General features: G+C 68.5%; 111 protein-coding genes and 1 pseudogene (1 of these 112 running past the window's edge). 59 read left to right on the plus strand and 53 right to left on the minus strand.

Annotated elements, in window-relative coordinates:
- Together N803_RS07775 and N803_RS18280 are read left to right on the plus strand one after the other, a co-directional pair.
- Positions 1–764, plus strand: a pseudogene (locus tag N803_RS07775) (hypothetical protein); the annotation flags it as partial.
- A 152-nt stretch (positions 765–916) separates the two neighbouring features.
- The gene (locus tag N803_RS18280; protein WP_035904039.1) at positions 917–2,662 is read left to right on the plus strand and encodes an Rv1352/Rv1906c domain-containing protein; all 1,746 of its coding nucleotides are present in this window, start codon (positions 917–919) and stop codon (positions 2,660–2,662) included.
- A gap of 182 nt (positions 2,663–2,844) precedes the next feature.
- On the opposite strand, the gene N803_RS07785 is transcribed toward N803_RS18280, so the two are convergent.
- The 3 genes from N803_RS07785 to N803_RS07795 all read right to left on the minus strand — a co-directional run bounded on the left by N803_RS07785 (position 2,845) and on the right by N803_RS07795 (position 5,543).
- Positions 2,845–3,936 carry an inositol-3-phosphate synthase gene (locus N803_RS07785; RefSeq protein ID WP_035904040.1) on the minus strand — a complete coding sequence of 364 codons (1,092 nt, stop codon included), beginning with the start codon at positions 3,934–3,936 and terminating at the stop codon, positions 2,845–2,847.
- A gap of 93 nt (positions 3,937–4,029) precedes the next feature.
- The gene (locus N803_RS07790) at positions 4,030–4,644 is read right to left on the minus strand and encodes a PadR family transcriptional regulator (RefSeq protein WP_035904041.1); all 615 of its coding nucleotides are present in this window, start codon (positions 4,642–4,644) and stop codon (positions 4,030–4,032) included.
- 212 nt (positions 4,645–4,856) lie between these two features.
- Complete coding sequence (locus N803_RS07795) at positions 4,857–5,543, minus strand: alpha/beta fold hydrolase (protein ID WP_035904043.1); 687 nt, start codon at positions 5,541–5,543, stop codon at positions 4,857–4,859.
- Between the two features lie 110 nt (positions 5,544–5,653).
- Here N803_RS07795 and N803_RS07800 point away from each other — a divergent pair, with 110 nt between their 5' ends.
- From N803_RS07800 to N803_RS07865, 14 genes are all read left to right on the plus strand, one after another.
- A complete protein-coding gene (locus N803_RS07800; protein WP_035904387.1) occupies positions 5,654–6,661 on the plus strand; it encodes a helix-turn-helix transcriptional regulator in 1,008 nt (335 codons plus the stop codon).
- 99 nt (positions 6,662–6,760) lie between these two features.
- Positions 6,761–9,058 carry a transglycosylase domain-containing protein gene (locus tag N803_RS17440; protein WP_052112035.1) on the plus strand — a complete coding sequence of 766 codons (2,298 nt, stop codon included), beginning with the start codon at positions 6,761–6,763 and terminating at the stop codon, positions 9,056–9,058.
- A 4-nt stretch (positions 9,059–9,062) separates the two neighbouring features.
- A complete protein-coding gene (locus N803_RS07810) occupies positions 9,063–10,373 on the plus strand; it encodes a hypothetical protein (RefSeq protein WP_052112037.1) in 1,311 nt (436 codons plus the stop codon).
- A 138-nt stretch (positions 10,374–10,511) separates the two neighbouring features.
- Entirely contained in the window at positions 10,512–10,799 is a 288-nt protein-coding gene (gene rpsF / locus N803_RS07815) for a 30S ribosomal protein S6 (RefSeq protein ID WP_035904045.1), read from the plus strand.
- A gap of 101 nt (positions 10,800–10,900) precedes the next feature.
- Complete coding sequence (locus N803_RS07820) at positions 10,901–11,512, plus strand: single-stranded DNA-binding protein (RefSeq protein WP_035904048.1); 612 nt, start codon at positions 10,901–10,903, stop codon at positions 11,510–11,512.
- A gap of 80 nt (positions 11,513–11,592) precedes the next feature.
- Positions 11,593–11,829 carry a 30S ribosomal protein S18 gene (gene rpsR / locus N803_RS07825; RefSeq protein ID WP_035904052.1) on the plus strand — a complete coding sequence of 79 codons (237 nt, stop codon included), beginning with the start codon at positions 11,593–11,595 and terminating at the stop codon, positions 11,827–11,829.
- A gap of 34 nt (positions 11,830–11,863) precedes the next feature.
- Positions 11,864–12,310, plus strand: coding sequence for a 50S ribosomal protein L9 (rplI, locus tag N803_RS07830; RefSeq protein WP_035904054.1), 447 nt, complete (start codon positions 11,864–11,866; stop codon positions 12,308–12,310).
- Between the two features lie 130 nt (positions 12,311–12,440).
- On the plus strand, positions 12,441–13,592 hold the full coding sequence (locus N803_RS07835; protein WP_052112039.1) for an MFS transporter: 1,152 nt from the start codon (positions 12,441–12,443) through the stop codon (positions 13,590–13,592).
- Between the two features lie 82 nt (positions 13,593–13,674).
- Positions 13,675–14,394, plus strand: a complete 720-nt coding sequence (locus tag N803_RS07840) for an HAD family hydrolase (RefSeq protein ID WP_035904057.1) — start codon at positions 13,675–13,677, stop codon at positions 14,392–14,394.
- Positions 14,395–14,399: 5 nt separating this feature from the next.
- A complete protein-coding gene (locus N803_RS07845) occupies positions 14,400–16,934 on the plus strand; it encodes a glycoside hydrolase family 65 protein (protein WP_035904393.1) in 2,535 nt (844 codons plus the stop codon).
- A gap of 123 nt (positions 16,935–17,057) precedes the next feature.
- Complete coding sequence (gene radA / locus N803_RS07850; protein WP_035904059.1) at positions 17,058–18,446, plus strand: DNA repair protein RadA; 1,389 nt, start codon at positions 17,058–17,060, stop codon at positions 18,444–18,446.
- A 299-nt stretch (positions 18,447–18,745) separates the two neighbouring features.
- Complete coding sequence (gene disA / locus N803_RS07855) at positions 18,746–19,798, plus strand: DNA integrity scanning diadenylate cyclase DisA (RefSeq protein WP_035904394.1); 1,053 nt, start codon at positions 18,746–18,748, stop codon at positions 19,796–19,798.
- 18 nt (positions 19,799–19,816) lie between these two features.
- Entirely contained in the window at positions 19,817–20,752 is a 936-nt protein-coding gene (locus N803_RS07860) for an HhH-GPD family protein (RefSeq protein WP_084764278.1), read from the plus strand.
- A 2-nt stretch (positions 20,753–20,754) separates the two neighbouring features.
- Positions 20,755–22,296, plus strand: coding sequence for an MFS transporter (locus N803_RS07865; RefSeq protein ID WP_245617097.1), 1,542 nt, complete (start codon positions 20,755–20,757; stop codon positions 22,294–22,296).
- Between the two features lie 3 nt (positions 22,297–22,299).
- On the opposite strand, the gene N803_RS07870 is transcribed toward N803_RS07865, so the two are convergent.
- Positions 22,300–22,854, minus strand: coding sequence for an amino-acid N-acetyltransferase (locus tag N803_RS07870; RefSeq protein WP_084764279.1), 555 nt, complete (start codon positions 22,852–22,854; stop codon positions 22,300–22,302).
- A gap of 106 nt (positions 22,855–22,960) precedes the next feature.
- Entirely contained in the window at positions 22,961–24,388 is a 1,428-nt protein-coding gene (locus tag N803_RS07875) for an LVIVD repeat-containing protein (RefSeq protein ID WP_035904062.1), read from the minus strand.
- 181 nt (positions 24,389–24,569) lie between these two features.
- Here N803_RS07875 and N803_RS07880 point away from each other — a divergent pair, with 181 nt between their 5' ends.
- The gene (locus N803_RS07880) at positions 24,570–25,265 is read left to right on the plus strand and encodes a DUF305 domain-containing protein (protein ID WP_084764282.1); all 696 of its coding nucleotides are present in this window, start codon (positions 24,570–24,572) and stop codon (positions 25,263–25,265) included.
- Between the two features lie 194 nt (positions 25,266–25,459).
- Here the strand turns inward: N803_RS07880 and N803_RS07885 are convergent, their stop codons facing one another.
- The 6 genes from N803_RS07885 to N803_RS07910 form a co-directional block, all read right to left on the minus strand.
- Positions 25,460–28,009 carry an ATP-dependent Clp protease ATP-binding subunit gene (locus N803_RS07885; protein WP_035904064.1) on the minus strand — a complete coding sequence of 850 codons (2,550 nt, stop codon included), beginning with the start codon at positions 28,007–28,009 and terminating at the stop codon, positions 25,460–25,462.
- Between the two features lie 203 nt (positions 28,010–28,212).
- Positions 28,213–28,596, minus strand: coding sequence for a type II toxin-antitoxin system VapC family toxin (locus N803_RS07890; RefSeq protein ID WP_035904066.1), 384 nt, complete (start codon positions 28,594–28,596; stop codon positions 28,213–28,215).
- The gene (locus tag N803_RS07895) at positions 28,593–28,868 is read right to left on the minus strand and encodes a type II toxin-antitoxin system Phd/YefM family antitoxin (RefSeq protein ID WP_052112042.1); all 276 of its coding nucleotides are present in this window, start codon (positions 28,866–28,868) and stop codon (positions 28,593–28,595) included. Before N803_RS07895 ends, N803_RS07890 begins: the two co-directional genes overlap by 4 nt.
- A gap of 68 nt (positions 28,869–28,936) precedes the next feature.
- Positions 28,937–29,764 (minus strand): hypothetical protein, encoded by an 828-nt coding sequence (locus tag N803_RS17445; protein WP_156969697.1) that lies wholly within the window; start codon positions 29,762–29,764, stop codon positions 28,937–28,939.
- 149 nt (positions 29,765–29,913) lie between these two features.
- Positions 29,914–30,585: an SPFH domain-containing protein gene (locus N803_RS07905; RefSeq protein WP_035904068.1), complete on the minus strand. Its 672-nt coding sequence runs from the start codon at positions 30,583–30,585 to the stop codon at positions 29,914–29,916.
- 448 nt (positions 30,586–31,033) lie between these two features.
- Positions 31,034–31,870, minus strand: coding sequence for an Fpg/Nei family DNA glycosylase (locus N803_RS07910; RefSeq protein ID WP_035904069.1), 837 nt, complete (start codon positions 31,868–31,870; stop codon positions 31,034–31,036).
- Between the two features lie 34 nt (positions 31,871–31,904).
- On the opposite strand from N803_RS07910, the gene N803_RS07915 reads away from it, so the two are divergent.
- The 3 genes from N803_RS07915 to N803_RS07925 all read left to right on the plus strand — a co-directional run bounded on the left by N803_RS07915 (position 31,905) and on the right by N803_RS07925 (position 34,575).
- The gene (locus N803_RS07915) at positions 31,905–32,546 is read left to right on the plus strand and encodes a PadR family transcriptional regulator (protein ID WP_035904070.1); all 642 of its coding nucleotides are present in this window, start codon (positions 31,905–31,907) and stop codon (positions 32,544–32,546) included.
- Positions 32,547–32,773: 227 nt separating this feature from the next.
- Complete coding sequence (locus tag N803_RS07920; RefSeq protein ID WP_035904071.1) at positions 32,774–33,820, plus strand: daunorubicin resistance protein DrrA family ABC transporter ATP-binding protein; 1,047 nt, start codon at positions 32,774–32,776, stop codon at positions 33,818–33,820.
- Positions 33,820–34,575 carry an ABC transporter permease gene (locus tag N803_RS07925; RefSeq protein WP_035904072.1) on the plus strand — a complete coding sequence of 252 codons (756 nt, stop codon included), beginning with the start codon at positions 33,820–33,822 and terminating at the stop codon, positions 34,573–34,575. The genes N803_RS07920 and N803_RS07925 overlap by 1 nt, the downstream gene beginning before the upstream one ends.
- Before the next feature lie 76 nt (positions 34,576–34,651).
- Here N803_RS07925 and ku read toward each other — a convergent pair whose 3' ends face one another.
- Complete coding sequence (gene ku / locus N803_RS07930) at positions 34,652–35,548, minus strand: non-homologous end joining protein Ku (RefSeq protein WP_035904074.1); 897 nt, start codon at positions 35,546–35,548, stop codon at positions 34,652–34,654.
- 69 nt (positions 35,549–35,617) lie between these two features.
- Here ku and N803_RS07935 point away from each other — a divergent pair, with 69 nt between their 5' ends.
- Positions 35,618–36,403, plus strand: coding sequence for a hypothetical protein (locus N803_RS07935; RefSeq protein WP_052112046.1), 786 nt, complete (start codon positions 35,618–35,620; stop codon positions 36,401–36,403).
- A gap of 60 nt (positions 36,404–36,463) precedes the next feature.
- Here N803_RS07935 and N803_RS07940 read toward each other — a convergent pair whose 3' ends face one another.
- Entirely contained in the window at positions 36,464–36,811 is a 348-nt protein-coding gene (locus N803_RS07940; RefSeq protein ID WP_035904075.1) for a hypothetical protein, read from the minus strand.
- A 47-nt stretch (positions 36,812–36,858) separates the two neighbouring features.
- Between N803_RS07940 and ligD (N803_RS07945) the strand changes: the two genes are divergently transcribed.
- Both ligD (N803_RS07945) and ligD (N803_RS07950) read left to right on the plus strand, forming a co-directional pair.
- On the plus strand, positions 36,859–37,800 hold the full coding sequence (gene ligD / locus N803_RS07945) for a non-homologous end-joining DNA ligase (RefSeq protein WP_035904077.1): 942 nt from the start codon (positions 36,859–36,861) through the stop codon (positions 37,798–37,800).
- Positions 37,793–38,674: a non-homologous end-joining DNA ligase gene (gene ligD / locus N803_RS07950; protein WP_035904080.1), complete on the plus strand. Its 882-nt coding sequence runs from the start codon at positions 37,793–37,795 to the stop codon at positions 38,672–38,674. Before ligD (N803_RS07945) ends, ligD (N803_RS07950) begins: the two co-directional genes overlap by 8 nt.
- A gap of 89 nt (positions 38,675–38,763) precedes the next feature.
- On the opposite strand, the gene N803_RS07955 is transcribed toward ligD (N803_RS07950), so the two are convergent.
- A complete protein-coding gene (locus tag N803_RS07955; protein ID WP_035904081.1) occupies positions 38,764–39,402 on the minus strand; it encodes a hypothetical protein in 639 nt (212 codons plus the stop codon).
- Entirely contained in the window at positions 39,399–39,938 is a 540-nt protein-coding gene (locus tag N803_RS07960; protein WP_035904083.1) for a SigE family RNA polymerase sigma factor, read from the minus strand. The genes N803_RS07955 and N803_RS07960 overlap by 4 nt, the downstream gene beginning before the upstream one ends.
- 138 nt (positions 39,939–40,076) lie before the next feature.
- Here N803_RS07960 and N803_RS07965 point away from each other — a divergent pair, with 138 nt between their 5' ends.
- Positions 40,077–40,334, plus strand: coding sequence for a hypothetical protein (locus N803_RS07965; RefSeq protein WP_035904086.1), 258 nt, complete (start codon positions 40,077–40,079; stop codon positions 40,332–40,334).
- On the opposite strand, the gene N803_RS07970 is transcribed toward N803_RS07965, so the two are convergent.
- From N803_RS07970 to N803_RS08000, 7 genes are all read right to left on the minus strand, one after another.
- Positions 40,316–40,747 carry a hypothetical protein gene (locus N803_RS07970; RefSeq protein ID WP_035904092.1) on the minus strand — a complete coding sequence of 144 codons (432 nt, stop codon included), beginning with the start codon at positions 40,745–40,747 and terminating at the stop codon, positions 40,316–40,318. The two genes, N803_RS07965 and N803_RS07970, sit on opposite strands and share 19 nt — an antisense overlap.
- Before the next feature lie 48 nt (positions 40,748–40,795).
- Positions 40,796–41,170, minus strand: coding sequence for a hypothetical protein (locus tag N803_RS07975; protein WP_035904097.1), 375 nt, complete (start codon positions 41,168–41,170; stop codon positions 40,796–40,798).
- 284 nt (positions 41,171–41,454) lie between these two features.
- Positions 41,455–41,784, minus strand: a complete 330-nt coding sequence (locus N803_RS07980; RefSeq protein WP_035904099.1) for a histone-like nucleoid-structuring protein Lsr2 — start codon at positions 41,782–41,784, stop codon at positions 41,455–41,457.
- 43 nt (positions 41,785–41,827) lie between these two features.
- Complete coding sequence (locus tag N803_RS07985) at positions 41,828–41,998, minus strand: hypothetical protein (protein ID WP_035904100.1); 171 nt, start codon at positions 41,996–41,998, stop codon at positions 41,828–41,830.
- A 2-nt stretch (positions 41,999–42,000) separates the two neighbouring features.
- Complete coding sequence (gene lysS / locus N803_RS07990; RefSeq protein ID WP_035904403.1) at positions 42,001–43,497, minus strand: lysine--tRNA ligase; 1,497 nt, start codon at positions 43,495–43,497, stop codon at positions 42,001–42,003.
- 75 nt (positions 43,498–43,572) lie between these two features.
- Positions 43,573–44,097: an OsmC family protein gene (locus tag N803_RS07995; protein WP_211253481.1), complete on the minus strand. Its 525-nt coding sequence runs from the start codon at positions 44,095–44,097 to the stop codon at positions 43,573–43,575.
- 140 nt (positions 44,098–44,237) lie between these two features.
- Positions 44,238–44,978: a GntR family transcriptional regulator gene (locus N803_RS08000; protein WP_035904409.1), complete on the minus strand. Its 741-nt coding sequence runs from the start codon at positions 44,976–44,978 to the stop codon at positions 44,238–44,240.
- An 88-nt stretch (positions 44,979–45,066) separates the two neighbouring features.
- On the opposite strand from N803_RS08000, the gene N803_RS08005 reads away from it, so the two are divergent.
- The 8 genes from N803_RS08005 to N803_RS08040 are packed head-to-tail and all read left to right on the plus strand — an operon-like array spanning position 45,067 to position 54,416.
- The gene (locus N803_RS08005) at positions 45,067–46,095 is read left to right on the plus strand and encodes a Gfo/Idh/MocA family protein (RefSeq protein ID WP_035904101.1); all 1,029 of its coding nucleotides are present in this window, start codon (positions 45,067–45,069) and stop codon (positions 46,093–46,095) included.
- Positions 46,095–47,102 (plus strand): TIM barrel protein, encoded by a 1,008-nt coding sequence (locus N803_RS08010; protein ID WP_245617100.1) that lies wholly within the window; start codon positions 46,095–46,097, stop codon positions 47,100–47,102. Before N803_RS08005 ends, N803_RS08010 begins: the two co-directional genes overlap by 1 nt.
- Positions 47,095–48,084: a 5-dehydro-2-deoxygluconokinase gene (gene iolC, locus N803_RS08015; RefSeq protein WP_052112048.1), complete on the plus strand. Its 990-nt coding sequence runs from the start codon at positions 47,095–47,097 to the stop codon at positions 48,082–48,084. The genes N803_RS08010 and iolC overlap by 8 nt, the downstream gene beginning before the upstream one ends.
- Entirely contained in the window at positions 48,084–48,983 is a 900-nt protein-coding gene (locus N803_RS08020; RefSeq protein ID WP_035904103.1) for a class I fructose-bisphosphate aldolase, read from the plus strand. The genes iolC and N803_RS08020 overlap by 1 nt, the downstream gene beginning before the upstream one ends.
- A gap of 44 nt (positions 48,984–49,027) precedes the next feature.
- On the plus strand, positions 49,028–49,870 hold the full coding sequence (iolB, locus tag N803_RS08025; protein WP_035904104.1) for a 5-deoxy-glucuronate isomerase: 843 nt from the start codon (positions 49,028–49,030) through the stop codon (positions 49,868–49,870).
- A gap of 6 nt (positions 49,871–49,876) precedes the next feature.
- The gene (gene iolD, locus N803_RS08030; RefSeq protein WP_035904105.1) at positions 49,877–51,802 is read left to right on the plus strand and encodes a 3D-(3,5/4)-trihydroxycyclohexane-1,2-dione acylhydrolase (decyclizing); all 1,926 of its coding nucleotides are present in this window, start codon (positions 49,877–49,879) and stop codon (positions 51,800–51,802) included.
- 8 nt (positions 51,803–51,810) lie between these two features.
- A complete protein-coding gene (locus N803_RS08035) occupies positions 51,811–52,923 on the plus strand; it encodes a Gfo/Idh/MocA family protein (RefSeq protein WP_245617102.1) in 1,113 nt (370 codons plus the stop codon).
- Entirely contained in the window at positions 52,920–54,416 is a 1,497-nt protein-coding gene (locus tag N803_RS08040; protein WP_035904107.1) for a CoA-acylating methylmalonate-semialdehyde dehydrogenase, read from the plus strand. The genes N803_RS08035 and N803_RS08040 overlap by 4 nt, the downstream gene beginning before the upstream one ends.
- Before the next feature lie 48 nt (positions 54,417–54,464).
- Here N803_RS08040 and mnhG read toward each other — a convergent pair whose 3' ends face one another.
- The 15 genes from mnhG to N803_RS08115 all read right to left on the minus strand — a co-directional run bounded on the left by mnhG (position 54,465) and on the right by N803_RS08115 (position 71,431).
- Positions 54,465–54,794 carry a monovalent cation/H(+) antiporter subunit G gene (mnhG, locus tag N803_RS08045; protein WP_035904108.1) on the minus strand — a complete coding sequence of 110 codons (330 nt, stop codon included), beginning with the start codon at positions 54,792–54,794 and terminating at the stop codon, positions 54,465–54,467.
- A complete protein-coding gene (locus N803_RS08050) occupies positions 54,791–55,084 on the minus strand; it encodes an MrpF/PhaF family protein (RefSeq protein ID WP_052112052.1) in 294 nt (97 codons plus the stop codon). The genes mnhG and N803_RS08050 overlap by 4 nt, the downstream gene beginning before the upstream one ends.
- Complete coding sequence (locus N803_RS08055) at positions 55,081–55,605, minus strand: Na+/H+ antiporter subunit E (RefSeq protein ID WP_035904109.1); 525 nt, start codon at positions 55,603–55,605, stop codon at positions 55,081–55,083. The genes N803_RS08050 and N803_RS08055 overlap by 4 nt, the downstream gene beginning before the upstream one ends.
- Positions 55,602–57,206, minus strand: coding sequence for a Na+/H+ antiporter subunit D (locus N803_RS08060; RefSeq protein WP_035904110.1), 1,605 nt, complete (start codon positions 57,204–57,206; stop codon positions 55,602–55,604). The genes N803_RS08055 and N803_RS08060 overlap by 4 nt, the downstream gene beginning before the upstream one ends.
- Positions 57,203–57,805 carry a Na(+)/H(+) antiporter subunit C gene (locus tag N803_RS08065; RefSeq protein ID WP_084764289.1) on the minus strand — a complete coding sequence of 201 codons (603 nt, stop codon included), beginning with the start codon at positions 57,803–57,805 and terminating at the stop codon, positions 57,203–57,205. The genes N803_RS08060 and N803_RS08065 overlap by 4 nt, the downstream gene beginning before the upstream one ends.
- A 37-nt stretch (positions 57,806–57,842) precedes the next feature.
- Positions 57,843–60,713 (minus strand): Na+/H+ antiporter subunit A, encoded by a 2,871-nt coding sequence (locus tag N803_RS08070; RefSeq protein ID WP_245617104.1) that lies wholly within the window; start codon positions 60,711–60,713, stop codon positions 57,843–57,845.
- A gap of 208 nt (positions 60,714–60,921) precedes the next feature.
- On the minus strand, positions 60,922–62,274 hold the full coding sequence (locus tag N803_RS08075) for a fatty acid desaturase family protein (protein ID WP_035904111.1): 1,353 nt from the start codon (positions 62,272–62,274) through the stop codon (positions 60,922–60,924).
- Positions 62,275–62,359: 85 nt separating this feature from the next.
- Positions 62,360–63,481 (minus strand): ferredoxin reductase, encoded by a 1,122-nt coding sequence (locus N803_RS08080; protein ID WP_211253482.1) that lies wholly within the window; start codon positions 63,479–63,481, stop codon positions 62,360–62,362.
- A gap of 186 nt (positions 63,482–63,667) precedes the next feature.
- On the minus strand, positions 63,668–65,248 hold the full coding sequence (locus N803_RS08085; RefSeq protein WP_035904112.1) for an ABC transporter ATP-binding protein: 1,581 nt from the start codon (positions 65,246–65,248) through the stop codon (positions 63,668–63,670).
- Positions 65,249–65,250: 2 nt separating this feature from the next.
- Positions 65,251–66,240 (minus strand): ABC transporter permease, encoded by a 990-nt coding sequence (locus tag N803_RS08090; protein ID WP_035904114.1) that lies wholly within the window; start codon positions 66,238–66,240, stop codon positions 65,251–65,253.
- A gap of 1 nt (position 66,241) precedes the next feature.
- Positions 66,242–67,435 (minus strand): ABC transporter permease, encoded by a 1,194-nt coding sequence (locus tag N803_RS08095; RefSeq protein WP_052112054.1) that lies wholly within the window; start codon positions 67,433–67,435, stop codon positions 66,242–66,244.
- Positions 67,436–67,569: 134 nt separating this feature from the next.
- The gene (locus tag N803_RS08100; RefSeq protein ID WP_035904115.1) at positions 67,570–68,610 is read right to left on the minus strand and encodes a BMP family lipoprotein; all 1,041 of its coding nucleotides are present in this window, start codon (positions 68,608–68,610) and stop codon (positions 67,570–67,572) included.
- A gap of 191 nt (positions 68,611–68,801) precedes the next feature.
- Complete coding sequence (locus tag N803_RS08105; RefSeq protein ID WP_035904117.1) at positions 68,802–69,251, minus strand: cupin domain-containing protein; 450 nt, start codon at positions 69,249–69,251, stop codon at positions 68,802–68,804.
- Positions 69,252–70,613, minus strand: coding sequence for an amidohydrolase family protein (locus N803_RS08110; RefSeq protein WP_052112055.1), 1,362 nt, complete (start codon positions 70,611–70,613; stop codon positions 69,252–69,254).
- Positions 70,610–71,431: an S-methyl-5'-thioinosine phosphorylase gene (locus tag N803_RS08115; RefSeq protein ID WP_035904118.1), complete on the minus strand. Its 822-nt coding sequence runs from the start codon at positions 71,429–71,431 to the stop codon at positions 70,610–70,612. Before N803_RS08115 ends, N803_RS08110 begins: the two co-directional genes overlap by 4 nt.
- An 85-nt stretch (positions 71,432–71,516) precedes the next feature.
- Here N803_RS08115 and N803_RS08120 point away from each other — a divergent pair, with 85 nt between their 5' ends.
- Positions 71,517–72,359: a hypothetical protein gene (locus tag N803_RS08120; protein WP_035904119.1), complete on the plus strand. Its 843-nt coding sequence runs from the start codon at positions 71,517–71,519 to the stop codon at positions 72,357–72,359.
- 94 nt (positions 72,360–72,453) lie between these two features.
- Positions 72,454–74,007, plus strand: coding sequence for a gamma-glutamyltransferase (locus N803_RS08125; protein WP_035904122.1), 1,554 nt, complete (start codon positions 72,454–72,456; stop codon positions 74,005–74,007).
- Positions 74,008–74,097: 90 nt separating this feature from the next.
- On the opposite strand, the gene N803_RS08130 is transcribed toward N803_RS08125, so the two are convergent.
- Entirely contained in the window at positions 74,098–75,471 is a 1,374-nt protein-coding gene (locus N803_RS08130) for an MATE family efflux transporter (RefSeq protein WP_035904125.1), read from the minus strand.
- 61 nt (positions 75,472–75,532) lie between these two features.
- Between N803_RS08130 and N803_RS08135 the strand changes: the two genes are divergently transcribed.
- Positions 75,533–77,260 (plus strand): dipeptidase, encoded by a 1,728-nt coding sequence (locus N803_RS08135; RefSeq protein ID WP_245617106.1) that lies wholly within the window; start codon positions 75,533–75,535, stop codon positions 77,258–77,260.
- A gap of 119 nt (positions 77,261–77,379) precedes the next feature.
- Here N803_RS08135 and N803_RS08140 read toward each other — a convergent pair whose 3' ends face one another.
- Complete coding sequence (locus tag N803_RS08140) at positions 77,380–77,706, minus strand: DUF202 domain-containing protein (RefSeq protein WP_052112056.1); 327 nt, start codon at positions 77,704–77,706, stop codon at positions 77,380–77,382.
- Positions 77,707–77,719: 13 nt separating this feature from the next.
- Complete coding sequence (locus tag N803_RS08145) at positions 77,720–78,085, minus strand: YidH family protein (RefSeq protein ID WP_035904126.1); 366 nt, start codon at positions 78,083–78,085, stop codon at positions 77,720–77,722.
- Positions 78,086–78,155: 70 nt separating this feature from the next.
- Here N803_RS08145 and N803_RS08150 point away from each other — a divergent pair, with 70 nt between their 5' ends.
- Positions 78,156–78,434, plus strand: a complete 279-nt coding sequence (locus N803_RS08150; RefSeq protein ID WP_035904127.1) for a DUF2277 domain-containing protein — start codon at positions 78,156–78,158, stop codon at positions 78,432–78,434.
- A 23-nt stretch (positions 78,435–78,457) separates the two neighbouring features.
- On the opposite strand, the gene N803_RS08155 is transcribed toward N803_RS08150, so the two are convergent.
- Positions 78,458–79,237: a thioesterase family protein gene (locus N803_RS08155; RefSeq protein ID WP_035904128.1), complete on the minus strand. Its 780-nt coding sequence runs from the start codon at positions 79,235–79,237 to the stop codon at positions 78,458–78,460.
- Between the two features lie 484 nt (positions 79,238–79,721).
- Here N803_RS08155 and dnaB point away from each other — a divergent pair, with 484 nt between their 5' ends.
- On the plus strand, positions 79,722–81,095 hold the full coding sequence (gene dnaB, locus N803_RS08160; RefSeq protein ID WP_035904129.1) for a replicative DNA helicase: 1,374 nt from the start codon (positions 79,722–79,724) through the stop codon (positions 81,093–81,095).
- A gap of 216 nt (positions 81,096–81,311) precedes the next feature.
- On the opposite strand, the gene N803_RS08165 is transcribed toward dnaB, so the two are convergent.
- Entirely contained in the window at positions 81,312–82,019 is a 708-nt protein-coding gene (locus tag N803_RS08165) for a DUF6602 domain-containing protein (RefSeq protein WP_052112058.1), read from the minus strand.
- Here N803_RS08165 and N803_RS18285 point away from each other — a divergent pair.
- From N803_RS18285 to N803_RS18525, 3 genes are all read left to right on the plus strand, one after another.
- Complete coding sequence (locus N803_RS18285) at positions 81,927–82,529, plus strand: hypothetical protein (RefSeq protein WP_156969701.1); 603 nt, start codon at positions 81,927–81,929, stop codon at positions 82,527–82,529. The two genes, N803_RS08165 and N803_RS18285, sit on opposite strands and share 93 nt — an antisense overlap.
- A 304-nt stretch (positions 82,530–82,833) precedes the next feature.
- Positions 82,834–84,015 carry a hypothetical protein gene (locus N803_RS08175; RefSeq protein WP_156969702.1) on the plus strand — a complete coding sequence of 394 codons (1,182 nt, stop codon included), beginning with the start codon at positions 82,834–82,836 and terminating at the stop codon, positions 84,013–84,015.
- A gap of 1,136 nt (positions 84,016–85,151) precedes the next feature.
- Entirely contained in the window at positions 85,152–86,561 is a 1,410-nt protein-coding gene (locus N803_RS18525) for an ATP-binding protein (RefSeq protein ID WP_169743067.1), read from the plus strand.
- On the opposite strand, the gene N803_RS08185 is transcribed toward N803_RS18525, so the two are convergent.
- Complete coding sequence (locus N803_RS08185; RefSeq protein ID WP_035904135.1) at positions 86,558–86,803, minus strand: hypothetical protein; 246 nt, start codon at positions 86,801–86,803, stop codon at positions 86,558–86,560. The two genes, N803_RS18525 and N803_RS08185, sit on opposite strands and share 4 nt — an antisense overlap.
- A gap of 410 nt (positions 86,804–87,213) precedes the next feature.
- Here N803_RS08185 and N803_RS17450 point away from each other — a divergent pair, with 410 nt between their 5' ends.
- From N803_RS17450 to N803_RS08205, 4 genes are all read left to right on the plus strand, one after another.
- On the plus strand, positions 87,214–87,552 hold the full coding sequence (locus N803_RS17450; protein WP_156969703.1) for a hypothetical protein: 339 nt from the start codon (positions 87,214–87,216) through the stop codon (positions 87,550–87,552).
- Between the two features lie 203 nt (positions 87,553–87,755).
- Positions 87,756–88,244 (plus strand): DUF6326 family protein, encoded by a 489-nt coding sequence (locus N803_RS08195; RefSeq protein WP_052112060.1) that lies wholly within the window; start codon positions 87,756–87,758, stop codon positions 88,242–88,244.
- Positions 88,241–89,392: a sensor histidine kinase gene (locus N803_RS08200; RefSeq protein ID WP_245617108.1), complete on the plus strand. Its 1,152-nt coding sequence runs from the start codon at positions 88,241–88,243 to the stop codon at positions 89,390–89,392. Before N803_RS08195 ends, N803_RS08200 begins: the two co-directional genes overlap by 4 nt.
- Entirely contained in the window at positions 89,389–90,045 is a 657-nt protein-coding gene (locus N803_RS08205; protein ID WP_035904136.1) for a response regulator, read from the plus strand. Before N803_RS08200 ends, N803_RS08205 begins: the two co-directional genes overlap by 4 nt.
- Here the strand turns inward: N803_RS08205 and N803_RS17455 are convergent.
- The 4 genes from N803_RS17455 to N803_RS08225 are packed head-to-tail and all read right to left on the minus strand — an operon-like array spanning position 90,042 to position 94,002.
- On the minus strand, positions 90,042–91,193 hold the full coding sequence (locus tag N803_RS17455; protein ID WP_052112061.1) for a sterol desaturase family protein: 1,152 nt from the start codon (positions 91,191–91,193) through the stop codon (positions 90,042–90,044). The two genes, N803_RS08205 and N803_RS17455, sit on opposite strands and share 4 nt — an antisense overlap.
- Before the next feature lie 19 nt (positions 91,194–91,212).
- Positions 91,213–91,803: a GNAT family N-acetyltransferase gene (locus N803_RS08215; RefSeq protein WP_035904137.1), complete on the minus strand. Its 591-nt coding sequence runs from the start codon at positions 91,801–91,803 to the stop codon at positions 91,213–91,215.
- Positions 91,804–91,812: 9 nt separating this feature from the next.
- Positions 91,813–92,349 carry a GNAT family N-acetyltransferase gene (locus tag N803_RS08220; protein ID WP_052112062.1) on the minus strand — a complete coding sequence of 179 codons (537 nt, stop codon included), beginning with the start codon at positions 92,347–92,349 and terminating at the stop codon, positions 91,813–91,815.
- Positions 92,350–92,388: 39 nt separating this feature from the next.
- The gene (locus tag N803_RS08225) at positions 92,389–94,002 is read right to left on the minus strand and encodes an MFS transporter (protein ID WP_035904140.1); all 1,614 of its coding nucleotides are present in this window, start codon (positions 94,000–94,002) and stop codon (positions 92,389–92,391) included.
- A gap of 250 nt (positions 94,003–94,252) precedes the next feature.
- Here N803_RS08225 and N803_RS08230 point away from each other — a divergent pair, with 250 nt between their 5' ends.
- Complete coding sequence (locus tag N803_RS08230; protein ID WP_052112063.1) at positions 94,253–95,434, plus strand: Fic family protein; 1,182 nt, start codon at positions 94,253–94,255, stop codon at positions 95,432–95,434.
- Positions 95,394–95,975, plus strand: coding sequence for an alpha/beta fold hydrolase (locus tag N803_RS08235; RefSeq protein WP_035904141.1), 582 nt, complete (start codon positions 95,394–95,396; stop codon positions 95,973–95,975). Before N803_RS08230 ends, N803_RS08235 begins: the two co-directional genes overlap by 41 nt.
- Positions 95,976–95,978: 3 nt before the next feature.
- Here the strand turns inward: N803_RS08235 and N803_RS08240 are convergent, their stop codons facing one another.
- The gene (locus N803_RS08240) at positions 95,979–96,452 is read right to left on the minus strand and encodes a hypothetical protein (RefSeq protein WP_035904143.1); all 474 of its coding nucleotides are present in this window, start codon (positions 96,450–96,452) and stop codon (positions 95,979–95,981) included.
- Positions 96,453–96,543: 91 nt separating this feature from the next.
- On the opposite strand from N803_RS08240, the gene N803_RS08245 reads away from it, so the two are divergent.
- From N803_RS08245 to N803_RS08260, 4 genes are all read left to right on the plus strand, one after another.
- Positions 96,544–97,353 (plus strand): sugar isomerase domain-containing protein, encoded by an 810-nt coding sequence (locus tag N803_RS08245; RefSeq protein WP_084764296.1) that lies wholly within the window; start codon positions 96,544–96,546, stop codon positions 97,351–97,353.
- A 32-nt stretch (positions 97,354–97,385) separates the two neighbouring features.
- The gene (locus N803_RS08250) at positions 97,386–98,312 is read left to right on the plus strand and encodes an N-acetylglucosamine kinase (protein ID WP_035904144.1); all 927 of its coding nucleotides are present in this window, start codon (positions 97,386–97,388) and stop codon (positions 98,310–98,312) included.
- Between the two features lie 135 nt (positions 98,313–98,447).
- Positions 98,448–99,743 carry a glycoside hydrolase family 1 protein gene (locus N803_RS08255; RefSeq protein ID WP_035904146.1) on the plus strand — a complete coding sequence of 432 codons (1,296 nt, stop codon included), beginning with the start codon at positions 98,448–98,450 and terminating at the stop codon, positions 99,741–99,743.
- Complete coding sequence (locus tag N803_RS08260) at positions 99,740–100,975, plus strand: MFS transporter (RefSeq protein ID WP_052112064.1); 1,236 nt, start codon at positions 99,740–99,742, stop codon at positions 100,973–100,975. Before N803_RS08255 ends, N803_RS08260 begins: the two co-directional genes overlap by 4 nt.
- A gap of 163 nt (positions 100,976–101,138) precedes the next feature.
- Here N803_RS08260 and N803_RS08265 read toward each other — a convergent pair whose 3' ends face one another.
- A complete protein-coding gene (locus tag N803_RS08265) occupies positions 101,139–101,771 on the minus strand; it encodes a MerR family transcriptional regulator (protein ID WP_156969704.1) in 633 nt (210 codons plus the stop codon).
- On the opposite strand from N803_RS08265, the gene N803_RS08270 reads away from it, so the two are divergent.
- Entirely contained in the window at positions 101,763–102,104 is a 342-nt protein-coding gene (locus N803_RS08270; RefSeq protein ID WP_084764335.1) for a dihydrofolate reductase family protein, read from the plus strand. The genes N803_RS08265 and N803_RS08270 overlap by 9 nt on opposite strands.
- A 22-nt stretch (positions 102,105–102,126) precedes the next feature.
- Here the strand turns inward: N803_RS08270 and N803_RS08275 are convergent, their stop codons facing one another.
- Positions 102,127–102,915 (minus strand): FadR/GntR family transcriptional regulator, encoded by a 789-nt coding sequence (locus N803_RS08275; protein WP_245617110.1) that lies wholly within the window; start codon positions 102,913–102,915, stop codon positions 102,127–102,129.
- Between the two features lie 161 nt (positions 102,916–103,076).
- On the opposite strand from N803_RS08275, the gene N803_RS08280 reads away from it, so the two are divergent.
- The 4 genes from N803_RS08280 to N803_RS08295 are packed head-to-tail and all read left to right on the plus strand — an operon-like array spanning position 103,077 to position 107,846.
- Positions 103,077–104,855 carry an L-lactate permease gene (locus N803_RS08280; protein ID WP_035904149.1) on the plus strand — a complete coding sequence of 593 codons (1,779 nt, stop codon included), beginning with the start codon at positions 103,077–103,079 and terminating at the stop codon, positions 104,853–104,855.
- The gene (locus tag N803_RS08285; RefSeq protein WP_035904150.1) at positions 104,852–105,625 is read left to right on the plus strand and encodes a (Fe-S)-binding protein; all 774 of its coding nucleotides are present in this window, start codon (positions 104,852–104,854) and stop codon (positions 105,623–105,625) included. The genes N803_RS08280 and N803_RS08285 overlap by 4 nt, the downstream gene beginning before the upstream one ends.
- Entirely contained in the window at positions 105,619–107,160 is a 1,542-nt protein-coding gene (locus N803_RS08290) for a LutB/LldF family L-lactate oxidation iron-sulfur protein (protein WP_052112066.1), read from the plus strand. Before N803_RS08285 ends, N803_RS08290 begins: the two co-directional genes overlap by 7 nt.
- Positions 107,157–107,846: a LutC/YkgG family protein gene (locus tag N803_RS08295; RefSeq protein WP_035904151.1), complete on the plus strand. Its 690-nt coding sequence runs from the start codon at positions 107,157–107,159 to the stop codon at positions 107,844–107,846. The genes N803_RS08290 and N803_RS08295 overlap by 4 nt, the downstream gene beginning before the upstream one ends.
- A gap of 2 nt (positions 107,847–107,848) precedes the next feature.
- On the opposite strand, the gene N803_RS08300 is transcribed toward N803_RS08295, so the two are convergent.
- A complete protein-coding gene (locus N803_RS08300) occupies positions 107,849–108,583 on the minus strand; it encodes a hypothetical protein (RefSeq protein WP_035904152.1) in 735 nt (244 codons plus the stop codon).
- Positions 108,584–108,749: 166 nt separating this feature from the next.
- On the opposite strand from N803_RS08300, the gene N803_RS08305 reads away from it, so the two are divergent.
- Positions 108,750–110,711 carry a sensor histidine kinase gene (locus tag N803_RS08305; RefSeq protein WP_084764300.1) on the plus strand — a complete coding sequence of 654 codons (1,962 nt, stop codon included), beginning with the start codon at positions 108,750–108,752 and terminating at the stop codon, positions 110,709–110,711.
- Positions 110,699–111,358, plus strand: coding sequence for a response regulator (locus tag N803_RS08310; RefSeq protein WP_035904154.1), 660 nt, complete (start codon positions 110,699–110,701; stop codon positions 111,356–111,358). The genes N803_RS08305 and N803_RS08310 overlap by 13 nt, the downstream gene beginning before the upstream one ends.
- Positions 111,359–111,389: 31 nt before the next feature.
- Here the strand turns inward: N803_RS08310 and N803_RS08315 are convergent, their stop codons facing one another.
- The gene (locus N803_RS08315; protein WP_035904155.1) at positions 111,390–111,779 is read right to left on the minus strand and encodes a type II toxin-antitoxin system VapC family toxin; all 390 of its coding nucleotides are present in this window, start codon (positions 111,777–111,779) and stop codon (positions 111,390–111,392) included.
- On the minus strand, positions 111,776–112,045 hold the full coding sequence (locus N803_RS08320; RefSeq protein ID WP_035904158.1) for a type II toxin-antitoxin system VapB family antitoxin: 270 nt from the start codon (positions 112,043–112,045) through the stop codon (positions 111,776–111,778). Before N803_RS08320 ends, N803_RS08315 begins: the two co-directional genes overlap by 4 nt.
- Positions 112,046–112,167: 122 nt before the next feature.
- Here N803_RS08320 and N803_RS08325 point away from each other — a divergent pair, with 122 nt between their 5' ends.
- Together N803_RS08325 and ppsA are read left to right on the plus strand one after the other, a co-directional pair.
- On the plus strand, positions 112,168–112,986 hold the full coding sequence (locus tag N803_RS08325; protein ID WP_035904159.1) for a pyruvate, water dikinase regulatory protein: 819 nt from the start codon (positions 112,168–112,170) through the stop codon (positions 112,984–112,986).
- A gap of 80 nt (positions 112,987–113,066) precedes the next feature.
- Positions 113,067–114,152 carry the beginning of a phosphoenolpyruvate synthase gene (ppsA, locus tag N803_RS08330; protein WP_035904160.1) on the plus strand. It continues 1,314 nt past the right edge of the window, so only the first 1,086 of its 2,400 coding nucleotides appear in the window; its start codon is at positions 113,067–113,069; the stop codon falls past the right edge of the window.

A 114,152-nucleotide genomic window follows, 5' to 3' on the forward strand; every position in this document is an offset into this window, starting at 1 on the left:
CGCCGCCGTCCCCGGCTGCGCCCGAGTCCCCGGCTGCGCCCGAGCGGGCGGCATCGGCACCGGCACACGCACCAGCTCCGACTCCGGCCGTGTCCCCGTCGACCGAGCCCAGCGCCGGCGCCCCCGAGGACCTCGCACACACGCAGGCCCTGCCGTTCCCCGAGCGGTCGCCCATGGCCGGCCCGACCGTGCGGACCGCGCCGCCCACACCGCCCGGGCCGACCGCGGTGGGGCGCAAGCAGTCACCGAGCACAGGGCGAGGCCGGATCGCCGCGATGTTCGCGACCTTCGTCGTCCTCACGATCCTGGGCACGTGGGCGCTGACCCAGCTGTTCGGTTCCAACCCCGCGCCGACGACCGACGCGAGCGGCAGTCAGTCCACCTCGACTTCGGCCCCACCCTCCGCAGGATCGCCCTCGCCGACGACTCCCTCGGAGACGAGCTCTCCCTCCGCCTCGAGCAGCGCCACGCTGCCGGCCGGTGCCCCCGAACCGCGACTCACGGACGCACCCAAGCTGTGCAACAAGAGCGGGAGCGACGCCGTCGCGTCGGCATGGTCCGGCAACCGCGACACGTCGTGCGCCTTCTCGGAAGCGGTGCGGGCGGCATACCGGAAGCTCGACGACACCACCGGGACGTTCCGGACCTACAGCACCGTCACGAAGCGCTGGTACGACGTGACGTGCCTCGACGCCGACGGCGCCCAACGGCCGTTGCGCTGCCACAGCGCCGACGGAAACGCCGTCGTCTTCCTCGGTCCCTGACCCGGCCCAACCCACAGAGGTCGCTGCTCCGGCAGACCAGACGATGTGCGATTTTCACGAATCCACTGCGGGGTTCGGAGGATCTCCCTAGGCTGCGCTCACTCGACCGCGGTGGTCGACGTCGGGCCGTTTTCGTGAACGTGGGGCATCACATGGTCAATCGCCTGCGCGCCGTTGGAGCATCACTCCTGTTGTCGGTTCTGACTCTCGTGGGAGTCATCGCCGCAGCACCGCCCACTCAGGCGGTCCCCACGACGCCGGGCGCGTTCCGGTCGCTGCAACCCGCCCGCCTCCTCGACACGAGGACGGGGATCGGTGCTGCCGCGGTGAAGATCCCGGCGCGCGGGACGCTGCGACTGCAGGTGACCGGGCGGGGTGGCGTGGGTGCCACCGGGACCGTCTCGGCTGCAGTGCTCAACGTGACCGTCGTTGCGCCCTCGGCGTCGGGCTACATCACGGCCTACCCCGACGGTGCCGGTCGGCCGAACGCGTCGAACGTGAACTTCGGGTCGAACCAGACGATCGCGAACCTCGGTGCGGTCCGGGTCGGGACGAACGGGCGGGTGGCGTTCTACAACGGATCCGAGGGCTCGATCCACCTCCTCGTCGATGTGTCCGGCTATTACCTCAGCGGCACGCCCTCGGCCGCCGGCGCGTTCCGGTCGCTGCAGCCGGCCCGACTCCTCGACACGAGGACGGGCATCGGTGCGGCGGCGGTGAAGATCCCGGCGCGCGGGACGTTGCGACTGCAGGTGACCGGGCGGGGCGGCGTGGGTGCGACGGGCACGGTGTCTGCGGCAGCCCTCAACGTGACCGTTGCCTCCCCGACGATGTCGGGCTACATCACGGCCTACCCGGATGGTGCCGCCCGGCCGAACGCGTCGAACGTGAATTTCGGGGCGGGGCAGACGATCGCGAACCTGGGTGCGGTCCGGGTCGGGACGAACGGGCGAGTGGCGTTCTACAACGGGTCCGAGGGGTCGATCCACCTGCTCGTCGACGTGTCCGGCTCCTACAACGCGGGGACGGCCACGGCCGAGGGGACGTTCCGGTCGCTGCAGCCGGCCCGCCTGCTCGACACCCGCGGTGGAGTGGGTGGGACCACGGTTCCCCCGCGAGGCACTCTGCAGCTCCAGGTGACCGGTCTCGGCGGCGTGGGTGCCACGGGCAGTGTTTCGGCCGCTGCGCTGAACGTGACCGTCGTGTCCCCGTCCGAATCGGGCTACATCACGGCCTATCCCGCGGGTGCGGCGCGACCCAACGCGTCACAGGTGAACTTCGGTCCCGGCCAGACAATCGCCAACCTGGGCATGGTCCGTGTCGGGAGCAACGGCAAGGTCTCCCTCTACAACGGGTCGGAAGGCACGATCGAGCTCCTCGCGGATGTCTCGGGCTACCACGTGCAACCGGTGACCTACCGGACGTTCGGTGCCGGGACCAAGAGGGTCGGCATCGACATCGCCGCCGGAACCTATCGACTCCGAACCCAACCGTCCTACTGCTACTGGGAGCGGCTCAGCGGATTCTCGGGCGAGTTCGAGGACATCATCGCCAACAACTTCACGTCGGTTCGAGACGTCGTGACCATTGAGCCGACCGACGCCGGCTTCAGTTCCGATGATTGCGGCACCTGGACCTCGGACCTCTCACGCGTGACGGCCTCTCCGACGTCCGGGTTCGGTGCCGGGATGATGATCGTCAACACCGACGTCGCACCCGGACTGTGGCGCGCCCCGGGTGGTTCCGAGTGCTACTGGGAGCGAGTCTCCGGGTTCACGCATGAGTTCGACGAGCTTCTCGCCAACGACTACGGCCCGACCGGCCCGACCGTGAGCATCGATGCCAGTGACGCCGGGTTCTTCTCCGAGGACTGCGGCACCTGGACCAAGATCGGCTGATCCCCGACCGGCCGGGAGCTTCGCCAGCGCCCCCACCACCCAGCCCCACCCCACCACGCAGCCCCATTATCGGGCGACCCGACAAAGGACCGCCCGACCCGATGTGCCACTTCGGGTCGAGCGGTCCAAAGTCGGGTCAAGCCCGACGAGTGCTTCGTCAGCGCTCTGTGTCAGCGCTCGGGTCAGCGCTCTTCGGAGCCCTCGATGAACGCCTCGAGCTTGGCGCGACCGAGGTCGTCGGGACGCTGCTCCGGCGGGGACTTCATGAGGTAGGACGACGCGGACAGCAGGGCGCCACCGACGCCACGGTCCTTGGCGATCTTCGCCGCGCGGATGGCGTCGATGATGATGCCGGCCGAGTTGGGGGAGTCCCAGACCTCGAGCTTGTACTCGAGGTTCAGCGGAACGTCACCGAACGCGCGACCCTCGAGGCGGACGTAGGCCCACTTGCGGTCGTCGAGCCACGCGACGTAGTCCGACGGGCCGATGTGGACGTTCTTGTCCTCGACCTTGCCGGCGAGCGAGCCGGTGAGGTTGGACGTGACGGCCTGGGTCTTGGAGACCTTCTTGGACTCGAGGCGCTCGCGCTCGAGCATGTTCTTGAAGTCCATGTTGCCGCCGACGTTGAGCTGGTACGTGCGGTCCAGCGTGACGCCGCGGTCCTCGAACAGCTTGGCCATGACGCGGTGCGTGATGGTCGCGCCGACCTGCGACTTGATGTCGTCACCGATGATCGGGACGCCGGCGGCCTCGAACTTCGCGGCCCACTCGGGGTCGGAGGCGATGAAGACGGGGAGGGCGTTGACGAAGGCGACGCCCGCGTCGATGGCGCACTGGGCGTAGAACTTGTCGGCCTGCTCCGAACCCACCGGGAGGTAGGACACGAGCACGTCGACCTGGGCGTCCTTGAGGGCGGCGACGACGTCGACCGGCTCCGCAGCGGACTCGTCGATCGTCAGCGCGTAGTACTTGCCGATGCCGTCGAGCGTGTGGCCGCGCTGGACCGTGACGCCAGTGGTGGGGACGTCGGCGATCTTGATGGTGTTGTTCTCGGAGGCGTTGATGGCCTCGGACAGGTCCTTGCCGACCTTCTTGTCGTCGACGTCGAACGCTGCGACGAACTGGACGTCCTTGACGTGGTAGTCGCCGAACTGGACGTGCATGAGACCGGGCACTGACGACTCAGCGCTCGCGTCCTTGTAGTACTCGACTCCCTGCACGAGCGAGCTCGCGCAGTTGCCGACGCCGACGATGGCGACGCGAATCGAACCCATGGTGGTGTTCTCCTTCAGTGGTGGTGCCAAGCCGGTATGCCGGGTGGCCGGGTGTGGTCTGTCAGGTCAGGTGGTCTGTGGTCCGGGATGCAGTCAGGGCTGCGGGCCGGGGTCGTTGGGGTGGCGGCGCTCGGCGTCGATGAGCTCGGTGAGCCAGCGGACCTCGCGCTCGGTGCTCTCCTCGCCATGGCGCTGGAGGGCCTGGGTCCAGGAGTCGAGGCGCTCGCGGCTGCGGGCGGAGTTGGTGCGGACCGTCTGGAGCTGCTCCTCGACGCGGGAGCGGCGGCCCTCGAGGATGCGGAGCCGGACGTCGGCCTCGGTGCGGCCGAAGAAGGCGAGGCGCACGCCGAACCCGTCGTCCTCGTAGGCCGCGGTGTCGATGCGGCGCGCGGCCTCCTCGAAGGCTTCCTTGCCGGCGGCGGTGATCTCGTAGGAGATGCGGTTGCGGCCGGCGCTCTTGGTGACGGTCTTGCCGGCGACAGCCCGAGCAGAACCGGTGGTCCCGGCAGGCCGGGCCGGAGCAGCCGACTGTGCGATGAGCCCGCGCTCGAGCAGTCCGGACAGCGCGGGATAGAGCGTCCCGTAGGACAGGGCCCGGAACGCGCCCAGGGCTTCGTTGAGCCGACGGCGCAGCTCGTAGCCGTGCGTCGGGCCCTCGTGGAGCAGCCCGAGGAGGGCGAAGTCGAGCAGCTCGGATCGCTTGCTCATCGCACCTCCTGCGGGACTGGCGTCAGCCTCCGCGAGCGCGGCGTCGCTGACAAACTCGGACCTTGTTAGTCCGACAGTACCTCACAGTTATATCGACGCGATACATCGAACGGTGTGGAACTCGAGACCGGAGGGAAACTGAAGGGTCCGGAGGGCACATAAGCCTCCGGACCCTTCACGTTCCCTCATGGGGAGCAAAAGTTGGGGCGCGGTCAGGGGGTGGGGGCGGCGTCGACGAGGAGTTCGGCGAGGCGCTGGGGCTGGGTGTACATCGGCCAGTGGCCCGAGTCGATGTCCACCAGTTCGAGCTTCTCCATCCGAGCCAGCTCGGGCGTGTCCCCGCCGTCGATCCATTCGCGAGCCTGCTCGGGCGAGAACTCCGGGCACACGAGAACTCCGGGGACGGCATACCGGCGCTCGTCCTTCAGGTGCACGATCCCGCGACTCACGCCGACGGGCACGGGCACCATCGCCGCCTCGACCGACGTCTTGAGCTCGTCGGACATGTCGTCGCTGTCCGGCCCCTCGAACTTCGCCCACCCCGGGAAGCCCATGAGCCCGTCGACCGGCTCGAAGAAGTCGGCGTACGTCGCGCCGTCCTGCTCGGGGAATCCGCCGATGAACACGACCGACGAGACCTTCTCCGGCCGGGCATCCGCCGCGAGCCACGCGAGGCTGCATGCACCCGAATGTCCCACGACGACAACGGAATCGGGAGCCTCGTCCACGGCCGCGACGACGGCAGCCACCTGGTCGTCGAGCGTCGCGTCGCTGGTCCCGTCGCCCTGTCCGGGCAGCGTGATCGGCACGGCGGTGTGGCCGAGTGCCGTGATCTCGGGGACGACGGCGTCCCACGCCGAGCCGGTGAGCCAGAGTCCGCCGATGAGGACGATGTGCATGGTGTGCGCTCCTGGTTTTCGAGAGTGACGGTGGCCGTGTTCTCTGACCGTAGGGTGTGTTGCGGACGAAACCCTTCCGGTATGCCGTCCGCTCTGGAATCGTGGTCGTCATGCCTTCCCAGTCGGCCCGGTCCAGCGAGGTGAGTCCGGCGGCTCGGGCCCTGCTCACGCTGGAGATCCTGCAGAACCGACCCGGGGTAACGGCGACGGAGATCGCCCGCCGATTGGGAGTGACCGAGCGCGCGACGCGACGGCACATCGCGATCCTGCGTGAGGCCGGCATACCCGTCGAGTCCACGCGAGGACCACACGGCGGCTACACGCTGGGGCGGGGTGCCGCCCTCGCGCCGGTCGTCTTCACCGAGACCGAGGCGCTCAGCCTGGTGATGGCGGTCATCGACGCCCACCCGGGCGCTGCCACGGCGGGGGAGGGTGAGGACGTCGGGTCCGCGCTCGGCAAGGTGATCCGCGCGCTGCCCAGGGCCGCCGGGCACCAGGCCGCCGCGCTGCGCGACCACGCCTCGGCGACGCCGGACCGCTACCCGAGCCGGCCGGATCCCGCGACGACGAGCGCCCTCGTCGCGGCGAGTGCGGCCCGGCGGCAGGTGCGCCTCACCTATGCGAGCGAGGCGGGGAAGTCGTGGGAGGACGTCGTCGACCCGTGGGCCGTCGTCGTGCGGCACAGCCGGTGGTACCTCCTGTGCCACGTCCATCGCGTCGACGGCGTCCGGACCTATCGCATCGACCGGGTGCGTGACGTCGTCGAACTCGAGGACCTGTTCGAGCCGCCGGCCGACCTCGACCCCGTCGCCTCGCTCGAGCAGCACCTCGGGATCGGGTGGGAGCACGCGACCCGCGTCGTGTTCGAGGCCCCTCCGGAGGACGTCGCGCGCTGGGTGCACCCGGCCATGGGAGTCCTCGGACGGCATACGGAAGGGTCTGTTCTGGAGGGAAGCACGAGCAATCCGACCATGTACGCGCGCGAGTGGTTGGCCCGCATCCCCGTGCCGTTCCGCGTCGAGGGCGGACCCGAACTTCTCGACGCGGTCCGCACGGCCGCAGCCCAACTCAGCCGGGCCGTCGACGGGTGGCCTGAGGGCCCTGCGACCGCTTCCTGAACGTCGCTCTCAGGTTTGGGGCGTCATACTGGGTGAGGCGCCCCCTGCCCGGTGGGTGGAGTGCGCCCTCGTCCGCACTGTCTGTCCCGAAAGGTGTTCATGAGCACCGCACCCCCTTCGCGCGCCGAGGCCCGCCTGCTCCAGGAAGGCCGTTCGAGCCGTGGCTCCGGCCGTGGCTCCGGTCGTGGTTCCGGCCAGGGTTCCGGTCGAGGACCCCAGCGCCGTGGCCTGTCCTGGCCGCGCCGGATCCTCTACACCCTGATCGGGCTCTTCGTGCTCGGTGTGGCCGGTCTCGGTGTCGCGTACGCCATGACCGACGTGCCCGACGCCAATGCGGACGCGGTCTCGCAGGCCAACATCATCTATTACGTCGACGGCAAGACCGAGATCGGCCGCATCTCCGAACTCAACCGCGAGAACGTCAAGCTCGAGCAGATCCCGGCGCACGTGCAGCACGCGATGCTTGCGGCCGAGGACCACAACTTCTACCAGAACAACGGCATCTCCCCCTCGGGCATCGCCCGCGCCGTGTGGGTCGCCGTCAAGGGTGGCGAGGCGACGCAGGGTGGCTCGACGATCACCCAGCAGTACGTCAAGAACTACTTCCTGAGCCAGGACCGGACGCTGTCGCGCAAGGCCCGCGAGATCCTCATCTCGATCAAGATCGACAAGCAGCAGTCCAAGGACGAGATCCTTCAGAACTACTTCAACACGATCTATTACGGCCGCGGTGCCTACGGCATCCAGACGGCGGCCAAGGCCTACTTCGACAAGGACGTCTCCCAGTTGACGCCGGCCGAGGGCGCCTTCCTCGCGTCCGCGATCCGTGGCCCGTCCTATTACGACCCGCGCCTGGGTGACCAGCAGAAGAGCAACGCCGAGACCCGGTCCGGCTACATCCTCGACGCCATGGTGCGCGAGGGCTGGCTCACGCCGGAGCAGCGAGCGGCCGCGACGTTCCCCACGACGTTCAAGAAGTACCAGCCGCCGACAGTGACCGGCACGAACGGCTACCTCGTCGAAGAGGTCAAGAAGGAACTCGCGAGGACGCTCAAGCTGAGCGAGCAGGACATCTCCAAGGGTGGCCTCAAGATCGTCACGACGATCGACAAGAAGAAGCAGGACGCAGCAGTCGACGCGATCGACGAGCGGATCCCCGAGTCCGAGAAGGACCTCAAGGTCGGTCTCGTGTCGATCAAGCCCGGCGACGGCGCGATCCAGACCCTCTACGGCGGCGCCGACTACGCCAAGCGTCAGCAGAGCACCGCGACGCAGGACACGATGCAGGCCGGATCGACGTTCAAGATCTTCGCCCTCATCGCGGCCCTGCAGAGCGAGAAGGTCAGCATCCGCAACACCTTCGACGGGTCGAGCCCGCAGTACTTCGAGGAGTTCGAGGACGAGGCGGCCAAGACCGAGTTCAACCGTCGTGGTGGAGTCCGCAACTTCAACAACCAGGACTACGGCCGGATCACGGTCCCGACCGCCACTGCCAACTCCGTCAACACCGTCTACGCCCAGCTCAACATCATCGCCGGCCCGGAGAAGACGGCCGCGGCGGCGAAGTCGGCCGGCATCACGACGAAGATCCAGACGAACCCCGGAAACGTGCTCGGCTCGGACAACGTCAGGGTCATCGACATGGCCAACGCCTACGCGACCCTCGCGGCCAAGGGCATCAAGAGCACGCCCTACATCGTGAAGTCCGCGCAGTCGAACGACGGAACCTTCGACTACAAGGCCAAGCCGCAGACGACGCGCGTCTTCGATGCGGACCTCGTCTCCGACGTCGTCTACTCGATGGAGCAGGTCATCGAGCGCGGCAGTGGTGAATACGCCGGGTCGCGCCTCAACCGCGCGGCCGCCGGCAAGACCGGAACGTCCAGTGACAACTACTCTGCGTGGTTCGACGGCTTCACGCCGCAGCTCGCCACCGCGGTGGGGATGTACAAGGGCGACGGCAGCGTGGTCAAGCCCGACGGGACTCCGAACGAGGAGAACCAGATGGACGACGTCGAGGGCTGGGGTGCCATCACCGGTGGCACCATCCCCGTCCGCATCTGGACCGACTACATGCGCATCGCGACCCAGGGCATGGAGAAGCTGAAGTTCCCGGAGCCGGCCTACATCAACAAGGACGCCGCCCCGAAGCAGACGTCCAGGCCACGCGACGCGAACACGTCCAGGCCACGCGACGCGAACACGTCCCGGCCGACCAGCCGTCCGTCACAGACCGAGGCCCCCTCCTCAACGGCTCCGCCGACGACGTCGGATCCCACTCCGACGGAGCCGACCGAGCCGCCGCCGAGCGAGAAGCCGAAGCCGACGAAGACGCCGAAGCCGACAATCTCGATCCCGCTCCCACCGTCCCCGGGCACCGACCAAACCCCCGGCTGATCCCGTGTCCGTCCCCGTCCAGGTGTCGCCGCACTCGCGGGACCGGCCACGCTGGACCGACGCCGGCCTCGCGCCGGCAGCGCTGCTCGCGGGGCTGCCGGTGCTCGCCGCTGTCTGGAAGCAGGGGCCGTGCCTCGAGAACGGCTGGGGCGGCACGGAGCCGTTCTGGCGCTATTGCTATTCCGACCTGGCCGTCGGCGTGCAGACGGCGGGAGCGGAAGCCGGCCTCACGGCATACCTTCGTGGTGACGTGCCCCTCGACCAACCACCGCTGACAGGCAGTCTTGTGTCCCTCATCGCCGGTCTCGGACCGGGCTCGGGGGCGCTCTCGACCCAGCGGTGGGTGCTTGCCGTGTGGGCCGTCCTCGCCGTCGTCGGACTCGTCCTCATGGCGTGGTGGGTGCGGACGTCGCCGGGGCGGCCCGATCCGCTGCACGTCGTCCTCGCGCCCGTCGCCGCATTGACGATCCTGCTCTCGCCGGATCTCCTCGGCGTCGTCCTCGCGACGGGCGGTTTGTGGGCGTGGGGGCGGCGTCGTCCGGCGCTCGCGGGGGCGCTGCTCGGTGCGGGATTCATGGCGCGGACCTATCCCGTGCTGCTCCTCGTCGCCGTCGCGCTGCTCGCGTGGCGCACGGGGCGCGAGCGGGAGCTGCCCCGACTGGGCGGTGGCGCGCTCGCTGCCGTCGCCGTGATCGGGGTGCCGCTGCTGGCGTTGGCCCCCGAGAACGTGACCCGGGCATGGTCGACGTGGCTCGAGACGCCGGCCGGGCTGGGGTCGGTCTGGTACATCCCCACCCTCGCCGGCCACCCCTGGTCCACGTCGGTGGTCACGACCGTCGCGGTCCTCGGCATGCTCGTGGCGGTCGTGCTCGTCGGCCTGCTCGTGCTGGGGGCGCCTCGCGTCCCTCGGCTCGGCGCCGTCGCCCTTGTGGGCGTCGCGGTGGTGCTCGTGACGGGCACGGCCTTCCCGGTGCAGTCGTCGCTGTGGCTCGTGCCGCTCGTGGCAATGGCCGGCCTGCGATGGCGCGACCACCTGCTCTGGGCGCTCGCCGAGGGGGTGCACTTCGTCGCGGTCTGGCTCTATCTCGGCGGGCTCCAGGACGCGAACCGCTCCCTGCCGCCGGGCTGGTACTCCTTCGCACTCCTCCTGCGCGTCTCCGCGGTCGTGTACCTCGCCGTCCGGGCCTGGCAGACCGCCACCTCAACTTTCCCGCCCGAAGTGGGTTCCTCTCACCTCGCCTCGCCTCCGCGACCAAGCGAAGAGAGAACTTCCGACGCGGAGTCGGCTCACCTCGAGAGCCCCTCGTCGATTTAGCCGGTATGCCGTGCAGCCGGTACCCTTGCGAGGTTGCCTGTGCCCTGTGGACAACTTCACGGCGGTGTCGGCAGCAATGCATACCCTCCTGTCACGGAGAGACCGTGACCGTTCAGACCGAAGGAGGCGGGTTAACGCATGCGCCAGTACGAACTCATGGTCATCCTCGACCCGGAACTCGACGACCGCACGGTTCAGCCGTCGCTCGACAAGTTCCTCACCGTCATCACCAAGGACGGTGGCACCGTCGACAACGTCGACATCTGGGGCCGCCGTCGCCTGGCCTACGAGATCAAGAAGAAGGCCGAGGGCATCTACGCCGTCGTCAACTTCACCTCGGAGCCGGCCACTGCCAAGGAGCTGGACCGTCAGCTCGGGCTCAACGAGACGATCATGCGGACGAAGCTCCTTCGTCCCGGCTCCTGATCGAATCCACCGGGCACGACCCAGCGATCAACGGCTGAGCAGCCCACCCGCACCACCTGATATCCGTCGCAACTGCACCCAGACCAAAGGGGATCTGATTCATGGCAGGCGAGACCGTCATCACGATCGTCGGGAACCTCACCGGGGACCCCGAGCTGCGCTTCACTCCGTCCGGAGCTGCTGTCGCGAACTTCACCGTGGCCTCCACGCCGCGCACGTTCGACCGGCAGTCCAACGAGTGGAAGGACGGCGAGACGCTCTTCATGCGTTGCTCCGTCTGGCGTGATGCGGCGGAGAACGTCGCCGAGTCCCTTCAGCGGGGCACGCGCGTCATGGTCACCGGCCGACTGAAGTCTCGTTCGTACGAGACCAAGGAAGGCGAGAAGCGCACCGTCATCGAGATGGACGTCGACGAGGTCGGCCCGTCCCTCAAGTACGCCACGGCGAAGGTCAACAAGACCTCGCGCGGTGGCGGCGGTGGTTTCGGCGGCGACCAGGGCGGCTTCGGCGGCGGCCAGCAGCAGGACCCGTGGGCGACCGGCGGCTCCGCACCTCAGGGTGGGGCTCCGCAGGGAGGCCAGGGTGGTCAGCAGGGCGGCCAGGGCGGCTGGAACCAGCCGCAGGGTGGTCAGCAGGGTCAGGCCCCACAGGGTCAGCAGGGCGGCCAGGGAGGCTGGGGCAACGCTCCGGCCTACGACGAGCCCCCTTTCTGATCTAAAAGACACAGATTCACACCATCCCTGGGAGACCAGGGCTCATCCGCTGAACGATTCAGCAGAAGGAGAGCACCACGATGGCCAAGCCAGTTGTGCGCAAGCCCAAGAAGAAGGCCAACCCGCTCAAGGCGGCGAAGGTCGAGAACATCGACTACAAGGACACTGCGCTGCTGCGCAAGTTCATCTCCGACCGCGGCAAGATCCGCGCTCGTCGGGTGACCGGCGTGTCCGTCCAGGAGCAGCGTCTGATCGCGAACGCGGTCAAGAACGCCCGCGAGATGGCGCTCCTGCCCTACTCCAGCTCGTCCCGCTGACGCGCGACCCAGCATCGACAAGGAGAGCTGAACAATGAAGGTGATTCTCACCCACGAGGTCTCGAACCTCGGCACCGCCGGTGACGTCGTCGACGTCAAGGACGGCTACGCCCGGAACTTCCTCTTCCGTCGCGGTCTCGCGACGGCGTGGACCAAGGGCGCCCAGAAGCAGGTCGACTCCATCGCCAAGGGCCGTCAGGTCCGCGAGGTGAAGTCGCTCGAGGAGGCCCAGTCGATCAAGGGCAACCTCGAGAGCAAGCCGGTCAACGTGCCCGCGCACGCCGGCAAGGAGGGTCGCCTCTTCGGCGCCGTCTCCACCGCCGACATCGCGGCCGCCGTCAAGGAGGCCATCGGCACCGAGCTCGACAAGCGCAAGATCGAGGTTCCGACCCCGATCAAGACCACGGGTGCCCACGAGGCCCTCGTCCGTCTGCACCCCGAGGTGCAGGCCAAGGTCGCGCTCAACGTCGTCGCCGGCTGACGCACCTCAACATTTCCTCCCCATGAGGGGAGGTGAAGGGTCCGGAGGGTTATGTGCCCTCCGGACCCTTCATGTTTCCTCCGGTGGTGAGCGATCTGCGGGTGTCGGCGGGACGGCATACGGTCTGCTGGTGCCGTTCGCGATGACCCTCACCCGACCGAACTCCGTCCTCCACGCCGTCGTCGGCGTCCGGGTCGTCAACCGGCTCGGTGGCTTCGGCATGAGCTTCCTCGGGCTGCGCCTCGCCCGCGACCTCGGCATGTCGCTCGGCGCGGTCGGCCTCGTGCTTGCCGTCTTCGGTGCCTGCACGATCCCGAGTCGCATCCTCGGTGGCGTCCTCGCGACCCGCCTCGGCACCCGCCCGACGATCATCGGCGGGCTCCTCGTGTGCGCCGCCGCCCTCTTCGCCATCGGTCTCGCGGACACCGTGCCGGTCGTCGTCGCCGCCGTCCTCTGCCTCGGCCTGGCCTACGAGCTCATCGAACCCGCCACCCAGGCCGTCATCGCCGAGACCATCGACCCGGCCCGGCAGGCGTCGGCGTTCGCCCTCCTCTGGTCCACGCTGTCGGTGGCCGGGGTCGTGTCGGGGCTGCTCGCGGCCCTCCTCGGTCGGTGGGGAGTGTCCGCGATCTTCGTGTGCGACGCCGTGTCGAGCGTCCTCGCTGCCGGTGCCGCCGTCGTGCTCCTGCCGTCCGCTCGAGCCGAGCGCCATCCCTCGCCGTGGCGCGCCGCTCTCACTCCGCGCCTCATCGCGTGGACGGGTGTGGGCACGGTCTATGCGACGCTCGTCATGATCATCGTCTTCATGCTCCCTCTCGCGGTCGACGCCGCCGGACACACGACCTCGACGACGGGCTGGCTGCTCGCCGTCGCTGCCGCTGCCGCGATTGCCGCTCAGCGGCTCCTACGCAGAACCGAGCTCCGTATGCCGCCCGCCACCGCTCTCGTCCTCGGTCACCTCGTGCTCGCGGCCGGGTTGGGACTGTGGGCGACGGGTCATTTTGCGGGACTGCTCGGTGGGGCGGTGCTCGAGGGGGCGAGCGGGGCGTTCCTGCTCGGGACCTACCAGGCGCGGGCCGCGGCGATGGGTGGCCCGGGCCTCGGTGCGGCCGTCATGACCGTGTTCGGCCTGTCGTGGGGAGTGGCCACGGTCGTGGCGCCCCTCGTCGGCGCACCCCTGCTGGCCCATGGCGACGCGACGCTGTGGCTCACCTGCGCGGGCCTGTCGCTGGCACTCGCCCTCGGCCACGCAGCGACCCGCCGACCCTCCGCCTCAGGGTGAGTTGCGGGGAGGCTGGCCGGGGCTCGCCACTCTCCCGAGTCACCCTCACTGCAGGCGGGTGGAAACCTTTACGCTTTCTCGCATGACTCGCCTCGACTGGGACGACTACGCCGCTGCCCTCTTCGACCTCGACGGGGTCGTCACGCCCACGGCGGAGGTGCACATGCGGGCGTGGTCTCAGATGTTCAACGACTTCCTGACGGCGCGCGGCGTGGCCGAGCCCTACACCGACGAGGACTACTTCGCCCACGTCGACGGCAAGCCGCGCTACGAAGGAGTTGCGGCCTTCCTCGCGTCCCGTGGCATTGACCTTCCGCAGGGCGACCCCAGCGACAACCCTGACCAGGACACGGTCTGCGGGCTGGGCAACCGCAAGAACGACGCCTTCAACGAGGTCCTCGCCCGGGACGGCGTCGAGGCCTACCCCGGATCGGTGCGCCTGCTCGAGGCCCTTGCCGAGCGCAACCTCCCGATGGCGATCGTGTCCTCCTCCAAGAACGCACCGGCCGTCCTCGAGGCCGCCGGAGTCGACCACTTCTTCGGCTTCGTCATGCACGGTGGCGTGGCCGCCGAGCGCGGCATCGCCGGCAAGCCCGCACCCGACACGTTCCTCGCCGCTGCCGAAGAGCTCGGCGTCGAGCCCGCGCAGGCCGTGGTCCTCGAGGATGCCCTGAGCGGCGTCGAGGCCGGCGCCGCCGGACACTTCGGGCTCGTCATCGGGGTCGACCGCGGTGCCGGGGAGCAGGCCCTCACCGGCGCCGGCGCGACCCTTGTCGTCGAGGACCTCGGGGAGCTGCTGTGAACGCGATGCCGCTCGACGTCGACCACGACCCCCTCGACCGCAGCCGCTTCCCGGTCGACGAATGGGCGCTCACCGAGACGCGCTTCGACGCCGACGACCTCGGGGTGACCGAGTCGCTCTTCAGCGTCGGCAACGGCTACCTCGGGCTGCGCGGCAACTACGAGGAGAGCCGCGACGCCCACGTCGACGGGTCCTACGTCAACGGCTTCCACGAGACCTGGCCGATCACCCACGCCGAAGAGGCCTACGGCTTCGCCCGCATCGGTCAGACGATCGTCAACGTCCCCGACGCCAAGGTCATCCGCCTCTACGTCGACGACGAGCCGCTCCAGCTCTCCACGGCCGATCTGCTCGACTACCGGCGCACACTCGACTTCCGCACCGGGGTCCTCTCCCGCACCCTGCTCTGGCGCACCCCGAGCGGCACCCGCATCGAGGTCAAGAGCACCCGCATGGTCTCCCTGACCCAACGTCACCTCGCCGTCATGACCTTCGAGGTGACCCTGCTCGACGGCCACGGTCCGGTCCAGATCTCCTCGCAGGTCCTCAACCGACAGGACCTCCCCAAGGAGGGCCCGGAGGCCAAGGCCGCCGCCGGCATCGCCGACCCGCGCAAGGCCGAGGCCTTCCGCGGCCGCGTCCTCCTGCCCCGGGAGAGCAGGGGTGACGTCGAGACCGGCCGCCTGACCCTCGGCTACCAGACCGCCGCCAGCGGGATGACTCTCGGCATGGTCACCGACCACATCCTCGACACCGCGAACCCCTACCGCGCCACCGTCCACGCCGACGACGACTCGGCCAAGATGATCTACCGGATCCAGGCCCAGCCGGGCGTGCCGATCCGGCTCACCAAGCTCGTCTCGACCCACACTGCGGACAGCGTGCCGCCGCGCGAGCTCATCGACCGCTGCGAACGCACCCTCGACCGGGTCGCCGAGGCCGGCGTCGACCAGCAGTACGTCGAGCAGCGCGAGTGGCTCGACGCCTTCTGGGCGCGGTGCGACATCGAGATCCCGGGCCAGCCGGAGATCCAGCAGGCGACGCGCTGGAACCTCCTCGCCATCGCGCAGGCCTCGGCCCGCGCCGAGACCTACGGCGTGCCCGCGAAGGGAGTGACGGGCTCCGGCTACGGCGGTCACTACTTCTGGGACACCGAGATCTACGTGATGCCGTTCCTCACCTACACGATGCCGTATGCCGCCCGCAACGCCTTGCGCTTCCGGCTGTCCCTTCTCGACTACGCCCGGACCAGAGCGGGGGAGCTCTCGCAGAAGGGTGCGCTCTTCCCGTGGCGCACGATCAACGGCCATGAGGCGTCGGCGTACTACGCCGCCGGCACCGCGCAGTACCACATCGATGCGGACATCGCCTATGCCCTGAGCCAGTACGTCGGCGCAACTGGCGACACCGAGTTCCTCGACCAGGCCATCGACATCTTCGTCGAGACGGCACGGCTCTGGGCCGACCTGGGCTTCTGGCGCACCCAACCCTCGGGGGAGCGGACCTTCCACATCCACGGCGTCACCGGGCCGGACGAATACACCGCCGTCGTCAACGACAACCTCTACACGAACGTGCTCGCCCGCTTCAATCTGCGGCGAGCCGTCGAAGCGGTGGAGGCGCTCGCGGAAGGCGACCCTGCGGCATACGCCGACATGGTCCGCAGGACCGGGCTGGAAGGTGACGAGGTCACCGAGTGGGGTGAGTGTGCGCAGGGGATGTTCATCCCGTTCGACGAGCACCTCGGCATCCACCCGCAGGACGACCACTTCCTCGAGCGGGAAATGTGGGACCTCGCGAACACGCCCGCGTCGGTGCGGCCGCTGCTGCTGCACCACCACCCGCTCGTGATCTATCGGTTCCAGGTGCTCAAGCAGGCCGACGTCGTGCTCGCGCTGTATCTCCAGGGCGAGGACTTCACGCCGGAGGAGAAGCTCAAGGACTTCGAGTACTACGACCCGATCACCACGGGGGACTCGACGCTGTCGGCGGTCGTGCAGTCGATCATCGCGGCGGAGGTGGGCTACCAGGACCTGGCGTACCGCTACTTCCTGTCGGCGCTCTACGTCGACCTCGCCAACCGACACGCCAACACCGCGGACGGCGTGCACGTCGCGTCGACCGGCGGCCTGTGGAGTGCCCTAGTGGGTGGGTTCGGCGGGTTCCGGGATCACGGGTCGGACGAGCGCGAGGCGCAGTTCACGATCGACCCGCGACTGCCGGAGCAGTGGGAGTCGCTCACGTATCGAATCACCCTGAGCGGCAACCGAATTCGCGTCACGGTGCGTCCGACGGAGCTGGAGCTGATCGTCGAGGAGGGCGAGGGGTCGGTGACGTTCGTCGTCCGCGGCGAGTCGGTGACGGTGAGTGGTGCGGCGCCGGTGACGGTGGCGCTCGATGGCCAGGGGCCGCGCATCCCCGGGTCGCCGAAGGCGCCGAGCGAGATCGTCCGCGAGGACGGCACCGTCATCTCGAGCGTCGTCCCGACCGGAGACACCCGCCGCATGCCCGTCCCCACCGGCCACACCTTTCCCGCCTGAAGTGGGTTCCTCTCACTTCGCTTGATCGCCGCAGTCAAGCGAAGTGAGAGGAACCCCTGTCGGGCTGACGGCACATCGACGGCGGCCACCCCGGTGTCGGTGGGGTCGCCTAGGTTTGCCGGCATGGCAGCGAAAGGCAACCGGCCGGCATACCGGTGTTCGGAGTGCGGGTGGACGACCGCGAAGTGGGTCGGGCGCTGCGGTGAGTGCCAGGCCTGGGGGTCGGTGACCGAGGTCGGTGCCGTGTCGACCCGCACAACGGCGGCGCGATCCGTCGCGCGGCCAGCCATCCCCATCGGTGACGTCGATGCGAGCCGGGCCGAGGCTCAGGGCACGGGTGTGCCCGAGTTCGACCGGGTGCTCGGCGGTGGGCTCGTGCCCGGTGCCGTCGTCCTCGTCGCGGGCGAGCCCGGCATCGGCAAGTCGACGCTGCTGCTCGACGTCGCCGGACGGGCCGCGCGTGAGGGTGCCGCGGGCCAGGAGCGACGGGTCCTCTACGTCAGCGGTGAGGAGTCGGCGGCGCAGGTGCGCAGCCGGGCAGAGCGCATCGAGGCGATGGCGCGCACGCTCTACCTCGCGTCGGAGACCGATCTCGCGACCGTCCTGGGCCAGATCGAGCAGATCGAGCCAGACCTCGTCGTCATCGACTCCGTCCAGACGATCAGCAGCGCCGAGGTCGAGGGTGCCGCGGGCAACGTCGCGCAGGTGCGCGAGGTCGCCGCCAGCATCATCGCCACGGCCAAGTCCCGCGGCATCGCGACTCTCCTCGTCGGCCACGTCACCAAGGACGGCTCCATCGCCGGTCCGCGGGTGCTCGAACACCTCGTCGACGTTGTGGTGCAGTTCGAGGGCGACCGGCACTCGCGGCTGCGGCTCGTGAGGGCGGTGAAGAACCGCTACGGTCCGACCGACGAGGTCGGCTGTTTCGACCTCTCCGATGTCGGCATCACCGGACTCGCCGACCCCAGTGGGTTGTTCCTGTCCAACCGCACGGTCGCCGTGCCGGGGACCTGCGTCACCGTGACCCTCGAGGGGCGACGGCCACTCGTCACAGAGGTGCAGGCACTCATCGACCAGACCGAGATGCCCAACCCCCGACGTGCCACGAGCGGTCTCGACTCCTCCCGCGTCGGCATGATCCTCGCCGTCCTCGGCACGCGCGCCCGGGCACCGATCGGCCGCAAGGACGTCTTCATGTCCACGGTCGGCGGGGTGCGCATCACCGAGCCCGCGGCCGACCTCGCGCTCACCCTCGCCCTCGCCAGCGCACTCACCGACCAGGCTCTCGCGATGGGGACCGTGGCGTTCGGTGAGGTCGGGCTCGCCGGTGAGCTGCGCCCCGTGACCGGCGCCCACCGACGCCTCGCCGAGGCCGCGCGCCTCGGCTTCACGACAGCGATCGTCCCGCCGGGCGTTCTCGGCGGCGGGCCCGTGCCTGACGGACTGCGCGTCATCGAAGTGGCGACCGTGCTCGAGGCCGTCCAGGTCGCCGCAGGGGTCCCCACGCGCTAGGCCGACCTCCGGGTCTCGTGAACTCACCGATCCGGCTCGCGAGCCGAGTGAGTCCTCCCGAGCCTCATCGATGCAGCTCGCGAGAGGCCATCAGGCTCGCGAGCCGAGTTCGGCAGTCAGGTTCGGCAGTCGGGTAGGGGCGCCGGCTTCGGCAACCGGAAGCGCGACGGGCCGAGTGTGGTCTCCGGGACCGGACGGCATACCCGCGCCGTTAGACTCGGCACGCAGGTCAGATACCCCTGACCTGCGACGAAACCGAAGGGATTCCCGTGGCCACGCCCCTCGTCGACGACGAGTTGATGCGCACGACGCTCGCCGCCGTCGCGCCCGGCACTGCGCTGCGCGACGGCCTCGAACGCATTCTGCGCGGTCGCACCGGCGCGCTCATCGTCTTCGGCATGGACCGTGTCGTCGATGAGATCGCCACGGGCGGCTTCCCGATGGACATCGAGTTCTCGGCGACGCGACTGCGTGAGCTCGCCAAGATGGACGGCGCCATCATCTGCGACCGCGACGGCACCCGCATCCTGCGCGCCGCCACCCAGCTCGTGCCCGACGCCACGATCGAGACGAGCGAGTCCGGCACCCGCCACCGCACGGCCGAGCGGGTCGCGAAGCAGACCGGCTTCCCTGTCGTCTCGGTGAGCCAGTCGATGCGGATCGTCGCGCTCTATGTCGGCGGCAACCGCTTCGTCCTCGAGGACTCGAGCCAGATCCTGTCGCGCGCCAATCAGGCGCTGCAGACGCTCGAGCGCTACAAGCAGCGTCTTGACGAGGTCACCGGAACCCTCTCCGCGCTCGAGATCGAGGACCTCGTCACCGTCCGCGACGTCGCCAACGTCCTCCAGCGCCTCGAGATGGTGCGACGGATCAAGGACGAGATCGGCGACTACGTCCTCCAGCTCGGCACCGACGGTCGCCTCCTCAGCCTCCAGCTCGAGGAGCTCACCGGCGGGCTCTCCGACGACCTCGGGCTCGTCATCCGCGACTACCTCCACGAGTCGCGCGGCGAGCACGACCTCGACCAGGCGATCGCCAACCTCACCGACATCGACGCCGGCGAGATGCTTGACCCGGCTGCGGGCGCCAAGGCGCTCGGCTTCACCGTAGTCGGTGATGCGCTCGACTCCTCCGTGAGTCCGCTCGGCTACCGCATGCTCAGCAAGGTGCCGCGCCTTCCCGGGGCCATCGTCGACCGGCTCGTCGACCACTTCGGCAGCCTCCAGAAGCTCCTCGCCGCCGGCGTCGACGACCTCATGGGCGTCGAGGGTGTCGGCGAGGGGCGCGCTCGCCTCGTGCGCGAGGGCCTGTCGCGGTTGGCCGAGAGCAGCATCCTCGAGCGCTACGTCTGACCCGGGGCGCGTGGTGTCGTGAGCCCGTCGCTGCCGTCTCGCTCTTCACTGTCGCCAGCCGTCGACGTCCCCGGACTGCACCGGGACGTCCTTGATTGGTATGCCGTGCATGCCCGTGCTCTGCCCTGGCGCGACCCGTCGTGCTCACCGTGGGGCGTGCTGCTCTCCGAGGTGATGGCGCAGCAGACGCCGCTGGCACGGGTCGAACCGGCGTGGCGCGAGTGGATGGAGCGCTGGCCCACTCCGGAGGTGCTGGCTGCTGCCTCGCCGGCGGACGTCGTGCGGGCCTGGGGGCGCCTGGGCTATCCGCGCCGGGCGCTACGCCTACGGGAGGCGGCGATCGCCATCGTCGAGCGGCATGGCGGCGAGGTGCCGCGGGCGCAGGACGACCTGCTCTCGCTGCCGGGCATCGGCGACTACACCGCAGCGGCCGTGGCGGCCTTCGCCTTTGGTGACCGGTCCGTCGTGGTGGACACCAACGTCCGTCGCGTCGAGGCCCGCCTCATCTCTGGGCAGGAGCAGGCGGCGCCGTCGCTGACCCGCGCCGAGAAGGACCTTGCCCGCAACCTGCTCCCGGTCGTTGATCACGACGCGGCCGTGTGGAACGTTGCCGTCATGGAGCTCGGGGCCCTCGTCTGCACTGCCCGGGCCCCCCGTTGCCCCGACTGTCCCGTTCGCGGACGGTGCGCGTGGCTCCTGGGTGGGCGGCCGGCATACGACGGACCAGCGCGCCGTGGGCAGAAGTGGCACGGCACAGATCGGCAGGTGCGCGGCATCATCGTGCAGACGTTGCGCGACGCGCACGTGCCCGTCGACCGCGGCGACCTCGCGCCCGGTCGGGACGAAGTCCAGGTCGACCGCTGCCTCGCCGGTCTCATCGAGGATGGGCTCGTGGAACCCGTTGGGGCACACCACTTTTCGCTCCCCGGGCATGATGAGGCACAGGCCGGATGAGCATGCCCGACCGTCCCAGGGATCCGCAGCGCGACCCGCAGCCCCAGCAGCCCGATGGGCCGAACGGCTCAGGCAAGCGGACCCCACCCGACCCCTACGGGGTGCGCGCCGGAGCCACCCGCGTGATGCGCGTCGTGCGCCGCGGGACCGTCAGCGGTGCGCGGGTCGCGGGCCGGGGGAGCAGGGCCGGCACACAAAAGGCACGCGCCTTCGTGAACTCGGCAGGCGCCGACGAGAGCGGTCTCGCGCGACTCGTCGAGCTGCATTTCGTCAACGTCTGTGCCGATGCCGCCCTCACGGTGAGTCTCGCCGGAACGATCTTCGCCATCCCGACCGACGAGGCCCGGGCCCAGGTGGCGCAGTTCCTCGCGCTGACGATGGCGCCGTTCGCGCTCCTGGCTCCCTTCATCGGGCCGCTGCTCGACCGGTTCCGGCACGGCCGACGGTGGGCGATCGGAACGACACTCGCCCTGCGCGCCTTCCTCTGCTGGATCCTCGCGGGAGCGGTCGTCACCAATTCGGCCTGGCTCTTCCCCGCCGCCCTCGGGTGTCTGGTCGCCTCGAAGGCGTATGGCGTGACGCGCTCGGCAGCCATCCCCAGGTTGCTGCCCCCTGGCTTCACGCTGGTCAACGCGAATTCACGCATGGCCCTCGTCGGCGTGGCGGGCATGGCCGTGGGCGGTGGTCTCGCCGGCGCCCTCGCACGCATCGGACCGGACTGGTCACTCCGGCTCGCGTTCGCCATCTATGTCGTCGGGACCGTGCTCGCGATCCGGCTTCCGTCGCGGGTCGACTCCGCCGCCGGCGAACTCGACCTCGAGGACACCAAGCCGATGCCCCCGGCCGCGTCCCAGTTGCGCCCCGCGCCGACCGGCGTCGAACCGTGGCAGCTCGCCGACACCGTGGCGCTGGAACGGCCCGACGCCGAACCCCTCCAGGAGCAGCATCGGGTCAAGGGACTGTTCGCGCGGCTTCGAGCGCGCATCCTCGGACTCCCGGTGTCTGTCCGGGCGGCCCTCGTCGGGGCGATGGGTGCCCGCCTGCTGACCGGCTTCCTCACGCTCTTCATGGCCTTCCTCATGCGCGAGCACCCGATCGACGGCTACAGCGGCACGCTCGTCCTGGCCCTCGTCGTCGGTGCGGCCGGCTCGGGCAACGCCCTCGGCACGGTGGTCGGCAACGCCGCCCGCCGCCTGCCACCCGAACGGCTCGTCGCCATCGCCCTCATCGTCATCGTCCTCGCGGCCCTGTCGACAGCGTTGTTCTATGGGCTGGTGACGCTGCTCGTCCTCGGTCTGTGCGCCGGACTCTGCGCACAGGTCGTCAAGCTCAGTGTCGATGCGATCATCCAGCGCGACATCGCCGAGAACGTCCGCACGCAGACCTTCGCGTGGTCCGAGACCGTCCTGCAGATCGCCTGGGTCATCGGTGGCGGACTCGGCATTGCGCTGCCGCTCATCCCGGAGCTCGGGTTCGGCGTGATCAGCGGACTCCTCGTCCTCGTACTGCTCGCCTCGGTCCAGCTCCGCCGGCGAGGCTCCTGACCGTCAGAGGACGCGGAGCATTCGGGTGTTGCCCAACGTGTTCGGCTTGACCCGCTCGAGGTCGAGGAACTCCGCGACACCTTCGTCATACGACCGCAGCAGCTCGGCATAGACCTCGGGCTCGACGGCCTGCCCCTCGATGGGCTCGAACCCGTGCCGCTCAAAGAAGTCCGTCTCGAACGTCAGGCAGAACAAGCGCTCCACACCCAGCTCGCGCGCCCGCTCCATGAGGCGCTCCATGAGGCGCGAGCCGATGCCGTGCCCCAGCGCCGACGAGGCGACCGCGAGGGTGCGGATCTCGGCGAGGTCCTCCCACAGCACGTGCACCGCTCCGCACCCGATGATCTCGCCGTCGCGTTCGGCGACGACGAAGTCACCGACGGACTCGTAGTACGCCACGGCTTCCTTCTGGAGCAGCACCCGCTGCTCGGCCAACGGCGCCACCAGAGCCCGCATCGCGCGGACGTCCGCGGTGCGGGCCGGACGGATGCGTATGCCGTCCGCCCCCGTCGTGACCGAAAGCGGCGGTGAGGTGGGCGCGGACTCAGCGGACGGCATACAGGCAAGTATTGCTCCACACGCGCGAACCGGCCGCCCGTGCACGAAGCACGGACGGCCGATCCGAGGGGGTGGTTCGAGCGCCCCGGCTGAGGCGCTCGAACCGTCAGCGGGTCGCGTAGACCGGCTGGCTCTGCGGGTTGAGCTGGTCCATCTTCACCAGCGCGGCCTTCTTGAGGCTCGGGTCGGTGATCTTCAGGACGTCGAAGCCCTTGCCGAGGTCGGAGGAGTAGACGTGGCCGTTGTAGTAGTACGACGACCAGGTGCCACCGCCGCCACCACCGACGTTGCCGTTCGGGCCGCGCTCGAAGTAGCCGATCTCGCGCGGGTTCTCACTGTCGGTGAAGTCCCAGAAGGACGTGCCACCCATGTACCAGGACTGCACCATGACGTCGCGTCCCGGCAGCGGGATGAGCGAGCCGTTGTGGGCGACGCAGTTCTCGGAGTCGTTCTGGTGACGCTGGATCTTGTAGTACGACTTGAAGGTCAGCTGGTTGTCCTTCGACAGGTCGAAGATCGCGTTGGCGCCACGGTTCGGGCCGACGGTGGTGTTGCACGTCGCGCGACCGCCGCCACCGAGCTCGTCGGTGAAGACGACCTTGGTGCCCTTGTTGTTGAAGGTCGCCGAGTGCCAGAACGCGAAGTTGGTCGTGTCCTGAACGGTCTCGATGACGCGAGGCGCCTCGGGGTTGGCGATGTCGAAGATGACGCCGTCACCCATGCACGCGCCGGCCGCGATCTTGCGGCTCGGGTAGGCCGTGATGTCGTGGCAACCGGTCGTGGCCGAGTAGCCGTCACCCGACGGCTGGGTGCCACCGGGGTTGCCGCCATCCGGGAAGAGGTTCGGCGTGGCGACCACGGCCGCGTCGGTCGGGTTGGCCGTCGGCACCTTGATGATGCTGATCGAGTCGTGCGGCGGCTGGCAGTCGGGGTAGTCCGCGCGCGGCGAGTAGCTCGACACGTAGAGGTAGTCCGTGCCGGCACCACCCGGGACCAGCGTGTGCGTGTGCGAACCACAGGCGGTCTCGACCGACTTGAGGTAGCGCGGCGCCGTCGGGTCGGACACGTCGAAGATCTTGATGCCCTCCCACGAGTCCTTGATCGTCGCGGGCTGGGCCACTGACTGGCACGAGTCGTCGCTGCGCGAGGAGTCGGTCGACAGGTAGAGCAGGTTGCCGGACACCGTGATGTCGTTCTGCGAACCCGGGCAGCTCACCGTGGAGAGCGTGCTGGGCGAGGCCGGGTTCGACACGTCGTAGATGACGAAGCCGTTGTAGTTGCCGACGAACGCCTTGTTGCCCGCGAACGCGATGTCGGAGCCCGTGGCGCCGGCGAGCGGTCCGGCGTGAGGCGTGTTGAACAGGTGCTGCACGTTGGCGCTCCGACCGATCTGGTCGGGCGCGAGGTCGAGGCCGGACTTGCCGACGAGGGGTGGTGGCACGTCACTGGTCGCGGCGAACGCCCCGACCATGCTGGTACCTGTGACGGTGAGGGCGGCGATGGCCGCCACCCCCAAGGTGCGCAGGATCCTCATGATTCCTCCTCAAGTGGGTCGCACCCTCCCGCGGCTGCGTCCCAGGTGAATGTGCGGTGCCGTCCAGCCTCGCGCAAAAGTTTCGGGGCGAGGGTAAAGGTTTGGTAAGAACTCCCTACTCGCCAGTTCTGTCCGGATCGGACAGCGCGGTGGTCAGAGGTCTCCAACTACAGTGCGGCACATGCCAATTCGTCGCGTATGCCGTCCGCTCGCCTTCCGCGCCCTGCTCACCGTGAGCTGCGTGGCGGCGCTCGCGAGCGGCTGCACCGGCGATGGCGAGGAGCCGCTTCCCGCGACGACGGCACCGACGGCGAGTGGTCCGGTGCTCCAGCCCGGCCGACCGGGTGAACCCAACGCGACCCTGTCGGGGAGCGCGGCGGCACCCATCACGACACCGACGACCCGGCCCGGCGACGCGAAGTTCTATCAGGACATGATCGTCCACCACGCGCAGGCCATCGTCATGGTCGAGACCGCCCTGCCGCGCCTGTCCGACACCCAGGTCAAGGCGCTCGCCGACCGGATGCAGGCCGAGCAGAAGCCCGAGATCCTCGCCATGAAGACGTGGCTCGAGGAGCACAAGCAGACCGTCCCGCCGCAGGCGACGAACCCGCGTCTCGGCGATCACGACCACGCGGGCATGCCCGGCATGGCGACCGAGGCGCAGCTCGCCGAACTCGGGCGCGCCTCAGGTGTCGAGGCGGATCGGCTGTTCCTCACGCTCATGACGGCTCACCACCAGGGTGCCCTGACGATGGTCGGCGAGCACGCGAAGCTCCCGGCGGACGAGTTCGTCGAGGAGATGGCCAACGACATCAACGTCACCCAGTCCAAGCAGATCCAGCAGATGCAGGCCATGCTCGCCCGCCTCTCCTGACCCCCTGGTTCCCGGCTGCCCGTCCCGAACTCACCCAATTCCCGGGTTGGGGACGTTGAAACTTGCATGTCCCCAACCCGGGAATTGGGTGACTTCGGGACAAAAGGACTCAGGCGCGGTATGCCGGGAAGTTGCCTTCCCGGCATACCGCGCCTGAGTCGTTCGGTCGGCTCACCCGAAGGTGAGCCGGGAGATCACTCGCCCGAGGCTGCCGTCTCCGGTGCCGAGGACGACGTGGCAGGGGACCCGGCGGTGACGACCGGCACCTCGATGGCGGCGGCGTGCTGCGTGCCCTCGAAGGTGAAGGTGTCCTCCTTGCCCTCGCCCGTCGCGTCGACCGCGACGATCTCGCCGGACTTGAGCTCGCCGAAGAGGATCTTCTCCGACAGCACGTCCTCGATCTCGCGCTGGATCGTGCGACGCAGCGGTCGCGCACCGAGCACGGGGTCGTAGCCGCGCTTGGCGAGCAGGTTCTTGGCCGCGGGCGTGAGCTCGATGCCCATGTCCTTGTCCTTGAGCCGCTTGTCGAGCTTGGCGATCTCGAGATCGACGATCTGGATGATCTCCTCGCGGGTCAGCTGCGGGAAGACGATCGTGTCGTCGACACGGTTGAGGAACTCGGGCCGGAAGTGCTGCTTGAGCTCGTCCTGGACCTTGGCCTTCATCCGGTCGTAGTCGGTGCGGGTGTCCGGTCCGGCCGAGAAGCCGAGCGAACCCTTGGAGATGTCACGGGTGCCGAGGTTGGTCGTCATGATGATGACGGTGTTCTTGAAGTCGACCATCCGACCCTGCGAGTCGGTGAGGCGGCCATCCTCGAGGACCTGCAACAGCGAGTTGAAGATCTCGGGGTGGGCCTTCTCGACCTCGTCGAACAGCACGACCGAGAACGGCTTGCGCCGGACCTTCTCGGTGAGCTGACCGCCCTCTTCGTAGCCGACGTAGCCGGGAGGGGAGCCGAAGAGCCGCGAGACCGTGTGCTTCTCGCTGAACTCCGACATGTCGAGCTGGATGAGGCTGTCCTCGTCGCCGAAGAGGAACTCGGCGAGCGTCTTGGCGAGCTCGGTCTTTCCGACACCGGTGGGGCCGGCGAAGATGAACGAGCCACCTGGACGACGCGGGTCCTTGAGGCCGGCGCGGGTGCGCCGGATCGCCTGGGACAGTGCCTTGATGGCGTCGTCCATGCCAACGACACGCTTGTGCAGCTCGTCCTCCATGTGGAGCAGCCGGCTCGACTCCTCCTCGGTCAACTTGAAGACCGGGATGCCGGTGCTGGCCGCCAGGACCTCGGCGATGAGCTCCTCGTCGACCTCGGCGACGACGTCGAGGTCACCGCTCTTCCACTCGGACTCGCGCTGGCTCTTCTCGTTGCGCAGATTCTTCTCGTCGTCGCGCAGACGCGCGGCCTTCTCGAAGTCCTGCCCGTCGATCGCCGACTCCTTCTCGCGGACGACGGCCGCGATCTTCTCGTCGAACTCACGGAGGTCTGGCGGTGCGGTCATGCGGCGGATGCGCAACCGGGCGCCGGCCTCGTCGATGAGGTCGATGGCCTTGTCCGGAAGGAACCGGTCGTTGACGTAGCGGTCGGCCATGTTGGCGGCCGCGACGAGCGCACCGTCGGTGATGGAGACGCGGTGGTGGGCCTCGTAGCGGTCGCGCAGACCCTTGAGGATCTCGATGGCGTGGGCCAGCGTCGGCTCGGCCACCTGGATCGGCTGGAAGCGGCGCTCGAGGGCGGCGTCCTTCTCGATGTGCTTGCGGTACTCGTCGAGCGTCGTCGCACCGATGACCTGGAGCTCACCGCGGGCGAGCATCGGCTTGAGGATGCTCGCGGCGTCGATGGCGCCCTCGGCCGCACCGGCACCGACCAGCGTGTGGATCTCGTCGATGAACAGCACGATGTCACCGCGGGTGCGGATCTCCTTGAGGACCTTCTTGAGCCGCTCCTCGAAGTCACCGCGGTAGCGGCTGCCGGCGACGAGCGCGCCGAGGTCGAGGGTGTAGAGCTGCTTGTCCTTGAGGGTCTCGGGCACCTCGCCGCGCACGATGTCCTGGGCGAGACCCTCGACGACGGCGGTCTTGCCGACGCCGGGCTCACCGATGAGGACGGGGTTGTTCTTGGTGCGGCGGGACAGCACCTGCATGACCCGCTCGATCTCCTTCTCACGCCCGATGACCGGGTCGAGCTTGCCCTCGCGGGCAGCCACGGTGAGGTTGCGACCGAACTGGTCGAGCACGAGCGAACCGGCGGGGGTGCCCTCGGCGGGACCGCCCTGACCGACACCGGCCGTGGCCCCCTCCTTGCCACCCTGGTAGCCCGAGATGAGCTGGATGACCTGCTGGCGCACGCGACCGAGGTCCGCGCCGAGCTTGACGAGGACCTGGGCGGCGACGCCCTCACCCTCGCGGATCAGGCCGAGGAGGATGTGCTCAGTGCCGATGTAGTTGTGGCCGAGCTGCAGCGCCTCGCGGAGGCTGAGCTCGAGAACCTTCTTGGCGCGCGGCGTGAAGGGGATGTGACCGGTCGGGGCCTGCTGACCCTGCCCGATGATCTCCTGGACCTGCTCGCGCACGGCATCGAGAGAGATCCCCAGGCTCTCCAGTGCCTTGCTGGCAACGCCCTCACCCTCGTGGATGAGGCCGAGCAGGATGTGCTCGGTGCCGATGTAGTTGTGGTTGAGGAGGCGCGCCTCTTCCTGGGCGAGGACGACCACCCGACGGGCGCGGTCGGTGAACCGTTCGAACATTGCTGGCTCCTGACTGTTTCTTAGTCACCTCGATGCTATCTCCGCTCCCTGTATGCCGTTCGCTCCCTTTCACAGGTGCGTGGCAGTCGAGGGGTGGTCGGGGCCCAAGCCGAGGCGTGTCACCGCGTCCAACGCGGCAGGAGTACATCGTGTTCCACGGGCTGAGTCGAGGCGACTCATGTTCGCTCTCGGCGGACTCGTGGTCACGTGCGGGCGTCGATGACCCAGTCGAATCCGAGTGCCAGGAGCTGCCGGTCAGCGGTCACTAGCCGGCACCGTTCCACGGCAGCCTGAGCGAGCAGGGCCCGATCAAATGGATCGTGTCGCGCGAGCGAGGTGAAGCGCTCGATCGCGATCGCGTGTTCCGGGGTCAGAGGAAGGGGGGTGAGCCCTTGTGCGACGAAGACCTGGTCCAGTTCTGGGGGCACGTCGAGGCGACCAATCATGCGCTTGACCGACGTCTCGAGGAGCGACACTGCCGAGAAATAGACCGTGGCGGCAGAGTCAATCGCATGCCGTGCCCCGGCGCCGACGCGCTTCGGATCGTGCAACAACCACAAGGCGACGTGTGTGTCGAGCAGGATCACGTGTCGATACCTGCGGGTGCCGTGTTCGCCGACTCGTCACTCAGAGGCTCGTCCCACATCTTGGCGATCTCCGCGTCGGCAGCGTCGAAGGCGTCGTAGTCGATGTCGATCTGACCAGCCATCGCTCCCCACGTGATGTCCACCCGTGAGACAGGAGTGAGCTCCACGATCGGTCGTCCGGCTTTGGCAATGACGATGCGCTCACCTGCCTGGGCGCGTTCAAGCAGCCGAGACAGGTGGGTCTTGGCTTCCTGGATGTTGACCGTGGTCATGCCGCAATCGTACCGGAACAGACCAGACCAGACCAGACCAGACCAGACCAGACCAGACCAAGTTGACCCTAACTCGTGGCTGCTGCTCGGCCTGTCTTGAGAATGCGGAGCGTCGTCGTGGTGCCCTTGTCGGCGACGACAGCAACCTGATCGCCTGCGGCCAGCGTCGACACTTTGTCCTTGAGGCGCTTCTGGGAGTCGGCGCCGATCGTGTAGGTCGAGGTGAAGCCATCGGTGCTCTTGACCGTCAGCTTGTCAGCAGTGACCTCAGTGACGTCGCCGCGCTGGAAGAGCACGGTTTGCGGGCTGCCGTTGTCGCCGGGGATGACCAATTCGCCGTGGAGACCAGGGCCGAGGCCCAATCCGCCGGCACCGGGGAGCTCGTCCGCACCGTTGTCGTCCTGACCATTGCCGCGTTGACCGGGGAGCTGACCCGGCGGGAGCTGGTTGGGTCCGCGGTCGCCCGGGTACATCCGGTCCGGCATCGGGGCTCGCTCGGAGCTCCCGGCCCAAGGACCGCGCCCACGGTCGCCATCCGCGTGGCGGACCACGGCGAACGCGGCCAGTCCGGTGCCGACCAACAGGATGAAACCGAGACTCGCTGCGGCAATCGCGATGGCGATCTTGCCGCCCGTCGTCGACGTCGCCTCGCCCCAGGTCGAGTTGCTACGGGGAGCCTGGCCCGGGACACCCTGAGCCTGCGACTGCGCCGGGGACGCCTGCGCTCCCGGTGGGGAAGCCTGCGGCGCCACCGGCCACTGTTGCGTCGGCGGAACCGGCGGCGGTCCCGCTGGTGCGGCGGGTGGAGTAGGCGTTGTTGGCGCCTCGATGTTCTCGGGGGTTCCGGCAGTGTCGTCGCGATCGGGGGTCGCCGGCTGTTCCGGGGTCTGGCTCATGGTGGGATCCTTCCGCTCGGCGTCAGGATCCTCCTCGAACCTGTGACGACGCCGAACGTTCCCTGCCAAGCTCAGGGGAGGGGACGGCATACCCACAAAGGAATGTCCGGGGAGGTGGTCACCCCTGCGACCACCTCCCCGGACAGGTCTCACTCCGCCGACTCGACTCCCGAGTCGAGCTTGATGGTGAGCTGTGCGCCGTACGGCATCGCCTGGACGAGCCGCATCCGGGCGAGCGCCGGGTGCTCGTCCAGGAGCTTGGCGCCGTTGGCGAGCGAACGCAGCGCCGCCGTCTCGGCACGGGCCATCTCGAGCTGCGCCGCACCACGCGAGCGGGCGGTCGCGAGCTCGAGCGTCGCCGCACGCACCTCCGAGGGCAGGATGACGTCCTTGACGACGACCTCGGTGACCTCGACCCCGACCGGCCGGGCCACCGAGGCGACCGCCGCCGTGAGGGCGGCGGCGTCGAGTCCGGCGCCACGCTGCGACACCGTCTCGAGCGTCAGCCCGGCGACGGCGTCACGCAGCGCGACCTGCATCCCGAGGTAGACCAGACCGAGCGGGTCGGTCGCGCGCTGCAGCCACGCGATCGGGTCCGCGACGGTCCACCGCACCGCCGCCGAGACGCGCACCTGCACGCCGTCGACGGTGAGGATCTCCTGCGGGGAGATGGCGAGCAGCTGCTCGCGCAGGTCCACGGAGACGTAGGTCGCCCGCCACGTCCGCTGGTGACGGCCCGCCTCGAGCACCCGCTCGGGGATGCCGTGGACGAACTCGACCGCGACGGTGTGGGCCGGGACGGTGATGTGGAACAGGAACATGATGGGCAACCTCCTTCGGGTGCGCCGTGGTGGGTGAGCGGTCAGGACGTGATGGCTGGTGATGGCACCGGTCGGCGGAGCGTCGCGCGGGGCGTCGGGCGTCGTGCTGACCGCCCGGGCCGCAGAACGCTGCGATCCGTGGGTCCGACCGGTACCACCTGTCTGATGAGCGGGAGCCGAACCCGAAGCCGTGACAGGGCATGCCAGTGGATCCATCGACGAGAGGCAATGCGCAGGACCGGTGGCGGCACGCCGCTTCGGCTGCTTCCTCTCGCCTGTCCGTGGTCCAGTGTGGAGATTCCGGTATGCCGTCCGCCACCGAATTTCGTGCGCCGCCCCACCATTCCCGCCTGAAGTGGGTTCCTCTCACATCGCTTGGTCGCGGCGATCAAGCGAAGTCAGAACAAGCCACTTCGGGCGGGAAAGGTGAGACTCGGGGCAGGCGCGGTCAGCCGCGACGTTGGCAGTTGCCGCACCAGAAGAGGTTGCGGCCGGCGACGATCTGGGTGCGGATGCGCGAGCCGCACACCAGGCAGGCCTCGCCCGCGCGGCGATAGACATAGGAGTCGCGCTCGGTGAGCGTGACGTCGTCGCCGGCCTCCATCGCCTCTGCGATGGCTTCGACCTGGTCGTGCACGGTGACGATCTTGGAGGTTGCGACACCGAGCGGGAGCAGCGTCACGAACTCGTCCCACATGGCCCGCCAGTACTTGCGCTGGAGCTTGTTGCCGGGCCGAAAAGGGTTGACCCGCAGCCGAAACAGCACTTCCGACCGATAGACGTTGCCCACTCCTGCGAGCACTTCCTGGTCCATGAGCAGCTCGGCGATGGGCTTGCTCGACCGTTGGATCCGCTTCCACGCCAGGTCGGGGTCGGAGCGAACATCGTTGGGGCGCAACGGATCCGGGCCCAACCGGTCGAGGATCGAACCGACCTTCTCCGGCGTGACGACGTCGCACACCATCGGCCCACGCAGATCGGCCACATGCTCTTCGGTCGCGAAGCGGCACCGGACCTGACCCACGACAGGCACCTCACCGGCATACGCGATGTTGTCGATCCGGAAGGTGCCGATCAGCCCAAGGTGCACCCACAACCACCGTTCCCCGGCGAACTCGACGAAGAGGTGCTTGCCCCTCGACGTCGCGCCGAGCACCTCGTGCCCGGACAGCAGCGCGGCACCGGCGGCGAACTTCCCCTGCGGGCTCGTCACGACCGGCGACGTGCCGCGGAAGGCGGCGTCGAGGTCGCGGGCGAGGGCGTAGAGGGTGTGGCCTTCGGGCATGGCCCCATCATCGGCCACGGCTAGGCTGCGGCTCATGGCAGCCACCGAGACCCGCTTGCTGCTGCTCGGCACCGTGATGCTCTTCGAGCCGGTGAACGGGTACCAGCTGCGCCGCGAGCTGCTTTCGTGGCAGGTCGAGGACTGGGCGCACGTCAATCCTGGCTCGATCTACTCGGGGCTCGCGACGCTCGCCAGGCAGGGCAACCTCGACCGGCACGACCTCGTCGACGGGACGCGTGAGGTGGCGGTCTACACGAGTACGCCTCAGGGTCGTGAGGAGTTCGAGCGGCTGTGGTTCGCGGCCGTCGAGACCGTGGATCTGTTGTCCCCGTTGCCTTTTCACACCGGCCTGTCCCTCATGCCACTCATCGAACGCGACCGCATCGTCAAGGCGTTGCGCTCGCGATTGGCCAATCTGGACGCCAAGGTGCGGGAGCAGCTGGAGGCGCCGCGCGACCTCGGCTCGATGCCGCCGCACGTCGGCGCGATGGCCGATCTGTGGATGGGTCTGGCGCAGACCGAGCGCGAGTGGGTGGCCAATGCGCTGGGCCGGATCGACCGCGGCGAGATGGGGCTCGCGGGCGACTCGACGTCGTGGGAGGCGCCCGCGGACGACCCGGGTTGGCAGATGGCGAACGACCGGGAGCGCTACCGCCGCCTCATTCGCGGTCGCTGACTTTCGGACGTTCCTTCGCGTATGCCGTCCGCTCGCCTACCCGGCTCGGGAGCCGGTGAGGCGCTCGAGAACCTCATTGATGAGGCTCGCGACGAGAGAAGGGGCTCGGGAGCCGGGTTGGGTGTCAGGGGCGGGTTCTAGCGTGGATCGGCGGCCGGGTTGACGTGGAGTGTTCAATATTGAACACTGCATGTGTTCAAGTTTGAACATCAACGAGGGAGATCGTCATGATCCACGCACGAGGACTCGTGCAGACCTTCCAGTCCAGGGAAGGCAAGAAGAAGACCGTGGTGCGCGCCGTCGACGGTGTCGACCTCGACGTCGCCGAGGGCGAGGTCGTCGGATTCCTCGGCCCCAACGGTGCCGGCAAGACCACGACGCTGCGCATGTTGACGACGCTGCTGCGGCCGACGGAGGGCACGGCGACCGTCGCCGGCTTCGACGTCGTGCGCGAGTCGGAGCAGGTGCGCCGCTCGATCGGTTACGTGTCGCAAGCGGGTGGGGCGTTCAGTGCCGCGCGGGCCGGCGACGAGGTCGTCGACCACGGGATGCTCTACGGGATGCGCGGGGCCGACGCCAAGAAGCGCGGCCAGGAGCTCTTCGAGCAGCTCGACCTCGACGGACTGTGGACCCGCATGCCCAAGAACATGTCCGGTGGCCAGCGCCGTCGCCTCGACATCGTCATGGGCCTCATCCACGACCCGACGCTCGTCTTCCTCGACGAGCCGACGACCGGCCTCGACCCGCAGGCGCGGGCCAACCTCTGGGAGCACATCGCCGACCTGCGCCGGAAGCGCGGAGCAACGGTGTTCCTCACGACCCACTACCTCGACGAGGCCGACCACCTCAGCGACCGGATCGTCATCATCGACCACGGCCGCATCGTCGCCAGCGACACGTCCGAGAACCTCAAGGCCAACGTCTCCGGCGACCTCGTCGACCTCCAGCTCGCCGACTCCGCCGACGTGCAGAGCGCGGCGACCCGTCTCGGGTCCATTGCCGAGGCCGGCCGTTCCGGCAGCGAGGCCGTCGAGATCGACGGCAACCACGTGCGCGCCCGCGTTGCCCGCGCCGGTCGTGCCGTCCCCGGCCTGCTCGCTGATCTCGGTTCCGCCGGCATCACCCTCGAGTCCATCGAGGTCCACCGCCCCACTCTCGACGACGTCTTCCTCACCCTCACCGGCCGCTCGCTGCGCGACGCCCAGGAGACGACCAAGGACGAGAACCAGACCGCCCCCGACGCAGAGCTCGTCGCGGCCGGACAGGAGAAGTGATGACCTTCCCTCGCGAGTGCTTCATCGTCTTCCGCCGACAGCTGCGGATGAACCTGCGCAACCCCGCCTGGGTCATCATCGGCATGCTCCAGCCGATCATGTACCTCTTCCTCTTCGGTCCCCTCCTCAAGCCGATCATCCAAGAGCTCGGGGTCGACAACGAGTACACGTTCTTCGTGCCCGGCATGCTCGTCCAGCTCGGCATCTTCGGGGCGTTCTTCGCCGGCTTCAGCCTCATTGGTGAGTGGCGCGAGGGTGTCATCGAGGCCGAGCGGGTCACCCCGGCCAGCCGTACGGCACTGCTCGTCGGTCGGCTCATCCGTGACCTCGTCCAGCTCTTCGTCCAGGCACTGATCCTCGTCGGCCTCGGCTACGCCCTGGGCATGACGGGATCGGTCAAGGGCATCGTCTTCGGCGTGCTGCTCACGATGCTGGTCGGCGGCGCCTGTGCCGCCGCCTCCAACGCGCTCGCTCTGACGACGAAGTCCGAGGATGTCATGGCGCCCGTCATCAACATGGTGATGATGCCGGTGCTCCTGCTCTCGGGAATCCTGCTGCCGATGACGATGGGCCCGAAGTGGCTCCAGTCGGTCTCGGACTGGATGCCCTTCCGATGGATCACCGACGGCGTGCGCACCTCGTTCTCGGGTGACTTCGCCCGCGACCCGATGGTCTACGGAACCGCTTGGGCCGCAGTGCTTTTCGTCCTCGCGCTGTGGTGGGGCACGTCGACCTTCCGCAAGGAGAACGCCTGAGTCCCCGCCCCGCTGGGAGACGAAGAACGCCTCGTATGCCGGCCACCCGGCATACGAGGCGTTCTTGCGTTTGTCGTCAGCTGGCCTTCTTGCTCGACTTCTTGGCCGGGGCCTTCTTCGCTGCGGCCTTCTTCGCCGGCTTGTCCGCGGATGCCTTGGTCTCGGCCTTGGCGGCGGGCTTGCTCGGGGCCTCGCCGCGGGACGCCTTGGCCTTCTCGACGGACTTGGCCAGGGCCGCGAGCAGGTCGACGACCTCGCCGGACTCCTCTGCCTCGACCGTGGGGGCCTGCACCTCTCCACCCTCGACCTTGGCCTTGACGAGCGCCTGGAGGGCGGTGGCGTAGTCGTCCTCGTAGTCGTCGGCGTCGTAGTCGCCCGCAAGCTGCTCGATGAGGAGCTTGGCCATCGCCATCTCCTTGTCGGTCGCCTCGGCAGCTTCGTCGACGCTGGCGAAGTCGGCCGCGCGAATCTCGTCGGGCCAGAGCATCGTCTGCATGACGATGACGCCGTCGCGCACACGCAGGACGGCCATCGTCATGCGCGTGCGGATCGAGACGGTCACGACGGCCATGCGGCCCTCGGACTCGAGCGCCTCGCGCAGCAGGATGTAGGGCTTGGTCGCCGTCTTGTCGGGCTCGAGGTAGTAGCTCTTGTCGAGCAGCATCGGGTCGATCTGGTCCGCGGGAACGAACTTCTCGACGTTGATTTCCTTGGAGGACTTGCTCGGCAGGTCCTTGAAGTCCTCGTCGGTGAGGATGACCATGTCGCCGTCCTCGGTCTCGTAGCCCTTGGCGATGTCGTCGTAGGCGACTTCCTCTCCGTCCATCGAGCAGATCCGCTTGTACTTGATCCGCCCGCCGTCCTCGCGGTGCACCTGACGGAACTGCACGTCGTGATTCTCGGTCGCGGAGTAGAGCCGCACCGGCACGTTGACGAGCCCGAACGAGACCGCGCCCTTCCAGATCGCACGCATGGAACCACTGTATGCCGGGTGCTCGCCCAGACCCCCTTTCCCGCCTGATCGTCGTTAGGGTTCGGGACCATGACGGACAAGAAGGTCGTGCGGGCGGAGAGTGCGGACAAGCCGGAGAAGGGGTCGGACTCCGGGCCCGATTGGGCGCCGAGTGAGGGGGCGAACGCGCAGGCGACGAAGTTCCGGATCATCGCTTTCGTGCTGTGGCTGCTCGCGATCGCGGCGGAGCTCTACCTGATCTTCGGTGTGCTGATGTCGGGTCGTCCGGTGACGACGGCCGTCATGGTCATCCTCATCGTGGGCTTGGTGCTGATCGCGGCGCTCGCGATTGGTGGCTCGATGTTGTGGAAGAAGGCCAACCGCCTCGACCCGGCGCGCAAGAGCGAGACGGTGAAGTTCTTTGTGCAGAACCAGCTCGGCGCGTTCATGGCGCTGCTCGCGTTCCTGCCGCTCATCGTCGTGATCCTCCTCGACAAGGACATGAGCAAGGGGCAGAAGGCCCTCGCCGGCGGGGTCGGCATCGTGCTGGCGGTGCTCGCGACCTACATGGGGGCGGACTTCAACCCGCCGTCGGTGGAGCAGTACACCGAGGAGCAGAACTCCGTCATCGATGCCGTCGGTCAGGACCACGTGTTCTGGACCAAGCAGGGCGAGGTCTTCCACATCTGCGCCGAGGCCTCGGACCTGCAGCGTGAGTCCAAGGACAACACGATCTACGAGGGCACCGTCGCCGACGCGCACGCGGCCGGCAAGGAGCGCCTGACCCTCAAGGTCGACCAGGAGCTCAAGCAGTGCGGGCTCGAGCCGGCGAACGGCGCCTCGAGCGAGCCCACCCCCGAGCCCAGCACCAGCTGAACCCTCGCCTCGTGTGCCTGAGCGGTCCCGATATGGGACCGCTCAGGCACACAAGGCAGGTCAGAAGAGACCGTCGAGGCTGACGATCAGGATGTAGAAGGCGAGGGGTGCCGCCACGACGAGCAGCGCGAGGGTGGCCAGCGCAAGCAGCCATCCCACGATCCCTCGCGCGACGCGGTCCCGTGGAGAGAGCTCGAGATGCAGTTCGCCGACGAGCCAGACGAGGGCGAAAGGCGCGAGGACCAAAGCGAGCACCGTCAGGGCGTAAGCCGGCTTGTTCGTGCCCTGATCGCCGAACACGGCCTCTGCCACCGGCACACCGAAGAAGAACAGCCCCATGACGACCCCGGCGAACAGCCCGGCCCAGAGGAGGTTGCCCTCCCGCTCCGGCTTCGCGACCGACTCCATGCGTTCATCCAACACCCCTGCCCGTGCGTGTGCGTCAGGATGGGCCAATGCAGCCGATGCTCGCGTCCGTCGCCGACGGCGTCCCTCGCGGCGACGACTGGGTGCACGAGGTGAAGTGGGACGGCATGCGCGTCCTCGCCGACGTCCACGACGGTCGGCTCCAACTCCTCAGCCGCACCGGCCGTGACGTGTCGGTGAGCTTCCCCGAGCTCGCCGGACTCGCGACCACCTATGACGACCTGCTTCTCGACGGCGAAGTCGTCGCTCTGGACCGCGGCATCCCGTCGTTCTCCGCGCTCGCCGAACGGATGCACGTGTCCTCGCCGCGCAAGGCCGCGACCCTCGCGACGCAGCGCCCGGTGACGTTCATGGCCTTCGACCTGCTCCGCCTCTTCGGCCAGGACCTCACGAGCCAGCCCTGGTCGGCCCGCCGTGAGCTCCTCGAGCGCCTCGACCTCAGCTCCAGCGCCTGGCAGGTCCCGCCCGTCTATGACGACGGCGAGGGTCTCTTCGAGGCAACCCGCGACCAGGGACTCGAGGGCATCGTGAGCAAGCGCCGCGCCTCGCCCTACGCCCCCGGCCGACGCTCACCGGACTGGCGCAAGTCCCCGCACCGCGCAACCCTCTCGGTCGTCATCGGTGGCTGGCGCCCCGAGACCGGGACGACGAACCGCCTGGGCGCCGTTCTCGTCGGCACTCCCGACGGAGCCGGGGGATGGGAGTATGCCGGCCGCGTCGGTGCCGGACTCGCCGGCACCGCGGGTGCCCGGCTGGGGAAACTGCTGGAACCGTTGTCCCGCAACGCATCTCCGTTCACGAACGAGGTGCCACGCGAGGATGCTGTCGGTGCGACCTGGACGGAGCCGCGCCTCGTCGTGGAGGTGCAATCGCTGGGACGTGGGTCGACCGGCAAACTGCGGCAGCCGGCATACCTCGGCATTCGCACCGACCTCACTCCCGCCGACCTGCACGAGGTGACCGATGCCTGAGAAGTTCGTCCCGGAGATCACGCGAGTCGACGTCGGCGGGCGGACGATGAAGCTGTCGAGCCTGTCCAAGATCATGTATCCGGCGACCGAGACGACCAAGGGTGAGGTCCTCAACTACTTCGTCCGGGTCGCGCCAATTCTGTTGCGGCACATCGCTGCTCGACCCGTGACGCGAGTGCGATGGCCGCACGGGGTCGCGGACCAGAGCTTCTTCGAGAAGAACCTGCCCAGTGGGGCGCCGAGCTGGTTGCCCCGGGTGAAGGTCGACGACGTGACCTATCCGCTCGTCGAGGAGGTCGACCAGCTCGTCTACCTCATCAACCTCAACTCGCTCGAGATCCACGTGCCCCAGTGGACCGTCACCGACGACGGAGAGCGGGAGAACCCGAACCGGCTCGTCATCGACCTCGACCCCGGCAGCCCGGCCGGCCTCAAGGAGTGCGCCCAAGTCGCGTTGGTGCTGCGCGAGCGGCTCGACGCCCTCGGGCTCGAACTCTTCCCCGTGACCAGTGGCTCCAAGGGCATGCAGCTCTACGCGAGCCTCGGTGGCGACCTCACGAGCGATCAGGTGCGTGACCTCGCGCAGCAGCTCGCGCAGGAGATGACGAAGAAGCACCCGGACCTCGTCCTGTGGAAGATGACCAAGTCACTGCGGCCGGGCAAGATCTTCCTCGACTGGAGCCAGAACGTCGCGGCCAAGACGACGATCAGCCCCTATTCGCTGCGGGGCAAGGAGCTGCCCTGCGTCGCGGCGCCCCGCACGTGGGACGAGGTCGAGCGGGGTGCCGAGGGAGAGACGTTCGAGCAGGTGCTGTTCGACGACATGCTCGAGCGGCTCGACACCCATGGGGACTTGCTCGCCGACCTTCTCTGAAGCCTGCTCCGAACCTGCGCCGGACGGGCTTCGGCGTCGTGCGGCGGAGAACCCGCAGCACGACGCCGAAGTGACAGAGGGCCGGAGCCTCAGCCGGCGGCTGCACTCACGGCACTCGTGAGCGTCACGGACTGGGCGAGCTCAGTGAGTTGTGCGTTGGTGAGGCCGACCGACTTCGGAACCTGGACGGTCAGGGACACGACGTCGCCCGGGCCATCGACCGATCGCGTCACGCTGACGACGCCGGCACCGCCCTTGGTGTTGATGCCCTCGGGCATGTCCTGAGTGGACGGGAGGGCGGTGATCTTGCCGGCGAAGTCCTGGGCGCTCTGGCTCACCCCACCCGCCGCCGGCACGAGGTTCCCTGCGAACTCCGAGCTGGCGCCGGACACCCACCCCTGGGGAACCTTGGCGAAGTGGAACGGGCCGGCGGCGACGTCCGCGTCCACGAGGACCGCGGTGGTCGCACTGTCGACCGACGAGACGCTCACGCCGGCACCAGCGGGTGCGGCCTTCTCTGCCGGTCCATTGAACAGGGCGGAACCGCCCACGATGGCACCGGCCGCGAGGGTGGCCGCCGCCACGCCACCCCCTGCAGCGGCGAGGCGACGACGCAGCAGGGCGCGGCGTCCGAGGCGGATGTCGGTGGCGATGTCGTGTGCGGGCTGCGCGTCGGCGGGCGAGCCCGCTCGGCTGGCGGTGTCGAGCAGGTCGTGGAGCTGGGTCATGACGATGTCCCTTCGGTGGTGAGGACGGGAGAGAGTTCGGGGAGGGCGTCGCGGAGCGCGGACAGTGCCTTGTGGTTCTGCGACTTCACGGCGCCGGTCGAGATGCCGAGTGCGTGGGCCGTCTGGTCGACCGACCAGTCGAGCCAGTGCCGCAGGACCACGACAGCCCGCTGCCCCGGAGGCAGTGAGGCCAGGGCCGTGAGCACCTGTTGGCGACGGATCGGATCTCCCGGTTCGTCTCCCTCGGCGATGACTTCTGACCGCGCCGGGTCATCCGTCGACCACTCCCGCTGCCGGTGGACCCGACGGCTGTCGTCGATGAAGCCGTTGACGAGTGCCCGATGGGCGTAGCGCACCGGGTCGTCAGCGCGGGCCACGTTCGGCCAACGCACGTAGAGCCGGACGAGGACCTGCTGGACGAGGTCCTCGGCCCGCGCCACGTCGCCGGTGGTGAGGAGTCGCGCCGATCGCAGCAGACCGGGTCTGGCCTGGGTGACGAACGCCGTGAACTCCTCGTCACGAGAACTGGAACGCATGCTTGCCTTTCCCCTGATGGATTTCCCCTTGCACCCACCATGACGGATCCACCCGCCGAAGGGGTTGCCTCGGCTCTCATCGCGACCCCATACGCCACTCACAGCCGACTCTGGGTCAGCCGCAGCAGGGTTCACGTCATGGAGACGAACCAGCCACGGACCACCGCCCGCCCGCTCCGCGTCCTCGGAGCCCTCACCTCTGCAGCCGCCGTGGCCGTCATCGGCACCGGCCTCCTCACCCCGGCCGCCGCCCAGGCCGCTGGCGTCGCCGCCGGTCACCGGGTTCCGGCCCCGCACGCATCACCGCTGGCCGACCCGGCCGCCATCACGACGACGACCGCAGGCGGCACGGTCGTGACCTATCGCCTGCGCGGGACTCAGCTCGAACGGATCTGACCCGGGCCGAGCGAGTTGGATGTGCCATGCGAGGCGGGGCGAGCCGCGCAGCCGATCGCCGCGCCGACGATTGCCGGCACGAACGACATCCCCGCGAGCATCGCCCAGAGCACGAACATCTCGCTCGTCCCGGACCAGTCCGGCGCTGCCCGATTCACGCCCCACAGCACCAGGGTGATGACCACCGGCACGGCCACCGCCACGGCGGCCCAGCGCACCCCGAGCCGGCCGAGTCCACGGCGTTCACGCAGGCCGTCGACGAGCGCCCAGACGAACGAGCCCACGACGAGCACGCCGAAGACGATGAGGCCAGCGCCGATGTTGGCGTCCGCGCCACCTCCGGCCAGGACGAGCGCGACGTGACCGAGCACGGCGACCACCGAGATGCCGATCGTTCTCACGATGATGTCCATGTGTCCACGCTCCTCCGTTCGTGCTGGGGCTGCCATGAGGGCGGCTACTCAGGTGTGCCGCGCCAGTCGGGGGCAGCCGCCGCACTCGTGGCATCCGGGCAGCGCGAAGAGGAAGCAGCACGAGGTCCGCTCGACGACCGGGCCCCACCCATCGCCGGTAGCCGCTCTCGCCTCCCGAGCCGCGAGTTCCCACATGTCGTCGACCATTCCGAACCGTTGCCGGCTCGACATCTTGACGGCACTCTCGTAGCGCTCGGCGATCTGGCGCCCCAATTGCCGGTATGCCGTTCGCGCGGCGTCCAGACGAATCTCCCGATCCGTCCCGGCCGGCTCCACCGACGTGAATCCGAGCCGTTCGGGATAGAGGCCATCGGCGAGGTCGCAGGAGAGTGGCGAATCGTCCAGGGGCCCGAGGTGGGCCACCCATGGACCCGTCGCGGCAGCAAATGCGGCCACCTGCGCGGGAATGCTGAGAAGGTGCTGGAGAACAAAAGTTGCGCCGACCTGGGGAGGCGCGGGAACGGCATACAGTCTCGTATTCAACAATGTGAGGTCTGCACCCCATTGACGCGAATAGGTAAATGCGCTGGTCAGCGACCTGCTGAGCGATTCACCCCCGACGAATTCGAGATATCCGTGGTGCCGTGACATGAGTGAGGCGACGACACCCGGGTCGGGTGCCGTCGCCTCACGAGGATCGTGCCAGGTCAGCTGTTGGCCTTGTCATAGGCGTCCTGGATCGCGGCCGGAATGCGGCCCCGCTCGCTGACGTCGTGGCCGTTCTTGCGGGCCCATTCGCGGACTGCGGAGACGTCCTTGCGACGTCCCGCGGCGCTGCCGCCACGGCCGGACACCTTGCGGCCGCCCGAGCGACGGGCGTGGCCGACCCACGGCGCGAACGCGTCGCGCAATTTGGCGGCGTTGGCCTCGTTGAGGTCGATCTCGTAGGTCACACCGTCGAGGGCAAACGTCACGGTCTCGTCTGCGTCGCTGTTGTCGAGGTCGTCGACGAGCAGCACCTGAACTCGCTGTGCCATCTGGAATTCCCTTCACCACATCGAATATGTCGATGCGAGATTATCAGCGGGAATTGTCCTTCGGGGTTTTGTCGCTCTCCTTTTCCCATTGGCTCTGGGCGAGGCGCTCGCGGCGATCACCCTCGAGGATGGTCTTCATGAGGAAGTAGAAGAGGATCGCGACGATGATCGTCGGAAGGATGGCGGCCAGATAGGGCCAGATGGTGTCCCACATGGTCAGGCCTCCGGCTTGAGGTGGGGGAAGAGAATTGTCTCGCGGATATTCGCGCCGGTGAAGAGCATGACGAGCCGGTCGACGCCGAGGCCGAGGCCACCCATCGGGGGCGCGCCGTATTCGAGCGCGCGCAGGAAGTCCTCATCGAGCTGCATCGCCTCGGGGTCGCCACCGGCCGCCTTGATCGACTGGTCGGTGAGGACCTGCCGCTGGATCTCGGGGTCGATGAGCTCGGAGAAGCCGGTGCCGCGCTCGACGCCGTCGATGATGAGGTCCCAGGCCTCGATGAGGCCGGGCTCGCTGCGGTGCGGACGAGCGAGCGGCTGGGCGCTCGCGGGGTAGTCGCACAGGAACGTCGGCTGGATGAGGGTCGGCTCGACGAGTTCGCCGAGGAGCTCGAGGAAGACCTTGTCGCGGTCCCACGCCGGGTCGATCGCGACGTCGTGCTTGGCGGCCAGGACGCGCAGTGTGTCGACGTCGGTGTCGATCGTGACGGTCTCGCCGACGACCTCACTCACGGCCTGGTGCACCGGCAGCCAACGCCACTCGCCGTCGAGGTCGATCGTGCCGCTCTCGGTCTGGATCTGGCGGCTGCCGAACGCGTCGGCGGCGGCGAGGTAGAGGTCGCGGATCAGCCCGGCGATCGTCGTCTGGTCGCCCCACGCCTGATAGGCCTCGAGCATCGTGAACTCGGGGGAGTGGGTCGCATCGACGCCTTCGTTGCGGAAGATGCGGCCCATCTCATAGACGCGGTCGACACCACCGACGATTGCCTTCTTGAGGTTGAGCTCGAGGGCGATGCGCAGGGTCATGTCCTGACCGAACGCGTTGAGGTGCGTCCGGAACGGGCGCGCCGCGGCACCACCGTGGATGAGCTGGAGGATCGGCGTCTCGACCTCGAGGTAGCCCTGACGCTCCAGCTCGTGACGCATCGCGCTGAGGATGTGCGCCTTGGTGCGGACCATGTCGCGTGCCTCCTGGCGCACGATGAGGTCGGCGTAGCGCTGACGCACGCGGCTCTCCTCGGACAGCTCCTTGTGCAGGACCGGCATGGGTCGCAGAGCCTTGGACGCCATGGTCCAGCCGGTCGCCATGACGGAGAGCTCGCCGCGGCGGCTGCTGATGACGCGGCCCGTGACGGAGACGTGGTCGCCGAGGTCGACGTCGGACTTCCACGCGGCGAGGCTGTCCTCGCCCACCTCGGCGAGGCTGAGCATCACCTGGAGGCGGGTGCCGATGCCCTCCTGGAGGGTCGCGAACGCGAGCTTGCCGGTGTTGCGGATGAAGACGACTCGGCCCGCGACCGAGACGACGTCGTCGGTCTCCTGCCCGGTCTCCAGGTGGGCCCAGCTGGTGCGCACCTGGGCGAGGCTGTGGGTCCGGTCGACCGACACGGGGTATGCCGCCGTGCCCGACTCGAGCAGTCGGGTGCGCTTCTCGCGGCGGATCCGCTGCTGCTCGGACAGGTCGATCTCGGGTGCGGAGGGCTGGTCACTCACACGCACAAGGGTACGAGGCGGGGCTGGGTGTTCCGAACTCGCGGGCTGTGAGTCCGCTGACCCTGCCGTTGTTGGTCAATTGGGGTTGGCGCGGCGGATGGTCACGGTCGGTGGGGTGGCGAGGCTCTGGCCCACGACGCAGTAGCGCTCGGTGCTGCGCGCGAGGCGCTCGAGGTCGGCGTCGGATGCGTCGGTCTCGAGGGTGGCCGTGATGCTGAGCCCGGTGACGCCAACGGGAACCTCGCGGTCGATGCCGAGGGTGCCTCGGGCGTCGAACTCGCCGTCCGCCCGCAGGTCGGCGCGGGTGATGGACAGGCCCATGGCCGTGGCGACGGAGCGCATGGTCACGCCGGCGCAGGCGATGAGGGCCTCGAGCAGCATGTCGCCGGAGCAGGCATCGTCGCCGTCACCACCGGTGGCCGGGTGCAGTCCGGCGCGGGTCCGTCCCGACCAGACGTCGACGTTGGTCGTGATGCCGTGGTCGCGCCAGTCGGCCCGGGCCGAGATAGGGGTGTGCGCCTCGTGCGGGTCCTCGCGGTAGAGCTCCTTGAGGGGTGCCTGGAGGGCGCGCAGGCCGGCGGCGTCGATCGGTGCATCCATGCGCACAGTCTCGCCCACGCGTGCACCGACTGATGGTGTGTTGGCATCGGCCGCACCCTTCGACTTCTTGCGCTGTTGGGACACGGGCAGCAGCGCGTAACGCCGAGCCCCGTGTCCCAACAGCGCAAGAAGTGGGCTGTTCAGCGTTCGTCGACCATGAGGTCGATCGTGTAGTCCTCCGCGCGATAGGAGTGGTCACCGAACTCCACAGGTGCGCCCGCCCCGTCGAACGCGCTGCGGGTCATCGTCAGGACCGGCTGCGTCCCGCGGATGCGCAGGTGCTTGCGCTCGACCGGCGTCGGCATGCGCGCGGCGATCGACTGGTGCGCCACGACGGCGTGCACTCCACGTGCGCGCAGCGCGGCATAGAGACCGGTCGCCTCGAGCTCGTCCCGCGAGATGTCCCCGTATGCCGGCGGCAGCCAGTTCCGCATGACCGCGAGCGGAGCGTCCGCAGCCAGTCTCAGACGGACGATCGCGAGGAGCGGGGTGTCCGGGGGGAGATCGAGTGCAGCGGCAGCATCCGACTCGGTGACGGTGTCGTGTTCGAGCAGGACGGTACGGGGCGCTCGGCCCTCGCGGGAGAGGTCGTCGAAGAGGCTGCTCAGGGCGACGCGCCGGTGGACCTTGCGGTTGGCGACGGTCGTGCCGAGACCGCGGCGCCGGACGAGGAGGCCCTTGTCGACCATCTCCTGGATGGCTCGGCGCACGGTTGGCCTCGAGAGCGAAAGCCGTTGCGAGAGAGCGACTTCGTTCTCGAACGGATCCCCTGGCTGGAGGCGTCCGTCGGTGATCGCGGCACAGAGTTGCTCGGACAGCTGGTGGTAGAGCGGGACCGGCGACGTGCGGTCGATGCTCACGTCCACGAGCTGGGCGGCCATGTCGGGCACAGTAGCGAAGCTGTGGACAAATGACCATATGTCCTGACAAAGGTTGACACGTCGTGGGGCAGACGGAACAGTTCTCGGCATGAGGATCGGACTGGCCGGTGTGGGCCGCATCGGCGCCTTCCACGCGAGCACTCTGGCGGGCATCGACGCCGTCGAGGAGGTCGTCGTGGCGGACCTCGATACAGACCTCGCCCAGCACGTGGCCGCTGACCAGGGCCTCTCGATGGCTCCGGACATCGACTCGCTCCTCGCCTCCGACCCCGACGCCTTCGTCATCACGACGGCGACCACGGCGCACGCCGAGCTGATCCGCAAGGCGGTGGCGGCCGGCATACCCACGTTCTGTGAGAAGCCGGTTGCCGCAACGCTCGACGAGACCATCGCGCTCAGCGAACTCGTCGAGGGCCTCGGCGTTCCGGTGCACGTCGGGTTCCAGCGGCGCTTCGACGCGGGCTATCGCCGTGCGCGGGCCGCCGTCGAGAGCGGCGAGCTCGGCACCATCCACGCACTGCGCGCCCTGACGCACGACCGGCAGCCGCCCCACGCGGCCTACATCCCGACGAGCGGTGGGATCTTCCGCGACTGCTCCGTGCACGACTTCGACATCGTTCGCTTCGTCACCGGCCACGACGTCGCGACGGTCCATGCCACGGGCGGCAACAAGGGCGCCGACTTCTTCGCCGAGGCGGGGGACGTCGACACCGGCGCCGCGATCCTCACCCTCGACGACGGCACGATCGTCACCGCCACGGCGACGCGATACAGCGGCGCCGGGCACGACGTGCGCCTCGAGGTCATGGGGTCGGAGGGCAGCATCGCCGTGGGCCTCGACGACACCCTCGCGCTTCGCTCGGCGGAGGAGGGCGTGACCTTCCCGGCGGGACCTCCGCACGACAGCTTCATGCAGCGGTTCCATGCGGCCTACGTCGCCGAACTCACCGCCTTCTGTGACGTCGCGGCCGGTCGGGCGCCGGTCCCGTGCACAGTCCGCGACGCCCTCCAGGCATTCCGGGTGGCGGAGGCGTGCGAGCGATCGCGGGCCGAAGGTCGCGCCGTCGCGATGGCCGAGATTGCCGACGCGCCCGCGCTCGCGGGGGTCGAGAAGTGATGGGGGAGGACGAGATCGTCGTGTCCGGGATGGCTCCGCACGCGCCGGCTCCGCTCCTCGACCGCATTGCCGCGGCTCCGATCTCGTGGGGAGTGTGCGAGGTCCCGGGCTGGGGCCACCAGCTCGACGTCGACACCGTCCTGACGCAGATGCGTGAACTCGGCGTCGTGGCAACGGAATTCGGACCGGATGGCTTCCTGCCGGACGCGCCCGAGGACAAAGCGCGGGTCCTTGCCGATGCCGGGCTGCGGGCCGTTGGCCAGTTCGTCCCCGTCGTCCTCCACGACCCGTCGCACGACCCGCTGCCCGAGGTCGAGGTGGCGATGGAGTCCCTCGTCGCGGCCCGGGCCAACGTCGTCGTCGTTGCGGCAGCCACCGGCGTCGAGGGTTACGACGAGCGGCCGGACCTCACGGACGCACAGTGGGACACACTCCTGGCCAACCTCGACCGCATCACCGACGCGGCCGTCGCTCACGGCCTCCTCGCGGCACTGCACCCCCACGTGGGCACCCTCGTCGAGTCCGGGGTGGAGACCGAACGCGTCCTCGCCGGCTCGCGCATCGGCCTCTGTCTCGACACCGGGCATCTCCTCATCGGTGGCGGTGACCCCGTGGCGCTCGCGCGCTCCCACCCGGATCGCATCGGCCACGTGCACCTCAAGGACGTGCGTGCCGACCTCGCGCGGGAGGTCCAGGAGGGTCGGCGCACCTATACGGACGCAGTGGCTGCGGGGATGTACGTCCCGCTCGGCGGGGGTGACGTCGACGTCGCCGCGATCGTCGGATCGCTCGAGGGCAGTGGGTATGCCGGGTGGTACGTCCTCGAGCAGGACACCGTTCTCGACGGGCCACCTTCGCAGACGGGTGTCGACCCAGTGGCCGACGTGAGGACGTCCCTTCAGTTCATGGGCAACCTCTCCCCGCGTCCCGAAGTCACCCAATTGGACAGGCACGCGCGACCCGGCGGAGGCGAGGAAGCGAAGCGGGGGAGCGACGGCGATGGGTGAGCGGACGGCATACGAGGGTCGTGAGTTCTTTGATCTCGTGGCGATCGGGCGGACGGGTGTCGACATCTATCCACTGCAGCACGGCGTGGGGCTCGAGGACGTCAGCACGTTCCAGAAGTTCCTCGGCGGCAGCGCCACGAACGTCGCGGTGGCGACGGCGCAACACGGGCACCGGGTGGCGCTCGTGACGCGGGTCGGGCCGGACGCGTTCGGTCGATATGTGCGGCTCGAGGCGGAGCGGCTCGGGGTCGATCCGCTGCACATCCGCGCGATCGAGGGGGAGCCGGGGCGCGTGCCGCCGACGCCGGTGACGCTGTGCGAGGTCCACCCGCCGGACGACTTCCCGCTGACGTTCTATCGCTACCCCACAGCTCCGGACCTCATGGTCGAACCCGATGACGCCATGGTCGCCGACGTCGCGGCGGCCCGCGTCCACTGGTCGACCGTCACCGGCCTGTCCCAGGAGCCCTCTCGCGCAACGCATTTCGAGTTGTGGGGCGCGCGTGGACGCGCCGAGCACACCGTCCTCGACCTCGACTGGCGACCGATGTTCTGGGACTCGCCCGCCCAGGCCACGGCCCAGGTCGAGCGGGCACTGGAGCACGTCACCGTCGCTGTCGGCAACGGTGAGGAGTGCGAGGTCGCAGTCGGGGAGAGCGACCCTCAGCGTGCCGCGGACGCGTTGTTGGAGCGTGGGGTGGAGCTCGCCGTCGTCAAGCAGGGGCCTCGCGGAGTCCTCGCAGCGACGCGAGATGAGCGCGTCGAGGTGCCCGCCTTCCCGGTCGATGTCGTCAATGGGCTCGGCGCCGGTGACGGCTTCGGTGGGGCGCTCGTCCATGGGCTGCTCGCCGGCTGGGACCTGAAGCGGCTCATCGAGTTCGCCAACGTCGCGGGGGCGATCGTCGCGGGACGGCTGGAGTGTTCGACGGCCATGCCCACGAGTTCCGAGGTTGACGCCGCACTGGCAGCAGGGAGGGCCTGATGGACGAGCCGATCACAGACCTCGACGGCCTCACCCGAGTCCGGGCGACGAACCCGGACCGCATTACCTCGGCCTGGGCGGAGCGCGGCCGGCGCCCTCTCGTGCGTGACGACGCCCGACTGCTGCTCATCGCAGCGGACCACCCGGCGCGCGGTGCTCTCGGAGTGCGCGACGACGCGCTCGCCATGGGCAGCCGGCGTGATCTGCTCGATCGTCTGGTGGCGGCACTGGCTCGACCCGGCGTGGACGGCGTCCTCGCCACGGCCGACGTCCTCGACGACCTCGCCCTCCTCGGCGCACTCGACGGCAAGGTCGTCATCGGTTCGATGAACCGCGGCGGCTTGCAGGGAGCGGCGTTCGAGCTCGACGACCGTTTCACCGGCTGGACCGCCGACGAGATCGCTGCCCGCGGACTCGACGGCGGCAAGATGCTCACCCGGATCTGCCTCGATGACCCCGGCACCGCAGCGACGCTCGAGGCGAGCGGACGGGCCGTCACCGAACTGGCTGCCCGCGGACTGGTCGCCCTCGTCGAACCCTTCCTGTCCGTCGTCGAGGGCGGACGCGTTCGCAATCTCCTCGACCCCGACTCCGTCATCCGGTCGGTCGCCGTCGCGAGCGGCCTCGGTGCCAGTTCCGCGCACACCTGGCTCAAGCTCCCCGTTGTCGACGACCTGGCTCGGGTCATGGAAGCGACGACCCTCCCGACGCTCCTGCTCGGCGGAGACCCGGTCGGCGATCCGGAGGACACGTATGCCGCGTGGTCCGACGCGCTGCTCCTCCCGTCCGTGACCGGTCTCGTCGTCGGACGGGCGCTGCTCTACCCGCCGGATGGGGACGTCGAGGCGGCGGTCGACATCGCCTCCGGTCTCGTCCACGGCACGGGTCTGTCGTCATGAGTCCCAGCGGATACGGAGCAGACAACCATCGGTGGTTCCGGCCGATGGGAACTCTGGACGACGGCGAGTTCCAGGTTGCGGTCACGCCGACGGCGACGAACCCGGTCGAGGGTTGGGAGCACACGTCGTTGCGGGTGGCCTGGCTGGCTCCGGGCGGGCTCGTGGAGCACGAGACCGGTGACGAGGAGATCGTCGTCGTGCCGTTGGTCGGCTCCTTCGACATCGAGGTGGAGGGCTTCGACGCGATCTCGCTCGACGGGAGGGTGAGCGTCTTCGACGGACCGAGCGACACGGCATACCTCCCGCGACGGCGCACGATTACGGTGCGCAACAACGGAACTGGCGACGCGCGGGTCGCTCTGTGCGGTGCGCGCGCGACGACTGAACGCGAACCGCGACGCATCGCCGCCGACGAGGCGACGCCGGAGCAGCGCGGCGCGGGCAACGCGAGCCGCGAAGTGCGCGCGTTCGGGCTGCCGCCGGTGCTCGACGCTGACTCGATCCTCGTCTGCGAGGTCATCACGCCCGCCGGCAACTGGAGCTCGTGGCCGCCGCACAAGCACGACGAGGATCGGCTCGGCGAGGAGTCGGAGCTCGAGGAGATCTACTACTTCGAGACGCGGTCGACGGACCCGCGAGGCACGGATCCCTTGGGGTACCAACGGGTCTACGGCTCGGGTGCGCGACCGATCGACGTGCTCGCCGAGGTCCGCACCGGCGACGTCGTCCTCGTCCCGCACGGCTGGCACGGACCGGCGATGGCCGCTCCGGACGCCGACCTCTACTACCTCAACGTCATGGCCGGGCCCGGTGCCGAGAGAGCATGGCTCATCACCGACGACCCGGCGCACGCGTGGGTGCGCGAGACCTGGAGTGAGCAGGAGTGAGCGGGCATGAGTGACACAGTGCGGTTGACGGTCGGGCAGGCGGTCGTCCGCTTCCTCGGGCAGCAGTGGTCCGAGCGAGACGGCGAAAGGCAGCGGCTCTTCGCCGGGTGCCTCGGCATCTTCGGCCACGGCAACGTCGCCGGTCTCGGCCAGGGTCTGCTCGAGGACGAGCTCGGCTCTGGTGCGTTGCCGTATGTCCTCGTCCGCAACGAGCAGGCGATGGTGCACACGGCGGTCGGCTTCGCGCGCCAACGCGACCGCCTCCAGACGTGGGCGTGCACCGCCTCGGTCGGCCCCGGCTCGACAAACATGCTGACGGGTGCCGCGCTCGCGACGATCAACCGCATCCCGGTGTTGCTCCTGCCTTCTGGCACCTTCGCGACGCGGGTCGCCGCCCCGGTGCTCCAGGAGCTCGAGACGTCGTATGCCGGTGACGTCACCGTCAATGACGCCTTCCGTCCGCTGTCGCGCTTCTTCGACGAAGTGCAGCGACCCGAGCAGCTACCGTCGGCGCTCCTGTCGGCGATGCGGGTGCTCACGGACCCGGCCGAGACGGGCGCCGTGACGATCTCACTGCCACAGGACGTGCAGGCAGAGGCGTACGGCTGGCCGGTCGAGCTCTTCGACGAGCGGGTGTGGCACGTGGCCCGGCCGGTGCCCGAGGCGTCGCGGATCTCGGCTGCTGCGGATCTCATCCGCAGTGCACGCAAGCCGCTCCTCGTGGCCGGCGGCGGCGTTCACTACTCTGGTGCGGAGGAGGTGCTGGCCGAATTCGCCTCTGCCACAGGCGTTCCCGTGGCAGAGACGCAGGCGGGGAAGGGCTCGCTGCTGCACGGGCACCCACAACTCGTCGGAGCCGTTGGGTCGACCGGCACCACCGCGGCCAACGCGCTCGCTGGCGAAGCTGATGTCGTTATCGGTATCGGCACCCGCTGGTCGGACTTCACGACCGCATCACGAACAGCATTCGCGCGCAGGGGAGTTCGCTTCGTCAACATCAACATCGCCGGGTTCGACGCGGGGAAGCTCGCCGGGCTCTCCGTCGTGGGCGACGCCCGCGAGGCCCTGGTCGCGCTCGCCGAGGCCCTGTCGGACTGGTCCGTGTCCGACGCCTATCGCAAGCGTCAGGGCACCCTGTGGCGCCGATGGGACAAAGCCGTGCGGACGGCATACGCACCGCCTGCGGAGGTGACCGACGCCCTGGCGAGCGGCTTGCTCACGCAGGCGAGCGTCATCGGTGCCGTCAACGAGCTGAGCGACCCACGGGACGTCGTCCTGTGCGCCGCGGGATCGATGCCCGGCGACCTCCACAAGCTGTGGCGGGTGCGGGACCGCAAGGGCTATCACGTGGAGTACGGCTACTCCTGCATGGGCTACGAAGTGCCCGCGTCAATCGGCATCCGGTGGGCGGATCCGACCCGGGATGTCTTCGCGATGGTCGGAGACGCCGGCTACCTCATGATGCCGACCGAGCTCGTCACTGCCGTGCAGGAGCGGGTCAAGGTCATCGTCGTCCTCGTGCAGAACCACGGTTTCCACTCCATCGGGTCGCTGTCGGAAAGCCTTGGCTCGCAACGGTTCGGGACGGCCTATCGCATGCGCGACGAGGGATCACATCGACTCGAGGGCGACCGTCTGCCCGTCGACCTCGCCGCCAACGCCCGCAGCCTCGGCGCCCACGTCATCGAGGTTCACTCGCGCGAGGAGCTCGCCGACGCGATCGCCGAGGCCAAAGCGTGGCCGAGTGATGGCGGCCCGGTCGTCATCCACGTCGAGACCGACCCCCGGGTCTTCGCGCCCGACAGCGAGAGCTGGTGGGACGTGCCGGTGGCGCAGGTGAGCAACCTCGAGTCGACGCGTTCCGCGCACGACGCCTATGTACAGCACAAGGCTGCGCAGCGTCCGTTCGTCACACCCAGCGAGTCGTCATGAGCGGGGGCGTGGGCAGCAACGACGTCGTGCGGGTCGGGATCGTCGGCGTCGGAATCATGGGTGCCGACCACGCCGAGCGGCTCGCCCGCCGGATCGCAGGCGCGAGGCTCGTGGCCGTCGCGGACCCGGACGAGGGGCGCGCTCGGGACCTTGCCGCGCGCTTCGAGGGCGTCCGGGCGGGCGCCGACGCGCTCGAGCTCATCGCTGCGGACGATGTCGACGCGGTGTTGCTGGCGTCACCCGGTTTCGTCCACGAGGACCAGGTGCTTGCCTGCCTCGCGGCGGACAAGCCGGTGTTGTGCGAGAAGCCGCTCACGATGGACTCGGAGTCGTCGTTGCGTCTCGTCGCCGCCGACCGGGAGGCGGAGGAGCGTGTGGGTCGACGTCTCGTCCAGGTCGGCTTCATGCGGCGGTTCGACCCGGAGTATGCCGGTCTGCGGACCCTGTTGGAGAGCGGCGAGTTGGGGCGCACCCTCCTGCTCCACAACGTCCACCGCAACGCGTCCGTCCCGAACGCCGACTTCCGCTCGGAGATGATCGTGCGCGACAGCCTCGTCCACGAGGTCGACGTCGCACGGTTCCTCTTCGGCGAAGAGGTCGTCGCGATCCAGGTCCTCTCACCCGCACCGACGTCGCACGCCGCCGACGGGGTCATCGACCCTCAGGTCGCGATCTTCACGATGGCCGGGGGCGGGATCGTCACCAACGAGGTGTTCGTCAACAGCCAGGTCGGCTACGAAGTGCGTTGCGAGGCGGTGGCCGAACGCGGCTCAGCCGTCATCGGTCGCCCGTCCTCGAGCACCTACACGACGGCGCTCGCCGTCGACGGGCTCGGTCGCTGGGGTGGAGAGGTGCCGGCGGACTACCGCACGAGGTTCGCCACGGCATACGACCTCGAAGTCCAGGCGTGGGTCGACTCGGTGAGGTCCGGCACTCCGGTGGGCCCCACGGCCTGGGACGGGTACGCCGCCACGGCGGTCTCGACCGCGGGGATGGCGTCGCTCGCCTCCGGGGAACGCGTCGACATCGCCCTCGCCGACCCACAGACCCTGTCCCACAGCGCATCCAGCCCCGACACTGACACCAGCGAGAACGCACCCAGCACGAAGGAACAGCCATGAGCACGCGCATCACCCACCTCATCGCCGGCGACCCCTGGGAGGGCGCCGCGGAGCGGACGAGCCCTGTCTTCAACCCCGCCACGGGTGAGGAGACCGGCGCACTCGACCTGGCCTCGGCCGACCTCGTCGGCGAGGTCGTGGCCCGGGCCAAGGAGGCGTGGGCGTCGGAGTGGGGCTCGTCGTCGCTCTCGAAGCGCACCCAGGTGCTGTTCCGGTTCCGCGAACTCCTCAACGAGCGCAAGGAGGAGATCGCGGCGCTCATCACGGCCGAGCACGGCAAGGTGCTCTCGGACGCGATCGGCGAAGTGAGCCGTGGTCTCGAAGTGGCCGAATTCGCCTGTGGCATACCGCATCTGCTCAAGGGCGGATACACCGAGAACGCCTCCACGAACGTCGACGTCTACTCGATCCGTCAGCCGCTCGGTGTCGTCGCAGTCATCTCACCGTTCAACTTCCCGGCCATGGTGCCGCTGTGGTTCGTACCGGTCGCGGTGGCGTGCGGCAACGCCGTCGTCATCAAGCCGTCGGAGAAGGACCCGTCCGCCGTCAACGCCGTCGCCGCCCTGTGGCGCGAAGCCGGTCTGCCGGACGGTGTCGTCAATGTCGTCCACGGCGACAAGGAGGCGGTCGACGCACTCCTCGTCCACCCGGACGTGAGCGCCGTCTCCTTCGTCGGGTCCACACCCATCGCCCGCTACGTCTACGAGACAGCAACGGCTCACGGCAAGCGCGTCCAGGCTCTCGGCGGCGCCAAGAACCACATGCTCGTCCTCCCCGATGCCGACCTCGATCTGGCTGCCGACGCGGCCGTCAACGCGGGGTTCGGCTCCGCCGGCGAACGCTGCATGGCGATCTCCGCCCTCGTCGCGGTCGAACCCATCGCCGACGACCTCATCGAGAAGATCAAGGACCGCGTCGGCAAGCTCGTCACCGGCGACGGCACGCGCGGCACCGACATGGGACCGCTCGTCACCCAGGCGCACCGCGACAAGGTCGCCGGCTATCTCGACTCGGGCGTGGAGGCCGGGGCCGAGCTCGTCGTCGACGGACGCGAGGGCGACGTCGACGCCGAGGACGGCGGATTCTTCCTGCGGCCGACGCTCTTCGACAAGGTGCAGCCCGGCATGTCGGTCTATGACGACGAGATCTTCGGGCCGGTGCTGTCCGTCGTGCGAGTCCAGTCCTACGACGAGGGCCTCGACCTCATCAACGCCAACCCCTATGGCAACGGCACGGCGATCTTCACCAACGACGGTGGGGCGGCCCGCCGCTTCCAGAACGAGGTCGAAGTGGGCATGGTGGGCATCAACGTGCCGATTCCGGTGCCCATGGCCTACTACTCGTTCGGCGGGTGGAAGAACTCGCTCTTCGGTGACAGCCACGCGCACGGCATGGAGGGCGTGAACTTCTACACCCGCGGCAAGGTCGTCACCTCCCGCTGGCTCGACCCCAGCCACGGCGGTCTCAACCTCGGGTTCCCGCAGAACACCTGAGCGCGGTCGCGGAGGCGGGCGGACGGCATACGCCTCCGTCGTCCCGACTCAGTCGTCCTCGAGGTCGCCGAGGTCGTCGCGGGTCAGCCGCGAGCGGTCGATGTGGCCCGCCCGCAGCGCCGCGCGACCCAGCATGTGCGCCGACACGGGTGCGGTGACGAGCTGGAAGATCGCGGCCAGCGCGAGGATCGTCAGGGCGCTGCGGTCCTCGATGCGCAGGGCGAGCCCGGCGAGGACGAGGAGGATCCCGAGCGACTGGGGCTTGGCGGCGGCGTGGAGCCGGGTGAGCACGTCGGGGAAGCGCACGAGGCCGATGCCGGCCACGAGAGCGAGCAACGAGCCGAGGATGAGGAAGGCACCCGAGAGGATGCCGGTCATCGGTGCTCACCGTCCTCGAGGTGCGGGCTGCCGTCGCCGTCACGGGCCGCGAACCGGGCGATGCTCACCGAGCCGAGGAAGCCGACGAGCGACAGGGCCAGCAGGACCGAAACCGTCGTCGAGTAGCGGCCCACCGCGGCGTGGACGCCGACCGCCCCGATGATCGAGGCGACGAACACGTCACTCGCAACGGTGCGGTCGAGCATCGAGGGCCCGCGGACGATGCGATACAGACAGAGGATGCCGGCCACCGCGAGGATGGCCGAGCAGATGATGCCGACGATGGTCATGCGACCCCCTGGCCACAGACGGCGTCTCGTTCCGCGCGCGGGGCGAAGGCCTTGACGACGCGCTCCTCCTGGGCGAGTACCGAGCGGCGGAACTGTTCGATGCGTTCGGGACTCTCGGCGTCGAGGACGTGGAGATAGATGGCGCCCTCCTCGGGCACGAGCTCGACGAGCAGCGAGCCCGGGACGAGACAGACGAGCTCGGACGTGATCGTCATGATGAGTTCGGAGCGGCTGCGCAGGTCGATGCGGAGCAGTGCGCTCGCCGGGGCGCCGCTCGGGCGGATGGCGAACCACGACACCTCGACGCTGGCGCGCAGGAGGTCCCAGAGGAAGCGGACGGCGAGCACGAGCGTCGGCCAGGGGCGGATGACCCAGGTCCACGGCGCCTGGGGGAAGGGGAACACGGCCACCACCAGCAAGGCTGCGAGGACACCTCCGACGACGATGGTCGGCGTGACCGCGCCCCACAGGAGGACCCAGACGATCGTCAGGCCGACGACCATGGGCAGGCGACCACTCATGGCGTCCCACCTCCGTCACCGAGCACGGCCTGGATGTAGGGCGTCCGCTGCAACAACTCGGACGCGGCCCGGTCGGTGACCCCGAACAACGGCCCCGCGAACACGGTCAGTCCCACGCTGAAGGCGACGAGCAGGACGGTGGGCAGGCCCATGGCCATCGGCAGGCGCTGCTTCGTGGCGACCTGCTCCCACATCGTCATGACCTGCGTTCCCGTCGACACCTGTCCGTGGCCGTGGAGGGGACCGTGTGACCAGTCGTCCTGGTCCTCGACCTCGGCCTCCGGGTCGGCCGGCTGCCAGAAGGCGCGGTTCCACACCTTGGCGATCGCATAGAGCGTCAGCAGGCTCGTGAGGATCGACGCGGCGACGGTCGTGAGGGCGAGCCAGTCGCCCGCGGCCACACCGGCCTGCCCCAGGGCGAGCTTGCCGAGGAAGCCCGAGAAGGGCGGGATGCCGGCGAGGTTCATCGCGGGCACGAAGAACACGACGGACAGCACGGGAGCGGTGCGGGCCAGACCCCCGAGGCGGTTGAGATTGGTTGTGCCGCTGCGGTATTCGATGAGCCCGGCGACGAGGAACAGCACCGTCTGCACCGTGATGTGGTGCGCGATGTAGAAGATCGCACCGGTCAGTCCGAGCTCGGTCGCGAAGGCGATGCCGAACAGCATGAAGCCGATGTGGCTGACCAGCGTGAAGGACAGGATTCGTTTGATGTCCGACTGCGCGACGGCGCCGAGGATGCCGATGACCATGGTGAGGATCGAGGCCCACAGCAGGAGACCACGCAACCCGTCGCCGGGGAAGAGCAGCGTCTCGGTGCGCACGATGGCATAGATGCCGACCTTGGTGAGCAAGCCGGCGAACACGGCGGTCACGGGGGCAGGCGCCGTCGGGTAGGAGTCCGGCAGCCATGCCGAGAGCGGGAACACCGCAGCCTTGATGCAGAACGTCGTCAGCAGCAGGAGGTGCAGCATCTGGGCGATCCCCGACGGCAGGTCGTCCATCCGCCCGGCGAGCTCGGCGAAGTTCACGGTGCCGGTCGCGGCGTAGATGCTCGAGATCGCGATGAGGAAGATCGTCGACGAGATGAGGCTGACGATGATGTAGATCGTGCCCGCCCGGATCCGCGCCTCCGTGCCGCCCAGGGTGATGAGCACATAGCTGGCCGCGAGCAGGATCTCGAAGCCGACGAAGAGGTTGAACAGGTCGGCGGAGAGGAAGGCGTTGGACACGCCCGCGCTCAGCACGAGGAACGTCGGGTGGAAGACGGACAGCGGTGTCTCGCGCCCGTATTCGACGATTCCCTGACCGAACGAATAGAGCAGCACGCACAGTGTCACGAACGTCGACACGAGCAGCATGAGCGCCGAGAGCCGGTCGGCGATGAGCGAGATCCCGATGTCGGGCCCCCATCCGCCGATCTGGACCGACTGCGGCCCGTAGCGGTCCGCGCGGAACAGCAGCGTGGCCGCCGTGATGACGACGGCGGTGAGCACGACGATCGAGATGAGCCGTTGCGCGCGCGCCGAGCGACCGAACACGAGGCACAGGCCGGCCCCCAGCAGCGGCAGGAGCACAGGCAGGACGACGATCTGGGTCATCGCACCTCCCCGTTGGTGTCGGTTCCTTCTCCGGTATGCCGTCCGCTCGCCGAATCGTCCGGCTCACCGGGCCCGACCCACTGTGACCGGGTGGCGGCGCGCTCCTCGGCGAGGTCCTCCGCGGCGAGTTGCTCCGACAGCTCATCGTCCGTGACGGCGATCGAGGGCGTGGGGAGGTCCTCGCCCTCCTCGTCCGGGACACCGGCCTCCAGGTCGTCGAACGTGGCGGACGTGTGATCGAGGTCGGCGCGGCGGCGCACGAGGTCGTCCTCGACGTCGTCCTGCACGTCGTCGTGGCCGGTCAGCTGCCAGGCGCGATAGGCCAGGGCGAGCCCGAATGCCGTCACGCCGAGGGTGATGACGATGGCCGTGAGGACCATGGCCTGCGGCAGGGGATCGGTCATCGTGCTGTCGTCGCCGGCGCCGATGATCGGGGCGCCCCCGGCGGGGCCCGAGGCGACGAGGTAGGTGAGGTTGACGCCGTTCCCGAGCATGACGAACCCGACGAGGATGCGGGAGAGGCTGCGCTCGAGGACGAGCACCGTGCCGCAGGCGACGAGGATGACGATCGCGATGATGAGGACGTAGTTCGTGGCCATCAGCAGCTGCCCCTCGTCCGGCGTCGTCGTGGGGTGGTCATGCGATGGCCACCTCTCCGGTGTCGGTGTCGACCTCGCCGCTCTCCTCACCCTGCTTGTCGATGCCGCCGCCGAGGCTGCGCAGGACGTCGAGGGAGAGGCCGACGACGACGAGATAGACGCCGAGGTCGAAGAAGAGCGACGTCACGAGGTGGACCTCGTAGCCGAAGAGTCCGGTGGGCACGTCGAAGATGCCGCTCTGGAAGGCGTTGTGCCCCAACAGTGCCGGCACGATCCCGGACACGGCGGCGATGACGAGGCCGCCGCCGAGCACCGCACCGGCGTCGATGGGTGCGGCCGAGTCGAGCTCGGCCCGCCCACCGGCGAGGTAGCGCACCATGAGGGCCAGGCCGGCGATGAGACCTCCCGCGAAACCGCCTCCGGGCAGGTTGTGCCCGGCGAAGGTCAGGTAGATCGAGAAGATCATGAGCACCGGGAACACGATCCGGGTCACGATCTCGAAGACGACCGAGCGACGACGGTCGGCAATGAGTCCGGCCCCGCGCAGCCACCCCGGGCTCGCCTCGACGCGCTTGCGCCGGGTCTCACGGTGGGACGTCGCGCGGTCGGTGAGCAGGAAGATCAGGCTGGCGACACCGGTGGCCGCGACGACGAGCACCGAGATCTCGCCGAAGGTGTCCCAGACCCGGATGTCGACAAGGGTCACGTTGACGATGTTGTTGCCGCCGCCGTAGTCGTGGGCAGGACCGGCGAACTCCTCACCAACGGGCCGTGCCGTGCGAGCGTTGGCCGCCACCAGGGCATAGCCACCGACCGCCAGACCGACGAGGACACCCACCGCGACCCGAATCCGACGGGCGGCAGTGAACGGCCGCGACGAGAAGAACGGGGGGAGCCGGCGCATGACAAGGACGAACGTGACGACGGAGAACGTCTCGACGAGCACCTGCGTCAGGGCGAGGTCGGGGGCGCCGTGTGCCACGAAGAGCAGTGCCGTGCCATATCCCGTGATGCCGAGGAGCAGGACGGCGCGCAACCGGCGGCGGGACCGGACCGTCATGACCGCTGCCAGTGACACGACGAGGACGATCGCGACCTGGAGGAGGTTGTCGGGTCCACGCAGGTTCACCTCGTCCCACGCCTGCACGAGGGCGATGCCGGGGATCGTCACGAGGACGACGAGGATGATGCCGACATAGACGGGCAGCGAACCGCGCTGGGTGCGACCGGTGACCTCGATCGAGAGCCGATCCACCCCTCGGATGATCGCGTGATAGACGACCTCGGCCTCCGGCAGGTGCAAACCCTCGACGACCCGCCGCTGGGCCGACGCCACTGCCCGACGCCCGATCCACAGGAGCAGGCCGCCCGCGATGGCCAGGGCCGACAGGCCGAGGGCCGGGGTGAAGCCGTGCCACAGCGTCAGCTGGGGTGCGTGGGCTCCGGAAGGCAACTCACCGGCATACGCCATCAGTCGTGGCGTGAGGAAACCACCCGCGAAGCCACCGACGAGCGACAACCCGGCCAGCAGCACCGGCGCCACGACGAAGCCCACGCGCTGCGGGGTGACCGGACGCGCCTCGACGTTGCGGACACCGAACGCGCCCCACACGAAGCGCGCTGTGTAGGCCACGGTCAGCGTCGCGCCGACGACGAGCCCGACGAGTGCGACCACACCCCACGCACCGAGGTCGGCGTCGTGACCGAGGTCGAGGTACGCCGCGAGCGCGGCCTCCTTCGCGGTGAAGCCGAGGAGCGGGGGGAGTCCGGCCATCGATGCGGCGGCAAGGACTGCAGCGACGAACAGGACGGGGAGGGAGCGGTAGAGGCCCGTGAGCTCGCGCAGGTCACGCGTGCCGGTCGCACGGTCGATGACGCCGACAACGAGGAAGAGGGTGGACTTGAAGAGGGCGTGACCGAGGACGAGCGCGAGGCCCGCGAACGTCGCCGCGCGCGTGCCGGCCCCGACGACCGCGATGAGGAATCCGAGCTGGCTGACGGTGCCGTAGGCGAGGAGCAGTTTGATGTCGTACTGACGCAGCGCACGCAGCCCGCCGATGATCATCGTGACGGTGCCGGTGGCGAGGAGGAGCGGCCGCCAGCCCGGGATGTCGGAGAACGCAGGCGCGAGCAGCGCGACGAGGAAGACGCCGGCCTTGACCATCGCCGCGGCGTGGAGATAGGCGCTCACGGGGGTTGGTGCGGCCATGGCGCCGGGCAGCCAGAAGTGGAATGGCACGAGCGCCGACTTGCTGATCGCCCCGACGAGGATGAGGAGGACGGCGATCGTCGTGGTCGTGCCCTGCGGCGGGTCGGCGAGGATCTCGGAGACGCGCGCGGTGCCGGCCTCGTGCCCGAGCAGGAAGAGGCCTATGAGCATGACGAGTCCGCCGAAGGTCGTCACGATGAGGGCGTTCATCGCGGCGCGACGGTTGGCCTTGCGCTCCGGGTTGTGACCGATGAGGAGGAACGACAGGATCGTCGTCAGTTCCCAGAAGACGAAGAGGATGTAGAGGTTGTCGGAGACGACGAGCCCGAGCATCGACCCTGCGAACCCGGTGAGCACCGCCGAGAAGCGCCACAACTCGAGGTCGCCCTCTCGGAAGTACCACCGGCAATAGGCCAGCACGAGCGCCCCGACCCCGGTGACGATGAGCGCCATCACGGCGTTGAGGGGCGTCAGCGCGAAGTCGAGGTGCAGGTCGATCGTGGGGATCCACGGGATCCGCTCGGTGCGGACGTCGCCGTCGAAGGCCCGCTGCGCCGGCGCGAGCAGCCACAGGAACGACCCGAACGGGATGAGTGCGAGGACCCAGAACGCGCGTCGTTCGATGCGCCGGACGAGGACGGGGGCGAGCGCGGCCGCGACGAAGTGCAGCGTCACGATCACGAGCATGTGTGCCTCCATCCGCGCAGTGGACCTGTGGGTATGGGGGTTGACTGAGGTCACTCGCCGTGACGAGTAGCTCCCCGGGACAACATCCCTGGTGGGTCAAGTATGACGGGTGCCCGGCCCCAACTTTTGCTCCCCATGCGAGTACGTGAAGGGTCCGGAGGCTTCGTAGCCCTCCGGACCCATCACGTTCCCACCCCTCGACGGGCGCTGGCCGCTCACCTCAGTAGCGGCGGCCCTGACCGCCCTTGCCCTTGATGGCCCTCTTGGCGGCGCGCAGGATCGTCGCGCGCCGGGTCGTGCCCTCACGCTTGGGCGGCAGCGACAGCTCGACGACCTTCCAGTAGACGCTCGCCACCTGCTTGGGCAGCGACCCGGTCACGTAGTGCAGGTCGTGGCGCTCCATGAGGTCACGGATCTTCGGAGCGATCTTGGCATAGCGGTTGCTCGGCATGTCCGGGAAGAGGTGGTGCTCGATCTGGTGGCTGAGGTTGCCGGTCATGACGTGCATCGCCTTGGACCCGTGGATGTTGCCGGAGCCGAGCATCTGCCGGAGGTACCACTCGCCGCGCGTCTCACCCTCGATCGACGTCTTCTCGAACGTCTCGATGTCGGGCGGGAAGTGGCCGCAGATGATGACCGTGTTGGTCCAGACGTTGCGGATGAGGTTGGCGACGATGTTGGCGGTGAGGGTATGCCGCGTGGACCCGGTGAACGTTGCGGCCGCCAGTGCGGGGTGGAGGACGTAGTCGCGGGTCGCCTGCCGCTTGATCTTGGCGACGACCTCCTGTGCGTTCTTGCGGAACTCGGCCTTGTCCTCGTCGGAGAGACGCTTGCGCTTGGCGAGGTAGCCGCCGAGCTCGAGGTCGTAGGCCGCGATGGAGTACTCGAAGATCGCCGCGTTGGCGACGTGCCAGATCGGCTGGAAGAGGTAGAAGAGCGTCCACTTCTGGTCCTCGTCGACGCGCAGGATCCCGTAGCCGAGGTCGTTGTCGCGCCCGAGCACGTTGGTGAACGTGTGGTGGATCTCGTTGTGGCTGTGCTTCCACTGGCTCGACGGGGAGGCGTTGTCCCACTCCCACGCGGTCGAGTGGATCTTGGGGTCGCGCATCCAGTCCCACTGGCCGTGCATGACGTTGTGCCCGATCTCCATGTTCTCGAGGATCTTGGAGACGCCGAGGCCGGCCGTGCCGATCCACCAGAACGGACGGACGCCCTTGTACTTCACGCCGGAGAAGAGGAGCGCAGCTCGGCTGCCCATCTCCAGGTAGCGCTGGGTCTTGATGACCTTGCGGATGTATGCCGCGTCGCTGGCTCCCCGGGACTCCATCACCTCCGCACGGATCGCGTCGAGCTCGTGCCCGATCTCCTCGATCTGCTCTGGGGTGAGGTGTGCGGCGGGGTTGGGGCGGCCGGACTTCTTGAACTCGGGCCGCTGCGGGCGCGGCTCGGCGCTCGTCACGGACAGGCGCGAGTTGACAGTGCCGGGCGCCGGCATGTTCGGGTTCTCGGTGCTGGGCAGCGGGCCCGTGGCAGTGCTGTCGGTGCTGGTGGTGCGCTCAGGTGCCAAAGTCATGGTGGTGGTCTCCTTCACTCTCGCCTTGTGTGTATGACGCCACGCCAGGGCGTGGGCTCATACACACAAGGCAGGTTGTCGGGGGTCAGAGGTCGAGGTGGCAGGGGCCGGCGGCGGCGTTGACGCAGGTCTGGATCCGGACGTCGCCGGAGTTCTCGTCGGTCGTCGTGATCTCGCCGGAGCGCAGGTCGCGGACCGCACCCTCCCGCATCGTCACGACGCAGCCGAAACAGATGCCCATGCGGCACCCACTCGGCATGAGGACACCAGCCGCTTCGCCGGCGTCGAGGATGGGGGTGGCTCCGTCGGCGTCGACGGTGACGGACGCCCTGTCGAACGTCACGGTGCCGCCCTCGCCCGGTTCGACGACGCTGGTGCGGAACCGCTCGACGTGCAGCTGGTCGGCGAGTCCCGCTGTCGCCCAATGGGATTCGGCGGCATCGAGCAGACCGGTCGGACCGCACACCCACGTCTCGCGCTCGCGCCAGTCGGGGACGAGCTCGTCGAGCGAGGTGAGCGAGAGGATCCCGGCCACGTTGTCGTGGTTCTCGTGCAGCGTGAGCCGGCTCGCGGCGGCATACCCGCGAAGTTCGTCCCGGAACATCACCGCGGATTCGGTCGGCGCGCAGTGCACGTGGACCACATCGCGCAGCGAGCCCAGGTGGTTGCGGAACATGCCGATGACGGGGGTGACGCCGGACCCGGCGGTGATGAACAGGGGTCGCTCCGGAAGCACCTCCGGTAGCGTGAAGTCGCCGGCCGCCTGGTCGAGCATCACGACCGTGCCGGGCTGGGCCATGTGGACGAGGTGGTTGCTCACGACGCCGTCGGGGATGGCCTTGGGGGTGATCGAGATGAGGTCGTCGGGCGTGCCGTCGCCGTGCGTCAGTGAGTAGGCGCGCCAGTGGCGGACGCCGTCGATGTCGATGCCGATCCGGACGTACTGCCCTGGCACGTGCCCAGCCCATCCCCGCCCGGGCCGGATGGTGAGGGTGGCCGAGTCGGCGGTCTCGGCGGTGATGGACACGATCCGGCCGCGCAGGTCGGCGCCGGCTCGCATCGGGTCGAGGAGGTCGAGGTAGTCGCCCGGCACGAGCGGCGTCGCCAGTGCCTCGGCAACCTTGCGCACCCCGTCAAGCAGCCCGGTGAGCCGGGAAGGACGAGGCGTATGCCGGGTCGTCGCGGTGCGTGGAAGGGTTGCGGTCACATACGCGAGCGTAACCTACGTTCCCGTAAGTTACGAGTCCGTAGGGTGTGCGCCACGGCACGCCATGGCCGCCCAGTCGGGGCGATCCGGAGAGAACCTCTCGGTTCGCTTGACCGCGGCGATCAAGCGAACCGAGAGGAACCCACTTCCGGCGGGAAAGTTGGGACTGGCGTGGCGTGGGGCCGGTCAGTGGTGGTCGGAGTCTCCGGCCATGAGGCGGCCGATCTCGGTGCGGTCGGCATCCTTGCCGGCGACCTCGGCGACCACCTTGCCGCCGTGGATCACGGCGATCCGGTCCGACAGCGACAGGATCTCGTCGAGCTCGGCCGACACGAGCAGCACGGCCGCACCCGCGTCGCGGGCCTCGACGATGCGCCGGTGGATGAACTCGATCGAGCCGACGTCGACACCACGGGTTGGCTGCGCGGCCATGAGGAGCTGAGGCTTGGCCGACATCTCGCGGGCCACGACGACCTTCTGCTTGTTGCCGCCCGAGAGCGACCCGGCGGGCGCCTCGACGTCGGGCGAGCGGATGTCGAACTCCTCGCGCAGCTCGACCGCGTGCTCACGCACCGCCCCGAAGTCCCGACGGAAGCCATGCGCGAACGGCTCCTCGTCGTAGCGGTTGAGCACGAGGTTGTCGGCGATGGAGTAGCCGCCGACGATGCCGTGCTTCTCGCGGTCCTCGGGCACATGCCCGACGCCGGCGTTGTTGGTGTCGCGCGCGTTGGACCGGGTGATGTCCTCACCGGCCAGCGAGACCGTGCCACCGATCGAAGGGCGCATCCCCGCGATCGACTCCACGAGCTCACGCTGGCCGTTGCCTTCGACACCGGCCAACCCGACGATCTCGCCGGCGCGCACGTCGAGGTCGAACCCGTCGACGGCCGGCAGGCCGCGGTCGTCGCGGACCTGGAGGCCCTTGATCGACAGCACCGTGTCGCCGGGCGTCGCCTCGGCCTTGTCGACGCGCAGGACGACGTCGCGACCGACCATCATCGAGGCGAGGTCGCTCGTCGTCGTCGACGTGAGGTCATCGACGCCGCCGACGACCTGGCCCTGGCGCAGCACGTAGCAGCGGTCGGCCGCGGCGAGCACCTCACGCAGCTTGTGCGTGATGAAGACGATCGACGTGCCACCGGCCGCGAGCTCCTTCATGACACCGAGCAGCTCGTCGGTCTCCTGCGGCGTGAGCACGGCGGTCGGCTCGTCGAGGATGAGCAGGTCGACCTTGCGCGAGAGGGCCTTGAGGATCTCGACGCGCTGCTGCGTGCCGACGGGCAGGTCCTCGATCTCGGCGTCGGGGTCGACGGAGAGCTTGTGCTTGGTCGACAGTTCGCGCACCATCTGCCGGGCGCCATCGAGGTCGAGCACACCACCCTTGACGGTCTCGTGGCCGAGCATCATGTTCTCGGCAACGGTCATGACCGGCACGAGTTGGAAGTGCTGGTGCACCATGCCGATGCCGCGCCGGATCGCGTCCTTGGGGTCCTTGATCTTCGTCGCGTCGCCCTTGATCGAGATCGTCCCGGCGTCGGGCGTGATGAGGCCGAAGATCTGCTTCACCAGCGTCGACTTGCCGGCGCCGTTCTCGCCGAGGAGCGCGACGATCTCGCCCCGGTCGACCCGCAGGGAGATGTCGCGGTTGGCGTGCACCGTGCCGAACGACTTCGACAGGCCCGTGATCTCGAGGAGCGTCTCGCGGTCACCGCCCGCGGGGGCCTTCGGCCCTTCGGTGTATGCCGTCTGCTCGCCGTTGTCGGTCATGGTCAGTCACCCTTCACGAACGGTTGGCCCACGGCACCCGGTGCCCTCACGCGACCGGCTGCCGCTGCGAGGACGACGAGCGTGAGCACGTAGGGGAGCAGGTTGATGAACTGCTGCGGGATGTTGACGACGTCGCTCGCCTGGAGCTGTGAGGCCAGCGACTGCATGAAGCCGAAGAACAGTGCCGCCGCCAGCGCCCGCATCGGACGCCACGCACCGAAGATGAGGATGGCGAGGGCGAGGAAGCCTCGGCCCGAGCTCATCCCGCGCTCGAAGGTGCTCGTCGCCTCCATCGAGAGGTACGTGCCCGCGAGTCCGGCGAGGATGCCGGCCGCGGTGACGTTGAAGAGACGCAGCGCGATGACGTTGATGCCGGCGGTGTCGGCGGCCGACGGGTACTCACCGACGGCGCGCGTGCGCAGACCCCAGCGCGTCTTGAAGAGCAGGAAGTGCAGGACGAAGACGATGATGAGCGCGAAGAGCGCGATCGGTCCATCCGAGAAGAACACCGGCCCGATGAGCGGGATCTTGCTCAGCAGCGGCACGTCGAAGTTCGGCAGACCACGCGGGATCGTCTTGCCGGACTCGAAGTAGAACGACGTGATGCCGGTGGCAACGATGTTGATGACGACACCGGCGATGATCTGGTCGAGCTGGCCGACGACCGTCGAGAACGCGAGGAACGCGCCCATCGCGATGCCGGAGAGGGCACCGACGATGACGCCGACGACGATCGACTGGGTCGCCGCCGCCGCGAAGAAGCCGGCGAACGCGCCGACGAGCATCTGGCCCTCGATGCCGATGTTGACGACACCGGACCGCTCGCCGATGACACCGACCATGGCGCCGAGCACGAGGGGTACCGCGAGGAACCAGGCGTAGGAGAACATCGACACGGCGATGTTGGAGTTCACGGCGTAGAACGCATAGGCGCCGATGAGGACGAGGGCGGCGGTGCCGACCCAGATCTTGTTGCGCGAGAGCCACTCCATGTCAGGCACCCCAGCTTCCGGCGAGCTGCGTCTGCTTGGTGGCGTGTCGTCGGAAGATCCACTTCGCGATGACGGGCAGCGACACCATGAGCAGCGTGATGGCGAGGAGGACGTCGACGATCTCGGGGCGGATGCCGAGCTCGAACTGGAGCGACGGCGCGCCGGCGCGCATCGCGCCGACGAGGATCGCGGCGGGGATCGTGCCGAGCGGATTGCCACGCGCGAGAAGGGCGATGGTGATGCCGTCGAAGCCGAGCGAACCGGCGATGCCGTTCTGGTAGCGGTAGGGGTCGATCTGGAGGAGCTCGAAGACTCCCGCGAGACCGGCGAGACCACCGGAGATGGCCATGGCGATGAGGGTCGACTTCGTCGTGGAGATTCCGGCATAACCGGCGGCGAACTTGTTGCGACCCACGGTCTGCAGTTCGAAGCCGAGGGTCGTCCGCTTGAGCATCCACGCGACGAGGACGGCGAGGATCAGAGCGACCGGCAGACCCCACGGCAGGATGCCGAGCGGCGTGAGGCGCGCGCCCTCGGGCACGGAGTGCGACGTCGGGAAGGGCTGGCCCTTGTCGGCGAGCGGGCCACCGTTGATGAGCCAGTCGATGAGGCCGACCGCGATCGAGTTGAGCATGATCGTCGAGATGACCTCGTGCACTCCGCGAGTGGTCTTGAGAAGGGCGGCGATCGAGGCCCACATCGCACCGAGCAGGACGCCCACGACGATGGCGACGATGACGAGGAGGGGGCCCGGCAGGTCGCGCAGCGCGTAGGCGACCCACGCAGCGCCGATGCCACCGGCCATGAGCTGGCCCTGGCCACCGATGTTGAAGAGTCCGACCTTGAGCGGGATGGCGACGGCGAGGCCCACGAGGATGAGCGGCGTCGTCTTCTGCATCGTGGCGAGCAGCCCGTCATGCGTCAGGAACGAGCGGGTGAAGAGTCGCTGGTAGGCGTAGGTCGGGTTGAACCCCTGCGCCCGGATGAGGATCGCGCCGATGACGAACGCGAGGACCACCGCGATGATCGGCACGACGATCGCCTGGTGCCGAACGAGGAAGCCGAGCACTCCGGTCGGAGGTGGAGCCGCGCCACGCTCGGCGACGACGGGTGCCGCCTTCGTGGTGTCAACGGGGGCGGGATCCGCGGCGGGTGCCGGTGCGTCTTTGCCCGGCGGGCGGTCGGGGTCAGCCATGACTCTCCGTTGCAGTCGTGAACCGTGCGGGGACACGGTTCGGAACGGGAGAACGGGCGCCCTCCGGGGAGGGCGCCCGTTCCGTGGAAAGCATGCTCGGAGCGTATCCGAACAGGGTGGTTCAGATCACCGGGTCAGCCGACCTTGATCGTCCCGTCCTCGATGCCCTTGACGACATCGGCAACCTTGGTCTTGACCTCGGCCGGGAGCTTGGAGTCGAAGTCGTGGAACGCGGCGAGACCGGTCTTGCCGTTGAAGTTGCCGCCCTTGATGGAGCCGTCCTTGACCTGCTTGAGCAGGTCGGTCGTGCCATCCGTGAGCTTCTTCTCGGCCGACGTCACGAGGCACGGGTGCGCCTCGGGGACGGTGTCCCACTGGTCGAGGTCGACACCGATGCAGTAGAGCGAGGTGCCCGCACCGGAGGTCTTGGCGACCTCACCGAGCGCGCCGTTGCCCGTGCCACCGCCGGCACCGAAGATGATGTCCGCGCCCTGCGCGAGCATCTTCTTGGCCTCGCCGGCACCCCACGGGGAGTCGGAGAAGGCGTTGTCGCCGGCCGGGTGGTAGACCTTCGCGACCGAGATCTTCGGGTTGGCGGCCTTGGAGCCGAGCTCGTAGCCCTTGGCGTAGTTCTGGGTCGGGGGGATCTCCTGACCGAGGACGACACCGATCTTGTTCGTCTTGGTGAGCAGGCCCGCGAGGTAGCCGGCGGCGTAGCCCGCGTTGGCCTCGGGGAAGACCAGGCCGGTCACGTTCTCGACGGTGGCCTCCTGGAACTGGTCGACACCGATGAACTTGGTGGTCGGGTTGGCCTTGGCCGCGGTCTGCGTGGCCTCGGTCATGAGGAAGCCGACCGTGACGATGGCGTCGTACTTCTGGTCGGTGAACTGCTTGAGGTTGGCCGCGTAGTCCTTCGCGTCCTTGGTCTCGATGTACTTGGTCTGGACGCCGTCGCCCTCCATGGCCTTGACGCCCTCCCAGGCGGCCTGGTTGAAGGACTTGTCGTCGACGGAACCGGTGTCGGTCACGAGACCGATGCAGAACACGTCCGCCGAGGAGCAATCCTTCGGGGCGGTCGAGCTGCCGTCAGTGCTGTTGCCGGTACTGCCGCCACAACCGGCGAGAGCGAGGGCAAGGGCGGCGGGGGCCGCGATGAGGAAAGGCTTCGCCTTCATGGAAATACTCCTTGGGGGTGTGCAGGATGCCCACGAATCGTAGGGCACTTATCACGACCTGAGATCCAGTTGACGGGACCGTTGCACGCTCGTTACTGCGAGGTACACCACAGCCGCGAGCGCGCCACGCCTGCGATGGTGACGCGCAGCCCTCAACAGCGCGCACGCAATGGCACAACCTGACAACAGCGTCAGGTGCGGGTCAGCGCCGCGATCTCCGCGGCATACCCCGGAAATTTCTCCACGAGCGGCTCTCGCTCCCCGAGCGTGAAGTGCTCGGGACGGAAGGAGGGGGAGCACCAGCACGACAGCAGCGTCCAGTCGCCCATGGTGGCGGCGCCCTGCCAGACGTTCTTGCGGACGAGCATGCTGCGCCGCTTGTCGCTCATGAGCGTCAGCGATCCGTAGTTGCGGCGCGGACTCTCGGCGAGACGCAACAGTGCGGCTGGTGCGCCCTCGAGCCACTGCCAGCCCTCGTCGATCGTCAGCCGGTGCATGGCCGAGAAGCCGTCGTCGCCGGCAGTGAGCAGGACGTAGATCGAGGACAGTGCCGCCGTGCGCGGACCCTCGACGAACCACGCGCCCTCGCCGGGGATGGGCTTCATCTTGTGCTCGGCGATGATCTGCTCGGCGGTGCGCATCTATCGGTCTTCCTGGACTGCTGTGGCGGCTGCGGCGGCGTCGCGAGCCCGCGCGCGACTCCGGGCGAGGAGTTCGGGCGTGTCCACCTGCGTGCTGCGGCGCTCGCTGACGACGATCCTCCCATCCACGAGTACGTCGCTGACATCGCCCCTCCCCGCCGCGTGCACGAGCAGCGCAGGGACGTCGTGGACGGGTGTCAGGTGCGGCTGGTCGAGGTCGAGCAGGACGATGTCGGCGCGCTTGCCGACCTCGAGGCTGCCGATGAGGTGGTCCATCCCGAGGGCTCGGGCACCCTCGATCGTGGCCGCGCGCAGGATCTCGGTCGCCGGGATGTCGGGGCGTCCGCTGGTCAACGCCGCCAGGTGGGCCGCCTGCCGCATCGCCTGCCACATGTCGAGGTCGTTGCTGCTGGCGCAGCCGTCGGTGCCGATACCGAGGCGTATGCCGTGTGCTCGCCACCGTGTCCAGTCCAGCGCCCCGGACGTCAGCTTGAGGTTGGAGGCGGGGCAGTGCGCGACGGCAACGTGACGTCCCTCGATCACTCCGATGTCCTGGGGGCCGAGGTGGATCCCGTGGCCGAACACGATCCGCTGCCCGTCGGCGGGTGAGGTCGGGAACCAGCCGGCCCGGTTGAGCAGCTGGGTCGGGGTGGCGCCGAAGCGGTTGGCGACGTCGTCGTTCTCGGCCGAGTTCTCGGAGACGTGGGTGTGGAGGATGCCGGTGGGTGCGACCTCCCGCAGGACCGACGCCACCTCGCTGAGATGCTCGACCGAGTTCGTATAGGTCGCGTGCGGCATCGCCGCCACGGGGACCTCGGGCCCGCCCGTCGCGTGCAGGACCTCCGGCCAGGCGCGCAGCCCCGCGATGCGTTCGTCCCAGCTCAACCCGTCCGGTCCCGGACCGTCGAAGAAGGTCGGACCACCGACGTGCCGTGCACCCGCCGCGACGGCGCCACGGTGGGCTGCCTCGTGGTGGAAATACATGTCGAGCTGCGTCGTGCAGCCGCCGAGCAGCGACTCGAGGGTGCCGAGCGTGGCGCCGAGCTCGACCGTCTCGGGGTCCATGACCGCGCCCTCGGCCGCCCAGACCCGGGCGAGGAAGCCCTGGAGGTCGACGCCCTCGGCGATGCCGCGCAGCAACGTCATCGGCAGGTGCGTGTGCAGGTTGACGAGCCCGGGGAGAGCGAGACGACTGCGACCGTCGATGACGACGTCGTCGTCGCACGGCTCGAACTCGGCACCGCCCGTGCCGATGGCCGTGATGACCCCGTCCTCGACGACGATCGACACGTCGTGCAGCACGGAGTCGTCGGCGTCTACCGTCACCACGATGGCCAGGTCACGCAGGACGACTCGACTCACGCGTCGACCTCGTCCGTGCCGTTGACGTCGCCGGTCTCGAGGTCCTCCGCAGAGTCGTCCGCAGAGAAGACCGACCGGGTGTGCACGAACTCGTCGATGATCGCCAGGACGCGAGGAGCCCCTGCTGCCAACGCTTCCGAGATATCGTCCATGGTGATCGGCTCACCCGGCCGAACGCCTGCCGCAGGGTTCACGACGAGGCTGAGACCGGCATACCGGAGTCCGGCCTCGGCGGCGAGCGTCACCTCCGGGACGCCGGTCATCCCGGCGACCGTGCCGCCCGCGAGCGCGGCGAGCCGGATCTCGGCCGGTGTCTCGAAGCGGGGCCCGTCGAAGCAGACATAGACGCCTCCGTCGATGACCGGTTGACCGATCGAGCTCGCGGCGTCGAGGAGTTCACGTCGCAGCAGCGGGTCGTAGGCGTTCGTCACGTCCGTGTGGACCACGCCCTCGGCCCCGGTTCCGTCGTGGAAGGTAGCCTCCCGTCGACGCGTGAAGTCGAGGAAGTCGTCGAGGCACACGATCTCGCCCGCCTCGAGGTCCGGGTCGATGCCTCCCGTGACGTTGACGGCGAGGACGTCGTGGACGCCGAGGTCGGCGAGGGAGCGGATGATGGCGCGGTAGTTGACGCGGTGGGGAGGCACCTCGTGCCCGGCTCCGTGCCGGGTGACGAACGCGACGGGCTGGCCGTGCCAGGTGCCTCGGGTCACCGGCGTCGTTCCGTATGCCGTGTCGACGAGTTCGGTGTGCGCGTCGTCGAGGGCGTCGAGGTCGTAGAAACCGGTTCCGGCGATGATTCCCAGCGGGTGAGCGGTCACACAGGTCACGCTACCGGCGACGGGAGCCCGCCCGTTCGTGGTCCAATCTCCCGACCCATCACCGCGTCCGAGATCCGGAGCCCCCATGTCCCGCATTCGTTCGAGGGTTGCCGCGGCGGCCCTCACCACCCTCGTGTCGCTGGCGTCGGCACTCACCCTCACGACGTCTCCAGCCGCCGCTGCGGGCACGAGCCTGCCCGCCTGCAACAAGATCACCGCCCACACGACGAACGACCGGCTGGTCAACGGCAACTACAGCCTGATCGTGACCTCGGACATGCTCCAGATCGAGGAGCGGGAGTGGATGAACGGGCCCAACGGCCCGGACTACTGGACGACCCACACGTGGTTCCGTGACGACCCCACGGGTCGCTACCAGTCCAACACCGACAAGACCTACCTCGCGCTCTACTGCAACGGCGACCTCGCCCTGCGCCGGGCCAATGGCTACCTCCTGTGGCACTCGAACACCGCCAACCGCGGCATCGTCAAGGCGACCATCAGCCAGTGGGGAAACCTGCTCCTCCAGAACGCGTCCGGCGGTGTTGTGTGGCAGTCCGGGACGTCGCGGATCGGGATTCCGTCCGGCGCGATCCTCACGAGCGGCAGCAAACTGATCAACCGCTTCGGCGACCAGCAGGGCCGGCCCGTGCAGACCTTGACGATGCAGGCGGACGGCAACCTGGTGCATCGCTCGGGTTCCACGGTGAAGTGGCAGACCAACACGCGGGTGCCGGGCTCCGTGGCGGGGTTGTCGCCGACGGCGCGCCTCTTCGTCCGCTCTCCCTCGGGCCAGCTCCTCTGGGTGAGCCCGTGCAGGGCCGGCACGACCTACTCGACCCTGTGGCTCGGAAATGAGGATCTGACCACCACCGACTGGAGCGGCGGCAAGATCACGCACATCTGGTCGAACCTCTACGGCTGCTGACCCACCTGCACCCTCGCCTCGTGTGTGTGGGACCACGTTCCACCGTGGTCCCATACACACAAGGCAGGGCGAACGGGGTGGGAGGATGCGAGCCATGACGACTTCCGCCCCTCGGGTGGCGATCGCGGCGACCGGGCCGGCGTCACTCAGGGCTGGGCAAACGGTCGTCGCCGAGGGTGGCAACGCCGTCGACGCGGCCATCGCTGCAGCTGTCGCCGCGATGAGCACCGAACCGGGGATCGTCAGCCTCGCCGGCGGGGCGTACGTCACGATCTGGCCGGCGGAAGGGGAGCCCGTCGTCATCGATGGCAACGTCGCCATGCCGGGACGCGGGCTGCCGCGGGAGGCGTTCGGGGGCGGGGTGCGCGAGGTCGTGACGGAGTACGGCGGGGGAGTGACCATGTATGCCGGTCACGGCTCGGTTGCCGTGCCCGGCGCCCTTCTCGCGTGTGAGGCTGCCGTCGCGCGCTTCGGCTCGGTGCCGTGGGCCGCCGTCGTCGGTCCGTCGGTCGAGGTGTGCCGAGACGGGTACCCCATCGGTGGGGCCTCGGCCCGCTACCTCGCCCTCGTCAAGGACAACCTCTTCGGACACGACGAGGGGTCGCGGGCCGTGACCCGCCGCGAGGACGAATCGCCTTTCGTGGCAGGCGATCTGGCGCACAATCCGGCGCTCGCCGACGTGCTCGAGGCTCTGGGTCGCGAAGGGGCATCGCTGCTCACCACCGGAGACCTGGGGCGGGCGCTCGCGAGGGACATGGCCGCGAACGGTGGGCTGATCACGGAAGCCGACCTCGCGGCATACGAGATCGTCGTGCGCGAACCGGTGCGGCGAACTCTTGGCGACTGGGACGTCGCGATCAATCCGCCGCCGTCGATCGGCGGGCCGATGCTCGCCGTCATGCTCACCGAGCTCGCCCGAGCCGGCGTCCCCAATTGGGCGGACGTCCTGCGGATCCAGCGGGCGGTGCTCGCCTACCGGCTCCGGGTCCACGACCACGCGCGCGACCTCGACGCGGCCGGGCACGCTCTCCTCGCGTCGGTCGAACGGCACGGACTCGCCGGCCTGCCGACCTCGGCGTCGACGGCGCACATCTCGGCGGTCGATGCCGACGGGCTGGCGTGCGCGGTGACGATGTCGAGCGGCTACGGGTCGGGGGTGACGATCCCGGGGACGGGGCTGCTCCTCAACAACGCGCTCGGGGAGCCGGAGCTCAACCGGCTCGGGCTGCACGCGCTCACGCCGGGCACGCGACTCGCGTCGAACATGGCGCCGACGGTTGCCCGGGCGGCCGATGGGCGTCTGCTGGCCGTTGGCTCGCCCGGCGCCGACCGGATCACGACCGCTCTCATGCAGGTCCTCTCACAGCTGTGCCTCGCCGGCGCGGACCTCGACGAGGCGATCCAGACGCCGCGCATGCACGTGCGATTCGACGAGTCGGGTGAGCCGGTCGTCGAGCACGAGGCGCGCGCCGAGATCGAGGCGGCCATCTCGGACGCCGGGCTGCGGGGACTCGACCACGGCGCCCTCTCGATGTACTTCGGAGGCGTGGGTGCGGCATACAGAGGCCCTGATGTGGGGGAGGGTCTCCCGGGTGAGCTGCGTGCAGCGGGTGACCCGAGGCGCGAGGCCGCCGTCGGCGTCAGCTGACTTCCGCAGGTGCTACCGCACAGTAAGTGTCGTGATCGCAGCACCTACGGTGCGGTAGCACCCGCGTGAGGTGCTGCGTGAGACGGTGCGTCAGCGGATCGCGCCGGTGACCATCCAGCGATCGGTGCGCACGCGGGCCCACATCAGCACCCCGCGAATCGCCATGAACGCGGTGAAGGCGAGCCACAACCACGTCACGGCATTGCTCGTCCCACGCGTCCCCCCGCCGGCGCTGTCGGACAGCAGCCAGTCGCCCATGAGGTGGACGCCGAGGATGAGCGGCAGGTAGGCCACGAACGTCGCCACCATGGCACGCGCAAGCCACCGACCGTCGCCCGCGCCGATGAGGACGCCGTCGATGACGAAAACGTAGCCGCTGAGGGGCTGGGACAGGGCCACGACGATGAGCGCCGCAGTGATGCCCGCCTGCACCGCGGGGTCGCTCGTGAAGAGGCGCGGCAGGGTCGTGTGGAGGAGCAGGACGACGATCCCGAGGACGAAGCCGGACAGCACGCCCCACCGCACCATCAGCGTTGTGGCAGAACGGGTTCGGACGAGGTCGCCCGCACCGAGCGCCTTGCCGGTGAGGGCCTGTGCGGCGATGGCGATGGCGTCGAGAGCAAAGACGAGGAAGCTCCAGATCGTCGCCGACACCTGGTAGGCCGCTAGTGGGACGTCGCCCAACCCGGCCGCAACCCAAGTGGTGACGAGCAGGATCGCGCGCAGCGCCAGAGTGCGAACAAGCAGGGGTATGCCGGTGCGCGCCGCTCCGAGGATCCGTCCGGGATGTGCCCGGAGAGTGACGCGGTGGCGGCCCGCCTCTCGCATGAGGACGACGACGAGCGCGATGGCCATGCCGCTCTGCGCGATGACGGTGCCGATCGCGGATCCCGCTATGCCCCAACCGAATCCGTAGACGAAGAGCAGGTTGAGGGCGATGTTGCTCGTGAAGCCGAGGGCACTCGCGACGAGAGGGGTCTTCGTGTCCTGGAGTCCGCGAAGCACGCCGGTCGTCGCGAGGACGACGAGCATCGCGGGGATCGAGATGGCCGAGATCCGCAGATAGGTGACGGCGTGATCGAGGGCCTCGGGGGAGGCGCCGAAGAGCCGGCAGATGGGCGCGGCGAGCGCGGCGACGACGACGGCCGTGACGGCTCCGAGGCCGACGGCGAGCCAAGCACCGTCGACACCGGCGGCGATGGCGCCGCCGCGGTTGCCGGCACCGAGTTGGCGGGCGACAACCGACGTTGTGCCGTAGGCGAGGAAGACGAAGATGTTGGCCGCGGTGAGGAGCATCGCGCTCGCGACCCCGAGGCCGGCGAGCTGCGGAGTGCCGAGATGTCCGACGATGGCCGAGTCGGTGAGGAGGAAGAGCGGTTCGGCGACGAGGGCGAGGAACGCGGGCAGTGCGAGGCGCAGGATCTCGCGGTGCTGGCTCGGGGTCTCCTCGGGTGGCGCGTGCACAGGGCGACGCTAGCGGCCAAAGTGGCTACGCTTCGGTAACCACTGTCTGCTGGAGGTCTCAATGACGAGTTTCCGCTTGGTCCCGTCTGCTGGTCCGTCCCGTCGCGGTCGCCTGCGGCGCTCCCTGTATGCCGTCCTCGCGGCTCTCCTTGCCGGTCTCGTCGCGGTGACGGGAGCCTCCACAGCGGCGACCGCTGCAGCGCCGAAGTGGTGGGAACCGGTGAACCCGCAGACGCCCGACTCGCAAGTGGGAGTGACGGGTGCGCCGTTCACGGGGTCGCGCGGAGGCGAGGTGCGAGGGCTCGTGGACGCCCACACGCACATGTTCAGCGACGAGGGCTTCGGCGGAAATGTGGTGTGTGGCAAGACGTTCAGCGTCGACGGCATCGCGGCGGCGCTCCAGGACTGTCCGGCGCACAAGCCGAACGGCAACCTCGCCCTCATCGAGAACCTCACGAACGCGCGACTCGGCGGCAACCCCTTCGCGAGCCACGACACGGTGGGCTGGCCCACGTTCTCGTTCTGGCCGGCATACGACTCCTTCACGCACCAGCAGATGTACTACAAGTGGGTCGAGCGGGCCTGGCGCGGCGGACAGCGCGTCCTCGTCAACGACCTCGTCTCCAATTCGGGGCTCTGCATGATCAACGGCGTGGTCAACCCGCCGAACCGCAGCTCGTGCAACGACATGGACGCGGTCCGGCGCGAGGCGAAGAAGACCCGCGAGCTCGAGGCGTTCGTCGACGCGCAGTACGGCGGTGCGGGCAAGGGCTGGTTCCGGGTCGTGACGAACCCCGAGCAGGCGCGGTCCGTGATCGAGCAGGGCAAGCTCGCCGTCGTCCTTGGTGTCGAGACGTCGGAGCCGTTCGGGTGCAAGCAGGTGATCGGCATCCCCGCGTGCACGAAGGGGCAGATCGACCGTGGACTGGATGAGCTCAAGGCGCTCGGGGTGTCGTCGATGTTCTTGTGCCACAAGTTCGACAACGCGCTGTGCGGGGTGCGCTACGACGAGGGCACGACGGGCGTCATCGTCAACCTCGGGCAGTTCCTCACGACCGGCACGTGGTGGAACCCGCGGACCTGCAAGGCCGGTGAGGTGCCGGACCACACGGTGGCCGGGGGGGTGCTGCCGAAGGAGTTGGCGATCGCCTTCCCGGTGGCCATCCTGCCGGTGTATACCGCTGGGCCACACTGCAATCCGCGCGGGTTGTCCTCGCTCGGTGAGTACGCGCTGCGCGGGATGATCTCGCGCAACATGATGGTCGAGCTCGACCACATGTCCGGCAAGGCGGCCGGTCGTGCGCTCCAGATCCTCGAGGAGAACCGGTATGCCGGTGCGCTGAGTTCGCATTCCTGGATGGACTCCTCCTACATGGAGCGGCTCTATGCGCTCGGTGGATTCGCGACGCAGTACGGGCACGACACGACGCAGTTCGTCGCGGACTGGCGGGCCTCGAAGGCGCAGCGGGACCGGTTCGGGGTTGGCTACGGCTTCGGGATGGACATGAACGGCTTCGGCGGCACGCCGGCTCCTCGTGAGGGTGCAGCAACGTCGGCAGCGGGTCCGGTGGTCTATCCGTTCCGGTCGGCCGATGGTGGGTCGGTCCTGACGCGGCAGACCACCGGCGAGCGGACGTGGGACGTCAACGTCGACGGCGTCGCCCACTACGGGCAGGTGCCCGACTGGGTCGAGGACCTGCGGCTCGTCGGTGGGCAGGAACTCGTCGACGACCTCATGGCCGGGGCTGAGTCGTACCTCCGGACGTGGGAGGCAACGGCCTCGCACTGAGGTGCGTTGACGCCCGACTTCGAGATGGTGCGATGCACGCTCAGTTGCTCCTTCGTCGCAAACGCGCGCACCGCACCGTCTCAAAGTCGGTCGAAGTGAACCGCCATTGCAAGCTCACGTCAGCTGAGAGTTACGCAGAGGGCTGCGATCGCGAGGGCAAGCACTGCGGCGGTCACGACGCCGATCTCCATGGTGGCGGGGTCGAGGCCGGGGGCGGGGAAGAGGCGTCCGACTCGGCGGAGCCGGATGCGTGCGTGGAAGAAGATCCACGTCGCCACGAGGCCGGCGACCACGACGACGACGGCCACGGCGGGTCCGTGCTGCTGCCCCCACCGAAGGAACAGCAGGGAGGCGCCGACGAACGAGATCGCGGTGCGCTGCCAGGCGAGCGACGTTCTCTCGGGCTGCAATCCGTCGTCGGTGCGCGGTGTGGGTTCCTCGGTCATGGTCGGGGAAGGGTCACGTCGCGACGAGGACGAGGAGGATGACGCTCGCCAGCACGAGGGTCATGACGAGGAACGGGATCACGGTCGGGAACGGCAGGGGTCGCCCGTGTCGCATCGCCTGCTCGACCCGGAGCCAGCGGACCCCTGCGGCGATGGCGACGGCTGCGCCGATGACGATGAGGAGGCCCGCAAGAACGCCCCGCACGGTCTCGTCGAGGTGGATGCCGAACCCCTCGAGCGCGACGGCACCGGCTATGAGGGCCAGCGCAGTGCGGATCCAGGCGAGGAAGGTGCGCTCGTTGGCCAGGGTGAACCGGGGGTCCGGCTCGGTGCCGCCACCGAGCAAGCGGCGGGGTGGTGCGGGAGTGGGGTCGGCCATGTCTCGCACCCTAGCCACAGCGGAAGGCGAGGGGGTGTCGGGTGTCCGCTGACCGGCATACATTGAAGTCATGTGCCGAAACATTCGTCAGCTGCACAACTTCGAGCCTCCTGCCACGGATTCGGAGGTGTATGCCGCGGCGCTGCAGTACGTGCGCAAGGTGAGTGGGTCGACCAAGCCGTCACAGGCGAACCAGGCCGCGTTCGACGCCGCCGTCGCCGAGGTCGCCCACGCGACGCAGCACCTGCTCGACCACCTCGTCACGAATGCGCCGCCCAAGGACCGCGAGGTCGAGGCGGCGAAGGCGCGGGCGCGGTCGGCCGAGCGCTACGGGCGCGTCGCCGGCTGAGCGACCGACGCACCCGCTCGCAGTCAGACGTTCGGGCGGACGGTGAGGATCTGGTTGAGCGTTCCGATGGGGCCGTTCTCGTCGTGAAGGATGCTGCTCGTCAGCCCAATTCCGTTGTCCCCGAACGTCACTGACGTGTCGAAGCCAATCCAGCCAGGTCGCGGGGCGCGCACGAGATGCGCCGTGAGGTCGAGGTTGGGGAAGGCCACCTTGGTCGGGTCCTCGCGCACCGTCATGCCGTTCGCGATGTCGAAGAGGCCGATCGCGGCGGCGGTGGGTGAGACGTCCTCGTCACCGACGAGGGGCTCGTCGGTGCGGACCCAAAAGTGGCCCCGTCCCGGCGCGGCCTGCTCGCGTCGCAGTTGTGCGACCTTGATGAAGCCACCCGGCCAGACAGTCGTGGGGTCCCACTCGGGGGTGTCGGCGGGTGAGGGGATGGGGGTCCGGTGCGTGCCGGCCACGGCTTCGGTGTCGCCCGTGCGGAGCAGCCAGGCACGCAGGACGACGGCGGGGCGGCCGTCGTGGCTCATCGTCGCCTCGACGAGTTCGATGGTCCGACCGGGGCGCACGACCCGCGTCTCGACCTCGACCTCGTCGATCGGGAGGGTGCCCAGGATGTCGAACGAGAGGCGCGCGAGAGGCAGCTGATCACCGTCGGGGCGGCGGGCGTCGCGGTCGACCTCGACGACGTGGGCGAGGAGCCCGAGGGCGGGCGCGATGTGCTGTTCGTCCAAGGTCCACGCGCCGCCGGTGTGCTCCGTGGCGCGGAACGTCGTGGGTCCGGTGCGCTCGAAGTAGGCCATGCCATCGATCCTGCAACATGCCGCAACGTCAACCCCAAACACGTCGTTGCAGGTCAGGGGCTACCGATCGGTAGTTCGGCCGGGGGAGGGCCGGGCCACGCCTCCTCTCAATGGGGGACGTGACGTGGCTCATGTGGACGAGACACGCCCGAAAGTTTCTTTTCCCCACATCCGGTGCACGGAGAAACCGCAGGTCAGACCATGTTTTGAGCGATGCGCCAACGGATGTCCACAGGGCTTTCCACGGACTGTGCACAACGACCTCCGGCGTTTTGCACCATTCGTCCACAGGTTGTCCACACGGCCGGTGAGATGGGCACCCGGACGATTGGCGAGGGGCTGGGTCGAGGTTCTAGGTTGGGCCGATCCGGTCTCACCCGGGCCCTCCGCAGTCGGTCTCCCGGCACTGTCAGTGGGGGCTGGTGGACTGGGGCACACGGCATACACAAGGTCTTGAAACGTCAGGGAAGGCAGGGGTGGGCGGGTGTCGATCGCGGAGTTGAGCAGCAGCTATTCGGGCTCTCCCGACGGTCCGCCCGACGACCGCCTCCCCCCGCAGGATCTCGGCGCGGAGCAGTCGGTGCTCGGCTCGATGCTCCTCAACAAGGACGCCATCGCCGACTGCCTCGAGGTCACGAAGTCGACGGACTTCTATCGCCCGGCGCACGAGCTGATCTATGACGCGGTCCTCGATCTCTATGGGCGCGGCGAGCCGGCCGACGCCATCACCGTCGCCGACGAGCTCGGCAAGCGCGGTGACCTGACGCGGGTGGGCGGGCAGGCGTACCTGCACCAGCTCATCCAGTCGGTGCCGACCGCGGCGAACGCCGGCTACTACGCCGAGATCGTCCACGAGCGCGCCGTGCTGCGGCGGCTCGTCGAGGCGGGGACGCGCATCGTGCAGATGGGCTACGGCCAGGGCGAGGGTGACGTCGACGAGATCGTCAACCGCGCGCAGGCCGAGGTCTACTCGGTGGCGGAGAAGCGCGGCGGTGAGGACTACCACCAGCTCGGCGAGATCCTCAACGCGACGATGGAGGAGATCGAGGCCGCGGCCGGGCGCACCGACGAGATGACGGGTGTGCCGACCGGGTTCATCGAGCTCGACCAGCTGACGCACGGACTGCACCCCGGCCAGATGATCGTCGTGGCGGCCAGGCCAGCCGTCGGAAAATCTACGCTGGGAATTGACATAGCCCGCGCCGCGTCGATCAAGCACAACATGGCGACCGCCGTGTTCTCGCTCGAAATGAGCCGCACCGAGATCACGATGCGCATCCTGTCGGCCGAGGCGACGATCCAGCTGCAGGACCTGCGCAAGGGCCTCAAAGGTCAGGAGCAGTGGAACAAGCTCGCCCGCATCATGGGCAAGATCTCCGATGCCCCTCTCTTCATTGACGATTCGCCGAACATGTCGCTGATGGAGATCCGGTCGAAGTGCCGCCGGCTCAAGCAGCAGCACAACCTGCGCATGGTGATCATCGACTACCTCCAGTTGATGAGCTCGGGCAAGAAGGTCGAGTCCCGCCAGCAGGAAGTCGCCGAGTTCTCGCGTGCTTTGAAGCTCCTGGCGAAGGAGCTCGAGGTTCCGGTCATCGCGATCTCGCAGCTGAACCGTGGTCCCGAACAGCGCACGGACAAGCGCCCCCAGATGTCCGACCTTCGCGAATCGGGCTCTATAGAACAGGACGCTGACATGGTGATCCTGCTCCACCGGGACCGCTCTGACCCGGAGCGCGACGGTGAGGCCGACGTGATCGTGGCCAAGCACCGTAACGGCCCGACCGCGGACATCGTGCTCGCCTTCCAGGGGCACTACAGCCGGTTCAGCAACATGGCCAAGGACGGCGGCTTCTGACGTCGTGGCATCGCTGCGTGACGACATCGATGCAAGCGCCTCGTGGATCTCAACGGCGCTGAGTGCCTGTCGAGATGCAGCCAATCTTGCGCAACGGGCAAGGGTATGTAACCTAAACCCCCCGTTATGCGTCGGGCGCTATCGATAACTCTTTGTTCTATCCCACGAACCGTCGGAGGCCGCGACGACCCAGCACGTGCGGCAATCGCACGATGCTCAGGCGCTTGTATCGTCAGCGCGGTCTCCCGGCTGCTCCCCGTCTGTCTCGACAGGCGCGTCGCTCAAGTCCAGACGGTTCATGTAGGCCCCGATGTCGGCGGCCGCGACCGTGCCAAGTCCTTGGAGCCGGGTGAAGAGGCTGAACAGGAAAAAGAGAAGCGTTGTGTCCGATTCGCTGTATTCGATGACCGAATCAGGGTCATCCGGCCGGTTGAACGACACTGCTCGCAGGGCACAGCCGAGATTGACCTCACGATCGCCGGAGAGTGAGAGTACCGCTTGGACAGCGGCTTCCCCCTGGAGGTCGGCCCATCCGCTCCTGGTCGTGAGGAGGCCACCCAGAATGGCGATGGGCCGTTTTGGCGGATAGACCCCGCCGGCATGGGCGATGGGCACACTCGTGCGATGGAGTCTCCTGACACTCGCGATCTTGGTTCCTGCGTAGTCCATGAACGTCTTGTTCATTTCCTGCTTCACCTCGAAGACCGCGTACACAGCTTCGGCGGGGACGAACAGGTCTCCGCTACTGGTCTGGGCTAGAAGAGGCGTGTACTGCGCGTCATAGACAAGCAGGTCGATCTGGTCACTGGTGGTCCCGCGCGAGTCCATGACGTGCCCTTTGGCGACCCCGTAACGACCGGGCAGGAACTCCCGCAGGACTCGTGCCCAGTTCGCCTCCGAGTCGTCGCCCAGTACCTCGAGCACCTTGACGGCGCCTCCACCTCCAGCGAGGACGCTGTCCGGCTGTTCGCGTCCCTGTCCCTGGCGCGGCTGCACCCGGACGTGACGTCGTGGGCCGCGGCCGCCGAAGCGCTGAACTTGCCCGGCCCGATGGGAGTGCGCTGTGCCCGCGCCTGCTCAGCCACCATGCTCGTCAGCGCGGAGGAGTGGAAGAGCCGGATCTGGCGGGCTGGCGAAGAGACCGAACGACGCGACTACCGGGCCACCGAAGCCAAGATCCACCACCGGCTCGGCATGACCCGTTGGTTCGACGAATGGGCCCGACGCAACCGTCCCGACGCCCGATACGGCGACCACGACCTCGCCCTCACCTGGCAGTGGGTCCATGTCGCCCACGCCCGCCTCGACCTCTCACCCGCCTGGCGCGGTCAGAAGCCCACCGCCAAGGACCGCGCCCACTACCGCCATTTCGCCTACACGCTCGACGAGCGGCAACAGTTCGAACTCGCCTTGGCCCTCCGCAAACGTGCGTGACGGCGATCGCAGGTGCGCAGTACAGGACAGTGGCGTCCCCAGTACCATGTGTGGGGGCCCGTCCTTCGGGCCTGAGGAGTTGCTGCGGAAGGCGGGAACTGGCCCGATGGACCTTGCAAGCATGATTCAACAGCCGCGTTCTATTGAGCTCTGGCCTCTCGAGATCTCCCCTGGAACGGCGAGCGTCTTGATCGCTAAGGGCCGTGCCGCCGCAGTGTTGCGGGAGGGTCGCCACAGACGTGACGGCGAGAGGATCCCATTCACGGGATCTAAGAGTCTCGTTACGTTTTCCCTGAAGGACTCCATGCAGGAGGAAACCGTCGAACTAAGACTCGACGACAGGACTCGTCCTAAGGTCCACTTGACCTTCAATGTGCACTGCGGCGACAGCGACGAAGTCTTGTTGACGGCAGTTCGACGATACGAACCAACCGATATCGCACGAATGGTCACTGCGGAACTGCGTGACGCCATCACGGAGCGGGTGCGAACGAGCCTTGGGCACTTTGCCCATGATGCCCTGATATCCAAACCGTCGCTGCGTGAGATTCTCGATCTCGGGGACTTGGACGTCGCTGACGGACTCGTTCAAGTAACTCGACTGTTGTCTGCGACCGTGGAGGCCGATCCCAACCGAAGGAGGATCGAGGACGCGCAGTCGAGTGGCGAGCTAAAAATTCAAGAGACGTCGATTGAGGCGGATGTCGAGGACGCGATAGCAGTTCGCAAACAGCGGCGCGAAAACATGCTGCTGCAGCTGTCAGATCGGCAACTGCTGGATCTCTCGCGTGAGATTGGAGTCCCGTTCGTATATCTTCGTGATCGCGACCTTTATCGGGAGCAACTCCAGATGCGGGCCAAACTGTTCAAGAAGGCGCTGACCAGCGAGTCTTTCCCGCGCCTCGCGCAAAGTATGGGAATGAGCACGCCTGACCTGAATGCGCTGGTGGCGGGCATCGCTCCAGAAGAAGCCGCGCAGCTACCGCAGGCCACTCAGCCACGCCACGTGTCACGACTCCGTTTCGACCCCAGAATCGATGAAATCCTGGAGGAGGTCGGCGTTTCAGAGGAAGTGGCAGGATCGTCGCTTTATAGCGACCAGGCCAGGGATGGCAGGACCCAAAGCGACGTGGTTCTCGTAAGCATGGACCCCGGTCACCTGCGCTCGCTCGAGGGCAGAATTCGGCCTATCGCCACCACGCGGCTGGGCCTCCCCGACACGTTCTGGCATTACGTCGACTACGAGGATGACCTTGGGCGCTTCATAGAGCGCTACCTTCCCGCGGTGCTTCCTAGGCGCGCTCTCCAGGGCGTGTCAATCCGAGTCTCGGAGCTAGTCGAGAGTGGACCAAACCTAAAGATTCGCTTGAACGTGCAGGGCGCCAGCCTGTCAGACATCAACGGATCTCTCGTTGGCTTCAGAGGTCGCCAAATCAAGCAACTGCAGCAATTGTTGCCATATCGTCGAATTGAATACGTAGAGTAATGCCGGCAGTCTTCCGGCTTGATGAAACGGATGGCTGGGCGTTCGGCTACCGGATTCCATACCTCCCGGATCTCCTGGCCGATCCACAGAACTCGGGCGCACTCCTGGGCCATCCTGTTCTGGAGGCGTACTCGCGCCAAGTGGCTTTTCTTCGAGCCTATGCCTCACGTGTGCCTCGGGAGAGTGCGCTGCAGGTGCGATTCGTGCGGGCAAGTGACCGCTTGGTCGAGCCCTTCCTCCTCGGCTCGGCCGTCAGGCAAGATGTCGCCTGGGACTTAGCTCTGCTTGTGCAGCACGGGATGCCTTCCGAGATCCCGCTCCTAGCCATGGATGAGGCTGAGTTGGCGAGCATCCTCGACCCATTGAGTGGCCAGATTCTCGATCAAAGCCGTTTCGTTGAGATCCGGCGATCCATCGAAACCGTGGATGCGACGCTTTCGCCAAGCTTGGCGATCGGAGAGTTCGACAAAGTCGTCCGACCGTGGACATGGAGTCCGCACGCATTGACGACGTCATTGCAGGTTCTGCTTGGCCAAGAGGCCCCTGCGCTTCTGGGTGTCCATGTGGAGCCTGTGCGTCTTCAAGAGGCGCACCACGAGTATCTGCGACGTGGCGCTGCGCACTATCTCGCCAGAATTCGGGATCAGGATGACACTCTCCCTCAAGGTCAGCTTCAGGAGATCCGGCAGCTGTTTCTGGAATGTGCTAGATCGCTCCGGCGCGGGACTCTAATTTGTCGGGTGTTCCTCGCGGGTGAGATGCCTCTTCTGCCAGGCACCGCTGAGTTTGTAGGATCGGATCTTGGCCGCACTGGTAGGGATCTGGGCGATGGGTACGGCGCTTCATTCGATATCATAGCGCCGAAAGGATTGAACGAGGTCTCTGCCGCTGGCCGCCTGGTCCGATGCCTAGAAGCAGAACCAATAGGTGCGGCTGTTCAGGACCGCGAACTCGTCGATTTGTCTGTCGTCGTAGACCCACTCGGGGCTCATTGTGCTTTTCGCGTTCCTATGACGCCGCGCGGAGGATTGCCGGGTGTCCAGTCAGCGCGGTCGGGTCGACTTGGGCGTGGGCTGGCACTAATGCCGAGCCAAGAAAGCCGAATTGTTGTCGGCGAGAGTCCTCGAGTGGGGGCCGTGTACCTCACTGTTGATGACATCGTTAGACATACTCTTGTCTCGGGCGTACCCGGTTCGGGAAAAACTACAACGGTCCAATCCGTCCTCTATCGACTCGCTACTGAGCTTGGAGTGCCATTCCTGGTAATCGACCCCGCCAAGCGCGACTACGCGCGGTTGGTGGACCTGGTCCGCGCGTCCGGCCAACAGGTTCACCATCTGACCCTTCGCGGCGACCGGCCCTTCTTCAATCCGTTCGCGGTTCCCTCGAACTGCGACCTGCACGCTCATGCGAGTCGAATAGTCGCTTCCCTGGATGCAACATTTAGGATGGAACAGAATTTCCCGCTGGGCTATCTCGTCTTGAGCCGCGCCGTGACGGCTGCGTTGGAGGATGCCGACGAGGAGGGGAGGAGTGCCAGCCTAACCGATGTCTATAGGGCGTTGCTCGTGGAGATCGAGCGGGACGACTGGCGGGGGGAGCATGGGCAGAACGCAAAATCCGCACTCTTGGGCAGGCTGGAGTATCTGACGTCGGGACCCCTGGGGGTCTTGCTTTCCACCGAGAAGTCACTTCCGTGGGACGAGTTGCTTGCGGAGCCGTGTGTCATTGAACTGGGAGGGCTCGGAAGTAGTTCGGATCGGAACCTCGTCTTCGCACTCCTTCTATCTGGGCTTCTCGGATCCCGCGATTCCGGCGTTCAGCGACCGTTGTCCCATGTCACTGTTCTTGAGGAAGCACACAGGGTAATGCACCGCTCGATGGCAGGTGAAGTTGGCACTCGTGCCATAACGGAGGCGATTGCTGAACTCCGTGGTGCAGGTGAGGGTTTCGTGGTGGTCGACCAAGCTCCCTCTGAGCTCGTACCCGAGGTTGGCAAGTTGACTGGCTCGAAACTGACACATCGCCTCGCTGACGCCGAGGAGCGAGCTGCGGCGGCCGCCGCGATGGGTATGTCGCCTGGTCAGGCCGGAGATCTGTCGGTCCTCCCTCCTGGGCGGCTGGTCGCGTTTACTGGCTCGGCCTCGGAGGCAATGGTCACCGAAGTGACGATCCCTGACGCGTTTACGAAGTCGAGTACCGACGCGTCGCTCGCGGTCACGCGCGACGTACCCATGTCGCGGGTTTGGTGTTTCGATTGTCCAGCCCCCTGCCAGGGGCGGGATGGCAGTTTGGCCCTCACACTGGCGGATAGGGAAGAACTCTCCGGCTCGAACGGCTTGCGAGAACTACATGGCGGCGTTCGTCGGATCCTTCAGGAACGGATGAACCGTGTTCCTACAGTTATCGAGATTCACTGTGCGTCATCCCTGATCCTCGCCAACGGAGCAGGTCGTCTTCGAACGGCAAGGCGACTCATCCGGGAGAGCGTCCGGCTACTGGACGACCTGCAGAGGCAGCTTGGTAGCGAAGGGCCGCAGAACTAGAACAGTCCAGGAGAGCCAGGGAACATCGGGTTCCCATCACGCAAGTCGTGGTGATCAGGACTGTCGGTGTCCTGACCCCACGCGTGCACGTGGTCGACGCCCGGCTGGATGTCGGAGACGAATCCGGGTGCCAAGAGCGTGTCGGTCACCTCGCCAGCTCCGTCCACTTTGTCCTTGAACGTCACATCCACGAGTTCCGCGCCGGTGTCCAGCTGTCCGTGAACGGGATCTGTCCAGCCCATGGCCGCCTCCTTCGCGCGGTACGCTGCTGGGGGTCATAGTAATCCGGAACCGGCGCTCTGACCACAGACCCGGCTACTCTGCAGACGCGTCGGCGGTCTGAGTCCCGCGCTACAGCGTTGAACTCCACCCCTGGTCATCGGTGTCTCCTGAACGGCCTCCAACGCGGGGCTGCAGTTGTGCAATGTACCCCCCACAAGGTGCACGGGTAGCTTGCACACGCTGGATCCGGCGCCTGGCGTCGTCCCGGGAGCTTTGTGACCTGCGCAGATGACGGGGTGCGCATCTTGCACAACCTCTCTCGCGGGGCCGGGTTGTGCAAAGTAGCCCGCTCAGGGTCGTGCAATCTTGGCTGCGTCTCGACAGTGCCTCTGGCTACGCGGCGGACGTCACTGCGCCGAGTCTTTGGGCCGTGGACCGATTCTTCGACGACCACTCTGCGGCTGGGGTGCCCCGGCCAGGAGGCCTGCTGGGCACTGACTTGGGAGCGCGGCTCTCGCTCGGTGCCTACACGGGCGAGGTGATCCGCCGCAGTGTTGGCGGCGAATGGCGATGGGATGACGAGGATCCGGAGGCCGAGGTCAATGTCGAGCTCGTCCTTCCCGATGGTGCCGTCATCTGGCCGGTCCAGCGAGTCATGAAAAGTTTCAAGAACGGACCCGACGAGGGGATCGCTGCATTCGGTGTGGCCCTCGGCCTCGAGGTTGGCCCGCCTCCGGCACCCCGGCGGCGCAGGTTCTTTGGCCGCTGACCGCTGATGGTCAACCTTCGAGAGAGGGCGGGCGGACGGCATACGGTCAGGTACTTCGTGTCCGCGACAGCGGCTGGAACGCGACCGTGAAGTTCGTACTTTCGGCCGGGGTGACGCGAGTCCGCAGGCTGATGTGCGCGCAGCCCGCGCCGGAGATCGTGGTGGAACCGCCTACCCCGACTCTCAGCAAGGAGCCGTCCACCATGAGCACCAAACACCCACAACCCGCCGCATCCACGACCCTGCAGGTCCCGCTCCAGCTGAAGCTCGCCGCCGCCTGGGCGAGCTTCATGTTCCTCTACATCTACGTCGACTATCTCCACCTCTACCAGCCCGGCGCCATCGACGAGATCCGCAGCGGTGTCGTCTATGAGTTCGACATCAGCCCCACTTTCGTCACGGTGGCGCTCGCGTCGGTCTCGATCCCGACCGTGATGATCCTGCTGTCAACGATCCTGCCCGCCCGCGCGAACCGCCTCACGAACCTCGTCGTCGCCGCGCTCCTCATCCCCTACTCGGCCTTCAACGTCGCCGGCGCCGAGTCGGAGTGGCTGCCCTTCTACGGGCTCTCGATCGGACTCGAGCTGCTGATCCTCGCCTTCATCCTCCGGTCCGCCTGGACCTGGCCCCGCACCCCGGCTGCGTCGAAGCCCGAACCCGCGGCATCTCGGGTCCCTACGCTGACCTCGTGATTGCTGCCTGCCGCACTCTGTGGCGCTCCATCTGGCGCGAGCCACGGCCCACTGGTCCCTCGCCAGTGGGCCGTGGTGACTGGCTGCTCGTCGGCGCATTCGCAGCGCTCGCACTCATCGAAGGGGTTGCGACCCCCGACCGCCCGGGCCAACCGTTCGTCACCGTGCTCGCCATGGCACTCATGCCCGTCCTCCTCTGGCGCCGCACCCAACCTCTGCTGACGTGCCTCGTCGGCTTCGGCGCCGCCGCCGTGCTGTCCCTCATCCAGCTCGCCACCGGGAGCGACGACCTCGGACTCACGTCGATGATGGTCATCCTGCTTCTGCTCTACTCCCTCGTCCGCTGGGGCTCCGGCAAGGAGATCGCGCTCGGCCTTCCGTTCGTCGCCGCCGTCGTTGCGCTCGGAATGGTTGTGGCACAACCGGATTGGGCCACGATCATCGGTGGGAGCCTCTTCGTCCTGCTGTTCATCGCCCTCGCCGCGGTCTTCCGCTACCGCGCCGATCTCGCGCATCGGCAGCACCGCGAGATCCGCAACCAGGAGCGCTTGGCGCTGGCCCGTGACCTCCACGACACCGTCGCCCACCACGTATCCGCCATTGCTGTCCAGGCCCAAGCCGGTCGCGTGGTCGCCGCCGCGCAGCCGGAGCGAGCGGTCGAGATCCTGGCCGCCATCGAATCCGAGGCGTCGCGCACCCTGACCGAGATGCGCGGCGTCGTGCAGGTGCTGCGCCTCGACACCAACGACGCCTACTCGCCGCAGCCCGGCGTCGCGGACCTGCCGGCTCTCGCCCGCACAGACACGACACCCACTGTCGGCGTCACCCTCAGCGGCTCCCTCTCAGACCTGCCCCAACCAGTGGACATTGCGGTCTATCGCCTCGCCCAGGAGTCCCTCACCAACGCGCTCCGTCACGCGCGGAGCGCTTCGCGCATCACGATCGAGGTATGCCGTGTGGCCGGCGACGTCAGCCTCCGCGTCACCGACGATGGACTCGCCCTTTCAGGCGCTACCGCTGGGCAGGGCTTCGGCCTGATGGGCATGACCGAGCGAGCCAACCTCCTCGGCGGTTCTCTCTCCGCCGGGCCGGGGCCTGAGGGAGGCTGGGTCGTGGATGTCGTTCTGCCCGTGGAGGTTTCGGCGTGAGCATTCGTGTTGTCGTGGCCGATGACCAGGATCTGGTTCGGGCTGGTCTCGTCATGATCCTCGGTGTCCAACCCGGCATCGAGGTCGTCGGCGAGGCGGCCGACGGGCCGAGCGCCCTCGAGGTTGCGACGAGGCTACGGCCCGACGTCCTCCTCGTGGACATCCGCATGCCCGGCCTCGACGGCGTGGAGGTGACGCGACGTCTCGCCGGACCGGACGTCGCCAACCCGTTGGCCGTCGTCGTCATCACGACGTTCGACCTCGACGAATACGTCCTCGGTGCACTGCGCGCCGGCGCCCGCGGGTTCCTTCTCAAGGACGCCGGGCCCGAACTCCTCGTTCAGGCCATCCACGCCGCGGCGAACGGCGACGCGCTGATCGCCCCCAACGTGACCCGGCGGCTACTGGAGACCTTCGCAGACCAGGCGCCGGCGGCAGTGGCCCAACCCATCGAAACCCTCACCGACCGCGAGGAGGACGTGCTCGCCCTCGTCGCCCGCGGCCGCACCAATGCCGAGATTGCCGCAGAGCTCTTCATCAGCCTGAGCACGGTGAAGTCTCACGTCGCCTCGCTCATGTCCAAGCTCGCTGTCCGCAACCGCGTCGAGATTGCGCTCTGGGCCTACCAGTCCAAGCGGGTGCGACCGCGCTAGACGGAACCGACCGCAGCGCGCTCGCGGGCCCTCGACTCCAGCCCATCCCGCCGTTCGTAGGCCCACCCGGGCCCACGGACGAGATAACCGAAGCGGTCCGGCCAGGTGTCGGCGCTCGCCACGTCGCGGGCGATGTCGCGCCACTCGTGACTCGCGATCCGGGCCGGGTTGAACGTGTTGATGTTCTTCGTCAGCCCGTAGACCGGCCGCTCGCCCTCCTCCTCGAACGTCCCGAAGATCTTGTCCCAGATGATGAGGATCGACCCGTGGTTGCGGTCGAGGTACTGCCGGTTCGACCCGTGGTGAACCCGATGGTGGCTCGGCGTGTTGAGCACCTTCTCCAGCCAACCGATCTTGTTGATCGCCTCGGTGTGGATCCAGAACTGGTAGATGAGGTTGAGTGCCCGTGCCGTCTCGATGGTCGACGGGCGCACACCGAGGAAGGCCAGCAGGCCGTACGGCACCGTGAGCGTCACCCCCTCGGCGACCGGCTGCCGCAAAGCGGTCGAGAGGTTGTAGCGCTCACTGCTGTGGTGCACCACGTGGACGGCCCACATCCAGCGCGACTCGTGCGAGAGGCGGTGGTTCCAGTAGTAGAGGGCGTCCCAGCCGAGAATGGCGAGCGCCGTTGCGGCCCAGCCCGTCCCGAGGTCCCTCGAGTTGCGCGAGAAGAGGTGCTTGCCGCTGGTCTGCGCAGCCCACGTCGTGGCCGTCGTGAGTGCAGTCGCAGTCACGGCCGCAACAGCCGTTCCACCGCTGATGCGTTGCAGCACAGGGCCGCTCGTGTCGCCGGTGGTCGTGAGTCTCTCCGGAACGGTGCCGGGGTGCGGGAGCTGACCCTTCTCATCCCGCAGCCGCCGGACGTCCGCGATGGTCGTCACCGCGGCGGCGGCGAGGCCCGCACCCATGAGGACCTTGGCCCACTTGCCGCGCCCGGGCGTGACCGGGTTGAGCAGCTTGGAGCTGACGTACGGCGCGACGAGCGAACCGAGCCCCATGGTGAGTGAGGCGATCGTGTCCTTGAGCTCGTAGTCGCCGGCCCGTGGATTCCCCGGGGCCGCGGGGTTGCGTCGGTAGTAGACGTACTCCGTCGCCATCGAACCGATGTATGCCGGGATCGACAGCACAGTGAGGTCCAGTTTCGGCATCTCGCGTTCCTCCTTGACCTCACGCGGGGTCGACGGTCCTCGTCATGACGCAGTTCTTCAGGCCCTTCGGCCGGTCGTAGGTGAAGCCGAGCCGTTCGTAGAGGCGCCGTGTCCCGTTGTACAGGAAGGACGACGACATCTTTTTCGTCTGGTCGGTGAGGTCGTGCGGATAGGACTCGACGACGCCACCTCCTGCCTGTGCAATGAGGTCGAGGGCACCCTGGATGGCGAGCTCGGTGACACCGTGGCGGCGGTGTCGCTTGTCGACGAAGACGCACGTGATCCGGTAGTCGGGATCGGAGGTCTTCGTCGCGTCGTACTCCTTGCGGTGGTGGATCGTTGGCAGCTCCGTCGGCGTGCCGTACTCGGCCCACGCAATCGCTTCGTCGCCATCCATCACCAGCGCGGCGTGAGCCTTGCCCTGCTCGACGTAGACCTTCTTCAGCGAGCGGTTGGCCTCCGCCCCTTGCCCTCGCTCGGGCCCGTCGGGGTGGAACCAGATGCACCAGCACCCACCGAAGATGCCGTTGTGCCGTTGCACCATGGCATCGAACGCCGCCCAGGTCTCCGGACCGAGAGGCTGGATCGTGTATGCCGGCGGGTCGCCCACGTGGGCACCCTAGCCTCGCGTTCGCGACAGGTCACGAACGTAGCGGCGGCAGGGGAGTGCGATCGGCTCGTCCTCGGGCTGCACACCGGGCGCGTAGTGGGTGAAGCCGCCCTCGTCGTGCCAGCCGCTGCGCTCATAGAACCGTCGAGCGCGAGGGTTGCCATCGACGACGGCGAGCCAAGCGCGGTCGTGCCCGCTGGCGGCAATGCGTCCCTCGGCGGCCGACAACAGAGCGGCAGCCGCGCCGCTGCCCCGTGCCTCGTCGCCGACGTAGAGGTGCTCGACCTCGTCCTCGTGCGTCATGACGAACCCCGTGGCGCGACCATCCGCTCCCACCGTGACGAGCGTGTCACCGAGCGACCGCACGACTCGAGGCCGCCACGACGAGTCGGGGCGGGCATCGACCAGAGCCTGGGGTACGTGCTCGAGATGCACCTCGTGCCATCCAGCACGCCAGATGCGGGCGATGTCGTCGACGTCGCCCTCCGACGCCGGCCGCACACGGACCGAAGGGCCCTCCCCACCAGCGCTCTCACGATGACTCATGTGAGAACTCTGGCGGAGAGGGCCGATGGGGTCGAGCGTTCAGGCAGTGGCCTCGGCGAGCTCGCCAACCGTCGCCGGGGCAGCCATGTCGGTCTCGGCCGTCCCATCACCGAGCTCGGTCTCCGCAACCTCCGACTCGCGACCCGCGCCGAGCACCCGACCGGTCGCCCAGGCCGCACCGAGCAGCGCGACCCCACCCAGCACACCCACGACGTTGTAGCCGAAGGTGAAGGCCTCGCGCGCCGCCGCCAGCACGTCACCCGCCACCGGCGAACCCACCACTGCAGCAGGAGCGGACGCGATACCCTCCCCTACGCGGTCGGCCGTCGGCGCGGCAACACCAGCCGGCAACTCACCCGGCAGAGCGAACCGATACAGCGCCGACACGAGCGTCCCGAGCGTGGCCACACCGAGCGCGATCCCCAGCTCGCCACCGGTCTCGGCGACGGAGGCGGCCGACCCGGCACGCTCCGGCGGGGTCGCGCCCATGATGAGGTTCATGACGAGTGACATCGTCACGCTGACACCGGCCGCAGCCAGGACCATCGCCACGAGGTGCAGCGCCAGCGACGACGTCGAGAGGAACCCGAGCAGCAGCAACCCACCACCCGACACCACGAGCCCACCAACGACGAGCCGCACGGTGTCGAAGCGCTGGTCCAGCCGCGGCGCGAGCAACGTGCCGGCGAGCATGATGAGGTTCTGCGGGACGAGCCATGCGCCCACGGCGAGCGGCGACAAGGCGAGCACTCCCTGCAAGTACAGCGCCGCGGCATACGAGACGCCTGCCATGACCACACCGGTGACGAGGAACGTCGCGAGGCCGACCGAGAACTTGTGGTTCGAGAAGAGTTCGAGGTCGAGCAGCGGGTCGGCGAGCCGACGCTGCCGCCGGACGAAGACGACACCGGCGACGGCCGCGACAACCAGTCCGACGACAGCCGGCACGACCTGCTCGCCGCGCGCGATCTCCTTGAGCCCATACACACCTGGCAGCAATGTCACGAGCGACAGGCCCACGGACACGGCATCGGGGAGCGCGTGACCCGAACCCGAGGGACGCACGTCCGGCAGCAGCCGCGGCGCCACGACCCCGATGAGCGCCATGACCGGCACGCCCATGAGGAACGCGGCACCCCACCAGAAGTGCTCGATGAGTGCACCGCCGGCGATCGGGCCGGCCGTCATGCCGCCCATGAAGCACGCGAGCCAGATGCTGATCGCCCGGGCCATCTCCTCGGGCCGCGGGAACATGTGCCGGATGAGCGACATCGTCGACGGCATGATCGTCGCGCCGGCGAGGCCGAGCAGCGCCCGTGCGGCGATGAGCATCTCCGCGCTCTGCGAATAGGCCGCAATGACGGAGACGACACCGAACGCGGCCGCCCCGACGAGGAGCAACCGCCGCGCGCCGATGCGGTCGGCGAGACCGCCCATCGTCACGAGGAAGCCGGCGAGGATGAACGAGTAGATGTCGAGGATCCACAGCTGCTGCGTGCCGCTCGCGCCGAGGTCACGGCTGATCGACGGCAACGCGACGTAGAGCACGCTCACGTCGATCGAGATGAGCAGGGTGGGGAGTGCGAGAGCGCCCAGGCCGATCCAGTGCCGGCGCGGGGCGGGTGCTGCTTCGAGGGTGTCGCTGGCGTGCATTTCGGCGTCCTTTCGTGGGTACCTTCACCCCCTCCACGAATGGGTCGGCCCGAATACGACACCCGTCACCGAAATCTTTGGCGCACCTTCCGAGAGGCGCCGGTATGCCGTCCGCCCCCGTCCCGCTGTTGCGCGCCTCGGCGTCCGTCGCCATCACCTCGGGACCCGTCGTGTGTCTCAATGTCTCTATCATTGCGCCACGCGCCGAGATGTGAGACCGTGAATGTCTCAATGATAAGGACAAAGAGACATGTCATCCCTGTTCCAAGCGCCACGCCTTGACGCCGAAGACCTCGGCGTCATCGCTGATATCGCCGACATGCGCACTCGCCTGGCCTCGTGGCTCCGCACCCCGCGTCGCTGGGCCGGGGGTTTGCGGCGAACGACTCAGGCGCGCGCCATCCAGGGGTCGAACTCGATCGAGGGCTATGACGTGTCGGACGAAGACGCTGTGGCCGCCGTGGATGACGAGGAGCCGCTGTCGGCCGACGGCCGCACGTGGGCAGAGATCGTGGGATATCGCCGTGTCATGACCTATGTGCTCCATATGGCGGCGGACCCAGCGTTCCGGCTGGATGCGCACACATTGCGGTCCATGCACTTCATGCTGCTGGAACACGACCTGAGCAAGAGTCCGGGCCAGTACCGGCACGGCGAGATCTACGTCGAGCGTGACGAGACGGGTGAGCGTGTCTATCAGGGGCCGGCGCCCGAGGAGGTGCCGGATCTGGTAGACGCGCTGACGGCAGACCTTGGGACACCCCAAGACGTCGACCCCATGGTGCGCGCTGCGATGGCGCACCTCAACCTGGTGATGATCCACCCATACCGTGATGGCAACGGGCGCATGGCTCGCGTCCTTCAGACGTTGGTCCTGACCCAGCGCAACACGCCTGAACCGATCTTCAGCAGCATCGAGGAGTGGCTCGGTGCGAACACCGAGGACTATTACCGCGTGCTCGCGGCGACCGGCGCCGGAGCGTGGCATCCGGAGCGCGATGCTCACCTGTGGGTGAAGTTCTGCCTGCGAGCGCACCACATGCAGGCGCAGACGGTCGAGCGTCGCCTCGACGAGGCCAGCATCGTTGGCGCCCGCGTGGAGGAACTCCTGAAGGCCCATGGCCTCCCAGAACGCACCTTCGACCCCGTGTTCGACGCCGCGCTGGGGCTTCGCGTGAGGCGGCCGGGCTACGTCAAGCGCAGTGGGGTCGAGGAACGGACCGCAACGCGAGACCTCAAACTCCTCGTGGACAAGGGCCTCTTGGATGCCTTGGGCAACACCCGTGGTCGCTACTACGTGGCCGCTGGAGAGGTTCGAGACCTCGCCACAACGGCTCGTCAACGGCGAGCCAAGCTCGAGGATCCCTACCCTTGGCTCATGGATCGCATCCGTGACGTTGCTCGGGCGAACGACGTCGGTCCTCTGTCATGAGAGGGCGAAACCCGAGTGGGGCAGTCCTGCGCTGGCGAGCAGCGACAGTGGCGGCGACGCGACCTCTGCGCCCACGGGGAGTTCGCCGAAACCTGCAGCGTCTGGACCAGCTCTCACCGATGTCGTCGCCCACCTCATCGAGGCCACACCCGACGCCAAAGTCGTCGTCGTGGCCGCCTCGGCGGGAGGGCCGACGGCGATCCAGCTTGCGACCCGGGCGGACAGCGGCATTGCCGCGGCAGTCGCCCTCTCACCAGGCGGCATAGAGGGGATCGTCGAGGAAGGGGAGACGAAGCTCTCCACTCAGGAGGCCGCGGACAACGTGCGCGTCCCCACCCTCGTCGTCACCGACCCCGACGACACTTCGGTCGACTCAGCGACGATCGCGCGCCTGGCCGCCGATCCTCCCGAGGTGCTGACGGTCGAGACGTTGCCGGCTGCAAGCGGCCACGCGCAGGAGGTCCTCTACGACACCCAGAACCCCTCGCGCCCATCAGCCTTCAGGGTGCGGCTGCTCACCTTCCTCGCGTCGGGAGGCTGACGGTCAGGGCCAGTAGGCGCCCTTGATGACGAAGTACGTGCCACGGATCGTCCCCGCGAGCTTCGACTTCTGCCGGGCCCACTTGAAGGCGGCCAGCTCCTCGGGCGGCTCCATGCCTTCCGACAGCTTGAACCCGACAGCGCGCTTCCCGCCCTCCTCCAGCGTGTAGAGCACGTTGATCGCGAGCCCCGACTCGAAGAAGACGTGCGCCCACCGGATGCCGTCGACGTTGGCGACCGTGGCCTGCAGTGGCGGGGAGGCGATGGCGATGTCTCGCTCCTCGCGCAGGATCCGGGCGACCCACTCGATGATCTCCGCAGCCTCGGGCGCATCGGCCGGCTCGACGGTGAACGTGTGGTCGTACTTGTTCTTGAAGTATCGCGCCTCGTTCGCCCGCAGCCCGGCGAGTGCCTCCGCGACGGGAGAGCTCTCGAGACCCTCGGTGGACACGTTCGTGAAGTCGACGACCTGACCCATGGCGGCCAACCTACTCGGCACGCGCGGCCCACCGCCCGGGCCAGCCCCAGAAGTGCTGGACCGTGCCCCACGCGGGTGAAAGGGTCGGGGCATGACCTCGTCTCCCCAGCCCCTACCCACCGAGGTTCCGGCCGCCCAGGAACTCAGCGGGCCGGCATACGCCACGCTTGCTGCGGACGCGATCCGCGCGGTGGCGACGACACAGCGCGAGGCGATCGCGGCGGCCGCCGACGTCATCGCGACGTGCATCGCGAACAACGGTGTGCTGCACGCGTTTGGGACCGGACACTCCGAGGCGTTCGCGATGGAGATAGCCGGGCGGGCGGGCGGCTACATCCCGACGAACCGGCTTGCGCTGCGCGATGCGGTCGCGGCGGCACGTACCGCAAGTGGTGACGTGGAGGGCGACCGCGGAGGTGAGCTCGAGCGTGACCCGGCCTTCGCCGAACACATCTACGCGCTCGTGCCCGATCCGCAGCCGCAGGACGTCTTCCTCATCGCGTCCAATTCCGGCGGCAACGGGAGCATCGTCGAGTTCGCGCGGCTCGTGAAGGAGAGGGGGCACCCGCTCATCGCCGTCACGTCACTCGCGCACACGACCCGGATCGAGTCGCGCCACCCCAGCGGCAAGAGGCTGTTCGAGGTCGCCGACATCGTCCTCGACAACGGTGCGCCGTACGGCGACGCGGTGCTGCCGCTGCCCGGCGGCGGTGCGGCGTGCGGGCTCTCGTCGATCACGGCCGCGCTGCTCGCGCAGATGATGGTCGCCGAGTCGCTGACGCGACTCCTCGCCGACGGACACGAACCGCCCGTCTATCTCTCCGCGAACATCCCCGAGGGAGACGCGCACAATCACGCCCTCGAGGACCGGTATGCCGGCCGGCTGCGGCGGGGCCTGTGAGCTCACCTTCGCAGCGTTGTCTCGTCCTCGGCATGGATGTCGGGGGGACGAGCAGTCGCGCCCTCATCACCGACCTCACCGGACGCGTCATGGGGCGTGGGCTCGCGGGTGGAGGCAACCCGGTCTCGCGCGGGGTGGGTCCGGCGATCGCGGCGATCCGAGCGGCCATCGAGGAGGCGTTCACCGGGCTGAGTGGTGCACCTGTCGAGCGAAATCGCCTGTGTGGCAACGTGATTGGCGCGGCTGGATTCGGGGCCGGGACCGCCCATGAAGCACTGGATGCCATGTGGGCCGAACTTGGGCTGCCCGGCTCGCCCGTCGTCGCCGGAGACGTGGAGGTGGCATTCGCCTCGGGGACTGATGCGCTCGACGGCTCGGTGCTCATCGGCGGAACGGGAGCGGTGGCGGCTGCGATCGTCGGTGGCGAACAGGGCGTCGTCGCCGATGGATTGGGGTGGCTGCTCGGCGACCACGGTTCGGGGTTTTGGGTCGGACGTGAGGCGGTGCGATCGGCTCTCATGCCGGGTGGGGACGACCCGCTGGCGGAGGAGGTCGCGGTCAGGCTCACGGGCCGACGCGATGTCGACCGGAACGCGCTCATCGCCGCGGCGTATGCACTCGATCCCGTGCGCCTCTCCGAGCTGGCGGGTGTCGTGGTCGCGGCGGCGGAGGAGGGTTCGCGGGAGGCGCTGCGGATCCTCGAGTCCGCGGCGGACGAGCTCGTGACCACGCTGACCCGGGTGCGCGGCGACGGCGACGAGTCGGTGATCGTCCTGGGCGGCGGGTTGCTCGGCACCGATCGACTCGACAGCCACGTGTCCGAGCGGATCAAGGCCCGGTGGCCCTCGGCGCCGGTGCGGCACACCGGATCCGGGGTCGGGGGAGCCGCCTGGCTGGCGGCCCGGGCTCTCGGGGTGGACCTCAGCGACGGGTTGCACGCCGCGCTGACCGAGAACTGACCCGGTCTGGCAAGCTCGAGACGACCAGTTCTGCATGAGACGACCACTGCGAGCTGGTCGACTCGAGCACAACTGGTCGTCTCGCCAACGCGGAATGCACGCCCCGAGGCGGCCGTGGCGTGGAGGATGGCCGGCATGGCCGATGACGACCTCCTCTTCAGCACCCGCGATCTCCTCATCGGCACGGCCACGGCGTCGCTGCAGATCGAGGGCGGCGACCGCAACAACAACTGGTATGACTGGGCCAGCCTCCCCGGCACCATCAAGGACGGCTCGACCCCGCTGCGCGCCACCGATCACTGGAACCGCTGGCGCGAGGACACCGCGCTCATGGCCGAGCTCGGGCTGCAGGTCTATCGGATGTCGGTCGAGTGGTCGCGCATCGAGCCGCGGCCGGGGGAGTTCGACTCCGCCGTGCTCGACCGCTATCGGGAGGAGATCGACGCGATCCGGGCGGCCGGCATACAACCGCTTGTCACCCTCCACCACTTTTCGCACCCGTCGTGGTTCCAGGGACTCGGCGAGTGGACGAGCGACGCGGCGCCCGACCTCTTCCTCCGCTTCGTCGACACTGTCGTGCGCGCCCTGGGAGACCGCGTCGCCGACTGGGTGACGATCAATGAACCCAACGTGTATGCCGTCCAGGGGCACCTTTTCGGCGAAGCGCCACCGGCCCGGCGATCGTGGACCGGGGTGCGAAAAGTGCTGCGGCACATGGCGATTGCTCATTGCCGTGCCTATCGGCGCATCCACGAACTCGTGCCCGACGCCCGGGTGGGGTTCGCCCACCACGCGCGCGTCTTCGAGCCGCGCAACCCACGGAACCCGTTCCACCGGGCCATGACGGCCTTCGACCGAACGCTCTTCCAGGACGTCATCGCCGACGCGATGCTCGGCGGTCGCTTCGCCCGGGTCCTCGGATCCGCGCCCGACGACATCGCGCCCGGCCGCTATTACGACTACCTCGGGATCAACTACTACTCACGCACCGCAGTCACCGGCATCTCGGACGGCACGTTCCCCGGAGCTCCGGTCAACGACCTCGGCTGGGAGATCCACCCCGCCGGGCTCATCGACGTCGCGCGCGACCTGCACCGGCGCTATCCCGCACCGATCTGGGTGACGGAGAACGGCACGGCCGACGCGGCTGATGCCTTCAGGGCACGGTTCGTGCACGACCACCTCGCGGCGATCGCGGGCAGCGACCTACCGTTCGAGCGCTACTACCACTGGTGCTTCGTCGACAACTGGGAGTGGGCCGAGGGGGAGAGTCAGCGGTTCGGGATCGTCGCGCTCGACTACGAGACGCAGGAGAGGACCGTGCGCGACAGTGGGCGGTTCCTCGCGCAGGTCATCGCCGACGGCGGCGTGACCCGGGCGAACCACGACCGATTCGTTGCGCCGCAGGCCTATTCGACGGAACCGCGATGACCGCCACGACGCACGAGACCGAGGCTCGGCCACACGTCTCCGCCGGCTGGATGACGCGCTTCGGTCTGCTCTACCTCGGGCAGAACGTCGCGTGGGCCGGGCCGTCGGCACTCCTCGTCGCCAACCAGGTCGCCGGGTGGTACCCCGAGTCCAAGGAGACCCGGCTCGCCGTCGTCATGGCCCTCGGAGGTGTGATCAGCATGGTCGCCACACCCCTGGCCGGTGCCGTCTCGGACCGGACCAGGTCGCGCTTCGGCAGGCGGGCGCCGTGGATCCTCCTCGGCGCACTGGGCGCTGCGGTCTCGCTCGTCGTGCTCGGCTTCGCACCGGATTACGCCGTCCTCGTCGCCGGGTGGCTCGCGTTCCAGGCGACGATCGCGTTCACCATCAATGCGGCCCAGGCCGTGCCGCCGGACACGGTTCCGCGTCTCCAGTACGGCGTTGTCTCGGGCGTCATGGGGCTGACCTACACGCTGGCGATCGTCGTCGGGACGGCGATCGCGACAGCGTTCGGCGGGCGGACGGCATACCTCGTCTGTGCTCTTGTGCTTCTCGTCCTCGTGGCGCAGTTCCTCGTGGCGTTCCGGGACCCGCCGGTGACCGAGCGTCGGGTAAGAGACAGTGCGACTGCGGGCTCCGGGCGGGCCGCGCTCGTGCCGTCCCCACGCGAACACCCGGACTTCGCGTGGGTCTTCGTCACCCGGCTGCTCGTCACGCTCGGCAACACCATCGCGCTGTTCTACCTCCTCTACTTCCTGCGAGACCGGGTCAAGGTGGCCGACCCCGACGCCGGCGTCCTCACCCTCACGGTCGTCTACGCCGTCGCCGTCGTCATCACTGCTGTCGTCGGTGGACGCTGGTCGGACCGGGTCGACCGACGTCGCATCTTCGTCGCGGGTTCCAGCCTCGGTGTCGCTGTGGCCGCGGGCATCATGGCGTTCACGCTGTCGTGGTCGGTCGTCGTCGTGGCGGCTCTCGTGCTCGGCGCCAGCTGGGGTGTCTACATGGCCGTGGACCAGGCACTCATCAACGAGGTCCTGCCGTCCGCGTCCGACCGGGGGCGCGACATCGGCCTGATGAACCTCGCCGTCGTCGGACCCAACGCGCTGGCACCCGTCATCGCAGCCCTCGCGCTGAACAGCCTCGGCGGCTACACCGGCCTCTATCTGCTGTCGGGCGGTCTCAGCCTTCTTGGTGCCGTCCTCGTGTTCCGGGTCCGCTCCGTGCGCTGACCGACTGGCCTCGAGTGGGGCGGACCCGACACGATCTGCGCCGGTCGCGCGACCGGCGCAGATCCTCGTGACCGGCGTCGGCACGCGAGCGCCGGTCACCAACCTGAGCGCCGGTCGCGCGACCGGCGCACGAATTTCCCAGCGGCGTGGCGCGACGGGCGCGTCAGGCGCCGCTGGGTTCGATGCGGCGGATGTCGGTCCAGCCGGTCCAGCCGCGCTCCTCCAGCAGGGCGAAGAGTCGCCGCGCGCACGGCACCGTGTCGACGAACATCGCGTCGAGCAGCTCGATGAGGTCCTGACTCACAGGTGGGAACGCGCTGACATCCACGTCGGACTGCACGACCGTGTTGGCCGCACCCTCGATGAAGGCCGCAACGCGGTCGGCGATGCTCGGCAGGCGCGGGTCATCCGGGGCGACGTCGACGAGGTCGCCGACGTCGAGGTAGAGCTGCCGGAGCCCGGTGTCCTCGAGCTGCATGTGCTTGAGCGCCATGAGGGTCGGGACCTCCTCCGGCATCCGCGCCGCGATGATGATCCAGCTGTCCCGCTCGATCTCGATGAGGCGCTCACTGAAGCCGAACTCACGCATCCGCTCGAGGTAGCTCACGGCCTCGCGCGGCAGCGCCAGGCTCTCGCCCGCAGCCAGTCGCGCAATCAGGGTGCGGTGCTGCTGACGCTCGCGGATCTCGGTCCGGAGGCGACGGTCGACCTCGTCGATCGCCGCCGCGAACTCGTCATCGCCCCGCTCGGTGAGGACTCCGAGGTGTTCGACCCGTGGGTCACGGCCATGGTGCACCTGCCGACGACCGTCGTGTCGTCGACGCTGACCGAGGCGCTGGACTGGCCGGACGCCACCCTGGTCGACGGGGACGCGGTTGACGTTGTCGCGCGGCTCAAGGAGGAGTCGGACGTGCCTCTGCGCTCGCACGGGAGCATCGCGATGAACCGGTCACTGATGGCGGCCGGCCTGGTCGACCACATCCAGGTGACGGTCTTCCCGGTCATCACCGGGCAGACAGGTGCGACGCCGATTCACGAAGGCTCGGCCGACTTCGACCTCGAGCTCGTCGAGGCGCGCACCCTGGACCACGGCATCCAGCAGTTGACCTACCGGCCCACGCTTCACTGAGTCCGCAAGCACCTGGCGACGCTCACGATATGAGGTCGCCTCCCTCGGCGCCTTCCCATGCGGCCAACTCGTCCTCGGGAAGGGGCTCGAAGAGCGCGTCGCCGGGCACGTGGGTCAGGGCCAGCCAGGCCGATCGGATGTGGGCCTCGACGAGGCGTTCGGCCTCGTCGGCGTCACGGCGCTCGATCGCGGCAAAGATCGCCTCGTGGTCCGACCGCAGGTCGCCGACGACCTCGTCCCAGTCGCGCAGGTGCCGGAACCGGTCGAGGATCGGCAACCGCATCGACTCACGGATCGCAGCGGTGAGGTCGCTGGCGAGCCGGTTGCCGGCGGCCGTCGCGAGGGCCACGTGGAACTCGGTGTCCGCGTCGTTGAACGCCTGACGGTCGATCGAGGGGTCGCGCATCACCTCGAGTGCTCGACGTGCGTCGGCCAGATCATCGTCCGACGCGTTGACCGTGGCGAGGCGTGCACTCAGCCGCTCCAGGGCGATGCGCACCTCGATGACATCAGGGAGGGGGAAGTTGGCCAGCGCGACGTGCAGCCGCAGCAGCCGGCTCAGCGCTCGCGACGGCACTGACGTGAGGACCGTGCCCCCACCCGGGCCGGCTCCGACGAACGAGTTCACGACCCCCTGTGCCTGGAGGGTCCGGACGGCCTCGCGCACGGCCGCCCGACTCACGTCGAGGGACGCCGCGAGTTCGCGCTCGGCGGGGAGATGGTCACCGACTCCGAGCCGCCCCTCGAGGATCTGCGCGTCCACCCACGCGAGGACGAGCTCGAAGGCCTGGGGCTGTCCGGAACGGGGCATGGCGTGAAGCATGCCACCTCCGCACGCCCAGGAAACCAAAATGGTCAGACCTCTTGACGCGGCTCCGGTGCGACCCCTACCTTGGATCAACCCGCTAATGGTCGGACCATTCAGCGAACTGGCAGACCCACCGTCGTGTCCCGCCCAACCCGGAGGTCAGGATGACCGCACTCACCGCGCTCACCGGCTCGTACCAGCCCGAGATCGCACCCGTCCTCGACAGCCTCGCGCTGTCGGCCCTCGTCGCGGCCCTGCCGCTCCTCACCGTCTTCGTGACGCTCGGCTGGCTCCGCTGGAAGGCCCACTGGGCCGGACTCGCGGCCGTCGCCGTCGCGCTGCTGGTCGCCGTCGTCGCCTTCGGTATGCCGGTCGGTCTCGCCGCGTTGTCCGCCACCCAGGGCGCGGCCTTCGGACTCTTCCCGATCATGTGGATCGTCTTCACGGCGATCGTGCTCTACCAGGTGACGGTCCGATCCGGTCACTTCGAGGACCTGCGCGCGACCTTCCACCTCATCTCGGACGACCCCCGCGTCCAGGCGGTCATCATCGCGTTCTGCTTCGGCGGACTGCTCGAGGCGCTCGCCGGCTTCGGCGCCCCCGTCGCCATCACCGGTGTCATGCTCATGGCCGTCGGCTTCTCCCCGTTGCGCGCCGCCACGGTCGTCCTCCTCGCCAACACCGCACCGGTCGCGTTCGGCGCCATCGGCATCCCGATCATCACGGCCGGCAACCTCACGAAGATCCCCTATACCGAGATCGGCGCCTACGTCGGACACCAGACGCCGATCATCGCGCTCTTCGTCCCACTCCTCCTCGTCCTCATGGCCGACGGTCGCCGTGGCATCCGCCAGACCTGGCCCATCGCCGTCGTCGTCGGCGCGACTTTCGCTGTCGCGCAATGGATTTCGGCCACGTGGATCTCGGTGGAGCTCACCGACATCATCGCGTCCCTCGCGGGGCTCGCCGCGGCCGTCCTCTTCCTCCGCGTCTGGCAGCCCACGGGTCGCGAGGAGGCCCTCGAGGCCATGGGCGTCGAGCGCGAGCGCGACCTGGCGACGGTCGCGGCAGGCGAGCGGACGGCATACGCCGCCGGTGGTTCCGGTGACGACGCGGCGCCGCCGCGTGCCCTCGACAAGGCGGGCCACGACCACAGCGTCTCCGTCGCCGAGCTCGACGCCCGTGCCCGTGAACTCACGCCGCGACGGATCAGCATGGCGCTCTTTCCCTACATCCTCGTCATCGCGATCTTCTCCGTCGCCAAGCTCGTGCCCGCGGTCAAGGACTGGCTGGCGAGCACCGACGTCAAGATCCCGTGGCCCGGCACGTCCGGCGAGATCCTCACCCACGCGGGCGAGCCGGCGACGGCCACGACCTACAACCTCCAGTGGCTCAGCTCGCCCGGCACGCTGCTCCTCCTCAGCGCCCTCATCGTCGCCCTCGTCTACGGCGTCGGTGTCAGTGGGCTGGGTGCAGAGATGGCGGCGACGGCGCACAAGATGCGCTTCGCGTTCCTCACCGTCGCATCGGTGCTCGCCCTGGCCTACGTCATGAACCTGTCCGGCCAGACCATCACCATCGGCACGTGGATCGCGGGTGCTGGCGCAGCATTCGCCTTCCTGTCACCGCTTCTCGGCTGGCTCGGGACGGCCGTGACCGGCTCCGACACGAGCGCCAACGCCCTCTTCGCGACGCTGCAGCAGACTGCGGCGACGAACGCCGGCATCGATCCGACCCTGCTCGTCGCCGCAAACACCTCCGGCGGCGTCGTCGGCAAGATGATCAGCCCGCAGAACCTCACGATCGCCGCCACCGCGGTCGGTCTCGTCGGTCGCGAGTCCGACATCCTTCGCAAGGTGCTCCCGTGGAGCATCGGACTCGTCGTGGCGGTCTGCCTGCTTGTCGGGCTTCAGTCGACGATTCTTGCTTGGATGTTGCCATGACGGCCTTCACGGCACCGATCGCAGATCTCAAAGTCGCCCTGTTCGCGACCTGCTTCAACGACACCATGTGGCCGGAGACGCCCAAGGCGGTCGTGCGACTGCTGGAGCGACTCGGGTGCCGGGTCGAGTTCCCGAGTGCGCAGACCTGTTGCGGCCAGATGATGACGAACACGGGGTATGCCGGTGAGGCCGTTCCGCTCGTCCGTCACTTCGTCGACGTGTTCGAGGACTACGACGCCGTGGTGGCGCCATCGGGTTCGTGCGTCGGGTCGGTGCGAGACCAGCACCCGATGATCGCCCACCTCGCCGGGGACCCCGGGCTCGCGTCCGAGGTCGAGGGCGTGCGGCCCAAGGTCTACGAGCTGTCGGAGTTCCTCGTCGACGTGCTCGGCGTGACCGATGTCGGGGCGTACTTCCCGCACCGGGTGACCTATCACCCGACGTGCCACTCGTTGCGCATGCTGCGGGTCGGTGACCGTCCGCTGCAACTGCTGCGTGCTGTCGAGGGCATTGACCTCGTGGAGCTCCCCGGCGCAGAGGAGTGCTGCGGCTTCGGTGGCACCTTCGCGATGAAGAACGCCGACGTGTCGGTCGCGATGGGCACCGACAAGGCCGCCCACGTCGTCGAGACCGACGCCGAGGTCCTCGTTGCCGGCGACAACTCCTGCCTGGCACACATCGGAGGGATCCTCGGAAGGCAACGCACCGGCATACGCACGATGCATCTGGCCGAGATCCTCGCGTCGACGAAGGAGCACCCGACATGGTGACCCAGCCCGTCCAGCAGACCTCGCCGACCTTCGTCGGGATGCCGAAGTTCCCGGTCGCCGCGCGTGAGGCTCTGGCCAACACGCAGCAGCGGACCAACCTGCACAACGCGACCCATACGATCCGTGAGAAGCGTGCCGCGGTCGTCGGTGAGGTCGACGACTGGGAGGCGTTGCGGGTCGCGGGTGCCGAGGCCAAGGACGAGGCGCTGCACCACCTCGGCGACTACCTCGAGCAGCTCGAGGAGTCGCTCACGGCGCGCGGTGCGACGGTGCACTGGGCGCGCGATGCCGCCGAGGCGAACCGGATCGTCATCGACATCGCCCGTGCCAAGGAGGTCGACGAGGTCGTCAAGGTGAAGTCGATGGCGACCCAGGAGATCGAGCTCAACGAGGCCCTCGAGGAGGCGGGCATCCACGCCTGGGAGACCGACCTCGCCGAGCTCATCGTGCAGCTCTTCGGTGACCGGCCGAGCCACATCCTCGTGCCGGCGATCCACCGCAACCGCACCGAGATTCGTGACGTGTTCCTGCGCCAGATGGGGGAGTTCGGGCGACCGGCCCCAGCCGACCTCACCGACGACCCGGCGCGGCTCGCGGAGGCAGCTCGTCTGCACTTGCGCGAGAAGTTCCTGCGCGCCAAGGTCGCCGTCTCGGGGGCCAACTTCGCCATCGCCGACACCGGGACGCTCGTCGTCGTCGAGTCCGAGGGCAACGGACGCATGTGCCTCACTCTCCCCGAGACGCTCATCTCCGTCGTCGGCATCGAGAAGGTCCTGCCCACATGGGACGACCTCTCGCCCATGCTCCAGCTGCTGCCGCGCTCGAGCACGGGAGAGCGGATGAACCCCTACACGACGATGTGGTCCGGAGTGCACGACGGCGACGGGCCGCAGGAGGTCCACGTCATCCTGCTCGACAACGGCCGCACCCATGTGCTCGCGGATTCCGTTGGGAGACAGGCACTTCGGTGCATCCGGTGCTCGGCGTGCCTCAATGTCTGCCCGGTCTACGAACGCACGGGCGGCCACGCCTATGGCTCGGTCTATCCGGGTCCCATCGGTGCCGTGCTCAATCCGCAGCTGCGGGGGACGGCGAGCGAGGTGGACCAGTCGCTGCCCTACGCCTCGTCGCTCTGCGGTGCGTGCTTCGACGCGTGCCCGGTGCGCATCAACATCCCAGAGCTGCTCGTGGAGCTGCGGGGGACCGTTGCCGAGCAGGGCGGTCACCGGGCCGAGTCCGCCGCGATGAAGGCGGCCGCGTGGGTGCTGTCCGACCCGCGCCGGCTCGCCGTGGCGCAACGCGGTGCGACGACCGCGGGTCGGCTCATCGGCAAACGGACCATCCGCAAGGTGCCCGGGCTCGGTGCCTGGACCGACGCCCGCGACGTGCCGACGCCGCCGAAGGAGACGTTCCGCCAGTGGTGGGCCCGCGAGCACGGCGACGGGACCACGACGCAACGTGCGGCGGACCCGGGTGGGCGAGCGGACGGCATACCGACATCGAACGACGGGACCGAACCGGGAGGCGAGCGATGAGCGCGCGCGAGGAGATTCTGGCCCGGGTCCGGTCGGCGACAGCGGATGTGACGACAGAGAAGCGACCTGTTGCGCGTTCGGGCAGTGGCTCGGTGCCCTCGCAACAGCCCGATCGGGCAATCAGTCGCGAGACGCTGGAGCTGTTCGCGGAGAACGTTGCCGACTACCGGGCGACGGTCGTCCGCGTGCCCGCCGAGCAGGTCGCGGCAACGGTGGTCGAGCAGTTGCGAGCGGCCGGGCTGGGGTCCGTCGTCGTGCCGACCGGGCTCGACGCGGGCTGGACCGCCGCTCTGGACGGCGCGTTCGACGTGCTGCCCGAGTCCGACGCGACCTCCGCGCAGACCCTCGACGGCATCGATGCGGTGGTGACCGGCTCCGCCGTCGGCATCGCGACGACCGGCACCATCGTCCTTGACCACGCGCCCGACCAGGGGCGCCGTGAGCTGACGCTCGTCCCCGACACCCACGTGTGCGTCATCGGTCAAGACCAGGTCGTCCACGACGTTCCAGAGGCAGTCTCGTTGCTGCGGACGCCCGAAGGTGCCCAGCGGGCCCTCACGTGGATCAGTGGTCCGAGTGCCACGAGTGACATCGAGCTGCAACGCGTCGAGGGCGTGCACGGCCCGCGCACCCTCATCGTGGTGCTGGTCGATGAGGGTGCGCGGGCTGACGTCACTGCGGGTTGAACTCAGCGCGGGCTGACCGCCGGAGGCGCATCCCACTCGTCGTCGTCCATGCGCAGCACGGCGAGGGCGATGAAGGCGAATCCGACTGCGGTGAGCCCCCATCCGGCCACGACATCGAGCGCACGGTTGGGCACGATGACGGACGCGATGACGTGCACCGGCTGCGCGACGATGATCGCCGCGCCCACCCACACCGGGACGAGACGGGCGCGCACCGCGGTGATCCCGACGAGGATCATGCCGACGATGTGCCCGAGCACGAAACCGAGCAGCCCGAACAGGCCGGCGGGGTGCTCCATGTAGCGCAGCGTGACGTCTGCCGTCACTGCGTTGTCGTAGCCACCGCGGGTCATCACCTCGGCGACGAGGTCACTCCCGCCGACCATGCTGGCGAGCCCCAGCCCGCCGAAGAGCACCAATGACGACACGAGCGCCAGCAACGGGGTGCGGCGCCGCGCGGCGTACCCGACCGCCAGGGCACCGGCGAGGAGGAAGGGATAGCTGATGACGGAGATCCAGTTGACCGCCGAGATCGCGCCGGGTGAGGCAGCGATCTTCTCGATCGACGTGGCCGGATCCTCGTTGGTCCAGTAGGGCAGGATCGCCCGCAGGACCGTGACGAGGACGGGCCCAAGGACGATTGCTACGGCCGCCAGGATGCGGGTCGTGCGACGGAGGTCGCGTGGTGGCCGGCTCACCGCGGGGGTGGTCGGCTGGGTGCTGAGTGTCGTGCTCATGGTGGTGTCCCTTCGAACGGTTTGGTATGCCGTCCACCACGGTCGCGTTGCCCGCCCTCCTCGGTCTCCCGTGCCGTCACCGGATTCCCGTCCCGTGACCGCGCGGTGGTCACCTTCCGTGCTGGTACGGAGGACGGGAGGCTCTGGGCCGCCCTAGCGTGGTGATGTGGCGCGCGCGAAGCTCTGGACCGTTGCCCTCTGGGTGGCGACGACAGTGCTGGCCGCCCTCGCGATCTGGGCCTCGGTGGTCGCCGGGACGCGGTTCGACCTGGGCATCCTTGTCCTCGCGCTGCTCACTGCTGCCGTCCCGCTCACCGCCGGCTGGCTCGTCATCCGGCACGACCCGGACAACTGGGTCGGCACCTGCCTCACCGCGGCGGCAACGGCCATCGTCCTCATCGTCGCCCATGGCACGTGGCAGGAGGTCCTCGCGGTGGATCCCGGGGCGTTGCCCGCCAGCCCGGAACTCTTCGCGTTGACCCAGGGGGTGTGGATGGCGTGGTTCGTCCCCTACGCGCTCGCGGTCGCCCTCTTCCCGGACGGTCGACCGTGGGGGAGGCTCGGCCGCTTCTCCGTCGCGGCTCTGCTCCTCGTTCCGGTGGCCTTCGCGCCCCTCACGGCCGTCATCCCGGAGCCCTACATGCCGCCCCTCGAGGACTGGCCGCATCCCTTCGGAACCCACCCGATCGGCTACCTGTCGCTCGCGCTGCTGCCGGTCTTCCTCGTGGCCCTCGTGGGTTCCGCATGGTCGCTCTGGCAGCGCCACCGCGCGACGACAAACCCGCAGGCCAGGGTCCAGATGCGCTGGATGCTGCTCGCATCGGCCATCCTCCCGCTCACGTTGGTGCTCTGCTGGGTCGGCTACCTCGTCACCGGCGGACCGGGGCCGGTGGTTGTCGGCCTCGTCGCCATGAACGTCGCCATCCCGGCTGCTGCCCTCGTGGCGATGCTGCGCCACGACCTCTACGACGTCGACCGTGCCATCGTCCTCACCGGTGCCTATGCCGTCCTCGCGTTGCTTGTCGTGGGTGGGTATGCCGGTGTGTCAGGCGTGTTGGGGCGTGCCGTCGGCGCCGATTCCGTCACGGCAGCGGTGGTCGCGACGGTCGTCGTCATGGTGGCACTGCTGCCGGTGCGGTCCCTGCTCCTCCGGGTCCTGGGCCGGTGGCTGCATCCGCGGCGCCAGGCCGGGCTGCGGGCCGTGAGCGAGCTGGCCGAACGGGTCAACGCCGGCACGGACGAACCCGAACGACTCGAGGCAGTTCTGCGGAATGCCCTGCGGGACAACGGACTTCGGGTTGGTTACCGCAGACCGGGCGGGACGGCATACGTCGATCTCGAAGGAGGTGACGTGCCTGCGGACGGTGGCCACCTGATCACCACCCTGGGTCACCCGGTTGCCGTGGTCGCACCGGGCCCGGGCAGCACCGTCCCTGCCGACGTCGTCGCGGCGGCAGGGCTGCTGGCCGACTCGGTCCGGCTGCGGATCGAACTCGCCACCGCACTCGCCGAGGTGGAGGCGAGCCGCCAACGCATCGTTCGCGCCGGGTACGAGGAGCGGCGACGACTCGAGATGGATCTGCACGACGGCGCGCAGCAGCAACTCGTCTCCCTCGGCATGCGGCTCAGGGTCGCGCAGCGGCATGTCCGCGCCGGACAGGAGGTCGACGTCGACGCCCTGGTCGAGCGCGCCATCGGCGAGATCAGTGACGCCGTCGGGGAGCTGCGCTCCATCGCCCACGGGTTGCGCCCGAGCTCCCTCGACGACGGGCTTCCCGCGGCACTGGACAACCTCACGAGGTCGAGTGCGTTGCCCGTGGACGTGACGTATGCCGCGGGGTCGCTGCCGGATCACGTGAGCCTCACGGCGTACTACGTCGCGAGCGAGGCGGTCACCAATGCGGTGAAACATGCGGCGGCGACGCGCGTCTCGATCGATGTCGACCACGACGACGACCAGTTGCGGATCGTCGTCCGGGACAACGGCTCGGGTGGCGCGAAGGTCATCCCCGGGTCGGGTCTGGCTCGGTTGCAGGACAGGGTCCATGCCCTCGGCGGGGCCCTGGTCGTCCAGAGTCGGGACGTTGCGGGAACGCACGTCGAGGCGGTGATCCCGTGCGCATCGTGATCGCCGAGGACTCCGCCCTCTTCCGTGAGGGCCTGGCCAGCCTCCTCACCGACCTCGGCCACGACGTGGTGGAGACCGTTGGCGACGCCGTGGGGGCCGTGCGTGCGGCACTCGATCACCGACCCGACGTCGCGATCCTCGACATTCGGATGCCGCCGGACCACCGCGACGACGGTGCGCGGGCCGCGGTGGAGATCCGTTCACGAGCGCCCGAGGTGGGGGTGCTCCTCCTCTCGCAACACGTCGAGGCGCGGCACTCGGTCGAACTCGTCTCGAGTGGCCACTTCGGCTACCTCCTGAAGGACCGGGTTCTCGACGTCGACGAGTTCGTCGCAGCGCTGGACCGTGTGTCGTCGGGCGGCTCGGCACTGGACCCCGAGGTCGTGTCCCGCCTCATCGCCGGTGGTCGGTCCGCTCTCTCGGCCCTCAGCCCGCGGGAGCGCGACGTCCTGGCCCTGATGGCGGAGGGACTGACCAACGCGGCGATCGCCGAACGGCTCGTCCTCACCGGGCGCACGGTCGAGTCCCACGTCGCGTCGATCTTCGTCCGGCTCGGGCTGACCGAGGTCGGGGCGGGTGAACACCGGCGCGTGCGGGCCGTGCTCACCTTCCTCGAGAGCCACCACCTCGCGCCCGGGGCGTCGTGAACAACGATCTGGCCGGCTCTGGCGGGGGGATTCAGTAGCGGGCGGGTCGGACGTCAGTGTGCGAGAAGTCCTCCCCGACGAAGAGCAGTGGCTCGCCGGTCGTCGCCGAGAGTGCGTAGGCGAAACAGTCTCCGTAGTTGAGGCGGGCCGGCGATCCCGAACCACGGCCGAAGCGTCGATGGGCCTCGCGGGCGACCTCGCCGTCGCGGACCGAGACGGGCACGATCTCGATGCCGAGGGCGTCGATCACGGCGTCCAGTCGTTCGCCGTGGGCTGCGGATCGGGAGTCAGCGACGATCGACACCTCAAGGCGAGTCGCGACCGACATGCGGCACCGCGAGGTCGCGGCCGCTCGCGTCAACCGCTCGGCCTCGGGCTCACCATTGATGATCGCCATGAGCGCGGAGGAGTCGACGATCACCGCGGCAAACCCGTTGCGTCGTCGAACAGGTCCTCCACCGAACGAATGGCGGTCTCGGGGTTGCCCGGGTCGCGCTGGTACTCCAGAGCCAGGCCAAGGACGACGTCGATCTTCGTGCGCGCCTCGACCTCGCTCGGGTCGTGGTCGTGCGCTCGCAACAGCATCTCCAGTGCCTCCTCGATCGCGCTCGTCTGGCTCTTGCCCGTGACACGCGCTGCCTCGCGGGCCAGCGCGTGCACTCGCTCGTTCTTGATGTTCAGGCCCATGGTTCCAATCTACCCTTGGATGCATCTACCGTTCTACCCTCCGGTGTTGGCGCGGGTGGGAAGCCAGCGGAGCGCGGCACTGAGGGGTGTCCGCTCGGGGCGGGTCTTGGTTGGATGGGGCCATGACCGCAGCCACGCCCGTGTTCTTCGTCGCCGGCGGCACCGGAATCTCCGCCGAGACGCTCGGCAACCTGATGCTCGCGCAGTTCCCGGGGCTGAGCTTCACGCGGCGCAAGATCCCGTTCATCACGACGGTCGAGCGAGCCCGCGAAGTCCTGGAGCTGATCGACGCAGCAATGACGGACACGGTCACGCCGCTCGTCTTCTCGTCGGTGTCGGACGAGACGATCCGTCAGGAGCTCCAGGCGACGAAGGCAGCCTTCATCGATCTCTTCGGCTCCCACCTCGACACGGTCGAGCGCGTCCTCCACGTCAACGCGACCCACAGCGCCGCAGCCCTCCACGGCGTCGGGGACACGAGTCGCTACGACAAGCGGATGAAGGCCATCGAGTTCGCGATGGAGCACGACGACGGGGCGAGTCTGCGCAACCTCGAGCAGGCCGACCTCATCCTCGTCGCGCCGTCGCGGTGCGGAAAGACGCCGACGTCGATGTACCTCGCGCTCCAGCACGGGCTCAAGGTCGCGAACTACCCGCTCGTGCCCGAGGACTTCGACTCCTCGGACCTGCCGAGGCCGATCCGACACCTCGCCGACAAGTGCTTCGGCCTGCTCTCCACCCCCGCCCGGCTCTCCCAGGTGAGAGGGGAGCGCAGGCCCGGTTCGACGTATGCCACGCTCGCCCAGTGCAGCCATGAGCTGCGTCGGGCGGAGGCGATGTACAGGGCGCATCGCATCCCATCGATCAACTCCGCAAAGATGTCCGTCGAGGAGATGGCCACCGTGATCCTGCAGAGCAGTCGGCTGCCCGATCTCGGCTGACCCGCTCCGCTCCACACCTGCTCCAGTTCACCCCGCTCCACGCCAGTCGCCACACCGCACCACCGACCAAAGGACGAGCCATGACCGCCAGCGACCAGAGCACGACCAGCGAGAACGTCGTCTGGTTCGCCGATCTCGGACTCGACGACGTCGAGCGGGTCGGCGGCAAGAACGCCTCCCTCGGCGAGATGGTGCAGCACCTCTCGAAGGCCGGGGTGCAGGTGCCGAACGGCTTCGCGACGACCGCCGAGGCCTACCGCCGCTTCCTCGCCCACGAGGGCCTGGCCGACCGCATCAACGGCATCCTGTCCGGCCTCGACGTCGAGGACACCCGCGCCCTCGCGGCAGCCGGGGCCGACATCCGCAACGCCGTCGAGGAGCAGCCCTTCCCGGACGATCTCGAGGACGAGATCCGCACGGCATACGAACGCCTTGTCGGCGAAGCCGGCGACGAGGTGAGCTGGGCCGTCCGCTCGAGCGCCACCGCCGAGGACCTGCCCGACGCGAGCTTCGCCGGACAGCAGGAGACGTTCCTCAACGTCAAGGGCATCGACAACATCCTGCTCGCGATCAAGCGCGTCTTCGCCTCGCTCTACAACGACCGCGCCATCTCCTACCGCGTGCACAGCAACTTCGACCACGAGGCCGTCGCCCTCTCCGCCGGCATCCAGCGCATGGTGCGCTCCGACATCGGAGCCTCCGGCGTGATGTTCACGATCGACACCGAGTCCGGCTTCCCCGACGCCGTCTTCATCACGAGCAGCTACGGCCTCGGCGAGGCGGTCGTCCAGGGCGCCGTGAACCCCGACGAGTTCTACGTCCACAAGCCCGCCCTGCGAGCCGGCAAGCACGCCATCCTCAAGCGCGGCGTCGGCAGCAAGGCCACCAAGATGGTCTACACGCAGGACTCCGAGGTCGGCCGCTCCATCGACTTCGTCGACGTCGACCCCGCCGACAGCGCCCGCCTCAGCCTCTCCGACTCCGACGTCCTCGAGCTCGCCCAGCACGCCCTCAAGATCGAGGAGCACTACGGCCGGCCCATGGACATCGAGTGGGGCAAGGACGGTGTCGACGGCGGCATCTACATCCTCCAGGCCCGCCCCGAGACGGTGAAGTCGCGCCAGTCCGGCTCGACCCTCCAGCGCTTCAGGATGGACGACGCGAGC

The sequence above is a fragment of the Knoellia subterranea KCTC 19937 genome, assembly GCF_000768685.1.
Taxonomy (GTDB): domain Bacteria; phylum Actinomycetota; class Actinomycetes; order Actinomycetales; family Dermatophilaceae; genus Knoellia; species Knoellia subterranea.

Coding starts and splice junctions, on each gene's coding strand:
- N803_RS07840 (WP_035904057.1), top strand. CDS start 13,675: ATGACTCGCCTCGACTGGGACGACTACGCCGCTGCCCTCTTCGACCTC.
- N803_RS07935 (WP_052112046.1), top strand. CDS start 35,618: ATGACGGACAAGAAGGTCGTGCGGGCGGAGAGTGCGGACAAGCCGGAG.
- N803_RS08295 (WP_035904151.1), top strand. CDS start 107,157: ATGAGCGCGCGCGAGGAGATTCTGGCCCGGGTCCGGTCGGCGACAGCG.
- N803_RS07885 (WP_035904064.1), bottom strand. CDS start 28,009: ATGTTCGAACGGTTCACCGACCGCGCCCGTCGGGTGGTCGTCCTCGCC.
- N803_RS17445 (WP_156969697.1), bottom strand. CDS start 29,764: ATGAGCCAGACCCCGGAACAGCCGGCGACCCCCGATCGCGACGACACT.
- N803_RS08005 (WP_035904101.1), top strand. CDS start 45,067: ATGAGGATCGGACTGGCCGGTGTGGGCCGCATCGGCGCCTTCCACGCG.
- N803_RS07970 (WP_035904092.1), bottom strand. CDS start 40,747: ATGGACATCATCGTGAGAACGATCGGCATCTCGGTGGTCGCCGTGCTC.
- N803_RS08070 (WP_245617104.1), bottom strand. CDS start 60,713: ATGGAGGCACACATGCTCGTGATCGTGACGCTGCACTTCGTCGCGGCC.
- N803_RS08060 (WP_035904110.1), bottom strand. CDS start 57,206: ATGACCCAGATCGTCGTCCTGCCTGTGCTCCTGCCGCTGCTGGGGGCC.
- N803_RS08255 (WP_035904146.1), top strand. CDS start 98,448: ATGGCCGATGACGACCTCCTCTTCAGCACCCGCGATCTCCTCATCGGC.
- N803_RS07790 (WP_035904041.1), bottom strand. CDS start 4,644: ATGAGCAAGCGATCCGAGCTGCTCGACTTCGCCCTCCTCGGGCTGCTC.
- N803_RS08245 (WP_084764296.1), top strand. CDS start 96,544: ATGACCTCGTCTCCCCAGCCCCTACCCACCGAGGTTCCGGCCGCCCAG.
- N803_RS07865 (WP_245617097.1), top strand. CDS start 20,755: ATGCCCGACCGTCCCAGGGATCCGCAGCGCGACCCGCAGCCCCAGCAG.
- iolD (WP_035904105.1), top strand. CDS start 49,877: ATGAGTGACACAGTGCGGTTGACGGTCGGGCAGGCGGTCGTCCGCTTC.
- rpsR (WP_035904052.1), top strand. CDS start 11,593: ATGGCCAAGCCAGTTGTGCGCAAGCCCAAGAAGAAGGCCAACCCGCTC.
- N803_RS08275 (WP_245617110.1), bottom strand. CDS start 102,915: ATGCCCCGTTCCGGACAGCCCCAGGCCTTCGAGCTCGTCCTCGCGTGG.
- N803_RS08220 (WP_052112062.1), bottom strand. CDS start 92,349: ATGAGTCATCGTGAGAGCGCTGGTGGGGAGGGCCCTTCGGTCCGTGTG.
- N803_RS07875 (WP_035904062.1), bottom strand. CDS start 24,388: ATGAGGATCCTGCGCACCTTGGGGGTGGCGGCCATCGCCGCCCTCACC.
- N803_RS08320 (WP_035904158.1), bottom strand. CDS start 112,045: ATGGGCCTGAACATCAAGAACGAGCGAGTGCACGCGCTGGCCCGCGAG.
- N803_RS08085 (WP_035904112.1), bottom strand. CDS start 65,248: ATGACCGACAACGGCGAGCAGACGGCATACACCGAAGGGCCGAAGGCC.
- N803_RS08135 (WP_245617106.1), top strand. CDS start 75,533: ATGACGAGTTTCCGCTTGGTCCCGTCTGCTGGTCCGTCCCGTCGCGGT.
- N803_RS07870 (WP_084764279.1), bottom strand. CDS start 22,854: ATGCCGTCCGCTGAGTCCGCGCCCACCTCACCGCCGCTTTCGGTCACG.
- N803_RS08125 (WP_035904122.1), top strand. CDS start 72,454: ATGACGACTTCCGCCCCTCGGGTGGCGATCGCGGCGACCGGGCCGGCG.
- N803_RS07985 (WP_035904100.1), bottom strand. CDS start 41,998: ATGTGGGACACCATCTGGCCCTATCTGGCCGCCATCCTTCCGACGATC.
- N803_RS07995 (WP_211253481.1), bottom strand. CDS start 44,097: ATGGATGCACCGATCGACGCCGCCGGCCTGCGCGCCCTCCAGGCACCC.
- N803_RS07980 (WP_035904099.1), bottom strand. CDS start 41,784: ATGGCACAGCGAGTTCAGGTGCTGCTCGTCGACGACCTCGACAACAGC.
- N803_RS07925 (WP_035904072.1), top strand. CDS start 33,820: ATGACCTTCCCTCGCGAGTGCTTCATCGTCTTCCGCCGACAGCTGCGG.
- N803_RS08065 (WP_084764289.1), bottom strand. CDS start 57,805: ATGGCCACGAACTACGTCCTCATCATCGCGATCGTCATCCTCGTCGCC.
- N803_RS08010 (WP_245617100.1), top strand. CDS start 46,095: ATGGGGGAGGACGAGATCGTCGTGTCCGGGATGGCTCCGCACGCGCCG.
- N803_RS17455 (WP_052112061.1), bottom strand. CDS start 91,193: ATGCCGAAACTGGACCTCACTGTGCTGTCGATCCCGGCATACATCGGT.
- N803_RS17440 (WP_052112035.1), top strand. CDS start 6,761: ATGAGCACCGCACCCCCTTCGCGCGCCGAGGCCCGCCTGCTCCAGGAA.
- N803_RS08040 (WP_035904107.1), top strand. CDS start 52,920: ATGAGCACGCGCATCACCCACCTCATCGCCGGCGACCCCTGGGAGGGC.
- N803_RS08240 (WP_035904143.1), bottom strand. CDS start 96,452: ATGGGTCAGGTCGTCGACTTCACGAACGTGTCCACCGAGGGTCTCGAG.
- N803_RS07795 (WP_035904043.1), bottom strand. CDS start 5,543: ATGCACATCGTCCTCATCGGCGGACTCTGGCTCACCGGCTCGGCGTGG.
- N803_RS07845 (WP_035904393.1), top strand. CDS start 14,400: ATGCCGCTCGACGTCGACCACGACCCCCTCGACCGCAGCCGCTTCCCG.
- N803_RS08185 (WP_035904135.1), bottom strand. CDS start 86,803: ATGGGCTGGACAGATCCCGTTCACGGACAGCTGGACACCGGCGCGGAA.
- N803_RS08095 (WP_052112054.1), bottom strand. CDS start 67,435: ATGGCTGACCCCGACCGCCCGCCGGGCAAAGACGCACCGGCACCCGCC.
- N803_RS07960 (WP_035904083.1), bottom strand. CDS start 39,938: ATGCGTTCCAGTTCTCGTGACGAGGAGTTCACGGCGTTCGTCACCCAG.
- N803_RS07920 (WP_035904071.1), top strand. CDS start 32,774: ATGATCCACGCACGAGGACTCGTGCAGACCTTCCAGTCCAGGGAAGGC.
- N803_RS08020 (WP_035904103.1), top strand. CDS start 48,084: ATGGACGAGCCGATCACAGACCTCGACGGCCTCACCCGAGTCCGGGCG.
- N803_RS08270 (WP_084764335.1), top strand. CDS start 101,763: ATGGTGCACCTGCCGACGACCGTCGTGTCGTCGACGCTGACCGAGGCG.
- N803_RS08290 (WP_052112066.1), top strand. CDS start 105,619: ATGGTGACCCAGCCCGTCCAGCAGACCTCGCCGACCTTCGTCGGGATG.
- N803_RS08250 (WP_035904144.1), top strand. CDS start 97,386: ATGGATGTCGGGGGGACGAGCAGTCGCGCCCTCATCACCGACCTCACC.
- N803_RS08325 (WP_035904159.1), top strand. CDS start 112,168: ATGACCGCAGCCACGCCCGTGTTCTTCGTCGCCGGCGGCACCGGAATC.
- N803_RS08285 (WP_035904150.1), top strand. CDS start 104,852: ATGACGGCCTTCACGGCACCGATCGCAGATCTCAAAGTCGCCCTGTTC.
- N803_RS08155 (WP_035904128.1), bottom strand. CDS start 79,237: ATGGCCTACTTCGAGCGCACCGGACCCACGACGTTCCGCGCCACGGAG.
- N803_RS08120 (WP_035904119.1), top strand. CDS start 71,517: ATGTCCCGCATTCGTTCGAGGGTTGCCGCGGCGGCCCTCACCACCCTC.
- N803_RS07910 (WP_035904069.1), bottom strand. CDS start 31,870: ATGCCCGAAGGCCACACCCTCTACGCCCTCGCCCGCGACCTCGACGCC.
- N803_RS08090 (WP_035904114.1), bottom strand. CDS start 66,240: ATGGAGTGGCTCTCGCGCAACAAGATCTGGGTCGGCACCGCCGCCCTC.
- N803_RS08105 (WP_035904117.1), bottom strand. CDS start 69,251: ATGCGCACCGCCGAGCAGATCATCGCCGAGCACAAGATGAAGCCCATC.
- N803_RS08055 (WP_035904109.1), bottom strand. CDS start 55,605: ATGAGTGGTCGCCTGCCCATGGTCGTCGGCCTGACGATCGTCTGGGTC.
- iolC (WP_052112048.1), top strand. CDS start 47,095: ATGGGTGAGCGGACGGCATACGAGGGTCGTGAGTTCTTTGATCTCGTG.
- radA (WP_035904059.1), top strand. CDS start 17,058: ATGGCAGCGAAAGGCAACCGGCCGGCATACCGGTGTTCGGAGTGCGGG.
- N803_RS07785 (WP_035904040.1), bottom strand. CDS start 3,936: ATGGGTTCGATTCGCGTCGCCATCGTCGGCGTCGGCAACTGCGCGAGC.
- N803_RS08225 (WP_035904140.1), bottom strand. CDS start 94,002: ATGCACGCCAGCGACACCCTCGAAGCAGCACCCGCCCCGCGCCGGCAC.
- N803_RS08260 (WP_052112064.1), top strand. CDS start 99,740: ATGACCGCCACGACGCACGAGACCGAGGCTCGGCCACACGTCTCCGCC.
- rplI (WP_035904054.1), top strand. CDS start 11,864: ATGAAGGTGATTCTCACCCACGAGGTCTCGAACCTCGGCACCGCCGGT.
- N803_RS08050 (WP_052112052.1), bottom strand. CDS start 55,084: ATGACCATCGTCGGCATCATCTGCTCGGCCATCCTCGCGGTGGCCGGC.
- ku (WP_035904074.1), bottom strand. CDS start 35,548: ATGCGTGCGATCTGGAAGGGCGCGGTCTCGTTCGGGCTCGTCAACGTG.
- N803_RS08000 (WP_035904409.1), bottom strand. CDS start 44,978: ATGGCCGCCCAGCTCGTGGACGTGAGCATCGACCGCACGTCGCCGGTC.
- N803_RS08280 (WP_035904149.1), top strand. CDS start 103,077: ATGACCGCACTCACCGCGCTCACCGGCTCGTACCAGCCCGAGATCGCA.
- mnhG (WP_035904108.1), bottom strand. CDS start 54,794: ATGACCGGCATCCTCTCGGGTGCCTTCCTCATCCTCGGCTCGTTGCTC.
- N803_RS08195 (WP_052112060.1), top strand. CDS start 87,756: ATGAGCACCAAACACCCACAACCCGCCGCATCCACGACCCTGCAGGTC.
- N803_RS07940 (WP_035904075.1), bottom strand. CDS start 36,811: ATGGAGTCGGTCGCGAAGCCGGAGCGGGAGGGCAACCTCCTCTGGGCC.
- rpsF (WP_035904045.1), top strand. CDS start 10,512: ATGCGCCAGTACGAACTCATGGTCATCCTCGACCCGGAACTCGACGAC.
- N803_RS08230 (WP_052112063.1), top strand. CDS start 94,253: ATGTCATCCCTGTTCCAAGCGCCACGCCTTGACGCCGAAGACCTCGGC.
- N803_RS08300 (WP_035904152.1), bottom strand. CDS start 108,583: ATGAGCACGACACTCAGCACCCAGCCGACCACCCCCGCGGTGAGCCGG.
- N803_RS08175 (WP_156969702.1), top strand. CDS start 82,834: ATGCAGGAGGAAACCGTCGAACTAAGACTCGACGACAGGACTCGTCCT.
- N803_RS08145 (WP_035904126.1), bottom strand. CDS start 78,085: ATGGCCGACCCCACTCCCGCACCACCCCGCCGCTTGCTCGGTGGCGGC.
- N803_RS07895 (WP_052112042.1), bottom strand. CDS start 28,868: ATGACCACGGTCAACATCCAGGAAGCCAAGACCCACCTGTCTCGGCTG.
- ligD (WP_035904077.1), top strand. CDS start 36,859: ATGCAGCCGATGCTCGCGTCCGTCGCCGACGGCGTCCCTCGCGGCGAC.
- N803_RS07800 (WP_035904387.1), top strand. CDS start 5,654: ATGCCTTCCCAGTCGGCCCGGTCCAGCGAGGTGAGTCCGGCGGCTCGG.
- N803_RS07915 (WP_035904070.1), top strand. CDS start 31,905: ATGGCAGCCACCGAGACCCGCTTGCTGCTGCTCGGCACCGTGATGCTC.
- N803_RS07905 (WP_035904068.1), bottom strand. CDS start 30,585: ATGTTCCTGTTCCACATCACCGTCCCGGCCCACACCGTCGCGGTCGAG.
- N803_RS07955 (WP_035904081.1), bottom strand. CDS start 39,402: ATGACCCAGCTCCACGACCTGCTCGACACCGCCAGCCGAGCGGGCTCG.
- N803_RS07820 (WP_035904048.1), top strand. CDS start 10,901: ATGGCAGGCGAGACCGTCATCACGATCGTCGGGAACCTCACCGGGGAC.
- iolB (WP_035904104.1), top strand. CDS start 49,028: ATGGGAACTCTGGACGACGGCGAGTTCCAGGTTGCGGTCACGCCGACG.
- N803_RS08100 (WP_035904115.1), bottom strand. CDS start 68,610: ATGAAGGCGAAGCCTTTCCTCATCGCGGCCCCCGCCGCCCTTGCCCTC.
- N803_RS08150 (WP_035904127.1), top strand. CDS start 78,156: ATGTGCCGAAACATTCGTCAGCTGCACAACTTCGAGCCTCCTGCCACG.
- disA (WP_035904394.1), top strand. CDS start 18,746: ATGCGCACGACGCTCGCCGCCGTCGCGCCCGGCACTGCGCTGCGCGAC.
- N803_RS18280 (WP_035904039.1), top strand. CDS start 917: ATGGTCAATCGCCTGCGCGCCGTTGGAGCATCACTCCTGTTGTCGGTT.
- N803_RS08075 (WP_035904111.1), bottom strand. CDS start 62,274: ATGACTTTGGCACCTGAGCGCACCACCAGCACCGACAGCACTGCCACG.
- ligD (WP_035904080.1), top strand. CDS start 37,793: ATGCCTGAGAAGTTCGTCCCGGAGATCACGCGAGTCGACGTCGGCGGG.
- N803_RS08140 (WP_052112056.1), bottom strand. CDS start 77,706: ATGACCGAGGAACCCACACCGCGCACCGACGACGGATTGCAGCCCGAG.
- N803_RS07880 (WP_084764282.1), top strand. CDS start 24,570: ATGCCAATTCGTCGCGTATGCCGTCCGCTCGCCTTCCGCGCCCTGCTC.
- N803_RS07965 (WP_035904086.1), top strand. CDS start 40,077: ATGGAGACGAACCAGCCACGGACCACCGCCCGCCCGCTCCGCGTCCTC.